Genomic DNA, 115343 nt, shown 5'->3' with positions numbered 1-115343 from the left:
GCTTTTTTGGCAAAATAGCTGTCCAGGTGCTTTTTCAACATACTCTAAACCATGCCTGTCCATCAATTCTACAAAATGACTTGGACCATAGCGCTTTAAAGCAGATATCACAAAGTGCGGATTTTGAGATAAGAAATGTTTAGGAGACGCATCCATATTAGTGAAATTGCAGCGACCCCCTCCTGACATGATAATTTTTTTTCCTGCCATATTTGCATGATCTATTAGTGTGACTGACCTGCCACGATAAGCCGCATTTGCTGCGCACATTAAACCTGATGCGCCTGCACCTATTATCAATACATCTACTTTATTCAATTGCTGATCACCTAATTACTGAGGCAGGCATTATAGAGATTCGCTCATTTCAATGCAGCCCCACCAGATAAACAAATTAATTTTTTATTACACAAAAAGTTATCCACAAGCTTAAAAAAGATACTATTCGTGATTAAAACCTAGCAAAACTAAGCGATATAAGGCTTGAAGTGCAAGATTTCCTACCCTTTTTCCGGAGCATTTAGAATGAAACAAAGCATAAAAAAATTGGTTTCGATTAATTGGGTCACTTGACAACAATTCTGTCCACAAAATCCGTGAAAAAATCTGTGGGAATTACATTTTTTCTTTTATAAAACATAATCTTAAAACAAATTAGTGATAAAAATAAATTTCTCTTAATTACTCTGTCAATATTTTTTAAGAAAAAAAAGTTGTTAAATTTTTGCTGTTTTTTTTCAAATTCTGTTTATTTAACCAGTAGTTTTTTATCTTGAAATACCCATAGGTAGCTTTGTTATGCTCTTAGAAAAATTAAATTAAAAAAAATTATTTTTTTATTACACGCGATGTGGATATCTAGAAAAATTGAGCCTTGACCCGAAACCTGTTTATTTATACAGTACTGTACAAATAAACAGCTATCGAGATCTAAATCATGAAAAACTCATTCTTAAAGTTAGGCAGACTCAATAACCTCCACCTTATTCTTGTACTCTTTCTATTAGCTGCATACTCGCCCGTTAAAGACATGCTTAGCTGGACAGCAAAGCAGTTTGCTAATGAAAGCATCCAACTGATAGATATCTCTTTTGGTAATAACCTGCCTTGGCAAACACAAAACTCAAACTATACCTATGTTAATACTTCTAATAATCAACCTAGTTACACTGCTCAGGTTATTCATACCCGTATTAAATTAAGCAATCCAAGTAACGAAAGTAAGTCGTTTAAAAAAATCTGGTTGACCTTTGAACATGCCAATGGCGCGACGGAATATACAACTGACTACAGCTTATACAATATTGAGACACGCCAAAAGTTGGTAGGAAGTACGGTTAAATTAGCACCGAATACAGAGTTAGAGCTGCTAGCATCTTATCGTTTTATTCCTAGCTACCCGACAAGCAAGCCACAAAACCTAAAAGTTTCTTGGGAAAATGAATCACACTTAAGAGAAAAAGGTTGCCTTTTAAATTTCGATGAATTGGCAATGAATGACTTTGGTCAAACTTGTTACAGATAAGCAAGCAATTGTTCTTGATAGCTAAATTTGTTCAATAATGCACTTGATAATGATTTTCATTTTGACTACGATACCTATTAAGTTACCTAGACTTTTACTTAATTGGAGTTTTTAAATGAAACGTTTTGTTACACCAATTGCAGCATGTGTGGCTGCAACTTTACTTACTGCTTGTGGATCACAAGGCGTTCAGCCTAACAAAACGATCACAGCAAATGATGTTGTAATTAATTACTCTGATATTGCTCAGGCGATTTACACTGACTCTTTAACGACAGCACAAACACTTAAGCTTGCGATTGATCAGTTTGTTGCTAATCCAACAGAAGCGAATTTGTCTAAAGCACGTCAAGCTTGGATTGATTCACGTGTACCTTATCAACAAAGTGAAGTTTACCGTTTTGGTAATGCTGTTGTTGATGACTGGGAAGGTAAAGTTAATGCTTGGCCTCTTGATGAAGGTCTAATTGACTATGTTGCAACTGATTATGGTACTGAGTCAGATGTAAACCCTCTTTATACTGCTAACGTTGTTGCTTCTACCTCTTTGACAATTGCTGGCCAACAAGTAAATACAACGAACATCACACCGGCTCTTCTACAAGAACTTCACGAAGCAGATGAAGTTGAAGCCAATGTTGCTACTGGTTACCATGCCATTGAGTTCCTACTTTGGGGACAAGATTTGAATGGTACTAACCCTGGTGCGGGCGAACGCCCTGCTACTGATTACGATGTAAACAACTGTTCTGGTGGTAATTGTGACCGTCGTGCGGCTTACCTTGTTGCAGCAACTGATTTGCTAATTACCGACCTTGAAGAAATGGCTGCTAATTGGGGTGCTAACGGTGAAGCTCGTCAAGCAATTCTAGCTCAAGGTGACAAGCAAGGCTTAGCAACAATCCTGACAGGTATGGGTAGCTTGGCTTACGGTGAGCTTGGTGGTGAACGTACTAAGTTAGGCCTAATGCTACATGATCCTGAAGAAGAGCATGATTGCTTCTCTGATAACACTCACTACTCTCATTTCTACGATGCAAAAGGCATTCAGAATGTTTACCTAGGTGAATATCAGCGTGTTGATGGTTCTTGGGTTAAAGGTGCTTCTCTATCTGCGCTAGTTAGTGCACAAGACACCATTCTAGATGCTGAAATGAAAGGCAAACTAGAAAACACTCAAAATGCTGGTCAAGCTATGGTTGATGCTGCGCAAGTTGGTCAAACATTTGACGTTCTAATCGGTATGGGTAACCAAGCTGGTAACCAGTTGGTACAAGATTTCGTTGACTCTCTAGTTGCTGAAACAAGAACAACTGAAGAAATCATTCGTCTATTAGATCTTGAAGATATTACTCTAGAAGGATCAGACAGTTTGGATAACCCAAGCGCTGTATTCTAAAGAGACTGAAAAAGAGGCAGCAATTTTTGCTGTCTCTTTTTACATATATAAAGATACGATACGATTTTAGTTACCTCATGAATTAATACAGAGCCTAATATTGAACGCTTTATTCCATAATGCTGGAGCAAGTTTACTTGTTGCCAGTTTTTTTGCATTTTCGACTAGCTCAAATGCTGCCACCAGCAAAATTGATGCAAACGCATTCCAACAACCTTTTGCAAGCCTCTCAGCAGAAGAAAAATTCAACCACAGTATTGGTAGATCATTATTCGAAAAGTTTTGGGTTGCATCACCTTCTTCAACCACTGCAAGCGATGGTTTAGGCCCTTTATACAATGCTCGCTCTTGCCACAGTTGCCATTTAAATAATGCCAAGGGCCATGCTCCTGAGAATCTGCAAAGTGCGATAACAACGCCTTCATTCTTTGTCAGGCTGAAACGTTGGCCACGCCCAGCTGGCTTTGACCCCAAAACCGCGGTAACAGGAGATACTCGCTATGGCACTCAATTACAAACTCTATCAACTACAGAGCTTCCTCCAGAAGCTGAGTTGATTGTTGAGTATGAATATTCCACCCTTAGTTTTAGCGACAATACGCAAATAGAATTAAGAAAACCAAGCTATTCTCTCAATAAATTAGGGTACGGCGAGTTTAATCAAGATACTTACCTATCTGGCAGGGTTTCACCTGCTTTAACTGGCGTAGGTTTAATTGACGCTCTTGACGAAGAAACAATATTGGCTAATGAAGATATCAATGACGTTGATAGTGATGGCATTAGCGGAAGAGCGAATAAAGTGTGGGATAAGATCAACCAAACTTGGAGCTTAGGAAGGTTTGGCTGGAAAGCCACAGTAGCGACCTTATCTGAACAAAATCAGAGTGCTTTTAATGGCGACCTTGGACTATCTACGCCACTTGTTACTTCTCCCTATGGCGACTGCACTCCTGCTCAAACTGCCTGCTTAAACTTAGCGAACGGTAACAGCGAACATCTGGATAACCTTGAAGTTAGCAACCAAATAATGACATTGGTCAATAAGTTCTCTGCTCTTTCTGCTCCAAGCAAAATTCGTAATCTTGCTGACAAAAAATTCATGCAAGGTAAGTTAGTATTTGACCAACTTAATTGTACGGGCTGTCATACACCTAAAATGGCGACAAGTAAGGTGGCTGAATACGATGCTCTCTCAAACAAGACCTTCTTCCCTTTTAGTGATTTTCTCTTACACGATATGGGAATAGGCCTAGCTGATACGGGCAATGAGTTTAGTGCTAACGAACAAGAATGGCGTACCGCCCCATTATGGGGTAATTCACTGAATAAGATCACATCAGGTAGAGAAAGTTATTTACATGATGGACGAGCTCGAAATTTAGTCGAAGCTATCGCTTGGCATGGCGGTGAAGCGAAAAAAAGCCAGTTAGGCTTTTTGCAATTAAATAAAACACAAAGACACGATTTAATTTATTTTTTGGAATCCCTATAAATGAAAACTCTGCTAAAGCTCCCTGCTAGATTACTGGCTTTAACTATCCCGTTCGCTGTAAATGCAGCTAATGCTGAAGAACAAAGCCCTTGGTTAGAAACATTTAACGGCATTAACCAGGAACTTATTTCGCCAAATTATCATGAGTTTTCGCTATCTGCTGAAAAATTAAGCCGAAGCATTGACGCTTTTTGCCAACAACCTAACTCTAATAATTTAGCAAATACCCAAACTCTATTTGCTGACAACTTGCAAGATTGGCAGCAGGTACAATGGCTTAATTTTGGGCCAGTTACTTTATTTATGCGCTACTATTCTTTTGAATACTGGCCTGATAAAAAAGGCTTAACGCAAAGACAACTTTCTAGCCTAATTAAAAATGATGTTGATACTTCAAATGACAAGTTTTGGCGTTCAGCTAGTATTGCGGTACGAGGTTTAACGGCAATAGAGTCATTATTATATCGCTCGCAGTTTGACCCTATGACTAAGCCTGAATATTGCCAACTGCTCGTTCAAGTTGGGCAGCATCATAAACAAAGTACTGAAACGATTTATCAAGAGTGGCAAACAGGCCAACTAGCAGATTGGACTTTCTTAGATGATGACGAAGTGGGTGATATCGTTTCATTAAGCCTAGAGAAAATGATTCAGCAATGGCTTGAACATATGTCCATGGTGAAAGAAAGCAAAATTGAAACGCCAATTGGCTGGCGTGGAAAAGTAAACTTAAAATTAGCTGAGTTTTATCGAAGCGAGCATTCTCTCAGCTCGATTAAACAAAATATCGGTTTATATAATGCCTTATATCACGCGGGGGAAAATTCTCTCTATCAAAAAGCATTACAAGATGAGCCTGAGCTTGCTAAACAGTTAGATGGATCTTTTAAACAAGCCTTAACAATTGCTAATAATTTACCTGATAACTTTTATTCAGACGCACTCAGTAAAGATGACAGAATTGAACTGGCAAAACCGTTAGTTTCAGCGTTATCGAAAGCTCAAAACGAATTACTCAGTCTTGTCACTAAGCTTGGCTTCCAGATTGGCTTTAATAGTCGAGACGGAGATTAACGTGTTAACTAGACGTCAACTATTAACTCGAGGAGCAGCCCTTTCTGGGCTCTCTTCGTGGAAAGTATTAGCAGGTGATGACTCAAGGAATCAAACCTTATTTGCCTCTGCTTTTAGTCTTAACCAAGATCAGCACTTTTTTTCAATCTTCGATCACGAAGGGAAGATAAAGTGGCAACAAGCACTTCCAGAAAGAGCCCATGCCCCTATAGTTCACCCAAATAAACCAATCGTTGCTGTTGTCGCAAGACGCCCAGGGTTTTATATCGACCTTTATAAGATCGATTCCGGTCAGCGCTTAATGCGGATTGAACCAGAAAAAGATCACCATTTTTATGGTCATGGTTTGTTCACACCAGACGGTCTATCACTTATTACGCAAGAGAACCATTACCCTAGCGGCCAAGGTAAAATATTTATTAGGTCTGTGGCCACAGGTGAGGTACTGAAGCAATTTCCAAGCTATGGCATAGGGCCACATGAATCCTGTTTATTGAATAATGACACGCTTGTTGTTGCCAATGGCGGATTACAAACACACCCTGATAATGATAGAAGGATCCTCAATTTAGAGACAATGCAAGCTAGCCTTTGCTTTATATCCTTGGCCACAGGAGAGCTGATCAACAAGTTAGTACTACCCGATGAGCTACATCAGTTAAGCATTCGACACTTAGATATCAACAAAGAAGGCACCATTGCGGTAGGCTTTCAATATCAGGGCGATAAATGGGATGACGTTCCCTTAGTGGCAACGGCAAACTTGAAGTCCGAAAAATTAAACTTCTTACCTATCCCACTCAACATTAGCCGTCGTCTACAACATTATTGCGGCAGTGTGGCCTATGATAAATCGGGCAACACACTAGCCATAACGTCACCAAGAGGAGACCTCGTTGTTTATTGGCAGACCAAAAACTGGGAATACTTGACTCATCATAATTTCCAAGATGTTTGTGGTCTGTCTCATAGTGAAAAAGCAAATGAATTTTTAGTCACAACAGGTAAAGGTAAACGCATTTTTGTGAACCCAATTACAAATGATAAGCTGACGCTTGCTCGTATGAAGAAATGGAAATGGGACAATCATCTGCACCTGCTTAAAGTATAATTGAGCTATCGGTGAACAAACGTTCAAAAAACACTCAACTTTCTATTAAAACAAGGTCTTCACTCTTTTTAAGCATCTGATTTTTAGATATTTTTGCAAAATACAAGCAGACCTGTAATATTAAGGTTTGCTATATCCTTGTTTCAAAGTTAAGGTTTTTGTACCTGTTCCACGCTGTACCTAAAAGTTGATTGATGTTGATAAATTTTTTAAAAGATTTTTTTTTAATTAAAGAAGAGCAACTTGCTCTGCATGATAAGGATACTTTTCGTAAAAGTGCGTTACGTATTCTTCTTGTCGCTGCGCTAAGTTTTGCCTCTTGCATTACACTCCTTTCAGGAATAGAAACCTGGCATAACGAGGGGCCATTACTCGTTATTTTGAATATAAGCTTTATCCTGCTCACCCTCTACCTTCTGAAAGCAAGTAAACATTATTCCAGTAAATTATCAGCCACCTTTTTAATCTCTCTTCTTACTTACTCTCTGCTCACTACCCCTTTTATCAAAGACGATCAGACACTCATTTATGGTCTCATGTTTTTATATAGCATCCCCATACTTGCTCGTTTATTTTTTGGTGCTAAAGCGTCGTTATTAGCCATGGCATTTAATTTTTTAACCTATGCCTATATTGTGACTGAGTTTGGAACAAAACTGCCTTTTATCGGCGAAAACCTTTTAGTATTTAACTCCCATATTCACTTTCACACAGCGGTATTTATCTTTATTAATATTGCTATACCGCTTGCTGTCTCACGGATTTTTTATACGTTAGAAGCAAATGCAAATGAAATGGAAAAATTAAATCAAAAGATTTTTCGAAACAATGAGCTTTACGAAGAAATTTTTGAGCATACAGGTACAGCAACCTTGTTATGCAATCGGAATGGACAAATACTAAAGGCCAATCAAAAAGCAACTAGCTTGCTTGGATTTGAAGATAATAACCAACTTGAAGAAACTTTTATCAATCGCTGGCTTTCTCCCATAGGTAAGTCGAGCGAAAAATACTTTTGGCAATCAAACGCCAGCAACTGCCAGTTAAGATCAGATGAGAGTATTCATTTTGAGTTACACAGATCTAACCTGACAACCCATGGCTACTATGTCATGCACCTGCAAAATGTGACCCATTTAAAAGCGATGCGAAAAGTACTGCATCGCACACAAGAGAAAAACTCTCGTTTAGCTAAATATGACGCCTTAACGCAGCTCCCCAACCATGCAAACTTCTGCCAACTGGTAAATGAAAAAATCACAAAAGGGCAAGAGCATAAAACTGGGGCAATGTTTATTATTCGCATTAGCCAATTCAAATTATTAAATAAACAGTTCGGGCAACAAAGGGCCAATCAAGTCATTGTTAGTTTTGCTCGAAAGCTTCAAGAAAACCTTTCAGATAAAACCATTACAGGTCGATTAAGAGGCGTAAAGTTTGCCTGCTTTATACCCATTGGACACACCTATTTAATTCAGCGTAACTTATCTGCTCTAGTTCAGTCCGTACTACCGACCCAATTAAAGCTCAACGGAGAAGCCATCAATTTAGAATACCATGTCGGTATTAGCTACACGCCTGCAGACGGTAAAAGCGCTCAAGAATTGATAGAACATTGTGAAATGGCATTAGAGAATGCCACCAGCGCAGACAGACTGGCTTATTATAATCACACGAGAGAATCTAACCTGATTGAAGAGTATCAACTTGGTACTTTGTTAAGTGAAGCCATTAAACGAAACGATATACACTTATGGTTACAGCCACAGGTTTCAGCGAATGGTACTATCGTTTCCTTTGAAGCTCTGGCTAGATGGCAATTAGAAAACGGTAAGCATATATCACCTATGGTGTTTATTCGTATTGCAGAAAACTTAGGACTACTTCCTAAGCTTGCTGAGAACTTACTGAGGGAACTCGTTTCCTTATTGGCATCTTGGCATCAAGAACATATTAAGACGCCTGTTGCGATTAATCTTGCGGGCCAAGAGCTAATGGACGACACCTTCTTTGCCTTACTCATGTCCTTAAGTGCAGATTATGCTTGGTTAAGTGAAATGTTAGAGCTAGAGATTACAGAAACCAGTAGCGTTATGACAAATCAGTTAATTCACAAACGCCTTAGAACGTTATCTCAATATGGCTTCTCTATAGCAATAGACGATTTTGGTACAGGCCAAGCTTCGTTAGGACAATTAATTGACATTCCTGCCAACATATTAAAAATTGACCGACGTTTTGTTGCTCCTCTTCCTTCAGATCAAAGACATCTTGATATTGTTAAATCAACCATCGAGATGGCGAAATCTCTCAATATGAAAGTTGTAGCAGAAGGAATAGAGACGAAAGAACAGGCAGCACTACTGGGTTCGCTTGGCTGTAACACACTTCAAGGTTACTACTTTGGAAAGCCGACGCCTATGCAAGAATGGACTAATAATGATAACGAAAAAGCGAAACAGCTACGCATGGTGTTTTAAGGGTTAAAACCCTCTATAGGCACCCATCGCTCTAATCAGGTCCGAATCAAGCCCTAGTCAGCCCCTTTACCAGATTAGAGGAAAATCTAAAAAGTCGCTTCTGTCATCTAAATACAAGCAGTTTTAAATACTTCCACACAACCATTCTTTTTTAATTTTTTATTAATGCCTTAGCTAGCATAAGTATTGTTACTAGTTTTCAATCAAACAGTTTATCTCACTCTAAATTTACGTTGAATTAATACCTGTATTAAAAATGTGAGTACGACTCAGAGACAACTCATTTAAAAATTTTAGGCATAAACCAATTTCATAACTACCAAAAGCGATCTTCTCTTGATCGCCTTTTCATATAGTGAAATTAATTAATAAAGTTTAACGCGATTTATCGGTAAAAATACCGATTTCATATTTATTTTAATGCCTGTAAAGAATAAAGTATCTCCCTCTAAATAGCTTACAGTAATATCTTGAACGACTTTTGAACGTTTTTGTTGGTCTTTTTGACCTTTTATGACGTTGTTATGGGTTTCTGAATACTAAATACTGAGTCTGCCTTGATTCTTATCCATTTAGTCTTTTATGAATAACTATCTAGTTTTCATAAGATTTATGTAAGCATTATAAGAAAGGATTGCTGAATTACCGCAGAGTAATCGCAAGCATAAAAATAATAATGAGGAATTTACTATGTTCAAGAAAACTAAACTTGTTGCTGGAATAACCCTTGCAACAGCGACTCTAATCTCTCAACAAATCTCTGCAGCTGGCTTTGCGGTAAACGAACAAAGTGCAACAGCATCAGGTACAGCGCTTGCAGGTAATGCTGCAAGTGATACGGATATCTCTTTCAGTTATTGGAACCCGGCTTTGTTTGCCAATGCAACTGAAACAACGCTATATATCAATGGCTCATATGTAATGCCTAGTGTTGAGATGTCAAATCAAACTGCTACTAATAATGCAACAAGATCTGTTGGTTCACCAACTTCATACACCTCCACTCAAGGAAGCTCTGACCCATCTGAAAGTGCAGTAATACCTTCAATCTACCTTGCTGTCCCCTTAAATGATAAAACAGTTGTTGGAGTATCACTAAATGTGCCTTATGCAATTTCCAGTGACTATGACGATGATTGGGCCGGTAAATACCACGCTACAAAAACTGAATTACAAGACATCTCTTTATCATTAAGCGCTGCATATCGTGTAAATGAATGGGTAGATGTTGGTGCAAGTATTCAAGCACACAGTACATCGATGACATTGGAAGCTGAAGTCATCGATGCTGACCAAGATGGATATGGCAGTCAGGAGCTTGAAGATGACCTATCATTCGGCTGGTCTGTTGGTATAGCCATGGAACCCCAAAAAGGAACCCGTATTGGCTTAGGCTATAGAAGTGAAGTTGACGTCGAACAAAAAGGCGAGGTAGATTTTAGTAACATAAATGCATCAGTAGCAGCCAGTGCAGGCTTAGTAGATGCTGATATTACAGCTGACAATACTTTACCTTCCTTATTGACCCTGAGTTTAGAGCAAGAATTAACAGATAATCTAACTCTTGGCTTAACTGCTATGCGTACTGGCTGGAGTTCAGTTCAGGCTTTAGACATTGATTATGATAATGCTACAACTAGCTTAAGTAACTCAACAGTAACTTTGAATTATAAAGATGTATGGTTTTACTCTGCTGGTCTAACTTATGATTATTCTGAAGATCTAATCCTAAGAACGGGTTATGCCATAGATAACTCTCCTTCTGACCCAAACAATCTTTCTGCACGAGCACCAGGAAGCGACAGGCAGTGGATCACGTTTGGCGGTACTTATAATGTTTCAGAATCAACTCAAGTTATGTTCTCATATATTCACTTAACTTCAGATCCTGCAAAAGTTGATAAAGATGGAGCATCAACAGGTGAAGACGCATCACGTGGCTCATTCTCAGCCGACTACGACATCAGCGCTAACATCTTTGCATTGGCGGTTAACACCACTTTCTAACGAAAACTGCTAGTAAAGATAACCATATAAAACCCAGCTTCGGCTGGGTTTTTGCTTTTATTAAAGTTTAAATTTACTGATTACCCTGAACTCTCAAGATAATGAAACACACAAACTACGTATTAGTACTTAGTTCCATCTCAGTAATCTCCCTCTCAAGTTACGTATTCTTGCCAATTTATTTTGATCACTTCCTAAGCGATAGTGTTACTGCTTTTGTAATACCAGCAAACTATAAACACATTGCAGGACAATAAAAATAATGAAAAATTTCAAATATAAAACCCTCATTGCAACAACAGCAGTACTTGCGAGTGCTTTCACCATGCCAAGCTTTGCAGCTGATAGAGTTTACAAACTTAAGCTAGCTGAAACTTGGTCTGCTAACTTTCCTATCTTTGGGGATGCCCCAAGAAACATGGCTCGTATCGCTGAAGAAATGTCAGGTGGCCGTTTAAAAATCACTATAGACTCTTCAAACAAACACAAAGCAGCCTTTGGTATTTTTGACATGGTTCGTTCTGGTCAATACGACATGGGACACTCTGCGTCTTACTACTGGAAAGGGAAAGTACCAAATACGCTTTATTTCACTACCATGCCATTCGGTATGATTACACCTGAGCAATATGGTTGGTTCTACTACGGCGGTGGAATGAGCCTAATGCAAGACGTTTATAAGCCATTCGGTTTATTATCTTTCCCTGGTGGTAATACTGGTAACCAAATGGGCGGCTGGTTCCAAAAAGAAATCAATTCTGTTGAAGACTTAAAAGGCCTTAAAATGCGTATCCCAGGCTTTGCCGGTGAAGTTATGGCTAAATTGGGCGCTAAACCTACCAACATAGCATCTGGTGAGCTGTACACTGCACTTGAACGCCGTACGATTGATGCACTTGAGTGGGTTGGCCCTTCTCTAGACTTACGTATGGGCTTCCATAAAATTGCCCCTTACTACTACACAGGTTGGCATGAGCCAAGTACTGAACTTCAGTTCTTAGTGAATCAGCGTACTTGGAAAAAATTGCCTGATGACTTAAGAGAAATTCTTCGTACCGCAATGAAAGTGTCTGCCTATGACATGTACATTCAGTCATATCATGAAAGTGGTGAAAACTGGGCGACAATGAAAACTGAGTACCCTAATGTGGAAGTGAAAACTTTCCCGAAAGATGTACTAAATGCTATGCGTAAAGCAAACCAAGAATTATTAGATGAGAAAGCAGCAGCCGACCCTCTAGCGAAAGAAATTCTTGAATCACAAGCAGCTTATCTGAAAAAAGCACGTGTTTGGACTAACATCTCCGACCGCGCATACCTAGATGGCTTAGACGATACAGCCAACTAGTATTAACTGCTTTCAGAGCTAGAATAAACATACTTTATTCTAGCTCCTCTCTTCTTTTAGCATTAACCTAAATCCAGGTGCATCTATGTTTTTACTCAATCTTGAACGAGTGATATCTCGTTATAGCATATTACTTGGCAAGCTCTCTGCCCTGCTATTCATCTTATTGCTACTTAACGTATTTTACGATGTGTTAATGCGCTACGTTTTTAATGACGTATCCATTGGCATGCAAGAGTTAGAATGGCACTTATACGCTGCTATTTTTTTATTAGGTATTCCCTATGGCCTCGCTACGGGCGGCCATGTAAGAGTCGACTTATTCTACGAGCGTTTATCGTTAAAAGGTAAAGCTTGGATTGACTTGTTCGGCTGTCTTTTTTTACTTATCCCATTCGCCACATTAGTTGCTTACTACGGTGTTGGCTTTGCCACTGAAGCCTTTAAATTAGGTGAAACCAGTGGGGATCCAGGTGGCCTTCCCTATCGCTGGATAATCAAAGCCGTTATTCCATTCGCTTTCTTTTCAATTGCTATAAGCGGTATTGGCATGTTGCTAAGGTGCATCAATGCAATTCGTGGCTTGAGCACAACTGGGTTTGATCACGACCCTATTCAGCATTAGTAGCAAGGCCACACACCTTTAGCATAGATAAATATAAAGATAATAAGCAAAAGATTAGGTAAGAAGTATGATAGGTATAATAATGTTTTTTGTAGCATTGGTAATGCTACTATTTGGATTCCCGGTTGCCTTTACTTTTGGCGGTATAGCCTTAATTTTCGGTGTTTTTGCCGAAGGTTTTGATATGTTTGCCTTCATGCCTTTCCGTATACAAAGTTATATGGAAAACACGGTTATGATGGCTGTTCCTCTTTTTGTATTCATGGGGATTGTATTACAGAAAACTCAACTGGCTGAGCAACTACTTGAAGCCATGGGTAAATTATTCGGTGGCGTACGCGGCGGTCTAGCGATTTCAACTATCTTAGTGGGTGCATTACTTGCGGCATCAACAGGTGTAGTTGGCGCTAGCGTTGTGGCAATGGGCCTTATTTCCCTACCTGTCATGCTCAAGTATAAATATAACAAGTCCTTGGCGTGCGGCACCATCTGTGCTTCTGGCACATTAGGCCAAATTATTCCACCATCCATCATCTTGATCATTTTAGGCGATGTTCTTGGTATTCCTGTAGGAGATTTATTCCAAGCAGCAATAGCACCAGGCATGATCTTAATTGGCTGTTACATTGTTTATATTTTAGTAACTACTTTCTTAAACCCTGAATCAGCACCTGCCATTCCTTATAATGAAGAAGATGGCACTCGCAGCCAGCAAATTGTTGCAGCATTAAAAGCAATTGTACCTCCTCTGACACTAGTATTAGTGGTATTAGGATCTATCTTTACGGGTGTTGCAACTCCAACTGAATCCTCTGCATTAGGCGGTGTTGGTGCACTTATCCTAGCCATCCTTTATAAGAAATTTAATCTTAAGATGCTGTTTGATTCCAGTCTAGAAACAGTAAAAGTGACGGCTATGGTATTTGCCATTTTAATGGGCGCCACAGCCTTCTCCATGGCTTTTAGCTACACAGGTGGTGATTATATTGTTGAAGAAGCTTTATTATCTTTACCTGGCGAAAAATGGGGTTTCATTATCCTATCTATGCTTGCAATTTTGATTCTTGGTTTCTTCATCGACTTCGTTGAGATCGCCTTCATCATAGTACCAATTTTAGCACCTGTTGCTGAAACCCTTGGCATTAATATGGTTTGGTTTGCGATATTAATCGCGATGAACTTACAAACCTCTTTCTTAACACCACCATTTGGCTTCAGCCTCTTCTACTTAAAAGGGGTTGCACCTAAATCAATTACAACGATGGATATATACAAGGGGGTTCTTCCTTTTATCGCCATCCAAGTATTAGTACTTATCAGTATCATTCTATTCCCTGACTTTTATGGCATGGCATAGCATAGATAAATGATTTAAGATCAAAACAAGGCTGCTCATTTTATGGGCGGCCTTTTCAAGTTGGAGGGATCCAAAATAAAAATAATAAATAAGGCAAAGTTTGTGAACTTAAAAGTTAAGATTTTATTTTTGACTGTGGTCCCTCTAATATGTGCAACCGCAATTATTACCTACCTTGGCCTCACATCTGCCAAAGAGCTTGCACGCGAAGAACTCAGAATTTATGAGAACAATCTTATTAAGGTTAAAAAAGAAGCCTTAAAGGACCAGGTTGATCTTGCCTTTTCCGCTATTCAAAGCACATTAGAAAATCCTTCCTTGGATGAAGAAACCGCTAAGGAACAAGTCAAACAGATTCTTGACAAATTGACTTATGGTGATGAAGGCTACTTTTTTGCCTATACCCAAGATGGAACCAACCTAGTACATCCTATCCAACCTAATTTTGTAGGCCAAAATCTTTGGAGTTTTGAAGATTCATCCGGCAATTTATTAATTCAGCATTTACTTAAAGCTGCGGCCAAAGATGGTGGTGGTTTCCATCGCTATATATGGGAAAAGCCAAGCAGCATGCGCCAAGAAGAGAAGCTCAGTTACGTATCTCAAATTGAGCGTTGGAATTGGATGTTTGGCACTGGCCTCTATTTGGATGATATTTATGCTGAGCTGGCTAAAGCTGACGCCACGATTAACGAAAATATTAGAGAAAGCTTTTTTACGGTCTTAGCCATTATTGCAGCAACGATTATTTTGGTCATTCTACTTAGCCTGGCTATCAACTTACATGAACACAAGCTAGCAGATGATCGCCTTAAAGCCTTAGTAAAACGTTTTGTCAGATTACAAGTTAGTGAAAGACGGAAGTTTTCACGCGATCTACACGACGGCATTAATCAATTATTAGTTTCTTGCAAGTTTCGCATTGAATTAGCGAAAAACACCTTAATCAAAGCTCACGATACAAAGAAAGTTGAAGCCCATTTAAATACCGCTGAAGAAGTTATTACCCAAAGCATTCAAGAAATCAGACAAATAAGTCACAATTTACGCCCAACAGCCTTGGATGACCTTGGATTAAAAACAGCTCTCAATTCGCTCCTTGATCAGTTTGAAGAAAGAACAAACATTAAAGTTAAGAAATTTATTCAGTTTGACGAAAATAGCGTTTCAGATGAAGCCGAAATAACACTTTATCGACTAGCTCAAGAGTGCCTGTCTAATATAGAAAAACATGCACAGGCTAATAAAGTTTCTTTCCATCTCACTCTCTTTAACCAAAGAATAGAGTTTGAGTGTATCGACAATGGCATTGGTTTTAGTCAAAACAAACAAGAAATCAAATCAAAACGACAAGGCATTGGCCTTATCAATATGAAAGAGCGTATTGAATTGATTGGGGGCGATTATAATTGCAGATCCCAACCTAAACGCGGTACAAAAATTACCGCTACCCTTGAAAGCAATATTTTAAAATAAAAACTATAAACATCTTTTTTAAGGATACACACCATGTCTTCGATTAACGTACTCCTCGTTGATGATCACATACTCGTTTTAGACGGCCTTAGAGCAAGACTAGAGCTAGAAAACAACATTAATGTACTTGGTACTGCCAATAATGGATTAGAAGCCTTAGAGCAGTCTAAAAAGCTGAAGCCAGATGTTGTATTAATGGACGTTTCTATGCCTGTACTTAATGGCATAGAAGCGGCTAAACGTTTTCAATCAGAGCAACCAGACATAAAAATTCTTATGTTAAGTATGCATCAGGACAAAGAGTATATTTTATCACTCATTCAAGCGGGCGCTAGCGGCTATGTATTAAAGGATGTGCCTGCAGCAGAACTTGTACTTGCCATTGAAACAGTCATGCGAGGAGGTAGTTATTTTAGTTCTGGCGCATCTCAAGCCCTTTTTCATGGCCAAGAAGATACAAAAGAAGAGCTAACAAAGCGTGAGCTTGCTGTATTGAAAGAGTTAGCGATAGGTGCTGCCAATAAAACAATCGCGAAAAATTTAAACATCAGCGTAAGAACAGTTGAGACTCACAGACAAAATCTAAAAAATAAATTAGGCATTCACTCAGCAGCAGGCCTCACAAAATACGCTATTGAGAATAAATTAATTTAAAAAGCCGTTAAAGCAAAGCCTTCAATTAATAACACCCTCTTTTCAGCTGCTAGATTTTTTACTATTAAAACGGCAGCTCTCTTCAAGAAAAGCTAATAGCAGAAAATATTTAAATTGTTTTTTTGAAAATATTAAATTATTTATGAATGCTTTTGCTAGGACTGTATTGAGAGATCTAAGAAAGGAATGATAATGGCGGAACAGACGAGACTCGAACTCGCGACCCCCTGCGTGACAGGCAGGTATTCTAACCAACTGAACTACTGCTCCGTTATCATTTTTACTGTTTAGCCACTGTATTTCCAAGAGGAAGTGGTGGGTGTGGAGAGGTTCGAACTCCCGACATTCGCCTTGTAAGGGCGACGCTCTCCCAACTGAGCTACACACCCGTGCTTTTTAAATCTTCCGACTTAAAGGGTATTCATCAATCTTCTACTAGGTAGAGGAAAGTGGCGGAACAGACGAGACTCGAACTCGCGACCCCCTGCGTGACAGGCAGGTATTCTAACCAACTGAACTACTGCTCCATTTCTCATGTTCTTTAACCACTTCATGTAAGTGGTGGGTGTGGAGAGGTTCGAACTCCCGACATTCGCCTTGTAAGGGCGACGCTCTCCCAACTGAGCTACACACCCGTGCTTTTTAAATCTTTCGACTTAAAGGGTATTCATCAATCTTCTACTATGTAGAGGAAAGTGGCGGAACAGACGAGACTCGAACTCGCGACCCCCTGCGTGACAGGCAGGTATTCTAACCAACTGAACTACTGCTCCATTTCTCATGTTCTTTATCCACTTCATGTAAGTGGTGGGTGTGGAGAGGTTCGAACTCCCGACATTCGCCTTGTAAGGGCGACGCTCTCCCAACTGAGCTACACACCCGTGCTTTTTAAATCTTCCGACTTAAAGGGTATTCATCAATCTTCTACTAGGTAGAGGAAAGTGGCGGAACAGACGAGACTCGAACTCGCGACCCCCTGCGTGACAGGCAGGTATTCTAACCAACTGAACTACTGCTCCATTTCTCATGTTCTTTAACCACTTCATGTAAGTGGTGGGTGTGGAGAGGTTCGAACTCCCGACATTCGCCTTGTAAGGGCGACGCTCTCCCAACTGAGCTACACACCCGTGCTTTTTAAATCTTTCGACTTAAAGGGTATTCATCAATCTTCTACTATGTAGAGGAAAGTGGCGGAACAGACGAGACTCGAACTCGCGACCCCCTGCGTGACAGGCAGGTATTCTAACCAACTGAACTACTGCTCCATTTCTCATGCTCTTTATCCACTTCATGTAAGTGGTGGGTGTGGAGAGGTTCGAACTCCCGACATTCGCCTTGTAAGGGCGACGCTCTCCCAACTGAGCTACACACCCGTGCTTTTTAAATCTTCCGACTTAAAGGGTATTCATCAATCTTCTACTAGGTAGAGGAAAGTGGCGGAACAGACGAGACTCGAACTCGCGACCCCCTGCGTGACAGGCAGGTATTCTAACCAACTGAACTACTGCTCCATTTCTCATGTTCTTTAACCACTTCATGTAAGTGGTGGGTGTGGAGAGGTTCGAACTCCCGACATTCGCCTTGTAAGGGCGACGCTCTCCCAACTGAGCTACACACCCGTCATCAAAGATGATGGTAATAATTATGGTGCCGGCACCAAGAGTCGAACTCGGGACCCCCTGATTACAAGTCAGGTGCTCTACCAACTGAGCTATACCGGCATAACAATTATCAAATTTGTTTATTTATGGTGCCGGCACCAAGAGTCGAACTCGGGACCCCCTGATTACAAGTCAGGTGCTCTACCAACTGAGCTATACCGGCATTACCAATATTACTTTTTACAACCACTTTAAGTGGTGCCGGCACCAAGAGTCGAACTCGGGACCCCCTGATTACAAGTCAGGTGCTCTACCAACTGAGCTATACCGGCATTTCTAAAGTAACTAAACTAATAAGTTTTCACTTATTACCTACCAGAGATATGGTGCCGGCACCAAGAGTCGAACTCGGGACCCCCTGATTACAAGTCAGGTGCTCTACCAACTGAGCTATACCGGCTTTTCATTTTCTGGTCGGGACGGCAGGATTTGAACCTGCGACCACTAACACCCCATGCTAGTGCGCTACCAGGCTGCGCTACGCCCCGTTAACCACTTACAACACAGAACCTCAGTGAGATGCCCTGTCGTTGTGAGCGGGGCGTATATTACTATAAGGAATTTAAAAGGGAAGGCTTTTTTTCATTTTTTTGAAATTAATATTAATATTGATTATAAAAACAACAAAACCAGCATATGCTGGCTTTGTTATTGATATAAAAGACTATTCTTGCATGTAATTCTCGACTTTGGACTTTAATTTCTGCCCTGGTCGAAAGGTTACTACCGTCCTAGCTGTAATCGGTATTTCTTCGCCTGTCTTAGGGTTTCGCCCAGGGCGTTGACTCTTTTCTCTTACTTCGAAATTTCCGAAGCCAGAAAGTTTCACTTGCTCACCCTGTATAAGCGTTTCTCTAACAACATCAAAAAAACTTTCAACTAAGTCTTTTGAATCTTTCTTAGATAGCCCTACTTCATCTACTAAGTTCTCTGCAATATCCGCTTTTGTCAACGCACCCATAGAATTACCCCCTAACAACAACTCCAAGCTGGCTTTCTAAAGCCGCTAAGACTTGCTCAACAGATTTGTTTATTTCTTCATCACTAAGAGTGTGCGAAGGATGTTGCCACGTCAAGCCTAATGCGACACTTTTTTTCGTATCATCAATACCTTGGCCTTGGTAAACATCAAAAACGGAGACCTCTTTGAAAGCTTCTCCACCCTCTTCCGTGATAATTTTTTGCAAACTTGCGACAGGCGTTTCTCTATCCGCAAGCAAGGCAAAGTCACGACGCACTTCAGGGAACTTGGAGATCACCTTATAAACAGGTAACTTACCCGTCAATACCACATCTAAGTTCAAATCAAAAAGATAAACAGTCTGATTACAACCTAGGGACTTAGCAAATTGTGGGTGCAACTCACCAAACACACCCACCTCTTCACCAGCTACAATCACTTTAGCTGATCGCCCTGGATGTAAATAGATAACATCAGCTCGTTCATAGGTCGGCATGTCGCCATCATTCAAAGCAAACAATGCCTCTATATGTGATTTCACATCATAGAAGTCGACTTTATCACTATTATGATACCAAGCTTCTGGCTCACGAGAACCTGCAATCAAACCTGCTAAGCGCTCCTGCTGATCAAGCTGCTCTAATGCATCAACACTACCAATAAAGCGGCGACCCGTCTCAAACATACGGACGCGGCTTTGCTGACGATTTTGGTTATGTAGATAAGCTTTCATCAAACCTGGAATTAAACTTGGACGCATAACACCCATTTCAGCAGAAATCGGGTTTTCCAGCGGCACTGGCTCAACATCAGGCACAAACTGTAAGCTAGATTCTTTATCGATAAAGCTATAAGTAATTGCCTCTTGATACCCTTGAGCAACCAAGGTTGAACGCATCGTTTGAATACTTGTTAGTGATTCAGCCAGAGGCGTAAAATTTACAGCTGCTGTAGGCATATTCGCTGGAATATTTTCATACCCATAAATACGCGCAACTTCTTCAATCAAATCAGCTTCAATCGCAATATCAAATCGATGACTTGGTGCACAAGTAACCCAATGCTCATCAGTCACCTCAACCATATCTAAATCAAGTCGAGTCAAGATATCTGTTACTTGATCTTTTGCGATAGACACAGCTAAGTATTGATCCAACTTCGCACGACGAAGCGTCACTTCATTTGCTTTAGGCAAATCATCTTGACTTACTTGCTCAGTCACGGGGGCAACTTGACCGCCAGCAATTTCAACAATTAAAGATGTCGCACGTTCAATTGCTTTATTTTGAAGCTGAGCATCCACACCACGCTCAAAACGATGCGAGCTATCAGTATGAAGACCATAAGAACGCGCTTTACCAGCCAATGAAATAGGCGCAAAGAACGCAGATTCCAAAAAGATGTCTTTAGTCTCTTCACTGACACCTGAACCTTCACCACCCATAATACCAGCCATAGCTAATGGCTTAGACTTATCGGCAATAACCAAAGTATCAGCTCTTAGGCTTATTTCTTGACCATCTAACAAGGTAAGCTTTTCACCTTCATCCGCCATACGAACAATGATGGACTCAGATAGCTGATTCAAATCAAATGCGTGCATCGGCTGACCCAGTTCCAACATAACATAGTTGGTAATATCAACAATCGGGTCTATTGAACGAACACCACTACGACGTAACTTTTCAGTTAGCCACAGAGGAGATTCAGCCTTAACATTAACAGCTTTAATCACACGACCAAGATAACGTGGGCAAGCTTGCGGTGCCTGCACATCAATAGCAAAAGTATCTTGAATTTGTGCTTCTGCTGGGACAATTTCAACCGGCGTTAAATCTGTTTGATTTAATACACCAACTTCACGTGCTAAGCCATGAATACTCAAGCAGTCACTTCGGTTCGGTGTTAAATCAACATCAACAATCGAATCATTTAAGTCGAGGTATTCACGGAAGTCACTTCCCACAGGAGCAGACTCAGCCAATTCCAACAAACCATCAGAGTCATCACTCAAACCCAATTCAGATGCAGCACATAGCATTCCGAAAGATTCTACTTGGCGTAGCTTTGCTTTTTTAATTTTAAAGTCTGGCCCAAGTACTGCCCCAACTTTCGCAAAAGGAATTTTAATCCCTTCACGAGCGTTTGGCGCACCACAAACAACTTGAAAGGTTTCTGTACCATCATTCACTTGACACACTTTCAATTTATCAGCATTTGGGTGCTTTTCAGCAGACAAAATTTGACCAACAACAACACCAGTAAATTCTTCTGCTACTGCACAAACTTCATCTACTTCCAAACCAGCCATAGTAATTTGGCTAACCAGTTCATCCGTTCCGATAGCAGGATTGACCCATTCTCTTAGCCAATTTTCACTAAATTTCATATCTATTATCCTGAGTCTTTAATTATTTGAACTGTTTAAGGAAGCGCAAATCGTTTTCAAAGAACATACGTAAATCATCAACACGGTATCTCAGCATAGCAAATCGCTCTACACCCATACCAAATGCAAAACCGGTATATTTCTCAGAATCTATTCCAGACATTTCCAATACTTTAGGATGCACCATTCCACACCCAAGAACCTCAAGCCATGACCCTTCACCTTTACTGTTTATGCGCCAGATATCAACTTCAATAGATGGCTCAGTGAAAGGAAAATAACTTGGACGGAAACGAGTCTTAACATCATCTTCAAAGAAGACGTTTAAGAATTGCTGTAATACACCTTTCAAATCTGCGAAAGAAATATTCTCATCTACCAACAAACCTTCTACCTGATGAAACATAGGCGTATGTGTTTGGTCAGAATCACAACGGTATACGCGACCAGGACACACGATACGAATAGGTGGCTGGGTTTGTTCCATAGTACGAACTTGTACTGGTGATGTATGTGTTCGTAACACAGTATTAGCATTAAAATAAAAAGTATCCTGCATAGCACGCGCTGGATGGTGCTCAGGAATATTTAATGCTTCAAAGTTATGGTAATCATCTTCAATCTCAGGACCAGCTGCGACATCAAAACCAATACCACGAAAAAAGTTTTCAATACGCTCTTGCGTACGTGTTACAGGATGCAAACCACCCACTTCTTGACCTTTACCAGACAAAGTAATATCAATCGTTTCGGTTGCTAATTTAGCGTTTAAGGCTTCTGTCGCTAATATCTCTTTACGTTTAGCAATTTCAACCTGAACCTGACCTTTGGCTTCATTTACAAGCTGACCGAACTTTGGACGATCTTCAGCGGATACATTCGCAAGCTGTTTAAGTAAAGCGGTTAATGCGCCCTTTTTCCCTAAATAACGTACACGAATCTCATCCAGTGCAGACTCGCTATCAGATGCGCTGACTGCGGCAAGAGCATCAGCCAGTATCTGCTTAAGGTTTTCCATTTTTTAACTCCCAAAAATAAAATAGGGGAAGAGCATAGCTCTTCCCCTATCAAAGACTGCATTGAAACAATCCTAAACTCTGCATCAATTCTCTAACAATATAACTTGTTAAACATGACACCGACAAAAGATCACCTCTAAAGTGCTACGTCTAAAATTAAGCCAAGCTAGCTTTCGCTTTTTCAACGATAGCCGCAAAAACTTCTTTTTCGTACACAGCAAGATCAGCCAATACTTTACGGTCGATTTCGATTGCAGCTTTTTTCAAGCCAGCAATGAAACGGCTGTAAGACATGCCATTGATACGTGCAGCAGCATTAATACGAGCAATCCATAGAGCACGGAATTGACGCTTACGCTGACGACGGTCACGGTACGCATATTGACCAGCTTTGATAACCGCTTGTTTCGCTACGCGAAACACACGGCTACGTGCACCATAGTAACCTTTTGCTTGCTTTAAAATCTTCTTATGACGGCGACGAGCCTGAACACCACGTTTTACGCGAGGCATAATATAAACCTTTTACTAATTAAAATTGATTAAAAAAAACTATTAAATGTAAGGACACATACGAGTGATCAATGGAGCATCACTTGCAGCCACTTGGTTCAAAGAACGCAGGTGACGTTTACGTTTAGTAGACTTCTTAGTCAAAATATGACTAGTATGAGACTGCTTATGTTTAAAGCCGTTCGCTGTACGTTGGAAACGCTTAGACGCGCCACTGTGTGATTTAATTTTTGGCATGATAACACCACTCTCGCATTCGTTAATGTTAATGTAATTATTGGCCCCTTATTACTAAGAGGCGTTTAATTACTTCTTCTTTTTAGGGGCCAGCACCATAGTCAATTGACGACCTTCCATTTTCGCAGCTTGTTCAACTACACCATATTCACCTAAGTCTTCAGCGACACGGTGCATAAGTTGCATGCCAAGCTCCTGATGGGCCATTTCACGACCGCGATATCTTAGAGATACCTTAGCCTTATCCCCTCCTTCAAGGAAACGTATCAGGTTGCGGAGTTTTACCTGATAATCTCCTTCCTCCGTCCCTGGACGGAATTTAATTTCTTTTACTTGGATCTGCTTTGCATTTTTCTTTTGAGCAGCTTTCGCTTTCTTCTGCTCAAAGATATGCTTTCCGTAGTCCATAACTTTACAAACAACTGGATCAGAGTCAGCAATTTGCACTAGGTCAAGCTTCTCTGCTTCCGCTGCTGCTAGCGCTTCTGCAATCGAAACGACACCAACTTGATCACCATTAGAAGCGATCAAACGCACTTCAGTTGCTTGAATATTCTCGTTGATTTCTGGACGCTGCTTACTCGCTTGACGTCCACGATTCATATTACCTTTTATAGCTCTATCTCCAATTATTGTTTACGACTACGGCGGGCAACTTCAGCATGAAGCATATCCTCAAAATCCGTAATACTCATGACACCGAGATCATCTCCGGTACGGGTACGAACAGCAACTTGTTGTTGTTCTACTTCTTTATCCCCTACCACGATCAGATACGGCACTCGTTGTAGAGTGTGCTCGCGAATTTTAAACCCGATCTTCTCGTTTCTCAAGTCAGTTTTGGCTCTTAAGCCATTAGAATTAAATCTTTTTACCAAATCTTCGCAATATTCCGACTGTCGATCGGTAATATTCATCACCACAACCTGCTCTGGTGATAACCATGCCGGTAATGAACCTTCAGTCTCTTCAATCAAAATTCCGATAAAACGCTCTAACGAACCTAAAATAGCTCGGTGCAACATTACTGGTGCCTGACGAGTTCCATCTTCAGAAACAAACTGAGCACTCAATCGTGACGGCATTGAGAAGTCACATTGAATAGTACCACATTGCCAAACACGACCTATGGCATCTTTTAGAGAGAACTCAATTTTAGGCCCATAAAAAGCACCTTCACCTGGCAATTCTTCCCAATCAAGATTAGCTGCATTTAGCGCTTCCGCTAACGCTTTTTCAGATTTATCCCAAACTTCGTCAGAACCCACTCTTTGCTCAGGACGAGTTGAAAGGCGGTATATGATATCAGTAAAGCCAAAATCATCATAGATTTCATGTAGAAGCGTAATAAAAGCAGACACTTCTTCTTGAATCTGATCTTCCATTACAAAAATATGACCATCATCTTGGACAAAATTACGTACACGCATGATGCCATGCAACGATCCTGATGGCTCATTCCTATGACAAGAACCAAATTCAGCCAAGCGTAATGGCAAATCACGGTAACTTTTCAGCCCCTGATTATATACCTGAACATGGCAAGGGCAGTTCATAGGTTTAATCGCATAATCACGGTTCTCGGCATGAGTAGTAAACATACCGCTACTAAACTTACCCCAGTGACCTGATTTCTCCCACAACACTCTGTCGACTATTTGAGGAGTTTTGATTTCTTGATAACCATTTTCGCGTTGTTTATCACGAATATATTGCTCAATAGCTTGGTATAAACTCCAGCCTTTATGATGCCAAAACACCATACCAGGTGCTTCTTCTTGCATGTGAAAAAGGTCTAACTTTTTACCTAGCTTACGGTGATCACGTTTTTCGGCTTCTTCTAAACGAAACAAATGCGCTTTAAGCTCTTTTTTATCGTTCCAAGCGGTACCGTATATACGCTGAAGCATTGCATTATTAGAATCACCGCGCCAATAAGCGCCAGCAAGCTTCATTAATTTAAAGTGACGCAATACACGGGTATTAGGAACGTGAGGTCCACGACACATATCTGTGTATTCTTCATGATGATAAAGACCAACTTCAGAAATAGACTCATCAAGCCCATCAATCAATTCAACTTTATAATCTTCTTCACGCTCAACAAACAAAGCTCTTGCTTCTGCAACTGGTGTCATACGTTTATTAACGTCATAATCTGTTTTAATCAGTTCGCCGATACGTTTTTCAACTGCAGCCATATCTTCAAGCGTTAAAGAACGCTCATAGGCAATATCATAGTAAAAACCATTTTCAATGGTTGGGCCTATGGCCATTTTTGCAGTTGGGAAAAGTTGTTTGACTGCGTGTCCAACAAGATGGGCAAAAGAGTGTCGAATAATCTCAAGACCATCCTCATCTTTCCCTGTCACTATACTTAAATTTGCATCTTGATTAATTAGTTCACATGCATCAACCAGCTCTCCATTTATACGTCCTGCTACGGTTGCTTTCGCTAAACCGGGACCTATATCTTGAGCTACTTGCATTACAGTGACAGAATCTTCAAAAACGCGTTGACTACCGTCAGGTAAGGTTATTACTGGCATTTTATTCCCCTATCGAGGTCAGTGGTGCTCGATACCAAAGAGCACATGGAAATTGAGCCAAGTAACCTAACATTTTCAAGCTAAAGATGCGACTCAATTATGTGATTCTCCTTGTGTTTTTAGAGTCTTTTTAAATTAGTCTAAAATCATTCTATTTTTATCCTGTTTGAGCATGGACTTTATTTTTTTCCAAGGTAAAATTGCGCTCCGTTTCACAACAATCTCTAACAAATTCCTTAAAGGCACTATGGAACTTAATTTACTTGAAAATTACTGCATTGAGACTACTCAAGCAGAACCTGACTTATTGCTTGAACTCATCGAGAAAACTTATTCAGACATGGGTTACCCAAATAAGTTATCAGGTAAAACCATTGGCCGTACACTCAAGCTCCTAACCAGTTTGATGAAACCTAAGAAAGCGTTAGAGATTGGCATGTTTACTGGTTATTCAGCACTATCAATAGCCGAAGGCATGCCCGAAGATGGACAACTTATTTGTTGTGAAACCAATCCCAGAGCAATTGATTTTGCTCAATCCTTTTTTAATCGCAGCCCACACGGGCACAAGATCACTCCTATTTTTGGACCCGCTTTAGATACTATTGCATCATTAGAAGCCGAAGCTAATTATGATTTTGTCTTTATCGACGCTGACAAACGTAATTACCTTAACTACTATGAATCGGTGGTACCATTAGTTAGGTCTGGCGGACTTATTGTAATCGATAACTCAGTTTGGCAAGGACGTGTACTTCAGCCTGAGGAAAACAGCGATCATGCTGTCGTTGCAATGAACCAACGCATACTTGAAGATGAACGCGTAGAAAACGTTCACTTGAATATCCGAGATGGGTTAAATCTCGTTTTAAAAAAATAACCCCTACTTAATTTAAAATCCACACATCTGCCGCCGCCATTAGCTTGGCAGGTGATGTTGTATTTTATGCTATTCAAAAGATAAATCGAAAGAGGCAGCGATTTTGGTCGTTTTTAAAATTACGAATAACGAAACAAACAAAAACTATATAGGGACGTCATTTAATGATGCCTTTCAACGCTTTGAGCAATATGTTGATGCGGCAGGCGAAGGCTTAGACTTCCCTTTGTATGAAGATATTCGTACCTATGGTGCAGACTCTTTTTCAGTAGAAGAGCTTTATGAAACAAATGACAAAGAAGAGCTTTACGAACTTGAGCAGGATTATGTTGCTATATATAGTGGCGTAAGTTTACGTGGATACAAAATTGGCCAATCAACAGCTAAACCTGTTTTCACAGGCTTAGGTAGCAAGGCTAAATTTGATGCAAATGGTGTTTCTACGGCCGAAGTACCAAAGAAAACCACACGTAAAACAGCAAAAAAAGCAGAACCTAAAGCAGCTGCACCAACTATTGCTAAAAAGCCTAGTTCATTGTTCGGCGAGTTGATCGGAGAAGAGAGATTAGACGGCCCATCTTCAGCAACATTTGAAGATGCAAAAAAACCCTCAACTATTAGCCGCCCTAGCACAAAAAGCAAAGCACCTAGCAAAGCTAGCATTCAAAAGATGCTACGTGAAGCTGAAAAAAGTGCCAAACAAGAGCGTGACGATAAACTAAAATCTGCCCAGCAAGATCAAGCCGAAGAAATGGCATTAATCATGGCTAAAATCGATATGACTTCGAAATCTGCCACATCTGCATTTCGTCGTAGAAAAAGCTAAAGACTCGCTTTTATTAGACAATTAAATAGACAAATAAAAAGCCCAATCTAATAAAATTAGATTGGGCTTTTTTAATACTCATCAAATAACAAATAAAGTTAAACCAATAAGATTAAGCGCGAGCTTTTTTCAAAGTATCGGAAATCAAGAAAGCAAGCTCTAAAGATTGATCTGCATTTAAGCGTGGATCACAATGGGTATGGTAACGGTCAGCAAGGTCAGCTTCTGTTACTTGAAAAGAACCACCTACACACTCAGTCACGTTTTGACCAGTCATTTCAAAGTGAACACCACCGGCATAGCTACCTTCAGCTTTGTGTACTTCAAAGAACTGCTGAACTTCACGTAAAATACTATCAACGGCACGTGTTTTATAGCCATTTGATGCTTTTACAGTGTTGCCATGCATAGGATCACTACTCCAAACAACCTGTTTACCTTCACGTTCAACAGCTTGAATTAGTTTAGGCATACCCTCTGCAACTTTATCAGCCCCCATACGCACTATAATATTTAAACGACCCGCTTCATTTTCAGGGTTTAATGTATCTATCAAGCGAATTAGGTCTTCTGGGTCCATTGTTGGCCCAGCTTTAACTCCAATAGGGTTTTTTACGCCGCGTAAGAATTCAACATGAGCACCATCCAACTGACGAGTACGATCCCCTATCCATAGCATATGAGCAGAACAGTCATACCAATCACCAGTCAAACTATCTTGACGAGTTAAAGCCTCTTCATAAGGCAATAATAAAGCTTCATGAGATGTATAAAACTCAGTTTCTCTCAACTGAGGTACACTTGAGTCAAAACCGCAGGCTTCCATAAACTGTAATGACTCATTAATTTTATCGGCAATAGCACCATAACGCTCACCTGCTGGGCTATTAGCGACAAAGTTCGAGTTCCACTTTTGCACTTCATGTAAATCTGCAAACCCACCTTGCGCAAATGCTCGCAACAGGTTCATGGTTGCTGAACTTTGGTTATAAACGCTTAATAGTCGCTCAGGATCAGGGATACGAGCCTGCTCTGTAAAATCAATACCATTAATAATATCGCCACGATAACTCGGCAATTCAATACCATTAATCGTTTCAGTATTTGCTGATCTTGGCTTCGCAAACTGTCCAGCCATACGACCTATTTTTACTATCGGACATTTGCCTGCATAGGTAAGAACAACCGACATTTGCAACATTACTTTAAATGTATCGCGAATGTTGTTTGCATGAAACTCAGCAAAACTTTCTGCGCAATCACCACCTTGTAATAAAAATGATTTTCCTTGCGCTACTTTTGCAAGGGCACTTTTCAATTGACGCGCTTCACCTGCAAACACTAGAGGAGGCATTGCTGATAATTTATCTTCTACCGCTTTTAATTGCGCTAAATCTGGATAAATTGGCTGTTGTAATGCTTCTTTTGCTCTCCAACTAGTGACATCCCACTGACTCATATTATCTTCAACCTTCTAATTCACTGTTCTCTTTTTTCATCATTATTACAGCAACACATTAACGTGCTACTACCCACAATATTTCTGCATCGTCTTCTGATAATGACACTAGGGCATGCCCCATTGCAGCATCATAATACACGCTGTCGCCTTCTTTTAGTTCAATTGGCTGATAAAATTCAGAGAAAAAATTGATTGATCCCTTTAACACCAATAAAAACTCCTCTCCATCATGTCGAACCCACTCTTTAAATTCTTCAAACTGGCGTGCTCGTACTTTTGTTTTAAACGGCACCATTTTTTTGCGGCTAATAGAAGGGTTTAGCAACTCATGCTCGTAAGTCGCTGTAGGGTGCGGTTCACCTGAACCTTTTCGCGTAATATCACGACGTCCAGCGATAGAGTTTGGAGTGGTTTCAACAAAAAGTTGAGGTAAGTCCATACCCAAGCCTTGAATCAGCTTCTGTACAATGGTGAAGCTTGGAGATACTTGATCATTTTCTATTTTAGATAATGTCGATCTAGCGATACCAGTTCGCTTACTTACTTCTTCTAATGTCCAGCCTTTACTTAAACGAATTTCTTTCACTCGTTTACCAAGTTCTAGCGGTTCTACAAAATTATCTGGCTCTGCTGCTTTAGCCGTTTCAAGCGATGGTCGACTTACCATAATGCACCCTTAAACAATCAAGAGACAAAGTGTACTAAAACTCTCGCCGTTAACCTATCCAGAATTAGTCTTTTTATCACCACATAACGACAAAGACCTGCAAAAGCAGGCCTTTATCGTATTCACTTAGTTTTTTAAGCCATGGAATAAGGATTAACCATCAATATTAATCGTATACTCCTGATCGTTGTAGATTATAGAGACAGAATCTGAGCTATCGACACTGCCGCTATTGTTCGAATCAAAGTCAGAACTGTTAACAAATGAAGCCACATCCGATCCATCCACTTTCACTGCCCCATCTGTAACACTTACATGACTAGATAGGAACTCAGCAATCGCATCAGTCGATGCATCAGAACCAGGCGCATCAGACAAACCTTCAAGCAACTCAGTAATATCTAATGAATCTTCTCCAGCATTGAAATCAGTAATAGTATCTGAAGTATCCTCAAGGATGAACATATCAGCACCAGTACCGCCGGTTAAGGTATCATTGCCTGAGCCACCAACTAATATATCGTCATCAGCACCACCAGATAATGTGTCATTACCTCCGTCACCGATAAGAAGATCATTACCAGCATCTCCTAATAGGGTGTCATTATTCTCACCACCATAAAGAAGGTCAGAACCGTCTCCACCATAAAGCTCATCATTACCTGTACCACCCTCAAGTAGATCTGAACCATCCCCACCATAAAGCTCGTCATTATTCGATCCACCTTCTAACCAGTCATTGCCATCACCACCTGAAAGTAAATCATTACCACTTTGACCAATTAGATGATCGTTATCATCTCCACCATAAAGATCATCATCTTGAGAACCACCATCTATGTAATCATTACCAGCTCCACCATCGATATAGTCGGAACCTGATTGACCAGAAATATGATCATCACCACCCTGACCATAAACAGCGTCTGCTTTAGACCCACTATCAATGATGTTGTTATCATCATCCCCATAAACAGTGTTTGATTTCCAGTCATTGGTCACAGGTTGATTGGTACCGTTTTGACCATATGAAGCACTATCTTGAGTAAATGCTGCAACGCTATCTTCTAAACTCGCAACAGTCTCAACAAATGCAACAGAACCATCAGCGCTCACTCCTGAAGTAGTAGTATGAGTCGTAGGATATTCATTACTACCTAATGCGTTGTAAGTTGTCCCGCCATCATCAGAAAGCTGCACATCTAACACATAAGCACCACCTTGATCCCAGTAAACAATCTCAATGCTATGCTCACCATCAGCGGCAATAGTGAAAGTTTCTGTTCGTGTTGTTGGCGCCTGATTGAAATCTGCTGATGCCACGACAACACCATCAACCACAATTTGATAACCATCATCTGCATATACTTTGATGCTATATGTACCAGCATCTAGCGAAACATCACCAGCCATATATACAACAGCGTCGCCTGTTTCAGTACTAGGGTTAGTACTTAAACTTGCAGCATCGTTGCCTAAGAAGTTCTCTAAGTTAGTTCCTCGCCCTAAATCACCACTTCCGTAGTTATAGCTAATTTCTGTTGCGGTAAAGGTTGCAGTAGATGAATTAGAATTAACAACCGACATAGCATCAGCAATATCAGACAGATTACCATTCGTAGAGTCATCATAGGCGAAGTATTGACCGCTTAATCCAGCAATAGTCGTTGTTGTACCTTCAACATTGACAGTTTGGGTTACAGATTCACTTGTTCCACCTTCAGAACTTGTCACGCTAACTGAAATATCAAAGCTATCAGTCACTTCACCAGTATCTAACTGCAAACCGCTAATTTGCGACTCAGTAAGTGAGTAAGAACCATCCTGATTTGCATTAATGGCATTACCATCACTATCCAATAAAGAGACACCTGTTGGTAATGCAGCAATTGAGTAAGCTAAAGTTTCACTGCCATCGTTATCCGTTTGTGCTGCAGTAATCGTAAGATCTCGAACAGAACTACTAGAATCAAGTGTCGCTTGAATATTTGACACATCAACTTCTTCATTACTACCTGTACTATCAACACTAAACTCAACTGATACTTGGCCATTACTATCTAGTACAACTGAATAGCTATTGCTCTGTGATTGCGATGAGCTATCGCTCTGACTATAAACAAAGCTTTCTAATAGCGTGCCATTTGCAGACACTTCATAACTATCCGCATAAGTACCACTTGATTCCCAACCCCCTGAGATTAATGAGTCAAAGGATAATGTCACTGTCTGCCCAGCATTCTCTACACCAAAGTCTAAAGTACGTGTTTGAGTAACTTCAGATGAAGTGTTGAGGCCTAGATCACTCACATTTGAACTAGTTAATGTCGTACTTTCAGAACTTGCATCACCTAGAGTGACAGTTAATGTAGGTATGTCAGCGACGGCACTAACATCTATGTCTAAGGTTGACGTATCGCCTGTGTTTGTTGTGTAGGTAATTTGTGGCACATCACCTGACCAGTCTTCAACCGGTGTAAAGCTGTATGAGCCATCTGCATTAATAACAATATCACCAACATTATTAATCGTAACCGTATCACCCGCATTAGCGGCTTGACCATCAACAGAGAATGTTGAAACGCTAATCACAGAATCCGTAATATCGTTAGCAAGTACACCTTGAGCAGCATCAACAGAAACAACAACATCTTCACTTGAAGAGTATGAGTCAGCGACAGTGACAGTGACAACATCATTTTCAACATCAATACTCAGCGTATTAACAACAGTGTCTCCGTCATTATCAACCACAGTATAAGAATAAGTGAGTGTTTGAGCACCGCTTGACTCAACCTGAGTAATGAGAGCATTTGAAGCAGTAAAGGTATAAGTGCCGTCACCATTAATAACAAGCGTACCATTACCATCGGTGGTAGTTGCCGCAACAACAGAGCCACCATCAGCGCCAGCATCTAGATCAAGCGTTCCTGACACAGATTGATTCTGCGCTGGTGCATCAATATGTGCGGTTAACGCATAATTACCAGTCGCCCCTTCAGCCGTACTAATAGTAGTAACCGTATTATCATTTGAGTCAGTAAAGCCTTCAATCACCACTGTATATGTTTGACCATCAACAACAACATCAACACTTTGCGTCGTAATGGTTACCGTATCATCTGTATTACTGCCACTGTTTGAAGTCGCATCATGTGCAATAGCCAATGCGATAGTGACAGTGGTTGTCGTGCCATTTATTTCCAGATCAAATGTTACATCTAAATCAGCAGACTCTAATGAACTCGTGCCACTTGAAACAGCAGTATTAATATGTGAGAAGTTAAGCAAATCGAAACTCTCGCCACTTTCCACATTTGAACCAGAGTTTGAAGTAATTGCACTATCATCAGTCATTGATAATGAAGAAGCACCAGAATCACCCGTTCCCCAAGCAATACTGTCTATCAATGCATCGGAATCATTATCAGTTTCGGTCACTTCATTTTCATCAGGTGCATAGGTTGTATCAGAGAAGCCTGCTTCAAAGTTCTTAACTACAATAGTATCTGCACCATTAAGAGTAAGACTGGCCGAACTAGTCGTCACATCAGGCGAGTCATCTTCAATCGTTACACTTACTGTTTCAGTTGTGTCATTGGTGCCATCACTAACAACAATATCAAGGTTAAAACTTAACTCATCTTCTTGTGTCGTATCGTCATGATCAACAGGTCCACTTAGAGTGGTTGTATAAGAAGCATTACCATTTACATCAGGGTCTGTCGCAACAATACGAATGACTTCTACACCCGCCGCTGTACCGATTAAGGTAGCTGAACCATCGCCACTCCAAACAATTGCCACACCATTTGATGTCATAGCATCTGCTGGCTCACTCAAAGTAACGGTTAAATTGTCGTTTTCAACATCAGAAACACTAAAGGTCGATGTTACGCTCGCAAAGTTTGTAGTATCAGAGTTACCACTTGTATCTGCATTAGCATTGGCGAGACCCTCTTCAGAGACATTTGTATCTGAAAGTGAAGTGATTATAGGAGCACTGTTAGATGTATCTAACTCCAAGCTATCGGTTGCAGTACTTGTATTGCCTGCATCATCTGTTACTAGAGCAGTGACATCGATAGTACCGTCAGTTAAGCCACTAAGATCTGTATCTGGTACTGTCCAAACGCCACCGACTAGAGTAGCTGTCGCGTTTACACTCACATTATTCGAGTCAGTAAAGGTAACGACGACACTATCAGCATCATTATCTACACCAGATAAACTTACTGACACATGAGCAACTTCTGATTCATCTGTTTCTTCATCAGAGGCTGCGACTGTAACACTAAAGTTATTATCAATATCCGCTGAAGTATCAACTGTATGAGTTGAAGTCCCAGTGCTATCAACCGTATTACCCGCTGCATCACTTGAGCTAACCACCACATCAAACTCTGTGTCATCAGCCAGGTCACTGCCTGCCACATCAACAGTCCAGTTTCCATTTTGATCAACTGTAGTTGAGTAGTCTTGACCATTGATCGTCATGGTCACAGTATCACCAGCTGATATGTCACCACCTGATGCCGTACCGGATACTGCAATGGTCTCACCGCTTTCAGTCGCGTTGATCACACCATCAGATGTAATTGAGTTAACCGCAACTGAACCTGCTGTTGCAGAAGTATCAACCGTATGAGTTGAAGACCCAGTGCTATCAACAGTATTGCCTGCTGCATCACTTGAGCTAACCACAACATCAAACTCTGTGTCCGCAGCCAAGTCACCGCCTGCCACATCAACAGTCCAGTTGCCATTTTGATCCACTGTGGTTGAGTAATCTTGACCATTGATCGTCATGGTCACAGAATCGCCTGTTGCGATATCGCCACCTGATGCCGTACCAGATACCGCAATGGTCTCACCACTTTCAGTCGCGTTGATCACATCATCAGATGTAATTGAGTTAACCGCAACTGAACCTGCTGTTGCAGAAGTATCAACCGTATGAGTTGAAGACCCAGTGCTATCAACAGTATTGCCTGCTGCATCACTTGAGCTAACCACAACATCAAACTCTGTATCAGCAACCAAGTCACCGCCCGCCACATCAACAGTCCAGTTGCCATTTTGATCCACTGTGGTTGAGTAATCTTGACCATTGATCGTCATGGTTACGGTATCGCCTGTTGCGATATCGCCACCTGATGCCGTACCGGATACTGCAATGGTCTCACCGCTTTCAGTCGCGTTAATCACATCATCAGAAGTAATAGAGTTAACAGATACAACACCTGCATCAGCAACCGTATCTTTCGCAATGGTTTCAGTAAATGAGTCTTCTGTATTACCCGCAGGATCTGTCACATTAACAACTACAGATAATGTTCCATCAAGTAATGCGGCCACATCAGCTGTTACTTCAAAGTAATCCTGGTCAACCATAATGTCACCACTAGCAATAGTGACTTCATTACCTTGTGAGTCAGTAATAGTAATAGAATTTACTGTTCCTCCTTGCTCGAAGAAACCTCCAATTAACATATTCCCTTGCTCATCAAAGTTAACAATATTATCTGAGTCAGAAGTATTATTATCTTCTACGAATACATCAACATCAGCAAATAGGTCTACCTGATACACCTCACTACTTGTCGCAGAGAACTCATTACCAGCATCATCAGTCCCTGTAACCGTTGCTATGATTGTCGGATTAGAAAGTGAAGTGTTCGCTAAGGCTGAACCTAAGACTTCTACTGTGTACAAGTAATTTCCAGATTCATTCTGATCACTTGAAACTGCGGCACTACCAATCTCAACACCATCTAAAGTAATGGTTACAATATCACCAGGTTCTGCATCATTGCCTACATAACCAGTAATAGGCACGAGTACACCAGTTGCAGATTCACTAGAGTTAATAATGCCATCCGTTGTAATTGCATCGATATCGATTTGGCCAACTGCGATAGTATCAACCGTGTGAGTTGAAGAACCCGTTGTGTCTACTGTGTTTCCAGCCGCATCGCTTGAAGAGACAACCGCGTCGAACGCTGTGTCGTTTTCTAAGTCGCTACCTGCCACGTCAACAGACCATTCGCCGTTTTCATCAACTGTTGTTGTGTAAGTCTCGCCGTTGATAACCAGTGTCACGACGTCATTTTCAGCGATGTCGCCACCTGTTGCTGTACCTGTCACGGACACTGTGCCAGCCGCTTCGCTCGCGTTGATCACGTCATCAGAAGTGATCGCATTAACAGTGACCGTGCCTGCTGTTGCTGCTGTATCAACCGTGTGAGTTGAAGAACCCGTTGTGTCTACTGTGTTTCCAGCCGCATCGCTTGAAGAGACAACCGCGTCGAACGCTGTGTCGTTTTCTAAGTCGCTACCTGCCACGTCAACAGACCATTCGCCGTTTTCATCAACTGTTGTTGTGTAAGTCTCGCCGTTGATAACCAGTGTCACGACGTCATTTTCAGCGATGTCGCCACCTGTTGCTGTACCTGTCACGGACACTGTGCCAGCCGCTTCGCTCGCGTTGATCACGTCATCAGAAGTGATCGCATTAACAGTGACCGTGCCTGCTGTTGCTGCTGTATCAACCGTGTGAGTTGAAGAACCCGTTGTGTCTACTGTGTTTCCAGCCGCATCGCTTGAAGAGACAACCGCGTCGAACGCTGTGTCGTTTTCTAAGTCGCTACCTGCCACGTCAACAGACCATTCGCCGTTTTCATCAACTGTTGTTGTGTAAGTCTCGCCGTTGATAACCAGTGTCACGACGTCATTTTCAGCGATGTCGCCACCTGTTGCTGTACCTGTCACGGACACTGTGCCAGCCGCTTCGCTCGCGTTGATCACGTCATCAGAAGTGATCGCATTAACAGTGACCGTGCCTGCTGTTGCTGCTGTATCAACCGTGTGAGTTGAAGAACCCGTTGTGTCTACTGTGTTTCCAGCCGCATCGCTTGAAGAGACAACCGCGTCGAACGCTGTGTCGTTTTCTAAGTCGCTACCTGCCACGTCAACAGACCATTCGCCGTTTTCATCAACTGTTGTTGTGTAAGTCTCGCCGTTGATAACCAGTGTCACGACGTCATTTTCAGCGATGTCGCCACCTGTTGCTGTACCTGTCACGGACACTGTGCCAGCCGCTTCGCTCGCGTTGATCACGTCATCAGAAGTGATCGCATTAACAGTGACCGTGCCTGCTGTTGCTGCTGTATCAACCGTGTGAGTTGAAGAACCCGTTGTGTCTACTGTGTTTCCAGCCGCATCGCTTGAAGAGACAACCGCGTCGAACGCTGTGTCGTTTTCTAAGTCGCTACCTGCCACGTCAACAGACCATTCGCCGTTTTCATCAACTGTTGTTGTGTAAGTCTCGCCGTTGATAACCAGTGTCACGACGTCATTTTCAGCGATGTCGCCACCTGTTGCTGTACCTGTCACGGACACTGTGCCAGCCGCTTCGCTCGCGTTGATCACGTCATCAGAAGTGATCGCATTAACAGTGACCGTGCCTGCTGTTGCTGCTGTATCAACCGTGTGAGTTGAAGAACCCGTTGTGTCTACTGTGTTTCCAGCCGCATCGCTTGAAGAGACAACCGCGTCGAACGCTGTGTCGTTTTCTAAGTCGCTACCTGCCACGTCAACAGACCATTCGCCGTTTTCATCAACTGTTGTTGTGTAAGTCTCGCCGTTGATAACCAGTGTCACGACGTCATTTTCAGCGATGTCGCCACCTGTTGCTGTACCTGTCACGGACACTGTGCCAGCCGCTTCGCTCGCGTTGATCACGTCATCAGAAGTGATCGCATTAACAGTGACCGTGCCTGCTGTTGCTGCTGTATCAACCGTGTGAGTTGAAGAACCCGTTGTGTCTACTGTGTTTCCAGCCGCATCGCTTGAAGAGACAACCGCGTCGAACGCTGTGTCGTTTTCTAAGTCGCTACCTGCCACGTCAACAGACCATTCGCCGTTTTCATCAACTGTTGTTGTGTAAGTCTCGCCGTTGATAACCAGTGTCACGACGTCATTTTCAGCGATGTCGCCACCTGTTGCTGTACCTGTCACGGACACTGTGCCAGCCGCTTCGCTCGCGTTGATCACGTCATCAGAAGTGATCGCATTAACAGTGACCGTGCCTGCTGTTGCTGCTGTATCAACCGTGTGAGTTGAAGAACCCGTTGTGTCTACTGTGTTTCCAGCCGCATCGCTTGAAGAGACAACCGCGTCGAACGCTGTGTCGTTTTCTAAGTCGCTACCTGCCACGTCAACAGACCATTCGCCGTTTTCATCAACTGTTGTTGTGTAAGTCTCGCCGTTGATAACCAGTGTCACGACGTCATTTTCAGCGATGTCGCCACCTGTTGCTGTACCTGTCACGGACACTGTGCCAGCCGCTTCGCTCGCGTTGATCACGTCATCAGAAGTGATCGCATTAACAGTGACCGTGCCTGCTGTTGCTGCTGTATCAACCGTGTGAGTTGAAGAACCCGTTGTGTCTACTGTGTTTCCAGCCGCATCGCTTGAAGAGACAACCGCGTCGAACGCTGTGTCGTTTTCTAAGTCGCTACCTGCCACGTCAACAGACCATTCGCCGTTTTCATCAACTGTTGTTGTGTAAGTCTCGCCGTTGATAACCAGTGTCACGACGTCATTTTCAGCGATGTCGCCACCTGTTGCTGTACCTGTCACGGACACTGTGCCAGCCGCTTCGCTCGCGTTGATCACGTCATCAGAAGTGATCGCATTAACAGTGACCGTGCCTGCTGTTGCTGCTGTATCAACCGTGTGAGTTGAAGAACCCGTTGTGTCTACTGTGTTTCCAGCCGCATCGCTTGAAGAGACAACCGCGTCGAACGCTGTGTCGTTTTCTAAGTCGCTACCTGCCACGTCAACAGACCATTCGCCGTTTTCATCAACTGTTGTTGTGTAAGTCTCGCCGTTGATAACCAGTGTCACGACGTCATTTTCAGCGATGTCGCCACCTGTTGCTGTACCTGTCACGGACACTGTGCCAGCCGCTTCGCTCGCGTTGATCACGTCATCAGAAGTGATCGCATTAACAGTGACCGTGCCTGCTGTTGCTGCTGTATCAACCGTGTGAGTTGAAGAACCCGTTGTGTCTACTGTGTTTCCAGCCGCATCGCTTGAAGAGACAACCGCGTCGAACGCTGTGTCGTTTTCTAAGTCGCTACCTGCCACGTCAACAGACCATTCGCCGTTTTCATCAACTGTTGTTGTGTAAGTCTCGCCGTTGATAACCAGTGTCACGACGTCATTTTCAGCGATGTCGCCACCTGTTGCTGTACCTGTCACGGACACTGTGCCAGCCGCTTCGCTCGCGTTGATCACGTCATCAGAAGTGATCGCATTAACAGTGACCGTGCCTGCTGTTGCTGCTGTATCAACCGTGTGAGTTGAAGAACCCGTTGTGTCTACTGTGTTTCCAGCCGCATCGCTTGAAGAGACAACCGCGTCGAACGCTGTGTCGTTTTCTAAGTCGCTACCTGCCACGTCAACAGACCATTCGCCGTTTTCATCAACTGTTGTTGTGTAAGTCTCGCCGTTGATAACCAGTGTCACGACGTCATTTTCAGCGATGTCGCCACCTGTTGCTGTACCTGTCACGGACACTGTGCCAGCCGCTTCGCTCGCGTTGATCACGTCATCAGAAGTGATCGCATTAACAGTGACCGTGCCTGCTGTTGCTGCTGTATCAACCGTGTGAGTTGAAGAACCCGTTGTGTCTACTGTGTTTCCAGCCGCATCGCTTGAAGAGACAACCGCGTCGAACGCTGTGTCGTTTTCTAAGTCGCTACCTGCCACGTCAACAGACCATTCGCCGTTTTCATCAACTGTTGTTGTGTAAGTCTCGCCGTTGATAACCAGTGTCACGACGTCATTTTCAGCGATGTCGCCACCTGTTGCTGTACCTGTCACGGACACTGTGCCAGCCGCTTCGCTCGCGTTGATCACGTCATCAGAAGTGATCGCATTAACAGTGACCGTGCCTGCTGTTGCTGCTGTATCAACCGTGTGAGTTGAAGAACCCGTTGTGTCTACTGTGTTTCCAGCCGCATCGCTTGAAGAGACAACCGCGTCGAACGCTGTGTCGTTTTCTAAGTCGCTACCTGCCACGTCAACAGACCATTCGCCGTTTTCATCAACTGTTGTTGTGTAAGTCTCGCCGTTGATAACCAGTGTCACGACGTCATTTTCAGCGATGTCGCCACCTGTTGCTGTACCTGTCACGGACACTGTGCCAGCCGCTTCGCTCGCGTTGATCACGTCATCAGAAGTGATCGCATTAACAGTGACCGTGCCTGCTGTTGCTGCTGTATCAACCGTGTGAGTTGAAGAACCCGTTGTGTCTACTGTGTTTCCAGCCGCATCGCTTGAAGAGACAACCGCGTCGAACGCTGTGTCGTTTTCTAAGTCGCTACCTGCCACGTCAACAGACCATTCGCCGTTTTCATCAACTGTTGTTGTGTAAGTCTCGCCGTTGATAACCAGTGTCACGACGTCATTTTCAGCGATGTCGCCACCTGTTGCTGTACCTGTCACGGACACTGTGCCAGCCGCTTCGCTCGCGTTGATCACGTCATCAGAAGTGATCGCATTAACAGTGACCGTGCCTGCTGTTGCTGCTGTATCAACCGTGTGAGTTGAAGAACCCGTTGTGTCTACTGTGTTTCCAGCCGCATCGCTTGAAGAGACAACCGCGTCGAACGCTGTGTCGTTTTCTAAGTCGCTACCTGCCACGTCAACAGACCATTCGCCGTTTTCATCAACTGTTGTTGTGTAAGTCTCGCCGTTGATAACCAGTGTCACGACGTCATTTTCAGCGATGTCGCCACCTGTTGCTGTACCTGTCACGGACACTGTGCCAGCCGCTTCGCTCGCGTTGATCACGTCATCAGAAGTGATCGCATTAACAGTGACCGTGCCTGCTGTTGCTGCTGTATCAACCGTGTGAGTTGAAGAACCCGTTGTGTCTACTGTGTTTCCAGCCGCATCGCTTGAAGAGACAACCGCGTCGAACGCTGTGTCGTTTTCTAAGTCGCTACCTGCCACGTCAACAGACCATTCGCCGTTTTCATCAACTGTTGTTGTGTAAGTCTCGCCGTTGATAACCAGTGTCACGACGTCATTTTCAGCGATGTCGCCACCTGTTGCTGTACCTGTCACGGACACTGTGCCAGCCGCTTCGCTCGCGTTGATCACGTCATCAGAAGTGATCGCATTAACAGTGACCGTGCCTGCTGTTGCTGCTGTATCAACCGTGTGAGTTGAAGAACCCGTTGTGTCTACTGTGTTTCCAGCCGCATCGCTTGAAGAGACAACCGCGTCGAACGCTGTGTCGTTTTCTAAGTCGCTACCTGCCACGTCAACAGACCATTCGCCGTTTTCATCAACTGTTGTTGTGTAAGTCTCGCCGTTGATAACCAGTGTCACGACGTCATTTTCAGCGATGTCGCCACCTGTTGCTGTACCTGTCACGGACACTGTGCCAGCCGCTTCGCTCGCGTTGATCACGTCATCAGAAGTGATCGCATTAACAGTGACCGTGCCTGCTGTTGCTGCTGTATCAACCGTGTGAGTTGAAGAACCCGTTGTGTCTACTGTGTTTCCAGCCGCATCGCTTGAAGAGACAACCGCGTCGAACGCTGTGTCGTTTTCTAAGTCGCTACCTGCCACGTCAACAGACCATTCGCCGTTTTCATCAACTGTTGTTGTGTAAGTCTCGCCGTTGATAACCAGTGTCACGACGTCATTTTCAGCGATGTCGCCACCTGTTGCTGTACCTGTCACGGACACTGTGCCAGCCGCTTCGCTCGCGTTGATCACGTCATCAGAAGTGATCGCATTAACAGTGACCGTGCCTGCTGTTGCTGCTGTATCAACCGTGTGAGTTGAAGAACCCGTTGTGTCTACTGTGTTTCCAGCCGCATCGCTTGAAGAGACAACCGCGTCGAACGCTGTGTCGTTTTCTAAGTCGCTACCTGCCACGTCAACAGACCATTCGCCGTTTTCATCAACTGTTGTTGTGTAAGTCTCGCCGTTGATAACCAGTGTCACGACGTCATTTTCAGCGATGTCGCCACCTGTTGCTGTACCTGTCACGGACACTGTGCCAGCCGCTTCGCTCGCGTTGATCACGTCATCAGAAGTGATCGCATTAACAGTGACCGTGCCTGCTGTTGCTGCTGTATCAACCGTGTGAGTTGAAGAACCCGTTGTGTCTACTGTGTTTCCAGCCGCATCGCTTGAAGAGACAACCGCGTCGAACGCTGTGTCGTTTTCTAAGTCGCTACCTGCCACGTCAACAGACCATTCGCCGTTTTCATCAACTGTTGTTGTGTAAGTCTCGCCGTTGATAACCAGTGTCACGACGTCATTTTCAGCGATGTCGCCACCTGTTGCTGTACCTGTCACGGACACTGTGCCAGCCGCTTCGCTCGCGTTGATCACGTCATCAGAAGTGATCGCATTAACAGTGACCGTGCCTGCTGTTGCTGCTGTATCAACCGTGTGAGTTGAAGAACCCGTTGTGTCTACTGTGTTTCCAGCCGCATCGCTTGAAGAGACAACCGCGTCGAACGCTGTGTCGTTTTCTAAGTCGCTACCTGCCACGTCAACAGACCATTCGCCGTTTTCATCAACTGTTGTTGTGTAAGTCTCGCCGTTGATAACCAGTGTCACGACGTCATTTTCAGCGATGTCGCCACCTGTTGCTGTACCTGTCACGGACACTGTGCCAGCCGCTTCGCTCGCGTTGATCACGTCATCAGAAGTGATCGCATTAACAGTGACCGTGCCTGCTGTTGCTGCTGTATCAACCGTGTGAGTTGAAGAACCCGTTGTGTCTACTGTGTTTCCAGCCGCATCGCTTGAAGAGACAACCGCGTCGAACGCTGTGTCGTTTTCTAAGTCGCTACCTGCCACGTCAACAGACCATTCGCCGTTTTCATCAACTGTTGTTGTGTAAGTCTCGCCGTTGATAACCAGTGTCACGACGTCATTTTCAGCGATGTCGCCACCTGTTGCTGTACCTGTCACGGACACTGTGCCAGCCGCTTCGCTCGCGTTGATCACGTCATCAGAAGTGATCGCATTAACAGTGACCGTGCCTGCTGTTGCTGCTGTATCAACCGTGTGAGTTGAAGAACCCGTTGTGTCTACTGTGTTTCCAGCCGCATCGCTTGAAGAGACAACCGCGTCGAACGCTGTGTCGTTTTCTAAGTCGCTACCTGCCACGTCAACAGACCATTCGCCGTTTTCATCAACTGTTGTTGTGTAAGTCTCGCCGTTGATAACCAGTGTCACGACGTCATTTTCAGCGATGTCGCCACCTGTTGCTGTACCTGTCACGGACACTGTGCCAGCCGCTTCGCTCGCGTTGATCACGTCATCAGAAGTGATCGCATTAACAGTGACCGTGCCTGCTGTTGCTGCTGTATCAACCGTGTGAGTTGAAGAACCCGTTGTGTCTACTGTGTTTCCAGCCGCATCGCTTGAAGAGACAACCGCGTCGAACGCTGTGTCGTTTTCTAAGTCGCTACCTGCCACGTCAACAGACCATTCGCCGTTTTCATCAACTGTTGTTGTGTAAGTCTCGCCGTTGATAACCAGTGTCACGACGTCATTTTCAGCGATGTCGCCACCTGTTGCTGTACCTGTCACGGACACTGTGCCAGCCGCTTCGCTCGCGTTGATCACGTCATCAGAAGTGATCGCATTAACAGTGACCGTGCCTGCTGTTGCTGCTGTATCAACCGTGTGAGTTGAAGAACCCGTTGTGTCTACTGTGTTTCCAGCCGCATCGCTTGAAGAGACAACCGCGTCGAACGCTGTGTCGTTTTCTAAGTCGCTACCTGCCACGTCAACAGACCATTCGCCGTTTTCATCAACTGTTGTTGTGTAAGTCTCGCCGTTGATAACCAGTGTCACGACGTCATTTTCAGCGATGTCGCCACCTGTTGCTGTACCTGTCACGGACACTGTGCCAGCCGCTTCGCTCGCGTTGATCACGTCATCAGAAGTGATCGCATTAACAGTGACCGTGCCTGCTGTTGCTGCTGTATCAACCGTGTGAGTTGAAGAACCCGTTGTGTCTACTGTGTTTCCAGCCGCATCGCTTGAAGAGACAACCGCGTCGAACGCTGTGTCGTTTTCTAAGTCGCTACCTGCCACGTCAACAGACCATTCGCCGTTTTCATCAACTGTTGTTGTGTAAGTCTCGCCGTTGATAACCAGTGTCACGACGTCATTTTCAGCGATGTCGCCACCTGTTGCTGTACCTGTCACGGACACTGTGCCAGCCGCTTCGCTCGCGTTGATCACGTCATCAGAAGTGATCGCATTAACAGTGACCGTGCCTGCTGTTGCTGCTGTATCAACCGTGTGAGTTGAAGAACCCGTTGTGTCTACTGTGTTTCCAGCCGCATCGCTTGAAGAGACAACCGCGTCGAACGCTGTGTCGTTTTCTAAGTCGCTACCTGCCACGTCAACAGACCATTCGCCGTTTTCATCAACTGTTGTTGTGTAAGTCTCGCCGTTGATAACCAGTGTCACGACGTCATTTTCAGCGATGTCGCCACCTGTTGCTGTACCTGTCACGGACACTGTGCCAGCCGCTTCGCTCGCGTTGATCACGTCATCAGAAGTGATCGCATTAACAGTGACCGTGCCTGCTGTTGCTGCTGTATCAACCGTGTGAGTTGAAGAACCCGTTGTGTCTACTGTGTTTCCAGCCGCATCGCTTGAAGAGACAACCGCGTCGAACGCTGTGTCGTTTTCTAAGTCGCTACCTGCCACGTCAACAGACCATTCGCCGTTTTCATCAACTGTTGTTGTGTAAGTCTCGCCGTTGATAACCAGTGTCACGACGTCATTTTCAGCGATGTCGCCACCTGTTGCTGTACCTGTCACGGACACTGTGCCAGCCGCTTCGCTCGCGTTGATCACGTCATCAGAAGTGATCGCATTAACAGTGACCGTGCCTGCTGTTGCTGCTGTATCAACCGTGTGAGTTGAAGAACCCGTTGTGTCTACTGTGTTTCCAGCCGCATCGCTTGAAGAGACAACCGCGTCGAACGCTGTGTCGTTTTCTAAGTCGCTACCTGCCACGTCAACAGACCATTCGCCGTTTTCATCAACTGTTGTTGTGTAAGTCTCGCCGTTGATAACCAGTGTCACGACGTCATTTTCAGCGATGTCGCCACCTGTTGCTGTACCTGTCACGGACACTGTGCCAGCCGCTTCGCTCGCGTTGATCACGTCATCAGAAGTGATCGCATTAACAGTGACCGTGCCTGCTGTTGCTGCTGTATCAACCGTGTGAGTTGAAGAACCCGTTGTGTCTACTGTGTTTCCAGCCGCATCGCTTGAAGAGACAACCGCGTCGAACGCTGTGTCGTTTTCTAAGTCGCTACCTGCCACGTCAACAGACCATTCGCCGTTTTCATCAACTGTTGTTGTGTAAGTCTCGCCGTTGATAACCAGTGTCACGACGTCATTTTCAGCGATGTCGCCACCTGTTGCTGTACCTGTCACGGACACTGTGCCAGCCGCTTCGCTCGCGTTGATCACGTCATCAGAAGTGATCGCATTAACAGTGACCGTGCCTGCTGTTGCTGCTGTATCAACCGTGTGAGTTGAAGAACCCGTTGTGTCTACTGTGTTTCCAGCCGCATCGCTTGAAGAGACAACCGCGTCGAACGCTGTGTCGTTTTCTAAGTCGCTACCTGCCACGTCAACAGACCATTCGCCGTTTTCATCAACTGTTGTTGTGTAAGTCTCGCCGTTGATAACCAGTGTCACGACGTCATTTTCAGCGATGTCGCCACCTGTTGCTGTACCTGTCACGGACACTGTGCCAGCCGCTTCGCTCGCGTTGATCACGTCATCAGAAGTGATCGCATTAACAGTGACCGTGCCTGCTGTTGCTGCTGTATCAACCGTGTGAGTTGAAGAACCCGTTGTGTCTACTGTGTTTCCAGCCGCATCGCTTGAAGAGACAACCGCGTCGAACGCTGTGTCGTTTTCTAAGTCGCTACCTGCCACGTCAACAGACCATTCGCCGTTTTCATCAACTGTTGTTGTGTAAGTCTCGCCGTTGATAACCAGTGTCACGACGTCATTTTCAGCGATGTCGCCACCTGTTGCTGTACCTGTCACGGACACTGTGCCAGCCGCTTCGCTCGCGTTGATCACGTCATCAGAAGTGATCGCATTAACAGTGACCGTGCCTGCTGTTGCTGCTGTATCAACCGTGTGAGTTGAAGAACCCGTTGTGTCTACTGTGTTTCCAGCCGCATCGCTTGAAGAGACAACCGCGTCGAACGCTGTGTCGTTTTCTAAGTCGCTACCTGCCACGTCAACAGACCATTCGCCGTTTTCATCAACTGTTGTTGTGTAAGTCTCGCCGTTGATAACCAGTGTCACGACGTCATTTTCAGCGATGTCGCCACCTGTTGCTGTACCTGTCACGGACACTGTGCCAGCCGCTTCGCTCGCGTTGATCACGTCATCAGAAGTGATCGCATTAACAGTGACCGTGCCTGCTGTTGCTGCTGTATCAACCGTGTGAGTTGAAGAACCCGTTGTGTCTACTGTGTTTCCAGCCGCATCGCTTGAAGAGACAACCGCGTCGAACGCTGTGTCGTTTTCTAAGTCGCTACCTGCCACGTCAACAGACCATTCGCCGTTTTCATCAACTGTTGTTGTGTAAGTCTCGCCGTTGATAACCAGTGTCACGACGTCATTTTCAGCGATGTCGCCACCTGTTGCTGTACCTGTCACGGACACTGTGCCAGCCGCTTCGCTCGCGTTGATCACGTCATCAGAAGTGATCGCATTAACAGTGACCGTGCCTGCTGTTGCTGCTGTATCAACCGTGTGAGTTGAAGAACCCGTTGTGTCTACTGTGTTTCCAGCCGCATCGCTTGAAGAGACAACCGCGTCGAACGCTGTGTCGTTTTCTAAGTCGCTACCTGCCACGTCAACAGACCATTCGCCGTTTTCATCAACTGTTGTTGTGTAAGTCTCGCCGTTGATAACCAGTGTCACGACGTCATTTTCAGCGATGTCGCCACCTGTTGCTGTACCTGTCACGGACACTGTGCCAGCCGCTTCGCTCGCGTTGATCACGTCATCAGAAGTGATCGCATTAACAGTGACCGTGCCTGCTGTTGCTGCTGTATCAACCGTGTGAGTTGAAGAACCCGTTGTGTCTACTGTGTTTCCAGCCGCATCGCTTGAAGAGACAACCGCGTCGAACGCTGTGTCGTTTTCTAAGTCGCTACCTGCCACGTCAACAGACCATTCGCCGTTTTCATCAACTGTTGTTGTGTAAGTCTCGCCGTTGATAACCAGTGTCACGACGTCATTTTCAGCGATGTCGCCACCTGTTGCTGTACCTGTCACGGACACTGTGCCAGCCGCTTCGCTCGCGTTGATCACGTCATCAGAAGTGATCGCATTAACAGTGACCGTGCCTGCTGTTGCTGCTGTATCAACCGTGTGAGTTGAAGAACCCGTTGTGTCTACTGTGTTTCCAGCCGCATCGCTTGAAGAGACAACCGCGTCGAACGCTGTGTCGTTTTCTAAGTCGCTACCTGCCACGTCAACAGACCATTCGCCGTTTTCATCAACTGTTGTTGTGTAAGTCTCGCCGTTGATAACCAGTGTCACGACGTCATTTTCAGCGATGTCGCCACCTGTTGCTGTACCTGTCACGGACACTGTGCCAGCCGCTTCGCTCGCGTTGATCACGTCATCAGAAGTGATCGCATTAACAGTGACCGTGCCTGCTGTTGCTGCTGTATCAACCGTGTGAGTTGAAGAACCCGTTGTGTCTACTGTGTTTCCAGCCGCATCGCTTGAAGAGACAACCGCGTCGAACGCTGTGTCGTTTTCTAAGTCGCTACCTGCCACGTCAACAGACCATTCGCCGTTTTCATCAACTGTTGTTGTGTAAGTCTCGCCGTTGATAACCAGTGTCACGACGTCATTTTCAGCGATGTCGCCACCTGTTGCTGTACCTGTCACGGACACTGTGCCAGCCGCTTCGCTCGCGTTGATCACGTCATCAGAAGTGATCGCATTAACAGTGACCGTGCCTGCTGTTGCTGCTGTATCAACCGTGTGAGTTGAAGAACCCGTTGTGTCTACTGTGTTTCCAGCCGCATCGCTTGAAGAGACAACCGCGTCGAACGCTGTGTCGTTTTCTAAGTCGCTACCTGCCACGTCAACAGACCATTCGCCGTTTTCATCAACTGTTGTTGTGTAAGTCTCGCCGTTGATAACCAGTGTCACGACGTCATTTTCAGCGATGTCGCCACCTGTTGCTGTACCTGTCACGGACACTGTGCCAGCCGCTTCGCTCGCGTTGATCACGTCATCAGAAGTGATCGCATTAACAGTGACCGTGCCTGCTGTTGCTGCTGTATCAACCGTGTGAGTTGAAGAACCCGTTGTGTCTACTGTGTTTCCAGCCGCATCGCTTGAAGAGACAACCGCGTCGAACGCTGTGTCGTTTTCTAAGTCGCTACCTGCCACGTCAACAGACCATTCGCCGTTTTCATCAACTGTTGTTGTGTAAGTCTCGCCGTTGATAACCAGTGTCACGACGTCATTTTCAGCGATGTCGCCACCTGTTGCTGTACCTGTCACGGACACTGTGCCAGCCGCTTCGCTCGCGTTGATCACGTCATCAGAAGTGATCGCATTAACAGTGACCGTGCCTGCTGTTGCTGCTGTATCAACCGTGTGAGTTGAAGAACCCGTTGTGTCTACTGTGTTTCCAGCCGCATCGCTTGAAGAGACAACCGCGTCGAACGCTGTGTCGTTTTCTAAGTCGCTACCTGCCACGTCAACAGACCATTCGCCGTTTTCATCAACTGTTGTTGTGTAAGTCTCGCCGTTGATAACCAGTGTCACGACGTCATTTTCAGCGATGTCGCCACCTGTTGCTGTACCTGTCACGGACACTGTGCCAGCCGCTTCGCTCGCGTTGATCACGTCATCAGAAGTGATCGCATTAACAGTGACCGTGCCTGCTGTTGCTGCTGTATCAACCGTGTGAGTTGAAGAACCCGTTGTGTCTACTGTGTTTCCAGCCGCATCGCTTGAAGAGACAACCGCGTCGAACGCTGTGTCGTTTTCTAAGTCGCTACCTGCCACGTCAACAGACCATTCGCCGTTTTCATCAACTGTTGTTGTGTAAGTCTCGCCGTTGATAACCAGTGTCACGACGTCATTTTCAGCGATGTCGCCACCTGTTGCTGTACCTGTCACGGACACTGTGCCAGCCGCTTCGCTCGCGTTGATCACGTCATCAGAAGTGATCGCATTAACAGTGACCGTGCCTGCTGTTGCTGCTGTATCAACCGTGTGAGTTGAAGAACCCGTTGTGTCTACTGTGTTTCCAGCCGCATCGCTTGAAGAGACAACCGCGTCGAACGCTGTGTCGTTTTCTAAGTCGCTACCTGCCACGTCAACAGACCATTCGCCGTTTTCATCAACTGTTGTTGTGTAAGTCTCGCCGTTGATAACCAGTGTCACGACGTCATTTTCAGCGATGTCGCCACCTGTTGCTGTACCTGTCACGGACACTGTGCCAGCCGCTTCGCTCGCGTTGATCACGTCATCAGAAGTGATCGCATTAACAGTGACCGTGCCTGCTGTTGCTGCTGTATCAACCGTGTGAGTTGAAGAACCCGTTGTGTCTACTGTGTTTCCAGCCGCATCGCTTGAAGAGACAACCGCGTCGAACGCTGTGTCGTTTTCTAAGTCGCTACCTGCCACGTCAACAGACCATTCGCCGTTTTCATCAACTGTTGTTGTGTAAGTCTCGCCGTTGATAACCAGTGTCACGACGTCATTTTCAGCGATGTCGCCACCTGTTGCTGTACCTGTCACGGACACTGTGCCAGCCGCTTCGCTCGCGTTGATCACGTCATCAGAAGTGATCGCATTAACAGTGACCGTGCCTGCTGTTGCTGCTGTATCAACCGTGTGAGTTGAAGAACCCGTTGTGTCTACTGTGTTTCCAGCCGCATCGCTTGAAGAGACAACCGCGTCGAACGCTGTGTCGTTTTCTAAGTCGCTACCTGCCACGTCAACAGACCATTCGCCGTTTTCATCAACTGTTGTTGTGTAAGTCTCGCCGTTGATAACCAGTGTCACGACGTCATTTTCAGCGATGTCGCCACCTGTTGCTGTACCTGTCACGGACACTGTGCCAGCCGCTTCGCTCGCGTTGATCACGTCATCAGAAGTGATCGCATTAACAGTGACCGTGCCTGCTGTTGCTGCTGTATCAACCGTGTGAGTTGAAGAACCCGTTGTGTCTACTGTGTTTCCAGCCGCATCGCTTGAAGAGACAACCGCGTCGAACGCTGTGTCGTTTTCTAAGTCGCTACCTGCCACGTCAACAGACCATTCGCCGTTTTCATCAACTGTTGTTGTGTAAGTCTCGCCGTTGATAACCAGTGTCACGACGTCATTTTCAGCGATGTCGCCACCTGTTGCTGTACCTGTCACGGACACTGTGCCAGCCGCTTCGCTCGCGTTGATCACGTCATCAGAAGTGATCGCATTAACAGTGACCGTGCCTGCTGTTGCTGCTGTATCAACCGTGTGAGTTGAAGAACCCGTTGTGTCTACTGTGTTTCCAGCCGCATCGCTTGAAGAGACAACCGCGTCGAACGCTGTGTCGTTTTCTAAGTCGCTACCTGCCACGTCAACAGACCATTCGCCGTTTTCATCAACTGTTGTTGTGTAAGTCTCGCCGTTGATAACCAGTGTCACGACGTCATTTTCAGCGATGTCGCCACCTGTTGCTGTACCTGTCACGGACACTGTGCCAGCCGCTTCGCTCGCGTTGATCACGTCATCAGAAGTGATCGCATTAACAGTGACCGTGCCTGCTGTTGCTGCTGTATCAACCGTGTGAGTTGAAGAACCCGTTGTGTCTACTGTGTTTCCAGCCGCATCGCTTGAAGAGACAACCGCGTCGAACGCTGTGTCGTTTTCTAAGTCGCTACCTGCCACGTCAACAGACCATTCGCCGTTTTCATCAACTGTTGTTGTGTAAGTCTCGCCGTTGATAACCAGTGTCACGACGTCATTTTCAGCGATGTCGCCACCTGTTGCTGTACCTGTCACGGACACTGTGCCAGCCGCTTCGCTCGCGTTGATCACGTCATCAGAAGTGATCGCATTAACAGTGACCGTGCCTGCTGTTGCTGCTGTATCAACCGTGTGAGTTGAAGAACCCGTTGTGTCTACTGTGTTTCCAGCCGCATCGCTTGAAGAGACAACCGCGTCGAACGCTGTGTCGTTTTCTAAGTCGCTACCTGCCACGTCAACAGACCATTCGCCGTTTTCATCAACTGTTGTTGTGTAAGTCTCGCCGTTGATAACCAGTGTCACGACGTCATTTTCAGCGATGTCGCCACCTGTTGCTGTACCTGTCACGGACACTGTGCCAGCCGCTTCGCTCGCGTTGATCACGTCATCAGAAGTGATCGCATTAACAGTGACCGTGCCTGCTGTTGCTGCTGTATCAACCGTGTGAGTTGAAGAACCCGTTGTGTCTACTGTGTTTCCAGCCGCATCGCTTGAAGAGACAACCGCGTCGAACGCTGTGTCGTTTTCTAAGTCGCTACCTGCCACGTCAACAGACCATTCGCCGTTTTCATCAACTGTTGTTGTGTAAGTCTCGCCGTTGATAACCAGTGTCACGACGTCATTTTCAGCGATGTCGCCACCTGTTGCTGTACCTGTCACGGACACTGTGCCAGCCGCTTCGCTCGCGTTGATCACGTCATCAGAAGTGATCGCATTAACAGTGACCGTGCCTGCTGTTGCTGCTGTATCAACCGTGTGAGTTGAAGAACCCGTTGTGTCTACTGTGTTTCCAGCCGCATCGCTTGAAGAGACAACCGCGTCGAACGCTGTGTCGTTTTCTAAGTCGCTACCTGCCACGTCAACAGACCATTCGCCGTTTTCATCAACTGTTGTTGTGTAAGTCTCGCCGTTGATAACCAGTGTCACGACGTCATTTTCAGCGATGTCGCCACCTGTTGCTGTACCTGTCACGGACACTGTGCCAGCCGCTTCGCTCGCGTTGATCACGTCATCAGAAGTGATCGCATTAACAGTGACCGTGCCTGCTGTTGCTGCTGTATCAACCGTGTGAGTTGAAGAACCCGTTGTGTCTACTGTGTTTCCAGCCGCATCGCTTGAAGAGACAACCGCGTCGAACGCTGTGTCGTTTTCTAAGTCGCTACCTGCCACGTCAACAGACCATTCGCCGTTTTCATCAACTGTTGTTGTGTAAGTCTCGCCGTTGATAACCAGTGTCACGACGTCATTTTCAGCGATGTCGCCACCTGTTGCTGTACCTGTCACGGACACTGTGCCAGCCGCTTCGCTCGCGTTGATCACGTCATCAGAAGTGATCGCATTAACAGTGACCGTGCCTGCTGTTGCTGCTGTATCAACCGTGTGAGTTGAAGAACCCGTTGTGTCTACTGTGTTTCCAGCCGCATCGCTTGAAGAGACAACCGCGTCGAACGCTGTGTCGTTTTCTAAGTCGCTACCTGCCACGTCAACAGACCATTCGCCGTTTTCATCAACTGTTGTTGTGTAAGTCTCGCCGTTGATAACCAGTGTCACGACGTCATTTTCAGCGATGTCGCCACCTGTTGCTGTACCTGTCACGGACACTGTGCCAGCCGCTTCGCTCGCGTTGATCACGTCATCAGAAGTGATCGCATTAACAGTGACCGTGCCTGCTGTTGCTGCTGTATCAACCGTGTGAGTTGAAGAACCCGTTGTGTCTACTGTGTTTCCAGCCGCATCGCTTGAAGAGACAACCGCGTCGAACGCTGTGTCGTTTTCTAAGTCGCTACCTGCCACGTCAACAGACCATTCGCCGTTTTCATCAACTGTTGTTGTGTAAGTCTCGCCGTTGATAACCAGTGTCACGACGTCATTTTCAGCGATGTCGCCACCTGTTGCTGTACCTGTCACGGACACTGTGCCAGCCGCTTCGCTCGCGTTGATCACGTCATCAGAAGTGATCGCATTAACAGTGACCGTGCCTGCTGTTGCTGCTGTATCAACCGTGTGAGTTGAAGAACCCGTTGTGTCTACTGTGTTTCCAGCCGCATCGCTTGAAGAGACAACCGCGTCGAACGCTGTGTCGTTTTCTAAGTCGCTACCTGCCACGTCAACAGACCATTCGCCGTTTTCATCAACTGTTGTTGTGTAAGTCTCGCCGTTGATAACCAGTGTCACGACGTCATTTTCAGCGATGTCGCCACCTGTTGCTGTACCTGTCACGGACACTGTGCCAGCCGCTTCGCTCGCGTTGATCACGTCATCAGAAGTGATCGCATTAACAGTGACCGTGCCTGCTGTTGCTGCTGTATCAACCGTGTGAGTTGAAGAACCCGTTGTGTCTACTGTGTTTCCAGCCGCATCGCTTGAAGAGACAACCGCGTCGAACGCTGTGTCGTTTTCTAAGTCGCTACCTGCCACGTCAACAGACCATTCGCCGTTTTCATCAACTGTTGTTGTGTAAGTCTCGCCGTTGATAACCAGTGTCACGACGTCATTTTCAGCGATGTCGCCACCTGTTGCTGTACCTGTCACGGACACTGTGCCAGCCGCTTCGCTCGCGTTGATCACGTCATCAGAAGTGATCGCATTAACAGTGACCGTGCCTGCTGTTGCTGCTGTATCAACCGTGTGAGTTGAAGAACCCGTTGTGTCTACTGTGTTTCCAGCCGCATCGCTTGAAGAGACAACCGCGTCGAACGCTGTGTCGTTTTCTAAGTCGCTACCTGCCACGTCAACAGACCATTCGCCGTTTTCATCAACTGTTGTTGTGTAAGTCTCGCCGTTGATAACCAGTGTCACGACGTCATTTTCAGCGATGTCGCCACCTGTTGCTGTACCTGTCACGGACACTGTGCCAGCCGCTTCGCTCGCGTTGATCACGTCATCAGAAGTGATCGCATTAACAGTGACCGTGCCTGCTGTTGCTGCTGTATCAACCGTGTGAGTTGAAGAACCCGTTGTGTCTACTGTGTTTCCAGCCGCATCGCTTGAAGAGACAACCGCGTCGAACGCTGTGTCGTTTTCTAAGTCGCTACCTGCCACGTCAACAGACCATTCGCCGTTTTCATCAACTGTTGTTGTGTAAGTCTCGCCGTTGATAACCAGTGTCACGACGTCATTTTCAGCGATGTCGCCACCTGTTGCTGTACCTGTCACGGACACTGTGCCAGCCGCTTCGCTCGCGTTGATCACGTCATCAGAAGTGATCGCATTAACAGTGACCGTGCCTGCTGTTGCTGCTGTATCAACCGTGTGAGTTGAAGAACCCGTTGTGTCTACTGTGTTTCCAGCCGCATCGCTTGAAGAGACAACCGCGTCGAACGCTGTGTCGTTTTCTAAGTCGCTACCTGCCACGTCAACAGACCATTCGCCGTTTTCATCAACTGTTGTTGTGTAAGTCTCGCCGTTGATAACCAGTGTCACGACGTCATTTTCAGCGATGTCGCCACCTGTTGCTGTACCTGTCACGGACACTGTGCCAGCCGCTTCGCTCGCGTTGATCACGTCATCAGAAGTGATCGCATTAACAGTGACCGTGCCTGCTGTTGCTGCTGTATCAACCGTGTGAGTTGAAGAACCCGTTGTGTCTACTGTGTTTCCAGCCGCATCGCTTGAAGAGACAACCGCGTCGAACGCTGTGTCGTTTTCTAAGTCGCTACCTGCCACGTCAACAGACCATTCGCCGTTTTCATCAACTGTTGTTGTGTAAGTCTCGCCGTTGATAACCAGTGTCACGACGTCATTTTCAGCGATGTCGCCACCTGTTGCTGTACCTGTCACGGACACTGTGCCAGCCGCTTCGCTCGCGTTGATCACGTCATCAGAAGTGATCGCATTAACAGTGACCGTGCCTGCTGTTGCTGCTGTATCAACCGTGTGAGTTGAAGAACCCGTTGTGTCTACTGTGTTTCCAGCCGCATCGCTTGAAGAGACAACCGCGTCGAACGCTGTGTCGTTTTCTAAGTCGCTACCTGCCACGTCAACAGACCATTCGCCGTTTTCATCAACTGTTGTTGTGTAAGTCTCGCCGTTGATAACCAGTGTCACGACGTCATTTTCAGCGATGTCGCCACCTGTTGCTGTACCTGTCACGGACACTGTGCCAGCCGCTTCGCTCGCGTTGATCACGTCATCAGAAGTGATCGCATTAACAGTGACCGTGCCTGCTGTTGCTGCTGTATCAACCGTGTGAGTTGAAGAACCCGTTGTGTCTACTGTGTTTCCAGCCGCATCGCTTGAAGAGACAACCGCGTCGAACGCTGTGTCGTTTTCTAAGTCGCTACCTGCCACGTCAACAGACCATTCGCCGTTTTCATCAACTGTTGTTGTGTAAGTCTCGCCGTTGATAACCAGTGTCACGACGTCATTTTCAGCGATGTCGCCACCTGTTGCTGTACCTGTCACGGACACTGTGCCAGCCGCTTCGCTCGCGTTGATCACGTCATCAGAAGTGATCGCATTAACAGTGACCGTGCCTGCTGTTGCTGCTGTATCAACCGTGTGAGTTGAAGAACCCGTTGTGTCTACTGTGTTTCCAGCCGCATCGCTTGAAGAGACAACCGCGTCGAACGCTGTGTCGTTTTCTAAGTCGCTACCTGCCACGTCAACAGACCATTCGCCGTTTTCATCAACTGTTGTTGTGTAAGTCTCGCCGTTGATAACCAGTGTCACGACGTCATTTTCAGCGATGTCGCCACCTGTTGCTGTACCTGTCACGGACACTGTGCCAGCCGCTTCGCTCGCGTTGATCACGTCATCAGAAGTGATCGCATTAACAGTGACCGTGCCTGCTGTTGCTGCTGTATCAACCGTGTGAGTTGAAGAACCCGTTGTGTCTACTGTGTTTCCAGCCGCATCGCTTGAAGAGACAACCGCGTCGAACGCTGTGTCGTTTTCTAAGTCGCTACCTGCCACGTCAACAGACCATTCGCCGTTTTCATCAACTGTTGTTGTGTAAGTCTCGCCGTTGATAACCAGTGTCACGACGTCATTTTCAGCGATGTCGCCACCTGTTGCTGTACCTGTCACGGACACTGTGCCAGCCGCTTCGCTCGCGTTGATCACGTCATCAGAAGTGATCGCATTAACAGTGACCGTGCCTGCTGTTGCTGCTGTATCAACCGTGTGAGTTGAAGAACCCGTTGTGTCTACTGTGTTTCCAGCCGCATCGCTTGAAGAGACAACCGCGTCGAACGCTGTGTCGTTTTCTAAGTCGCTACCTGCCACGTCAACAGACCATTCGCCGTTTTCATCAACTGTTGTTGTGTAAGTCTCGCCGTTGATAACCAGTGTCACGACGTCATTTTCAGCGATGTCGCCACCTGTTGCTGTACCTGTCACGGACACTGTGCCAGCCGCTTCGCTCGCGTTGATCACGTCATCAGAAGTGATCGCATTAACAGTGACCGTGCCTGCTGTTGCTGCTGTATCAACCGTGTGAGTTGACGTCGTACTAGCAGAGTAACTATTACCAGATGAGTCTTGGCCACTAACACTTGCCTGAAAAGAACTGTCTTGCGCTAGATCACTACCAGCAACATCAACGCTCCAGGTTTTGTTCGCTTGAACGGTAGTGGTATAAGTTGTGCCATTAATTTCAAGTGTTACAGTGTCACCAGCTTGAGCATCAAAGCCAACTCTACCCGTAACTGAAACAGTACTTTGGCTTTCAGAAGCATTAATAATGTCATCAGAAGTAATTGAATCAACTCGAATTGTCGCCCTGGCTGAAGTATCTACAAAGTATTTCTCAGTTGAATCTGCCGTTCCTTCTTGGCCAATACTGTTAGTAACTACAACAGAGGCATCCACGGTTGTATCCGAGTCAACCGATAAAACAGACCCAGGCACACTAATCGCAAAAGCACCATTTACAAGGCTTCCAGTATAGTTAGTCCCATTAACTGTCAGCGTAACAACACCTGAATCAAACGCATCACCTGTCACATTACCCGTAACAACAACATCTGCTGCAACTTCTGTCGCATTAAGTATTGAGTCATCGGTTATTGGATCTATGTCTAAATTAACTTGTAGAGCTGAACTATCGAGGGTATGAGTGGAAGACCCTGTTGAAGAAACCGTATTGCCAGCAGCATCACTTGAACTAACAACAGCATCAAATGCAGTATCAGCAGCTAGGTCACTACCAGCAACATCAACAGCCCATGTATTATCACCAGCAACGATTGTTGTATAAGTTGTACCATTGATAACCAAAGTAACTGTATCGCCAGATGATATATCGCCACCTGTCGCTGTACCTGTTACTGATATGGTGCCAGATGCCTCTGTCGCATTAATAACATCATCAGCTGTTACTGCATCAACTATTACAGTTCCTGTAAAAGCAACAGTATCTAAAGTAAAAGTATCACCAACTGTGGCGACATTACCTGTTGCATCAGTTACCACAGCAGTAACATTAATCGTACCATCAGTAAGACTGCTAATATCTGTCGCGCCCGTACTCCACACACCACCGGCCTGAGTTGCAGCTACTGCAATTTGATTAGTACCGTCAGAATAAGTAACAGTAATAGCAACAACATCCGCATCCACACCTGTGAGTGTACCTGAAACACTCGATGCTTCTATGGCATTAACAAAACCAACATTCGCACCACCTACACCAACTGCAAGGTCACCACCGTCATCAGCGGTTTGGTCTGCATTGGCTTCTATTTCACGAGTAGTACCTTCATCTTCTGGGAAGGCATTGTCAGTATCATAACCGTATTCAGGTAAGCTAAAAGTGTTATCACGGGTAACATCAACATCAGTTGCAATACCTTGCTCAGACGATGTTTCACCTGCGGCAGGTGCTTCTTGTATTTGGGTAGGATCGAGGCCAGCTATAATAGCTTCCCTTAATGCTTCAGCCTCTGCTGCTGCTTCAGCAACTAACTCTTCACTTTCTTTTTCAGTAAAAACTTCATCGGTAAGTTCAACTATCGACTTATTACCAATAACAATATGATTGCCATCAATAAACTCAATAACAGCACTACCTGAACCTGCTGAGACAACAGTTTCACCATAGAAAACGGGGTCTCCAACTTTTAACGGTCGCTCTTGACCGTCAATTGATTGGGCTCGTACACCACCATCAATTTGCAAAACAAAGCCAACAGCTTTTCCTAATGTTGCAAAAGTTACTTGTCCGTCACTCATTTTTAGCACCTAAGTCATTATAGTTTTACCATTACCCTCCAAAATAGACGATCTGGCTATAAAAACTATTGTACCTAGGTACTAACAAACAAATTGTTACTCAGATTTGAAAGCCTGCATCGCTGGCAAACAGCGAGTAAGATCAAAACCTTTTGCATTAACTTCAGCAACAAGCTGATCAAACGAATGAGCAACTTGATTATTTAACACCCATAAAACAGAAGAACGCGTTCCAGTTCGGCAAAATGCTAATGTTTTTTTCCCTTGCGCCACAACATCCAACTGAACATCGAGCTCATTCTGAGACAACTTAGAAAGATCCACTGGATTATAAATATACTCCACCCCTAAAGCCGCCGCTTTAGCCGCTAAATCCTCAGACAATGGCTGATCTTCGGATTCATTGTTTGGACGATTATTAACAATCAACTCAAAACCTTGATCACGATACATTTCTATTTCTGACTCAGTAATTTGTGGCAATACAAAATAGTTTTCAGATAATTTAATTGGATTCATAAACTCCACCTTAGATAAATACTTAGTTACGATACAAAACTTTAATCAAATGAAAGCCAAACTGAGTTTTAATAGGTCCTTGCACTTTTAACAAAGGACCATTAAACACAGCCTTATCAAACGCTTTCACCATATCTCCTTTTCTAAACTCCCCTAAATCGCCTCCCTTTTTACCAGAAGGACAAGTTGAGTGTTTTTTAGCCAACTGATGAAAGTCTCCACCCTTATCCAATAACGCTTTTACCTTTTCACATTCTGCTTTTGTTTTAGTCAGAATATGACACGCACTTGCAATAGACATACAAAACTCCAAAACGCGTTATCAAAAAAAAGCATTTTAACCTAAATGGAAAGATCAAATATATGATAACGTAAGCAGCAAAATAGATATTAAGCATAGAGACAATAGAAATGAGCGACTTAGTAGGTATACAAGATCTATCCATATTATTAGTTGAACCTTCAGATGTTCAACAAAAACTTATTCACCGAACATTAAAAGAAATTGGCGTTAGCCAAGTAGAAACAGCAACTTCAATTTCAAGCGCTCTTAACATTCTCGACAATTACCAACCAGATCTAGTTATTAGTGCCATGTACTTTGATGACGGTACTGCAGATGATTTTCTACAAAAAATCCGTCACAATGAAAGCACCGAAAGTCAAGCCTTTATGCTTATTTCAAGTGAACGCAAGAAAGCTTACCTTGAGCAATTAAGGCAATCAGGCGTCTTAGCAATTCTTCCAAAGCCTTTTTCTTCAGACGCCATTACTCGAGCTTTAAAAGCCACAATAGATATTATAAGTGAAGATGAAATTGAGCTTGAGCTATTTGACACTCGCTTATTAAGAGTACTCATCGTGGATGATAGCCGCCTGGCTAGAAAACATATCAGCAGAGTACTAGATGGCATGGGCATCCAAGAACCTAAGCAGGCAGAAAATGGAGTTGAGGCAATAGAACTCCTTCAAAGCGAAGCCTTTGATCTAATCATCACAGATTACAATATGCCAGAGATGGACGGTAGAGAACTAACGGAGGCGGTTCGTAACTCAAGCGAATTCTCTCACATCCCTGTTCTCATGGTTAGCTCAGAAGCAAATGAGACACACCTTTCCAATATTGCTCAAGCTGGCGTTGACGCTATTTGCGATAAACCCTTTGAGCCAGCAACAGTAAGGCAACTACTTTCACAAATCATGTCCTAAACATAGCTTTAGGTATGATCAAAAAAAACGGCCTTTTGGCCGTTTTTTTGATTCTACCCTTGCCGAGCAAGCAACTTATCAACTATCGTTTTATTAGCCTCAGGAAAATCAAGCTCAGCAAGTTCAGACAAATCAAACCAATCAGTTTTCTGGCCCTCATTCCCAAGAGCAACACCATCAAACTGCTCCACAAGAAAGAAAGACAAACTCACTTTTTTATCACCATAATCGTGAACTACATGATCAAACAAAAGAGCATTTTTCGGGGTAATCGCAACTTCTTCTTGCAACTCCCTCACTAAAGCCTGCTCAGGTAATTCGTTTACTTCACATTTCCCACCAGGAAACTCCCACAAACCACCTTGATGCAAGTGTTTATCACGTTTCGCCAAGAAAACCTTACCCTCATTCAATATAATCGCCGCTGCGACTTGAACAAGCATTAAGTCCTGTACTCAGCATTAATGGTAACGTATTCATGAGACAAATCCGTTGTCCAAATTCGATCTCGACAATCACCTCGACCAAGTACGATCTCAATCTTAATTTCTTCTGGCGTCATTGCCTGCTGTCCCAACTCTTCTGTATAACTTGATGCACGTCCACCATTTTCAACAATTTGAACATCATTAATAAATATTTGCACACGCTCAACATCAAGTTGATCAATACCTGCACGACCAACAACCGCCAAGATTCGCCCCCAGTTAGGATCAGAAGCAAATAGAGCCGTTTTCACCAGAGGTGAATGACCAATTTCAAAAGCAACTTTTGTTGCTTCTTCAACACTTGCAGCCGAAGAAACTTCAATCTCAACAAATTTAGTTGCACCCTCACCATCTCGAACAATAGCGTGAGCAAGCACTTGCATAATAGAGGTCAACTCAGCAATAAAAAGCTTAGCCAGATCACTTTCGCCATCAGCAATTTGTTTATTATTAGCCTTTCCTGTTGCGATTAAAATACAAGAATCATTAGTCGAGGTATCACTATCAATCGTGATCCGGTTAAAGCTCTTATTTGTTATACCTCTCAACAAACCCTGCAAAAAACCTGGCTCAACACTTACGTCCGTAGCAATAAAACCTAACATGGTAGCCATATTAGGCTTAATCATTCCCGCCCCTTTAGAGACACCTGCCAACGAATAGGTATTCCCTTCGAAAGAAAATTGTCTAAAAGCACCTTTAGGCCTAGTGTCAGTCGTCATAATGCCACTAGCGACATCTTCCCAAGATGTATGACCCAACGATTCAACAAGCTTTGGCATAGCTTCAACAATCTTCTCAATCGCCAGTTTTTCACCAATTACGCCTGTAGAAAAAGGCAATACCTGCTCAGCTTTCAGACCACTAGCATCAGCCATAGCAGAGCACATCAACTCAGCATCTATCATACCTTGTTTGCCAGTGCCCGCATTCGCATTGCCTGTATTGATAATTAGCATGCGACTTTGAGTCAGTGCTAAATGCCTTTTTGAAACAGTAACAGGCGCAGCACAAAAAGCATTAAGCGTAAACACACCTGCAACAGAAGCACCTTCGCAAATTTCAAAGGCAACCAAATCTTTTCGCGATTGATATTTAATACCCGCCTCAGCAACACCAAGACGAAGACCATCAATCTGATCTATAGAAGGGAAAGTACCATTACCAACAGCCATCACACTTTCTCCTAAACCAACTTACCATGACAATGTTTGTATTTTTTACCTGAACCACAAGGGCAAGGTTCATTACGACCAACACGAGGTACAGACTCTTTTTCTGAATCACCTTCCTGTTCATCTTCACCCGTAACTGACGGATGATTCATTGTCATTTGCATTTTCGCTTCAGCTTCACGGCGGGCTTCAGCTATTTTTTCAGCTTCCTCAGCAGATTGCACCTTCACTTGAGTCACAATTTGCACAACATCAAATTTAATTTGATCAAGCAGCCCCTGGAACAGTTCAAACGATTCACGCTTATATTCCTGCTTAGGGTTCTTTTGTGCATAACCACGAAGGTGAATACCTTGACGCAACATATCCATTGTTTGAAGATGCTCTTTCCACAAAGTATCAAGAACTTGCAGTAATACCTGCTTTTCAAACATACGTAACGATTCTTCGCCCGCGATATCTTCTTTAGCTTGATAATTTTCAATGAAAGTAGAGAGAATACGCTGACGCAAAGGCTCTTCGTATAATTTATTATCCTCTTTAACCCAATCACGAATTGGCATCTCAAGGCTAAAGTCAGACTGAAGCCTTTCTTCTAAGCCTTCAAGATCCCATTGATCAAACATACTTTGAGGGGCGATATAATCATCAATGAGATTTGAAACAACTTCTTCACGCATAGAAATAACAGCAGAAGATAAATCTTCACTTGTCATCATATCGTAACGCTGACTATAGATAACTTGCCTTTGATCATTTGCTACATCATCATATTCAAGTAGCTGCTTACGGATATCAAAGTTACGCCCTTCAACTTTACGCTGAGCTTTTTCGATCGCGTTTGACACCATTTTATGCTCAATGGCCTCACCTTTCTCCATACCTAAAGCTTGCATCATACGTTTGATACGATCAGACATAAAAATGCGCATCAAACTATCTTCTAGAGAAAGATAAAAACGAGATGAACCCACATCACCTTGGCGACCAGCACGACCACGCAGCTGATTATCAATGCGTCGTGACTCATGACGCTCTGTGCCAATAATATGTAAACCGCCGGCCTCCAAAACTGACTTATTTCGCTCAGTCCAATCTTTTTCAAGCGCAACTTTCTCTTCATCAGTTGGATTGGTTAACTCAGCAAGTTCTACCTGAAGATTACCACCCAACACGATATCCGTACCACGACCAGCCATATTGGTCGCAATTGTAACTGCACCAGGCTTACCAGCTTCAGCAACAATTTGTGCTTCTCGCTCATGTTGCTTAGCATTCAAGACGTTATGTTTAACACCTTTATCGTTCAAATACGTGGAAAGAAGCTCCGAATACTCAATAGAAGCCGTACCAACAAGCACAGGACGGCCATTACCAACATTTTCTTCAATATCCTTTACAATCGACTCAAACTTCTCTTGCGTCGACATAAAAATAAGGTCGTTAAAATCCTTACGCTGAACTGCTTTATTGGTTGGAATAACAACCACACTTAAATCATAAATTTGCTGAAATTCAAACGCTTCCGTATCTGCGGTTCCGGTCATTCCTGCCAATTTTTCATAGAGACGGAAAAAGTTCTGGAAAGTGGTCGATGCTAGTGTTTGGCTTTCAGGCTGAATATCAACACCCTCTTTCGCCTCTACCGCCTGATGAATACCTTCAGACCAACGGCGACCAGCCATAGTTCGGCCTGTATGCTCATCTACAATAACAACCTCGCCACCTTGAACGACGTAATCAATATCTTTAGCAAATACCACGTGCGCCCTTAGACAAGCATGCACATGATGCAAAAGACCAAGATTGCCAGCAGCGTATAGACTGTCACCCTCAGAGAGCATGGATTGCTCTACTAGCCAATCTTCGACATAGGTATGACCAACTTCTGTTAACTCAACACTTTTTTGAGATTCATCAAAAACAAAGTGTCCTTCAACCTTAACTTCATCACCTTCCATTTCTTGACGAGTCAACAGAGGTGCTAATTTATTAATTTTACGATATTGCTCTGAGCTATCCTCGACAGCACCAGAAATAATGAGAGGCGTACGGGCCTCATCAATCAAGATAGAGTCAACCTCATCAATAACAGCAAATGATAAATCACGCTGAACCCTATCTTCCAAACGGAACACCATATTATCTCTTAGATAATCAAACCCAAACTCATTGTTGGTGCCGTAAGTAATATCTGCTGCATACGCCTGTCTTTTTTCTTCTTTCTCTTGGCCTGATACAACAACACCCACAGATAGACCTAAAAATTCATAAAGGGGCCTCATCCAGTTTGCATCTCGGCTAGCCAAGTAATCATTTACGGTAATGACATGAACGCCTTTGGCTGGCAAGGCATTCAAGTATACAGCCAAAGTAGCCACTAGGGTTTTACCTTCACCCGTACGCATTTCAGAAATGCGTCCTTCATGTAAAACCATGCCACCTATCATTTGCACATCAAAATGACGCATCCCCATAACACGCTTACTTACTTCTCTTACTGTCGCAAACGCTTCGGACAAAAGCGTATCTAGGCTATCGCCCGATTCTAATCTTGTTCTAAACTCACTTGTTTTATTTGAAAGCTGTTCATCTGATAACGCTTCAAGTGCTGGCTCAAATTGATTAATTTGGTTTACTAGTTTTTTTAATCGCTTAACTTCGCGGTCATTTTTTGTACCAATGACTTTTTTTATGACATTTCCTAACATCTTGAACTCAACTCAGCCAGTTAATATTAAACACAGTCTAACATGGTAGATATGAACTAATCACACAATATCAAGGTGATAGACACAAAAAAGCCGGACATTTGTCCGGCTTTTTTAAAAAACTCAATCGCTACTTATTATCCAGCAGCGATAGGTTCCACATAAGAAATTGGAACTGTTTGCTCTTTATCTTCAAACACAACATATTCCCAAGCATCTTTTTGCTGAAGCAACTGATGAAGTAATTTATTATTTAAAGCATGTCCAGATTTGTGAGCAACATACTCACCAATCAAGCTATGCCCCAATAGATAAAGATCACCAATTGCATCCAACACCTTGTGTCGAACCAATTCATCACGATAGCGCAAACCTTCTTCGTTAAGCACTCGATACTCATCAAGTACAACGGCGTTCTCCATGTTTGCACCACGCGCTAAATTATTAGTTTTGAAATATTCAATATCTTTCATAAAACCGAAAGTACGTGCACGGCATATTTCTTTAATAAAGGCAGTTGTAGAAAAATCAACAGAAGTAGATTGAACATCTTCACCGATTGCAGGATGATCAAAATCAATCGTAAATGAAAGCTTAAAACCCGCATAAGGCTTCAAGGTTGCAACCTTATCACCATCTTCAACAGTAATTGGTTTTTTAATGCGAATAAATTTCTTATACGCATCCTGCTCTTCTATACCAGCTGACTGAAGCAAGAAAACAAATGGACTCGCACTACCATCCATCAACGGTAATTCACTTGCACTTACTTCAACAAAAGCGTTATCAACACCGAGACCTGCCATCGCAGATAACAAGTGCTCAACTGTACTAATACTCACATCATCTTTACAAAGTACAGTTGCAAAATTAGTCGATCCCACTGCAGATGCATCTGCGTTAATTTCGACTGCGGGCTCTATATCTGTACGGACAAAAACAATACCAGCGTTAGCAGGGGCAGGCTTTAAAGTGAGATAAACCTTTTCGCCGGAGTGCAATCCAACGCCTGTAGCGCGAATTACGTTTTTAAGAGTGCGTTGACGTACCATGATATTCCTACTGTTTTATGACCAGAGCTACAATAATTCGCGAATAGTAACAATTAACACCAATTGTTACAACGCAATTATAGAGCATTAACAATTTACAACAAACAAAAATTAATCAGCTTGTCGGCGTAAGAATGCCGGTATATCCAGATAAGACAATTTATCTTCATCTGCTTGAGGAGCGGCATTCGCTCCAACATCAACCCGCTCAGTTTTTTCAACCTCTGCAGGGCGACTGGAAACAACTTCCCCAACATTCCCTCTGGTCACTGATACCGTATCAACTCGAGTTGTTTCAACAGCACTATTTACTACCTGCTGAACAGGAGCTGCTGCTTGAGCAACAACCGTTTTTTCAACAGTTTGTGCTGCTGGAGTCACAACTTGTTGAGCAGCCTTAGCTGACTCTAAACCAGTTGCAACTACAGTAACTCGCATCTCATCACCAACACTTGGATCGATAGCACAACCAATAACAACTGTAGCATCTTCTGAAGCATACTCTTCGATGATATTACCCACCTCAGTAAACTCAGAAAGACCAACCTCTTCGTTAGCCGTAATATTAACCAGCACACCACGCGCACCTTTTAAGTTAATATCTTCTAACAATGGGTTGTGTATAGCCGATTCAGCTGCAACTAATGCCCTATCTTCACCCGTTGAAGCACCAATGCCCATCATCGCCATACCCATCTCTGACATAACAGTTCTTACATCCGCGAAATCGACGTTTATCAACCCCGGACGCATAATCAAATCAGTTATACCTTGAACAGCATTAAAGAGAACATTATTTGCTTCACCAAACGCCTTAAGCAATGAAATATTCTTACCCAATACAGGTAGTAACCTTTCGTTTGGCACGATAATCAAAGAATCGACATTTTCCCTCAACTCCTTAACGCCCGCTTCAGCAACTTTCGCTCTTCTACGCCCTTCAAATGGAAACGGCTTAGTCACAACAGCAACAGTCAAGATACCAAGATCTCTTGCTACCTTAGCAATTACAGGTGCAGCACCAGTACCGGTTCCACCACCCATTCCTGCTGTGATAAATACCATATCGGCACCAGATAACAATTCTGTAATTTTTTCTTGATCTTCTAGCGCAGAATCTCTTCCAACTTCTGGATTAGCTCCCGCACCTAAGCCTTTAGTAATCGCCGAACCAAGCTGCAAAGACATGCCTGAATCAATACCTACCAAAGCTTTAGAATCAGTGTTAGCACAAATAAACTCAACACCCTCAAGCTGGTTCTCAAGCATATAACGCACTGCGTTACCGCCACCACCACCAACACCGACAACTTTAATCATTGCATTATCGGATAAATTTTCTTCTGCCAAATCAAAGACATTCATGGGCTTATCGCTCCTCAATTCTAATCGATGTCAACCCTTGACTAAAAATTACTTTTAACCCAACTTTTCATATTTCGCCATATCTTATTAGCGACCTCAGCTGTAGATTCAGTTACAACACTCTGCCTAGACTCCTCAACCTTGAGAGAGCTAGCATGCTGCTGAGCCATCCCTAAATCAGATTCATCTACGCCATACATAATTAAACCAACACCTGTAGAAAAAATTGGATTATCTACAATATCAGACATCCCTTTCACACTTACTGGGACCGACATGCGAACCGGCATATCAAACACACGTTCCGCTAACTCTGTCGCCCCTTCCATTAAAGAGGTACCACCTGTCACCACAATGCCAGCTGGAATACGCTCCGCATATCCACTTCGGCGCAATTCATCTAGCACCAAACTAAAAATCTCTTCGTACCTCGCCTCAACAACTTCTGCTAATGCATGTCTAGATATAGACCTTGACTGCCTATCTCCAACACTTGGCACTTCAATATTTTGATCAGCACCTGCCAAGGAAGATAAAGCACATGCGTATTGAATTTTAATACTTTCAGCATGTTGAGTTGGCGTTCTTAAAGCCATCGAAATATCATTCGTCACCTGATCACCAGCAACAGGGACAACTGAGGTATGATGAATGGACCCATCAATCCAGACAGCCATATCCGCCGTACCAGCACCAATATCAACCAAGCAAACACCCAATTCTTTTTCATCATCACTAAGAGATGAATGACTTGAGGCTAGTTGAGACAAAATAACGCCATCAACTCCTAAGCCACAACGCTTAATGCACTTTTCAATATTCATCACTGCGTTAGCAGCACCCGAAATCAAATGCACATTTGCTTCAAGCCTAACACCCGACATTCCTGAAGGATCTTTAATCCCTTCCTGCGAATCGATACTGTACTCTTGCGGCAATATATGAAGCACCCTTTGATCGGAAGGAATAGGAACTGCTTGTGCAGCATCAATAACACGCTCAATGTCTGCTTCCTGAACTTCACCATCTTTTACTGCCACTATGCCATGTGAATTTAGACTACGAATATGACTACCCGCTACACTGACATAAACAGAATGTATATTACATCCTGCCATCAACTCAGCCTCTTCAACGGCACGCTGAATAGACTGCACTGTAGATTCAATATTTATAACGGCACCACGCTTCATACCTTTAGCTGCATGAGACCCAATACCAACAATTTCAAGACGTCCATCAGCCATCATTTCACCAACAAGGCAAACTACTTTTGATGTACCAACGTCAAGTCCAACTATCATTTATTCATCCAGTTCAAAAAGGGAACAATTAACATGCTAATTTAGGCATAAAGCAATAATTAAGCCAAATCTACTCAACTATTTTCTTCCATATAACGGCGATGCCATGTGGGTACCTTGCATCTATTGCATGGATACGAGCCATTCTACCCGATAAATCAGATTTATACACGGCTATAAAGCGCTGTAACCTAGATAGAATCTCATCTCGACCTAACTTCACAAGCAATCCATTACTAAAATAAACATTCCAAGCGCCGCGCTCTTCCAACTCCAACTTATCTACTTTTAGATCTGAGTGAGTTAACACCTGACTCACCAAACGAAACTGTTCCAAAACAGTTTGACTAGTTCCAATAGGTCCCTGCAAGAAAGGAAGCGGCAAAGCAGTGATAGCAGACGGCGAAATAACCTCACCTTGAGCGGTAATTACCTGCCCTTCACGCCAATTTGCAACAGGCACCTCTTCACCCACTACAAACTTTAGTTTATTTGGCCATATTTTTCGCACGCTGACAGAATTTACCCAAGCTGGCTCACTTGCCTTCGCAGAAAGGTGAGTCACTGAAGAAAACAACAAGCTTTGACCAATAAAACCATCGTAAATAAGGTTAAGTTCTTGCTCTGTTATATAACTCAACTTTCCTTCTAGTTCTATCTCAGCAATACTAAACCAACCACGAGATTCGGCCTCACCCTGCAAAAAAGCCAGCAAAAAAAGTGAAAGCGCACCAAATAATGCAGCAATTCTCACAGGTTAACTCACCTTATTAGCACTAGATTCTGACCAAGCAACAGCTGCTATTTTTTCAACCAAAGCGGCATAAGATATATCGACGTAAGCGGCAGACATAGGCACCAAACTATGAGAGGTCATGCCAGGTGATGTATTCACCTCCAACACCCAAAACTCTCCATTAGAATCCTGCATAACATCAACACGGCCCCAACCAGCACAACCCAATGATTGATAAGCATCTAAGGCTATTTTTTGCACATACAACTCATCATCCTCATTTAAGCCTGACGGCAATAAGTATTGGGTATCATTAGCGATATACTTAGCCTCATAGTCATATAGCTCATGTTCATCTGATGCTTTAAGACCAATAACAGGGTAAGCAACATCATCTATGATAGTGACTGTAAATTCAGGGCCTGCAATATATTGCTCTACAAGCACTTCTGAATCATAAGTTCTCGCACTAGCAAGCGCTGCTTCCAGTTGAATCTTATTCTCAGCCTTGTTAATCCCAATAGTAGAACCCTCTCTTGAAGGCTTAACTATAACTGGATATGGCAGTTCAGCTTCAATCGCATCTACATCTGACGCCCCAGGAGAAGAAAATGCCAAATAAGCTGGTGTAGGAACACCTATACCCAACCAGTATTTTTTAGAGAGCACTTTATCCATGGCAAAACCACAAGCAAGCGGCGAGCTACCTGTATATGGCTTATCCATCAATTCCAACAAAGCCTGAACCCTACCATCTTCACCTTCTCCTCCATGAAGAGCGATAAAAGCAAGATCGAAGTCCAAAGTTTGCAGCTGCTTCACTGGATTTAAGGATAAATCTTCGCCATATAAATCTAAGCCATCAACCTGATAGCCTCTTTCTTTTAAAGCAGCCAACACAAGAGCACCACTTTGTAATGACACCTCTCTCTCAGCGCATCGCCCACCATAAATAACGAGTATTTTTGCTGCCTTTAAAGTCATTCCCTAGACCCCTTTAAGCCGTGCGTAGAAAGAGATTTCGATATTAGACCAATATCACCCGCACCTTGGGTAATCATCAAGTCACCATCTCGCAATACGTTTGACAAAATTGAAGACAAGTCTTCATCTTTACCCACATGAATAGGATCAACAGAGCCTCGCTGCCTGATACTTGCACACAAAGCACGACTATCAGCACCATTCACCGGCGCTTCTCCTGCGGCATATACATCTAAGAGCAAAAGTACATCCACTTTTGAAAGCACCTTAACAAAATCTTCATAAAGATCTCGAGTACGCGAGAACCTATGAGGCTGGTAGATCATAACCAAGCGTTTATCAGGCCAGCCATCACGTATAGCATCAATAGTCACTTCAACTTCTCTTGGATGATGCCCATAATCATCAATAAACATGACCTGACCTGACTTAGGTAAATCTAAAGGAGGCTGCTCTTGGAAGCGTCGACCTACACCCTCAAAACCCATTAAACCAGCCTGTATTGCAACTGCTTCTACACCCAAATCTGTTGCCACTGCAATAGTAGCAAGGGCATTCAGCACATTATGCTTACCTGGCATTGGCAAACGTATCTTAATAGATTCTAAGTTTGGTCTGTGAGCTACAAATTCACAGTAGCGCCCAGATTGAACGATATCAGTCGCATAAAAATCCGCTTCATGCTCAATACCATAAGTTAGAATAGGACGACTAACCTGTGGCAATATCTCTCTGACATTTTCATCATCAACACACAACACAGCCATCCCATAAAAAGGCAAGTTATGGAGAAACTCGACAAAAGTGTGCTTCACTTTCTCAAAGTCACCACCATAAGTATCCATATGATCTTCATCAATATTAGTGACTATGGCTGAATGGGGCTGTAGATGCAGGAAAGAAGCATCACTTTCATCAGCTTCAGCCACTAAGTATTGGCTACTACCTAACTGAGCATTTGTCCCCGCACTCGTTAAACGACCACCAATAACAAACGTAGGAGCATCACCCGTTGCCGCCAACACAGATGCCATTAAACTTGTTGTCGTTGTTTTACCATGCGTTCCAGCAACAGCAATACCGTGACGATATCGCATTAATTCCGCTAACATTTCAGCGCGACGAACAATCGGAATACGATTTTCTTTACCCCATTTAATTTCAGGATTTTCGATATTAATAGCAGTAGAAACAACAATTACATGGGCATCTTTTACGTTTTTTTCCGCATGCCCATAAAAAACCTTTATTCCAAGATCAACAAGACGCTTTGTTGTTACAGATTCATTTAAATCTGATCCCGATACACTATAACCTTGATTATGCAGCACCTCAGCGATACCACACATCCCGACACCACCAATACCTATAAAATGTATATTCTGAATTCGACGCATGGTAGGTAACACTTGCTGACCTTGATTTCTAATCATGTTTTATAAACCTTTTACACTCTGCCACAACATGTTCGGTAGCATTCGGATAAGCAACTTTTTTCGCAGCTGCCCCCATATTATTTAATAAATTCACATCACTGATATATTCCGTTAACAGCAATGTTAAAGATTCTTCTGTTAATTCAGATTGAGGCACCAAATTTGCTGCACCGGCAACAACGAGGCTTTCTGCATTTTTTGTCTGATGATCATCAATTGCATAAGGAAACGGCACCAAGATAGAAGGTATCCCCGCAATTGCTAATTCACTAATTGTCATAGCACCAGAGCGACATAAAACGATATCAGCCCAATAATATGCATCATTCATATTCTCAATATAGGCATCAACTCTCGCTTCAACCCCAGCCGCTTGATACCAATCAGATACCTCTTCAATATTACGCTTACCAGTTTGATGCCAAACATCTAATCGAACATTCTCATTCCAACCAGAAAGCACCTTTGGCATTAACTTATTGATTGCTTGCGCACCAAGACTACCACCCACGACCAAAAGTTTTAACGGCCTACCCGCACGGTAGCTATCCGGCTTAGCTTTTAAATTAAGAATATCTGAACGAACAGGATTACCAACCGTCAACCCTTTAGGCAAAGCCCCAGAGAAAGCCTGTAAAACTCGGTTTGCCACTTTAGACAAGAGTTTATTTGTAGTGCCTGCAACCGCATTTTGCTCGTGCACCACCAAAGGAACAGAACACAGTTTAGCAGCTACACCACCAGGGCCAGCAACAAAGCCCCCCATACCTAAGACAACATTTGGACGAAAACGCCTGACAATCGCCAACGCTTGACCTAAAGCATATAAAACTCTAAACGGTGCTAATAACAAACCTTTAACACCATTACCTCGAACACCTTTAATAGAAATAGCGTCGATAGGAATATCATGCTTTGGCACTAAATCAAGCTCCATCCCCCCCTTAGAGCCCAGCCACCTAACCTCATAACCTTGAGATTCAAATTCTTTCGCACATGCCAAAGCAGGATAGATATGCCCGCCTGTACCTCCAGCCATGATCAATACACGCTTATTCTTCATTAAGTACCATATCCATATCTTTTTGCTGTTTGCTTTGTTTATTTACATTATTTGATGACTCAACACGGTTAATACGAATATTCTCGATATTCACTCGCGCTACAACAAACAAGCTACTTAAAGTAATAATCAAACTACTTCCGCCATAACTAATTAACGGAAGCGTTAGCCCTTTTGTGGGCAAAAAACCGGTGTTAACCCCCACATTAATCACAACTTGGGCAACAATTAAGATAGAAAATCCGTAACACATGTAGCCAGAAAATGGACGACCGAATGATAGAGCCTGATTGCCAATTCGAAATATTCTACTAACTAGCACTGCAAACAATAAGATGAGCAATAAACCACCCAGCATCCCAGTTTCTTCAACCCAAATGGAAAATACAAAGTCTGTGTGCGCCTCAGGCAGGTAGGATAACTTCTGCACACTATTACCTAACCCCAAACCAAACCACTCACCACGACCATAGGCAATCAAGGCCTGACTCAACTGATAACCCTCATTAAAAGGATCTGCCCATGGATCAATAAAATTCATTAGTCGCTTCATACGATAGCTTTCCGACACAGCAACCACAGCTAAAGCGCAACAGGCCATAACCAGCACAAGTATAAATTGATAAACTCTGGCGCCACCAAGAAATAGCATCGCCATAACGGTACCAAGCAAAACAACAGACGCACCAAAGTCAGGTTCAAGCAATAGCAGAACAAGAAAACCGAACGTTAAACCTAGAGGGATAATAAAACCACTCCACTGCTCCCTCACCTGATCAGCTCGTCGAACTAGATAACCAGACATATACACAACCATACAGACCTTAGCCACTTCTGATGCCTGTAGGTTAAATACAAATAGGTTAATCCAGCGCTGGCTGCCATTAACACTTTTACCAATACCTGGCACGAGCACCAGCACAAGTAAAAATAGAGACAGCAACATCATCACTATCCCCCATTTATGCATGATATCAGTCGATATATTAATCAGGACACTACCCGCAATAAGCGCGAGTACTAAATAAAGAATTTGACGCTGCATGAAGTGAAAGGGATGACCAAAAAGATCATCTGAGACAGAAACAGAGGCACTGGTAACCATCACCAACCCCATCACCAGTATCGTAAAGAGGGTACATACAAAAACAAAATCAACCGACAAGAGCTCCTTTACAGACACTCTGTCTAATAATTTCGGGGTCATAAAGCCTTAACCAAAGAGGTAAAGTATTCCCCTCGAGCCACATAACTTTTAAATTGATCGAAGCTAGCGCATGCAGGAGAAAAGAGCACTATATCACCAGGTTCCGCCATTTTTGTAGCCGCTTGCATGGCTTGATTTAAGTCAGCATAGCTTGAGAAATCATTAAAGCTGGAGAGAGCAGATGCTATGTTAGTCGCATCCTCCCCATATAGGTGAGCGCTTTTTACAAACTTATCTAAACCACTTAACAAAGGAGCAAAATCAGCACCTTTACCTTGGCCACCTAACAACAAATGAATATTCTTCTGCTTTGATCCTAACCCTTCAAGTGCAGCCAGTGTCGCACCAACATTGGTTCCTTTAGAGTCATTTATATAAACAACACCCTGATGCTCAGATACAAACTCACATCTATGTGGTAAACCTGAAAATTCGCCAAGGTAGCTAGCAATTTCTTCACCCTCAAGGTCAAGCCCTAACAATTCCAAGATAGCAAAAGACGCCAGTACGTTTGCGTAATTATGCTTACCTTTCAATTTAATTTGAGATGAGTGATAGAGCCTCTTAACACCATGACACAACCAAAAGCCTTCATCTTCAATGAGACCAAACTCTTTCAGGTCAGCAAGCCCTGTTGTAAAAGCATTAACAGGCGTACCCATTGGCAGTAAAGGCGCGGTTAAAATATCCTGTTTATTACAAACTGCAGATTTACAATTACGATAAATTTTTTGCTTCACTCTCTGATAGTCATAGAAGGAGTCATACCTGTCCATATGATCTTCACTTACATTCAAAACGCAAGCAACCTCAGCATTAAGCGTCTCTGTTGTTTCCAGCTGAAAACTTGATACTTCTAGCACATAATAGTCAGGCGTATCATCCAGTAAGTCGAGTGCTGGGCGACCAAGATTACCACCAACACTTACCTTCTTACCCAAGGCAGACAACATATCAGCTACCATGGTCGTCACTGTGCTTTTTGCATTTGAGCCTGTTATAGCGATTAATGGCGCATCAGCATGCTCACAAAATAAATCAACATCGCCTCGCATTAACACACCCTGTTGCGCCAATCGAGCCAATACAGGCTCAGACAATGCAACGCCAGGACTGACAAATAACTCGGTGACCGGCAGTTCAAGTAATTTATCTAAACCACCGGTAAAAATTCGATCATCTGGGAGGATAGATTTCACTTCATCTAAGCCAGGAGGAGATTCGCGCGAATCAACGACATAGAACTCTTGACCTTTTGCTGCTAAAAACTGAGCACAAGACAACCCAGTAATACCAAGACCGACAACCGCACGAACTCTATCAGAGCCTATTAAAGACATTTAACCTTTCCTACTAACGAACTTTTAAGGTAGCAAAACCAACTAAAACTAAACAAACAGTAATAATCCAAAAACGAACAATTACTTTAGGCTCAGCCCAACCTTTAAGCTCAAAATGATGATGTATCGGCGCCATTCTGAAAATCCGACGCTTTGTTAACTTGTATGAGCCAACTTGTAATATAACAGAGACAGTTTCCATAACGAAAACACCGCCCATAATAAAAAGCACTATCTCTTGGCGGACTATGACGGCAATAACACCCAAAGCAGCACCTAAGGCAAGAGAACCTACATCTCCCATGAAAACTTGCGCTGGATAGGTATTAAACCAAAGAAAGCCTAAACCAGCACCAACAAGTGCGGCACAAAATACAATTATCTCGCCCACACCACCAACATAGGGAATCAACAAATATTCCGCAAAACGAACATTACCCGTTAAATAAGCAAATACACCAAGCGCGCCACCAACCAGTACCGTTGGTAAAATTGCTAAACCATCCAACCCATCCGTTAAATTAACAGCATTACTGGTACCAACAATCACAAAATAAGTCAGCACGACATAAAAAATACCTAAGGGAATCACAACGTCTTTAAAAATTGGGACAATTAAGGATGTTTCAGCAGGAGTCGATGCATTGCTATACAAGTATATTGCGGCGATTACACCAAACACACTTTGCCAAAAGTATTTCCACCTTCCAGGCAAGCCGCGTGGGTTTTTTTCGACAACTTTACGATAATCATCCACCCAACCAATAGCACCGAAAGCAAGCATTACCAGCAATACGACCCAAACATATTGGTTACTAAGATCTCCCCACAACAAAGTACTGACAGCGATAGAAAAAATAATCATGGCCCCCCCCATAGTTGGGGTACCCGCTTTGCTTAAGTGAGATTGAGGACCATCGTCACGCACGGCCTGACCAATCTGCAGGTTTTGCAACATGCGAATAACAGGGCCACCAATAATTAAAGCAATAACAAATGCTGTCAAAACCCCTAAAATCGCTCTTAAAGAGAGGTAATTAAAGACAGTAAAAAATGTAAAATATTGACTAAGGTAGTCAGTTAACAACAATAACATGGGCAGGTTTTATCCTAATTTTCTATTTCTTTTATAATTTTTTCCATCTGAGCAGAGCGAGACCCTTTCACTAAGATGGCATTCTCTTTTCCGAGAGGCTTAATAAACTCAGCTGCCTGCGAATTATTCTCACAGTACACAGCTAACCCACCCCTTTTTTCATATGCCTTGGCTGCTATCGCAGCAATTGGTCCAACACTTACCAACCCAGTCACACCTGCTGAAAACGCATAATCACCAAGCTGCTCATGAATCTCAAATTCTAACTCACCTAACTCCCCTAAAGCACCTAACACTAACCACTTTTGGGTTTGTTCTTGGCTCACCAGAACATCGATTGCAGCTTCTACAGATTTTGGGCTGGCATTATAACAGTCATTTAAAACAAGAGCTTGGCTAATTGAGGCCTGAAAATGTAATCGCTTATCAATAACTAATGGATGAGATAAACGCTGACAAGCATCTTCCAAATCAATACCTAGCTCTAGCAAAACCAATAACACAGCCATCGCATTAGCAATTTGATGCTTACCCGGAACAGAGAGGTTCAGTTCACAATCTACACCACCATAACTCAGTACTGATTTTGATGACTGACTAGCCAATACCATCGACTTAACAAATACATTTGCACCTTGATTAAAACCAAAACTCACTACTCGCTTACCTTTGGCTTGCGACGACCAATAATCAAACCAAGGATCATCAAAATTAAGTACAGCAACACCATCAGATGTAAGACCATCTAAAAGCGCACCTTTCTCTCTTGCTATCCCTTCAATCGAACCAAATCCGATAAAATGACTACCGCTCGCATTTGTAATAACGGCAATATCTGGCGTCGTAATTTGGGCTAATTTAGGTATTTCACCTACAAAACTTGTGCCAGTTTCGATTACCGCAAAGTTATGAAACTGTTCAAGCCCTAACAAAGTGAGCGGAACACCAATTTGATTGTTATTATTCTTTTCTGTTTTCAATACCTTATGGCTAGCCTCTAAGCATTGTGACAACCACTCTTTAACGGTCGTTTTTCCATTACTACCAGTTATAGCCACTAATTTCCCTAGAAACTCACCTCTTAGATGATGAGCAATATCGGCATAGGCTTGCCGTGTATCTGACACCAGAATCAAAGGCGTCACATTGGAAGGTTCTTGCGACAACACGGCAGCAGCGCCTTTCACTAAGGCTGCCTCTAAATAAGTATGGCCATCAAAGCTATCGCCTTTGATAGCTACAAACAAAGCTTCATCTAATGAATCACGAGTATCCGTCTTAACATAATTAAACGGGCGATCTTCACCAAAAAGTTGCCCATCACAAATTCTTGCAACATCACTTAATTTTAGTTCGACCAGCATTTATTCAATCCTTCTAACGCAATTTCAGCATCATCAAAATGGTGTTTAACACCCAATATTTCTTGATAGTCTTCATGACCCTTACCAGCAATCAGAATCACATCATTTGCATTTGCATTTGCAATCACGTCTAAAATTGCTCGTCGCCTATCAGGCTCAACTCTAAGCTGGCCAGACCCAATAAGATTGTCTTTATCCAGTTGATCAGCCAAGGCATCTTGAATAATTTGTTGCACGGATTCCGTTCTAGGGTTATCTGAAGTTAAACAAGAGATATCTGCATTATTTAATGACGCAGCTGTCATAAGAGGCCTTTTCCCCCTATCTCTGTCACCACCACAACCATAAATGCAGGTAAGTCGACCACGGTTATGCAACTTTAAAGCCTGCAATGCCACCTGAAGCGCATCAGGAGTATGAGCATAATCCACCACAACCAAAGGCCCATCAGACACTTTTATCATCTGCATCCTGCCTGGCGCCCCAAGAAGAGAATTCAAAGCATTCACTAAGGCAGACTTATCATCAAACAAATCCCAATTAGCCGCTAAAGCAGCCACAGCATTAGCAACATTAAACTCACCAAGCAAAGGTAAATGAATGCTAAATAGCTGCCCCTTCACAATCAGGTCAAAATTTACACCTGATGTAAAATACGATAAATTTTTGCAATAAAAGTCAGCATCTTCGTGCTTAAGGCTATAAGTATAAACAGGACATTTCGCCGATTGCAGCATCAGCTGAGAATAATCGTCATCCATGCAAATAACGGCACGCTCTAAAGAAGGAAAAGCAAAAAGCCTCGCTTTCGCCTGCGCATAAGCAAGCATACTACCGTGATAATCTAAATGATCCCGACTCAAATTTGAGTATATGGCGGTATCAATTGGTAAACCAAGAACCCTACCTTGGTCCAGTGCATGTGAAGAAGCCTCAAAAGTAAGATGCTTAACGCCTTCACTAGCAAATCTAATTGCCAAACTATGCATAGATAGCAGATCAGGTGTGGTCTGCTCAGACTCTTTAAGATCATCAAGAGTTCCTAAACCGAACGTACCAACAATGGCAGATTTTGAACTCAGTAGTTGTGCTATTTGCGCATTATAATAACTGATAGAAGACTTACCATTTGTCCCTGTCACTGCACAAATTTGTTTTGGATAAGGCTTTGCAAACTCACCTATAAACTCAATTAAACTGGCCCTAGCATCCTCAACATAGATATAAGACAAGTTAAGATTTTTATCCAGCTCAACCCCTTTAGGCACAACAACTAAACGATACCCTTGGCTTGCAACACCTTCAAGATAATCCCAACCATTTGAACCAACACCAGGTAAAGCAAAAAACACATCCTGCTCAGCAACCTTACGACTATCCGTCGTCACCTTTTCGAACACATTAAAAGCTGATAGTTGCCCTGCCTTTAAACCAAAAAAAGCCTCAACTAAGTGAGACTTTATTGGCATGGGAAAAATAGACACTATTTTAACACCACTCTATAGGGAACCTTCTTACCTAGCCGGACTTCGCGTAAGCCTTCAGGTAAATCAGGAGAAACATTTAAAATAGCCATAGCACCATCCATCACACGAGAAAACACTGGCGCAGAGACTTCACCACCATAATACTCTCGTCCTTTAGGATCATTGACCATAACCACCATAGCTAACCTTGGATTGGTCGCTGGAGCCACACCAGCAAACAAAGAAATGTACTGATCATACTCATAACCCTTGGTACCTACTTTGTGCACAGTACCTGTCTTTCCTGCAACAACATATCCAGGCACCTTTGCAGCCTTTGCTGACTTATCAACAACCTGTCGCATCATTTTCAATACATCTTTCGCCACTCTATTTGAGATTACCTGCTCACCTTCTGGCAAAACATCCTGCTTGAACATAGTAACAGGCACTTTATAGCCTCTATTTGCCAAAGTGGCATAGGCATGAGCAAGCTGCAAAGTAGACACAGAAAGACCATAACCATAAGACAATGTTGCTATCTCAGCCGGGTGCCATTTTGGATGCGTAGGTAATGAGCCTGTAGACTCACCAGGAAAGCCAATACCCACTAGTGACCCTATACCTAACTGATAGTAGAGATTCCAGACAGCATCTTGAGGTAATGACAAAGCAATTTTAGACGTCGCCACATTACTCGATTTAACCATGACAGTTTCTAAATCAATTTTGCCATAGCTACCTAAATCACGAATAGTTTGCTTACCAAAGCGAATATAGCCAGGTGCAGTATCGATCTTAGATTCTGTCGTATACTGCCCACTTTCTAATGCAGCACTGACAGTAAATGGCTTCATAGTAGAACCGGGCTCAAACAAATCAATCACAGCACGGTTTCGCATCTGATCATAATTCAACTTGGATCTATCGTTCGGGTTATAAGAAGGCTGGTTCACCATAGCCAAAACTTCGCCAGTTTTAACATCCAAAATAACCGCAGAGGCGGATGTTGCCCTATGCTCGGTAACCGCAGCCTTTAATTCTCTATAAGCTAAATACTGTAATCTCAGATCTAAACTCAGCTCAATATTTTGACCAGGCTGCGCATGGGTTTCTTGCCCAATTTGACGAATAATATTACCCGTTAAATCTTTTACATATTGTCGTTTACCTGGCTTACCAACTAAGGCCTTTTCATAGGATAACTCCATCCCTTCTTGGCCTTGATCATCTATGCCAGTAAACCCAACAACATGTGAGGCGACTTCACCCGCGGGATAAAAACGTTTGTACTCTTTGGTACGACTCACTCCAACTACTTTTGCAGCCATAATTTCATCGGCAACATGAGGTGGAATTTGACGCTTTAGATACATAAATGAACTAGCGCGCTTTTGCTCAAAGCGTTTGGTTAAGGATGCTCGCCCCTCACCTATCACTTTTGCCAGGCGCGCAATTTCGGCTTTCGGGCCTGTGCCTTTTTCCTCATCTACAGGCATAGCCCATAAACGCTTTGGATTCGCTACAAGCGTCCAAGTAGGTGTACTAACCGCTAATGGCTCTCCTCGACGATCTAAGATCATGCCACGAGTAGCAGGAATAACTTCCGTACGAACAGCTCTTTTTTCACCCTGATTCTGTAAAAAATCTTTTTCAACAACCGTTAAATAGAACAAACGGCCAGCAACCACAGCAAAAAGAGTAATAGCAATGCCATATACAAAATAAAAACGCCATTGAGCAGGCTTTAAAAATTGATCCAATACACTCATGGTTTAACAATAACCATTTCAGTAGAGTCTGGGGCGTGCATATTAAGTTCCTTCACTGCGGCCTGTTCTAATCGACTAGGTTGTGTCAGCGCACTTTGCTCTAATAGCAATTGCCCCCACACAACCTCAAAATTCACTTCATCACGTTTAAGTGACTGTAAATAAGAAAACTCTTTCCTAAACTGATAAACCTGAATAACCAATGCCATAGCAAGACAACCAACCAAAGCCAGCCATAACATAAAAAGCAAAGGCGATGCAGGTTTAGTCACTCACACGCTCCAATACTCGCATCACAGCACTACGAGAACGCACATTGTCATCTACTTCTTGCTTTGAAGGCTTAATCGCCTTCCCGATCGTTTTAAACTTAATTGACAACTCCGCATTTCTAATCGGTAAATGCCTAGGCAAGTCAGGCCCTTTAGACATAGTTTTCATAAAACGCTTAACAATGCGGTCTTCAAGTGAGTGAAAGCTAATCACAACCAGTCTTCCACCGACCTTTAAAGCTTTAGCTGCGGCTTGTAAGCCTGTTTCTAAATCACCTAATTCATTATTGATAAAGATGCGTATACCTTGGAATGCACGAGTAGCGGGGTTCTTTCCCTTCTCCCATGCTGGGTTTGCATCTTTCACAATGTTTGCTAACTGTAAAGTGGTCAAAATTTCGGTGTGAGTACGATATTCGCAAATCGCTTTAGCAATGCGTCGGGAAAAGCGTTCTTCACCATACTGATACATAACATCAGCAATCTCTTTTTCTTTCGCTTGAGCAATCCATTGAGCAGCACTCAAACCCACACCGGGGTTCATACGCATATCAAGCGGACCATCATTCATGAAACTAAAACCACGATCAGCATCATCCAGCTGGGGAGAAGAGACCCCAAGATCCATCAACACACCATCTAAGCGACCACTTTCATCAAGGTGACTCGCGATATATTGATCCATAGTCGCGAATGAATCTTGAACTATTTGAAACCTGTCATCTTCATTTGCTAAAGCTTCGCCGTACTCAATTGCTACGGGATCTTTATCAAACCCTAGCAGTTTGCCTTTACCTAACTGAGCCAATACAAGACGGGAGTGTCCGCCACGGCCAAAAGTGCCATCAATGTAACAACCATCCGGGTCAGTAATTAAATCTTCCACTGACTCATTCAGCATTACACTAATATGTACAGGAGTTGACTCTGTCATAATGAAATATCCGTTAAATTCTCTAATGTCATAGGCTCTTGTAAATCAAGAGCTAAATATTCTTCTCTTTGGGCCTGCCATTGCTCTTGGCTCCAAATCTCAATCTTTTTACCTTGCCCCAATAAAGCAACTTTTTTATCTAAACCAGCAAATTCTCGAAGCGGTGCTGGTAGTAAAATCCGCCCAGCCTTATCAATTTCTAAATCTGTTGCATGGCCCACTAATAAACGCTGTAAACGGCGAGCTTGCGGCTGAAAACTGGGTAACTTATCCAACTTTGCCTGTATCACTTCCCATTCAGGTAAGGGATACATAAGTAAACAACGAGTCGACGGATCAATTGTCACCACCACACTCGGGTCTTCAAATTGCAGCAATTCATCACGCAAACGCGAAGGAAGAGACATTCTCCCCTTTGCATCTACACTAACCTGATGAATCCCACGAAACATTCCCATACCCACTTATCGACACATTTACCCACAATTTAACACTTTTTAAAAAATAAATATGATTTATTGTTTATAAACACAAAAAAAGTGGCAAAAAAGCGCCTCAAACCAATTTCTTATCGGCATAAAGACGCCCAAAACTCATTTTTATGGCACAGAAACACACAAAGGTAGAAAAACAAAAAATATCAGAAGAGTTATACAAGGCGATAAACTGGTTTTAACTATGTGGATTATTTCAAACAACAAGGGAGGGATTTGCAAGTTGGCCGATAAGCCGGGTTCTGTCGTGGACAGTCATTCCTCTCGAACATGCATCACTACATGCCTCTAGCGACCTACCCGAATCCAGCGCGGGTCACACCAATGGATTCCTATTTGGTCTTGCTTCAGATGGGGTTTACCTTGCCACAAACTGTTACCAGTTGCGCGGTGCGCTCTTACCGCACCATTTCAACCTTACCGGTAGAAAACTACTTAGGCGGTTTATTTTCTGCTGCACTTTCCGTAGGCTCACGCCCCCCAGGCGTTACCTGGCATCTTACCCTGCGAAGCCCGGACTTTCCTCCATAACACATAAATGCATTACAGCGACTGCCTGGCCAACTTGCGACGCGCATCATACTTACACATAAACAAAATAACAAGAAAAACTCGCACATAAGAAAAATTAATCCTTTTACACACAAGTAAGAGAAGTAAGTTTGTGCAGCAACAACAGATTACAAAAGCGGCAAACTGAGACAAACCTCTAATCCACCTTGCTCATGATTTCTCGCTTTGATTTGTCCTTTATGAGCAGCAAGAATACGTTGCGCTATTGTTAGACCAACACCAAAACCACCACTATTAGCTTCACGTGCATCTGACGATCGATAAAAAGCATGAAAGATCTTATCTAACTGAATCTCATCAACACCTGCACCACTATCTCGAACCAAAATGACAACTTCAGTTTCACTTTCTGTGACTGTGACTGAAACCAAAGAATCATTACCTGAATAAAAACACGCATTGCGCAATACATTTTCTAACGCGTGACGAAGCTGCACTGGGTCTACCAGTAACTTTTTGGTGACCTGACCAGATTGAATAATATCTATATTTTTAAACTGAGACTCAAATACAACATCATCAATAATAGAGGCAAGCCAAAGGTTAATATCAACCTCTTGCTTATCAAGCGCCCCCTCTTCAAGTCGACTCAACAATAGTACGCTACCGATTAACGCATCTAGCTCATGCAATTCATCACGAATTCTATCTAGGTATTTATGCTGTGCATCTTGCCCATGCTTATCTTCAGCTAAAACAAGCGCAACCTCTATCCGAGCCAATGGCGTTCTTAACTCATGAGAAACATCCCTCATGAGACGCTCTTTAGACAAAAGCACACCCTCAACCCTAGAAGCCATTTCATTAAACTCTAAAGCAAGCTTACCGATAGCATCAGATCTTTCTGCCAATTTATAATCCAATCGAGCATCCATATTTCCTTGCCCAAAAGCACGTGCCATACGCTGCAAACTAACCAAGGGCCCTAATAGCCAATAAGCTAAGACAGCACTCGAAAAAAGCAAGCCAAACAAGGACATCACCATCAAAACATTCGCATTCGGAGGTCGCATATCTGCATTTGGTCGGAAGATCAGCATATATCCACGATCGGATTCGCTTCGTATTTGTGAGAACTGACTTCGATGAAAGTCAGGAGCCGGATAGGACGATAACTCACCTGTTTCATCCTCCAACAACTCATCCATGCCAAAGTCTTTTGGCAAGGGCAACAATAAAGCACGCCCATTTTCTTCATATAAAAACAGGCGACCATTTAACTTCTTTTCCTGCTCCTCAGCCAAGCGCCTTAAAACTCGCATGCCAGCACTTTCATATTGAGAGACAAGCAAGTGCCCAGTGTCATCTAACTCTTGACGAGAAAGATCACCACGCTTTTGAGTCAACTTAATAATGCCAGCTCCAATAGTGACAACTAATAAATTTGACAACAAAATGACTAAGAATACTTTTAAAAAAGTACTTCTCATTCTAATTATTTACGCATATCTTGATCAACAAAGATATAACCCACACCGCGGACCGTTTTAATTCTAGGCTCGCCATTTAATAACACGCCAACCTTTTTACGTAAGTTACTAATATGCATATCAAGACTACGATCATACATAGTCAACTTTCGACCCAACGCTTTCTCAGATAACTCCTGCTTAGTTAGCACTTGCCCAGGCAGGCTTAACATACATTCCAATAACGTATATTCAGAAGTGGTCAATTCTATTAATTCACCATCTAAGTACACACTCCTATCTTTCCTTTGTAGCAACAAGTTCCCAGACTCAAGATCAGCAGCTAAATCTTCTTCCTTATCATTAATTGCTCTTCTCAAGATTGCCTTAATTCTCGCCAAAAGCTCTCTAGGATTAAATGGCTTAGACAAGTAATCATCCGCCCCCATCTCTAACCCTAAGATACGATCAATATCATCGCCCTTAGCTGTTAACATAATGACAGGCACTTTGCTTTTTGCCCTGACCATTTTAAGCGTTTCGAATCCATCCAGCTCCGGCATCATGACATCAAGAATAATAAGATCAGGTGACTGCTTTGCTAAAATATCTAAAGCCTCCACACCATTCCAAGCATGCAACACCTCATACCCTTCACCTGAAAAATACTCCTTAATCAAATCAGAAAGACGAGCATCATCATCCGCCAAAAGAAGCTTAACCATTCTCTACCCCTTAACTATCAATAAACAACCAGCATCACAAATAAACAAGCAACGACATCAGTGACAAAATTTTACCCTACCCGTTGCACAATACCTGTGCCATTTTCGATTTATTTACAATACATCAAGGTAAATTTTAGACAATAAAAAAGCCGACAAGTCGGCTTTTTTATCATTAAGCTTAATTTAAGCTTTAAAAGGATCACGCAAAACAATAGTCTCTTTGCGATCAGGGCCAGTTGAAACGATATCAATTGGCACACCCACTTGCTCTTCAACAAAGCGGATATAAGCTTGCGCATTCGCAGGTAAAGAATCAAAGTCAGGAGCACCGACAGTTGACTCAGCCCAACCAGGAAGCTCAACATAAACTGGCTTAGCTTTCTCGTAACCTTCACTGTCAACTAAAGAACCAGCAACTGCTTGTCCATTCTCGTCAGCATAAGAAACACACACTTTAATTGTTTCTGAACCATCAAGCACATCAAGTTTAGTTAAGCAGATGCCAGACACAGAGTTAATTTGAACCGCATGACGCAATGCAACAGCATCAAACCAACCACAACGGCGCGCACGACCTGTCGTTGCTCCAAACTCATGACCACGTTCAGCAAGTCTTGCACCATCTTCACAGAAAAGCTCTGTTGGGAAAGGACCAGAACCAACACGCGTTGTATACGCTTTGGTAATACCTAGTACATAGTCCAAATACAAAGGACCAAAACCAGTTCCTGCTGGTGCACCACCGGCAGTCGTATTAGAAGATGTTACATAAGGATAAGTACCATGATCGATATCAAGCAAAGACCCTTGCGCACCTTCAAACATGATGTTCGCACCTGAGCGGCGTAAATCATGCAGTAGAGAAATTGTATCAGCAACCATTGGACGCAAGAATTCAGCCATTTTCAGACCTTCTTCATAAACCTCATCAAATGAGATCTCATCAGCCTTATAATAGTTAACCAAAACAAAGTTGTAGTAATCTAGAACTTCTTTTAGCTTCTCTGCAAAACGCTCGCTATCCAGCAAGTCTGCTACACGGATTGCGCGACGAGCTACTTTATCTTCGTAAGCTGGCCCAATACCACGACCTGTCGTACCAATTTTCTTAGCACCCTTAGCCACTTCACGCGCCTGATCCATAGCAATATGGTAAGACAAGATAAGCGGACAAGCTTCACTAATTTTTAAACGCTCAACCGCAGGAATAGATTGCTCTTCAAGCTCTTTTACTTCTTTCAGTAATGCAGCAGGAGACAAAACAACGCCATTACCAATTACACACTGAACACCATCACGCAAAATACCTGATGGTATTAAATGAAGCACGGTTTTCTTTCCGTCGATAACTAGGGTATGACCTGCGTTATGTCCACCTTGAAAGCGAACAACCGCTGCCACATCTTCAGTAAGTAGGTCAACGACCTTCCCTTTACCCTCATCACCCCATTGGGTGCCTAGAATTACTACGTTTTTACCCATAATTTCAGGTCTCATATAGATAGTTCAACAAAAAGTGTTATTTAGTTGCAGCGACAAGCTGCCATTCACCCTGGACTTGAGCCAAGGTATAATCGTAGTCGACTAGGCTATCCAGATCGGTTAACTGTTCAACTACTTGATAATTCTGTGCTCGCAAAGCTTGAATCGCTTGCCACAAAGATAAATCTTGCGCCACTGGCACCAAAACTCTCTTTGCCTTTTCAACCTTAACGTCAGCAAGAGATACTAAGGTTTTCAAATCCGTACTGAAGCCAGTCGCCGGTCGAGAACGACCAAAAACTTCACCTATGTTATTATAACGACCACCACGCGCAATCGCGTTACCAAAACCAGGAACATAGGCCGCAAAAACAAGCCCTGTGTGATAGCTATAAGACACCAAATCACTTAAATCAAAGTGCAAACCCACATTTGGAAAGCGCGTTTGAATCTGTGTTTTTATTGCCAACAAGCTCGCTAGAGCATCCGCAACTTTTTCACCCGCATCCGCGAAAATAGACTGAGCCTTATCAAGCACCTCTTCACCACCACATAAACGGGGCAAGGCTATCAACCAAGTTTTTTGTTGTTGGCTAACATCAAGTGAATTCACAAAACTCTCTAGCTCAGGTAATGCTTTAGAGCGATAGAAATCAGCAAGCTTTTCTTTCTCTCTATCATCTAGAGAACTTACTTCAATAACACCGCGAACAATATCAACATGACCTAAATCTAAAACTAGAGACTCAATACCTGCCACTTCAAGCGTTTCAAGCATCAAAGACAAAATCTCAATGTCACTTTCAACGCCACCATGTCCATATAGCTCAGCACCCATTTGAATCGGGCTACGACTACCATCTAGACCAGCTGGAATAGTTCTCAAAACACTGCCACAGTAACTCAAACGCTGGACACCTTGCTCTTTAATACCGCGCGCATCAATTCTTGCGACTTGCGATGTAAAATCAGCACGAATACCCATGAGCCTACCAGACAACTGATCAATCACTTTAAAGGTTTCAAGCTCTAAGTCAGAGCCAGCACCAGTTAGTAAAGAATCTAAATACTCAAGTAAAGGAGGGATTACTAAATCATACCCCCAACGACCATGAAGATTAAGCAATACTCTTCTAAGCTGTTCAATTTTTTCAGCTTGTTCAGGTAAAGCCTCATCAACTCCCTCAGGAAGCAACCAACGGTCTGTCATTAACATCATTCCTCTTAGCTACGGATAAAATAAAGCAACACTAGACCAAGAAACATACTAACAGCACCTAAAATTCGTAGATTCAAATCTGAACTTGCGATTGCTTTTGTCATTATATCTCGCCATATCTTTGGCGCTAGAAAAGGTAAAATACCTTCTGCGATTAACAACAAACTGGCTCCCACGAGTAGCGACTGCAACAATTCCTGCATAGATTCTCTTTATTACAACCATTAAAAAACCGGGTTAGCCCCGGTTTTTGTAATCATACCATGTTTCCCATTTGAACAAACAGACCTTCAAACAGGAAACTCAGCAATAAGCGAGTTCTTTTACTGCGCCGCTTGATTTAGGTATTTAAAGAATTCACTATCTGGTTTCAAGACAAATATATCACCTTGACTACCTAAGCTTTCACGATAAGCCTGCAAACTACGATAAAATTCGTAAAATTCAGGATCTTGCGTATATACATTAGAATAGATACCAGCAGCATTCGCATCACCATCACCACGAATCATTTCTGAATCACGGAAAGCTTCGGCTTCCAATACCACTTTTTGTCTATCTGCATCAGCACGAATACCCTCTGCAAGCTCCAAACCTTTAGATCTGTGCTCACGAGCTTCTCGCTCACGCTCAGTTCTCATACGCTGATAAACTGACTCAGAAACATCTGGTGGTAGATCTATACGCTTAACACGTATATCGATCACTGCAATACCTAATTGCGCTTTAGCCACTTCGTTTAAGTTGTCACGCAACTCAGTCATCAAGCTATCACGCTGACCAGATACAACTTCGTGCATGGTACGCTCACCAAACTGATTACGAAGACCAGTATCAACTAAAGAGGTCAATACACGGTTAGCATTAATTTCATCACCAGACGTTGCTGTGTAGAACTTATCAACTGACTCAATACGCCATTTCACATAAGAATCAACGATTACAGCTTTTTTCTCTAGCGTTAAATAGCGCTGAGGTCGTGAATCAAGCGTTAAAATACGCGCGTCGAACTTTTTAATTTCGTTCATTACAGGTATTTTAAAATGAATACCTGGCGCAACGTCATTATCGACAATTTCACCAAACTTCAATACAACTGCACGCTCAGTTTCTTTGACAACATAAAGTGTTTGTGAGGCAACAAAAACACCTAACACCACTACGAATAAAGCGACAAATGATAAACCTTTCATTAGTTGCGGCCCTCTCTACGTGTCACACCTTGACGTTTTCTAATCTCATCCAACACCTGATCAGTTAGATCACTAATGTTTGAGTTATCATAACTTGCAACTCCAGATGAAGTTACGTTTTTGCGTTCAGTGATAATCTTATCAAGAGGTAAATACATCATATTATTCCCCCCCTCAACATCAACAACCACTTTGTTCGCGTTACCGTAAACATCCTCAACCGTTTCAATATACAAACGACGACGAGTTACTTCTGGAGCCTTAACATACTCTTGGTACAAACGATCAAAACGATCAGCCTGACCTTCAGCTCTTGCAACCACCTCAGAACGGTAAGCTTCAGCCTCTTCACGGATACGCTGCGCACGACCACGAGCTTCAGGAATCACGCCATTAGCATAAGACTCAGCTTCATTTCGAACTCGCTGCTCATCTTCCTTCGCCTTGATAACATCATCAAATGCGGCCTGAACCTGTTGAGGCGCTTGCACATTTTCAACGTTAACTTGGGAAATCAGGAGCCCCGTTCCATAGTCATCAATGTATCTTTGCAATCTTGCCTTCACATCCTGAGCCAAAAGCTCACGACCTTCAGTCAAAATCTGATCCATTTCAGAACTACCCACAACATGACGAAGAGCACTTTCCGTAGCTTGAGACAAGCTGCTTTCTGGATCACGCACATTAAGCAAGAAGTCTTTAGGATTCTGCACCAAATATTGCACAGATAGACCCACCTCTACGATGGCCTCATCTTCAGTCAACATTAATGCTTTGTGATCATGTGAACGTACCTTAGTAACATTCTCACTCTGCACGCTATCAATTAACGGTGGATTCCAATGCAAGCCAGGCATCACAGTTTCATGATACTTACCTAAACGAAGCACAACACCTCGCTCCTGCTGATCCACCTGATAGATACCAGAAGCACCCCAAAGCGCAGTAACAGCGACAACACCAACAGCAAGTAAACCGCCGCTCATTTTGCCACCCAAACCACCGCCACCCGAGCCGCCGGAACCACCACCTTTATTACCTTTTACACCTATCATATCCATAAGTTTACGAAAGGCTTCATCTAAGTCAGGTGGCCCTTGATCATTTCGACCTTTACGACCCCAAGGATCGTTTTCACCTTGACCGTTATCATCAGGTCGACCATTTCCAGAATTTTTGTTCTTATCTGGATTCCATGGGTCATTGTCGTTATTACCCGGTTCATTCCAGGCCATACTAAATCTCCACTACAAAAATTAATCTAAAAGCCAAGGATCAAGCTCTTGCCTATCCTGCATAAAAGCAGAAAGACCACTTTCGGGCTTAACACCGGCATTCGCCAAAATTGTTAAATAATCATTTTTAGGGATGCAAATTTTTAACACAGAAGATCCAGCATCATCATAAGTCTCAGATAAAACTGCTCCCTGCTCAAATAACATCGCTCTCAGCCGTCCTGCACTTGCAGGTAACACCAAAGTCTCACGAATAACATCTATAGCTAGCACTTCAGCTATAGCTTGACGCAACAAATCAATTCCTGTGCCATCTTTTGCTGACAACCAAACTCGATATGGGAGACCATCCTCATTTCGATCAATTCTAGGCTCAACATTTGACAAAGCATCAATCTTATTAAAGATCAATAACGTAGGAATTTCATCTGCATCTATCTCTTTTAATACCGCATTAACATGACCAACATTTTCATCTCGATTCACATCACTTGCATCAACAACATGCAAAAGCAGATCTGCTTCAGAAGATTCTTTCAATGTCGCCTGAAATGCTTTAATCAATTTATGCGGTAACTGCCTTATGAAACCAACAGTATCAGCTAAAACAACTGCACCCACTTGCGCAAGATCTAATCGGCGTAATGTTGGGTCAAGCGTAGCAAACAGTTGATCAGCAGCAAAAACTTCTGCGCCTGTGATAAAGTTAAATAAAGTCGACTTTCCCGCATTTGTATACCCAACCAAAGAAACGGTTGGCACGGCAGATCTATCACGTGCTCTGCGATTCTGATCTCGCTGAGAACTTACTTTATCTAGACGTTTTTGGATTGACGTAATTCTTTCACGCAATTGACGTCTATCACTTTCTAATTGAGTTTCACCTGGACCACCACGAACACCAATACCACCTTTTTGTCTTTCAAGGTGAGTCCAGCCTCTTACAAGACGGGTAGCCATGTGCTGTAACTGAGCCAACTCAACTTGCAACTTACCCTCATGGGTTCGAGCACGTTGAGCAAAAATATCCAATATTAAACCAGTACGATCTAATACTCGACATTGTAAAGATTCTTCCAAGTTTCTCTCTTGGGAAGGAGAAAGAGCGTGATCAAAAAGAACCACTTGCGCTTCTTCTCTTTCAACGATTTCTCGCACTTCATCAAGCTTACCTTTGCCGATAAAAAATTTCGGATCAGGTTTTTGACGAGTACCAGTAACCACTGCAACAGGAGCGATACCAGCAGAGGTTGCAAGCTCAACAAACTCTTCTGGGCCATATTGAGTTTCACCATTATGAAACTCAATATGAACTAAAACAGAAACATCGCCACTTTCAGGACGTTCAAAAAACAAATTTATTTACCTCAGTCTATCTTTTATCAAGACAAACTATTCAGCAGCATCTTCTGGCTGATCAGGAGACGGAATACGAATTGTACGTGAAGGAACAACAGTAGAAATCGCATGTTTATAAACCATTTGACTCACTGTGTTCTTTAGCAAGATAACAAATTGGTCAAATGACTCAATTTGACCTTGCAACTTAATACCGTTTACCAAAAAGATAGAGACAGGCACTCTCTCTTTACGTAAAACATTTAGATAAGGGTCTTGTAGTGATTGCCCTTTTGACATTGTCATCTCCTTAAAAAAATTGACTTGAGATTCAAATTAAACCTCATTAAAACAATATTGTAGATACTACATTATTTCTTTCTTGTTTACCCTATATAATCCTGCTTCAAAGGTATTTCAAGGCCTTCGACAAAAGATCTTTATCAAAAGTATCAAAAACCTGCAGATTCTCCCAACTTCTTAGCCAAGTAACCTGCCTTTTAGCTAATTGACGAGTTGCAACAACACCACGATAAACCGCTTCATCTAGATCACATTCACCAGCAAGGTACGCCCATATTTGTCGATAACCAACACATCGAATTGATGGCATATCTACATTAAGATCACCTCTCTGAAACAAGCACTCCACTTCTGACAAAAAGCCTTGCTCCATCATTATTTGAAAACGCTGTTCGATTCGCTTATGCAAAACAGCGCGTTCGTTTGGCATCACAGCAATACTGACATAATTATAATCATTGGCACTTTCAGCCTGCTCAGCCCATAAAGAAGTCATTGAGCGCCCAGAAAGCCTGCAAACCTCAATTGCTCTCTGCAATCTTTGCGGATCATTCGGATGAATTCGCTTTGCAGACTCAGGATCTAACCTTTGCAATTCTTCGTGCAAATGAGGCCAACCATATTCAGCAGCCTCAGCTTCAATCTTAGCTCTCATCTCGGCATCAGCCTGAGGCATTTTAGCAAGCCCTTTCATCAAGGCATTAAAATACATCATGGTGCCACCTACCAGCAGTGGCTTTTTACCTTTCGCCAAAATGTCAGCAATTTCTTTTTTTGCATCAAATACAAAGTCAGCGGCAGAATATGCTTGATCTGGCTCTAAAATATCAATCAATCTATGAGGCGCTCTTGCCAACATTTGCGCATCAGGTTTTGCCGTACCTATGTCCATCCCTCGATACACCAACGCAGAGTCAACACTGATAATTTCATACCCATGGGAGTCTGCCATCTCAACAGCCAACCCCGTTTTACCTGCCGCTGTCGGCCCCATCAAACAAACAACTTGAGCCTTATCTTCAACCAAGACTAACGACCTCTTAAAAACAATTTATCCAATTCTGACATTGTCATTTGCGTCCAAGTAGGACGCCCATGATTACATTGACCACTTCGTTCAGTAATTTCCATATCTCTTAACAAGCTATTCATCTCTGCAACAGTAAGCTTTCTATTCGCTCTGACAGAGCCATGACACGCCATAGTCGCCATCAACTCATTTGATCTAGCCTCTAAGATATCTGTCGCACCATGCACGATAAGATCACTCACCACGTCTCTCACTAAATTTTCCACATGACCCTGGCTCAAAATCACAGGCACTTCTCGCACCATAATACTTTCTGGCCCAGAACGTTCAACTCGTAACCCAAACGAGTTAAAGACATCGTCAGCCTCTTCAACTAAATCTGCCTCACTTTGAGAGACAGCAATATTGATAGGCACTAACAAAGGCTGAGATACAATCTGCTTAGCATAAAAAGCATTCTTCATTTTTTCATACAAAATACGCTCGTGGGCCGCATGCATATCAACAACAATTAAACCCTGCTGATTTTCAGACAGGATATAAATGCCATGCAATTGCGCGATAGCAAAACCTAATGGCGGCATACCACTTCTTTCAGCTTCCTCAACCCCCTCTTTATAGAGCTCAGGGCGTGAAATAATTTCACCTGTCAGCGGATTAACGCTCCCCGCTGGCGCACTTGCCGATACCTCATTGGCAAAATTAGACATCTGCGACATCACACCCAACTGGCCACTTATTTGACCAGATTGAGATTGACCTCCTGGTGAGGCACTCATCCAAGCATTAGATCCAGCCCCAAACCCACCCTCAGAAGGCGATGTAGGGCGATTTGCCAAAGCTAGACTGTTCTGATGGGTAATTTCTTCAACTTGAGCTGTCTCAACTACTTCATCAACAGCAGCTTCTGGCCTCACATCAGCAAGCACTTTATGTATCTTACTAAATAAAAAGTCATGCACTAAACGCCCATCACGAAACCTAACTTCATGCTTGGTAGGGTGAACATTTACATCCACTGTCGCTGGATCCAACTCTAAATATAGAACAAACGTTGGATGCCGACCGTTATACAAAACATCTCTATACGCTTGCCGCACAGCATGAGCAACAAGCTTATCTTTAACGACACGACCGTTAACAAAAAAGTACTGCAAGTCAGCTTGTGAGCGTGAAAAAGTTGGCAAACCTATCCAACCCCACAAACGTAATCCAGCCGCTTCCACGTCGATGGCTAAAGCATTTTGTACGAAGCTTTTTCCTAGCAAAGACGCCAACCTATGTTCAGCGTGCATTTGATCAGTGACAGCTCGCAAGTCATATATTTGCTTACCATCATGACTTAAGCGAAACGCTACATCATATCGACTCAAAGCCAGACGCTTTACCACCTCACTCAAGTGATTAAATTCAGTTTTATCTGTACGTAGAAATTTCCGTCTTGCTGGTGTATTAAAAAATAAATCTCTAACTTCGATACAAGTACCATCTGGGTGAGAAGCGGGTCTCACATTGGCCCCCATATCTTTACCTTCTGCCTCAACTCGCCAAGCTTCCTGCTCACCTCTAGCTTTAGAAGTTAAAAGCAATCGAGAAACAGAGCTAATACTGGCTAAGGCTTCTCCTCGAAAACCTAAAGACTGGACAGCCTCTAAATCATCAAGCGTATGTATTTTACTGGTAGCATGGCGACTTAGAGCTAAAGCCAAGTCATCCTTGACGATACCCGATCCATTATCACGAATTTTTATCTGCCTTACACCACCTTGCTCAACCTCCACATCAAGTTGAGTTGCTCCTGCATCTAAACTATTTTCTAGCAACTCTTTAACCACAGACGCTGGTCGTTCTACAACTTCACCTGCCGCTATTTGGTTGGCCAAGCGAGGGGATAACAAATTAATTCTTTGCATGATTTAATTAAAAACCCTTGATGAGGAATATTTATGAAGCAATTGATGTATTTTATCAGGCACTTAACCAGCAGGTATAACCAACTTCTGACCAATCCAGATCACATCATTTTTTAATGTGTTCGCCTTTCTAAGGGCTGTAATTGAAACACGATTTTTACGTGCTATTTCAGATAACGTGTCACCTTTGGACACAACATAGGAAGACACTCTACCCTTATTATGCTGTTGCCAAGACAGAAGTGACCCTTCTGGCGGGTTTGAAGTAAATGCCTGCACTATACCTTTAGACATGGCTGCAGCTAGTTTTTTTCTATAGCCCGCACTGCCTAAATTTTTTGCTTCCGTTGAATTTGATACAAAACCAGTCTCAACTAAAATAGAAGGGATATCGGGCGATTTGAGCACAACAAAACCAGCTTGCTGCACAGTGTTTTTATGCATGTGAGCAACCTTATCCATTTGCGTTAGCACTTTAGAACCGATATCAAGACTAAACTGGATCTTAGAGTTCATGGACATATCCAATAACACTTCCGCTAACAATTGATCTTTATCATCTAGCGAAATCCCACCCACCAGTTCAGCTGATTGCTCCTGCTGTGCCAGCCAGCGCCCCATTTCACTCGTTTTACCACTTAAAGACAAAGCCCAAACAGATGCACCTCTCGCCTTCGGGTTTGTAAAGGCGTCTGCATGTATTGAAACCAATAAATCTGCGTTTGCCTCTCGAGCAATTTTTGATCTTTCTCTTAACTTAAGATACACATCACTAGAGCGAGTCATAACAGCTTTAAAACCATCCACCCGATTCAGCTTACGAGCTAGTTCCTTCGCAATAGAAAGTACAATATCTTTCTCTCTCACCTTATACTGCCCAAGGGCGCCTGGGTCTTTACCACCATGGCCAGCATCAACCACAATCACAATATCACGCTTAACATTTGCAATATTTTTTGTCGTTTTAACAGGCACACTTAAATTCACTTTTTTGCCATAACTAAGCTCAACCATCACTCTTGGCCCATACTTAGCATTTGCCTCAAGCACACTACTTTTTGCTTTAACTTTTTGATTTAAGTCCAAGACAAAACGAGTACCATCATCTCGCTTCCCGGCGCGCAACTTTCGCAATACACCAGATGAAATACTCGACAATTTAGTCTGCAGCTTAGCTGCTAACTCAACATCTTGAATATCGAGAACCACACGATCAGGGTTTGAAAGCGGAAACAATCTATGAGAAACAGGCGAGGACAAATCAAAAATAAGTCTTGTAAGACCATTTTCTTGAGCTATTCGAACATCTTTTACCATGGCACCAAATGCACTAACAGTAAAAAAGAGACTGAAAATTAGGAATAATTTAAGTGTAAATTGGTAGATTTTTTTCATACATATCAGACAGCTGCAAGCGTTAAGAGCACACTATAACGCTTGCCTTTGACGATCTCAATGCAGGGCTTGATTTTATCTTAACAGGCTAGGTCTTGATCAAATCCTAATAAAGCATCACTTCCTTTCTCACTGACCGCTTCTAAACTCACCTTTCTACCATTTCTAATGAGGTCAATATGAATATTCACATCGACTTCAGGCAAACACCCTTGCCCCATTTCAGGCCACTCAACAAGACATAAACTATCTTGCTCAAAATAATCTCTAATCCCCATAAACTCTAGTTCTTCTGGGTCTGCGACACGATACAAATCAAAGTGGTAAATGTTTTTACTGTCTAATTCATAAGGCTCAACGATGGTATAAGTTGGACTTTTAACAGGCCCTAGATACCCCAGACCTTTCAACAAGCCTCTCACCAAGGTTGTTTTACCCATACCCAAATTACCATTCAGATTTACTAAATTTACATTCACTAATATTTTCGCTAATTCTTCACCAAACATTTCCATGGCATCTTCGCCAAATAATTCATAATCCAACTTTGTCATTTCGACCTCTTTCTAAACAACTCTATTTTTTTATCTTCGGTTAATTTCTATCTATGACACTTATTATCAATTTTTTTCCTGTCACGCTCTTGGCTAAAACCATTATTTTTTAGCCAAGGCCCAGTACCTAATTTAAGCAAGTGCTATTTTTTGAGTTCATCTAAAATTGCAAACACATCAAAACAATAACTTTTTCAACTCACACAAAAGTATAGTGCCAGTGACGTTAAATTAAACACATGACAAAAATATGACAGAAATATTTATTATTATAAGCGGGCAAATTACCTAAAGGGGAAACTTGATCTACCAGAGCGGGAGAAAATCAATCACTTGAAACACTGGCCTTCGATTCTATCTTGTCTCAAAAACATTTACTACTTTGTAGGCAAATATAAAAGCCAAACTTGATACTGACCTCTGATAACGATCAGTATCAAGCAGCGATCTAAGCATCGAAGTTAAAAACATTCGCCTTATAATAAGCAAGCTCAGCAATAGACTCTTTAATATCATCCATTGCTAAGTGAGAGCCCTTCTTACTGAACCCTGCTAACACTTCTGGTTGCCAGCGCTTTGTTAGCTCTTTAATAGTGCTCACATCGATACAACGATAATGAAAGAAAGCTTCTAGCTCTGGCATGTAACGATAAAGAAAGCGACGATCTTGACCCACACTATTACCACAGATAGGCGAAGCACCTTTAGGGACATACTTTTCCAAAAACTGAATCGTTTCAAGCTCAGCCTGTGCCATTGTCATACCAGTTTCTAAGACACGCTGAGTTAGACCTGATTGCCCATGATGAGTCGTGCACCACTCATCCATAGCATCCATAACGTCACGGGATTGATGAATCGCTACATTCGGCCCCTCAGCAAGCACATTTAAATGCTTATCTGTCACTATTGTCGCAATCTCAATAATAGTGTTTTTATCTGGGTCTAAGCCTGTCATCTCTAGGTCAATCCAGACCAAATTCTCTTTATCTAAACTCATGATGCATTCAAACCTTTATTCTCAATGCTAAGCATTATACTCTATGCGCCTTAATAAAGGACCCACTTGAGATAATGTCTAAAAGAAAACTCACGAAACAACAAACTTGGCGCATTGAAAAAATTCATGCTGAACGCAGCAAGCGTGTCAACAAGCGCAACACCAAAGCGGAAGAAGCACTTCTCTCTTCTGACTTAGGCCCAGAAACAGAAGGCCTTATTCTTTCGCATTTTGGTACTCAGGTGGAAGTTGAAAGCATTAGTGAAAGCGATGTCAAAATCGCAACTCGCTGTAATTTAAGGGCAAACCTTGGTCAATTAGTAACTGGTGATAAAGTTGTTTGGCGAGCCAATCAACAAGAAGGCGGTGTTGTTGTTGCAAGACTAGACAGAGACAATGACCTTTGTCGCCCAGATATGCATGGCCGTTTAAAACCTATCGCTGCAAATATCGACCACATTATAGTGGTGGTGGCAGCTGAACCACTTGCCCATGCAAACCTAATTGATCGCTACCTCGTCGCAGCAGAAACAGCTGGAATCCCACCTGTAATCCTTTTAAACAAAATTGACCTGATCGACGAAAGCAACAAAGACAGTCTAAACAATCTACTCAGCACATATGAAAATCTTGGCTATCAAGTTTTGAGAACATCCACAAAGCAAAAAGACAGCATGGATGAGCTATATGGCTTTTTAGGAGATAAGACTAGCGTTTTTGTCGGTCAATCTGGTGTCGGTAAGTCATCTCTAGTTAACACCCTTCTACCTGGCGTCGATTTATCCGTTGGCGAGCTGTCCCAAAAACGAAAGAAAGGCACCCATACCACGACCACAGCGCGATTATTTCATATGCCCAAGGGCGGAGACTTAATTGACTCGCCAGGGATACGTGAGTTTGGCCTTTGGCACATCAGCATTGAAGAACTATTGGAAGGTTTTATCGAATTCCGTGAACACATAGGCTACTGCCGCTTCAGAGATTGCGCCCATAAAGAAGAGCCAGGCTGCGCACTTCAGCAAGCACGTGAAGAAAACAAAATATCAGACATTCGCTATCAAAGCTTTCTAAGAATCAAAAACTCCATTTTAGAAAACCTTTAATAAAAAAGGGCTTTTTGAACAGCTACTTCTTATTCAAAAAGCCCTCAATACATTAAAATAAATCAAAGCAGGCTAAAAAACAGCCTCTGGCGCAATTTCGATACCCTGCTCTCTTGCTGCACCATAAATCAAACGATTACGCTCCTGCATTCTTTTATAAGCAGCACTTGTTAAGAGCAAAATACTTATCCTTCTATTAATTCCCGCTTCCGGCTCATCTTCATTGTATGGAACCGTATCTGATAACCCCATCACCTGAACAAAGCGATTATCAATGGTACCTCCCTCTCTTAACAATCGACGCGCCTCATTTGCACGCATTGAAGACAATTCCCAATTACCCAGACCTGCAAATGAATAAGCAGATGAATCCGTATGACCAGAAACAACCAATCGATTTTTCAACCCAGCCAATACCTGACCAATATTCAGCAAAGCAATTTCAAAATCTGGCGTGAGACGACCACTCCCTGCCGCAAACATGGGTTTATTTATTTTATCCAACAAGGTGACCCGAATACCATCTGGCGTAATCTCGATTTGTAAATTCTCTTTTAGTGCCTCAAAAGCCTCATTACCCGATAACTTTTGCCCCAGCATAGCCGCCAAATCAGCCTGCTCTTGCTCTGCAACAAGGTCATGGTGAGAATTGGCTCTTTCCTCAACTGAGTCCGGTTTTTGTACACTTCCAGGGTCTGGTAGGTTTAAATCAATCTTTTTCTCAGTACTTTTAGCAGGGCTACCACCTAAATCAATGGGATGATTACTAAAACCTGCCGTTGAAGCACCTTGAGGGTCATTAAAATACCCCTGAATTGCAGACAATTCCTCAGGGGAAGCCACATTAATAATCCACATAACAAGGAAAAAAGCCATCATAGCCAAAGCAAAGTCAGCTAACGCTATCTTCCAAGCACCGCCATGATGCCCACCTTTTTTTACTTTTTTAACCCGACGAATTATCGGTCCTGATGTTTCAGCCATATACCCTCTCCAAGCAGTATAACTCCCTAGACAAACATAGCATTAAGTTAGCGATAAGCTCGAACATATTCAGCCAACTCTGCAAATGATGGTCTTTCTTCTGAGGGTAAAAGTTTACGCCCAGTTTCTACAGCAGCACCAGGTGAAAAACCCGACACAGTTGATACCAAACAAGCTTTCACTGCGTTATAAGCCTTTAGCTCATGCTCACCTAGGCCTTCAAGGTGTGACGCAAGCGGACCAACAAATCCATAAGCAAAGAATACACCTAAGAAAGTCCCCACTAATGCGGCCGCAACGTGCGCGCCGATTAACTCCATGGCACCACCTATTGACCCCATGGTAATAACAATACCCAATACTGCCGCCACAATACCAAACCCAGGCAAAGCTTCTGCTACTTTATTAACCGCGTGACCAGGTGCAACTAAGTCTTCTGCAATTTTTTCAATCTCAGCATCAATAATTGCTTCAAACTCATGCGCGGGGAGCCCTGTTAGGATAAAAATCCGATAATTATCTGTAATAAATTCGACCATTTCATGATCCCTTAAAAGATCTGGAAAGGACTGAAAAAGCTCACTTTCGTATGGGGCCTCAATATGATCTTCAATCGCTAAAAACCCTTCTTGTCGACTCCTAAAGAAAAGCGTGTACATTAATGCCATCAAACCAAGATAGTAACGCTCGTTATGGCGACTCCCCAAAAATGCTTGAGGCATTAATTTAAAAATACGTTTTTGTAGATGCCATGGATTCGCGACCATAAATGCGCCTAAAGCAGAACCGCAGATAATCAAAACCTCAAAGGGCTGCCATAACGCGATCAATTCTCCATGGGAAGCCATGTAACCAGTCACAACACTGATAATGACGATAACCATCCCTACTATCACAAACATATTTTTCTTCCTACGATCTACGATGTATGCACATTGCACATTATAAAGTATGATAAATCACAATACTGATTTATCATTTTATCGAATAGAGCAACAACTTACAGAGCTTTAATGTAAACACCTATGAGCGACAAGTCCCCCTCAAGCCTAGAAGAATGGCTAATATACCTTAAGGATAAGAAGTTTCCCGTTGGCTCAGACAACTTAACCAAACTTCAAAATCAACTTAAGTCGCCACAAGGCGCTATTGACGGGCTTCAGCACAGTATTTTAGCCGAGCCTTTTATTGGCTTCATGTCAATATCTGTGGCCAATCAAATTGCAAAAAATAACAATAATCAGATAAAGACCCCAACCCATGCAGTTTCTATGGTGGGCATAGATGGGTTAGAAAAGATCACAAAACAGCTTTACCCTTGCCAATTTTCAAATAACAACCGCGCTCACTGCGAGTTTTTAAGGCAAGTTCAGATAAGTTATGAAGCAGCATCTATTGCAAAATTTTGGTCTATTGAGAAAAGACATGCAAATAATGAAGAAATTTTTTGGATAACTTTTTTTAGAGATGCCGTCAAATGGCTACTCTGGTTTTACTGTTATGAAACCATGCATAAATTAATGCAAAACCTAAAAGATGGCCTTAAACCAAAAGATGCTGAAGAAGCTATCTTTGGATGTCGCATAGATCAACTCACTGTTAAACTATTTCAATACTGGGAAATTCCTAGCATCATAATAGATTCATTCAAGACTGAAAACACACCGACAGGCAAAGAACTCAAAGCACTTGCTGACCTTACTCGTGATCCAGAAAATGTACCTGTTGATCCAGATGATAGACGCCTAAACTTCCTTGCAAACCACTCACTTCTCTTCGCTGTGTGCGCAAGTAAAACCGCCCACATTGCTAACCAATCAGGCTGGGACAGCAAAGGCCTAGAAAATTATTACAAAGTGATTTCAGCCGCTCTACATTGCAAGCAAGCTAAAAGCATTAAAGCAGCACATGCTGCATGCGCTGAGTCAGCCAAACTTTTTCCAAGCCCATACAAGGTACCTTTAGCAAAATTCCTCCTATCACCAAATCTTTATCAAAAAACTAAAGCACCTGTAAAAGCACAAAAAGAGACACCTCTTACCGCATTGCAAAAATTATCAAAATCAGACAAGGCAACGGATAAAGAATGCTTAATAATGAGCATTAAAGTCATCAAAAAATTAATGAAACCCGCAAGTCAAACACTCATTCTCAATTTTGATAACGGACTAAACAAACTTAAAATCAGCTTACAATATGGCTTTGATTTAACCCGTTTAAAACAAACAGGATGGGATCATACAAACAAGGTTTTTGAGAAGTTATTAAAAAAACCAAGCGCAGTATTGTTTGATGAGAAAAAATTAAATCAAATCATTAAATATTTACCTGACACACTGACCCCAGAATTAACTGAAAATAAAAACCTAATATTAACGTCTTTTAAGAGCGGACCATCTAGCTGGAAGATTATATGGATAGGCAGCAATTCGGATTTTTCTGAAAATGACTTTATTAATGCCAAACGAATCTCAAGCATTCTTAGCAAACGCTTTTAATAGCCTAAATAATTAAACACCCTGAAAGTAAAAGGATAACCCAGTGAACAGAGATCAAATCTTTGCCTTAGCACAACATCTAACCACTCAAAAGACATTATCTCGCTTAATTGGCCGTCTTGCTGAATGCGAGAACACTTGGGTTAAAGATACATTCATTCAAAATTTCATCAAAAAATATCAAGTCGATATGAATGAAGCAATTGATCCAAACCCTCAATCCTATAAGAACTTTAATGCATTTTTCACACGCGCCATTAAACCTGAATTAAGACCTATTGCATCCGATGAAAAAGCTATCGCATGCCCTGCAGACGGCGCAATAAGCCAACTTGGTGATATTGAGTATGGCACACTTATGCAAGCAAAAGGACACACCTATAGCTTAACTAGTTTACTAGGTGGTGACGCAGAATTATCAAATCGCTTTATTGGCGGTAAGTTTGCCACCGTTTATCTTTCACCTAAGGATTACCATAGAGTTCATATGCCAATTGACGGCAAACTGACTAAAATGATTCACATTCCAGGCAAACTTTTTTCGGTAAATAAAGTGACTGCTGAGCAAATACCAAATGTGTTCGCTAGAAACGAGCGAACGGTATGTATATTCGAAACGGCGGTAGGCCCTATGGCAGTAATTCTGGTTGGCGCTATGATTGTTGCCAGCATAGAAACCGTTTGGGCAGGTCAAGTAACGCCTTTTAATAAAAATGTTGTCACTTGGGATTACGACAAACTTAATCAAGTAGAGTTGAAAAAAGGCGAAGAAATGGGCCGCTTTAAACTTGGCTCCACTGCAATCGTATTATTCGGCGCTGACGCAAATAATTGGGAAGAACATTTAGAAGCAACTACACCTACTCGTATGGGTATGCCATTTGGGTCAATAAACATTTAATTCTTTGGGGCATCTATTAAATATAATGGGTGCCCACTCATAAAAAAAACATCCCGCAACAATTTTACACTCTTTTTTTACACTGCCTATATGTACAAGCAAAGCTTTCGTTACTATTCATTAATCATTGATTATATATAACTCATACTTGGGTTTTTAGTATCCGATATTTTTTGCGAGGCTTATATGCAGCTATTCAAATCGCTTAATTTAAAAGCGAAATTCACCCTCATGTTTGTACTTATTGGCTTATTACCAATAATAATCATTAGCTTTATATCAACTCAGAACAATACAAGTGATGTACAAGAAAAAGTTTACAACCAATTAAGTTCCATCAATCAAATCAAAAAAGAAACCATAGAGACTTACTTTCACGAGAGAGAGAGCGACATGGGTGTTCTGGTAAATATTGCAGATACATTACGCAATCAATCTTTCCAGAAACTATCAGCCGTTCAAGACTTAAAAAAATCAGAGCTAACAAATTACCTGCATAACAATTACGCTCAGTTGAACCTGCTAGCCTCTCAAGAACATGTAAAACACGCTCTTGAAGAAATGGTCACCACTTTTAAGTTTAAAAGCATGTGGACTCCATTACTTAATACTCATGACACAGAGTTCAAACAATTACTCACCTATTTTGGCTGGTATGACTTTTTTTTAGTAAGCTTGAAAGGTGATATTGTTTATTCAGCCACTCGAGAAAGCGACCTCAGAAAAAACCTTGAGAAAGATTTAAAAAATAGCTCTTTTTACAAAGCCTATAAAAAAGCAAAAGACAGTAGCGACAGTAATATCCATTTGGCAGACTTCTTTCCCTATGGCCCAAGTAATAACAACCCAGCAGCCTTTGCAGTCCAAGCCGTTGAAAAAAATGGAAAACGTATTGGCTATATCGCTTATCAGCAACCTCTTGAACATATCAATGAAATACTAGGCCATAGAACAGGCATGGGAGAAACTGGCGAATCTTATCTGGTTGGACAAGACAATCTAATGCGCTCAGACTCACATTTAAACCCCGAGAAATTTTCGGTTAAAGCATCTTTTAAAGGGCAAAACAAGATAACAACAAGAGCAGCAAAAGAAGCACTTCAAGGCAAGAAAGATACTGCCGTTATTATGGATTACAACAATAATCCTGTTATTAGCAGTTGGGACTATATTGATGTTGGCGAAGGAATTAGATGGGCTATAATTTCTGAAGTTGATGTCACAGAAGCCCTTAACCCACAAACATCAGACGGTGTTGATTTTTACAAAAGTTATATCGAAAAATACGGTTATTACGATTTATTTCTTATTAATCCAGATGGCTACATCTTTTACACAGTCACCAAAGAGGCTGATTACCACACCAACATCATTAACGGAAAATATTCAGATAGTGGCCTAGGGCAACTCATTAGAAATGTAAGTCAGAGCAAAATTTATAGCATGGCTGACTTCTCACCTTACGCCCCCAGTCAAGGCAACCCTTCAGCATTTATAGCACAACCACTACTAAACAATAACAAAGACGTTTCGCTATACATTGCCCTACAACTTCCGTTAGAAGGTATTGGCAATATCATGAAAACCCGTGTTGGCATGGGGGAGACAGGAGAAAGCTATCTTGTAGGTGAAGACCTTAGAATGCGAAGCAACTCATTTCTTGACCCAGAAGGACATAGCGTCAAACAAAGCTTTGTTGGCACAGTAGAAGAAAACGGCGTAAACACCCTCGCCACTAAAAGAGCGTTAGATGGCACCCAAGGTACAGATATCATCATTGACTACAATGGTCACCCTGTACTGTCATCTTATGACCATATCGATTTTAAAGAATTTAAATGGGCAATACTATCTGAAATAGACGAGGCCGAAGCCTTCATATCTATCAGACAAAACACTTACTTCATGATAGTTACTATGATAATCGCAGGCATCATAATCGCCGGTGTTGGAATACTTGTGGCCAAGCGAATTGCCCAACCTATTTCAGATATTTCTGACGTTGCAAACTTAATTGCAAATGGCGATCTAAGATCAGAAATCGATGTCAAAACATCTGACGAAGTTGGTAAGCTTCAGAATTCAATGCAGCAAATGATCAGTAATTTACGAACCATGGTTAATAATATATCAAGTGTTGCAAAAGAAGAGACCACTACATCAGAACAACTAGAAGAGATCACAAAAGAAACCAGCAACACTGTTCAAGAGCAAAAAGACATTGCAGAACAATTTACCACCTCAATGACTCAAATGGGCGCCACAGTGAATGAGGTTGCCGAGAACACATCAAACACATCAAGTGCTTTAAATGAAATACAAGGCAAAGTGTTAGAAGGTAGCTCAGCCCTAGATAAAACCTACCATTCAATATTATCTATGACAGAACAAATTCAACTTTCTGAAAAAACAGTACAGCAAGTAAGGAGCGATTTTGACCAAGTAAGCAGTGTACTGGATGTAATTAAAGAAATTGCCGAACAAACTAACTTACTTGCCTTAAATGCCGCCATTGAGGCAGCACGCGCAGGTGAACAAGGCAGAGGCTTTGCTGTGGTTGCAGATGAGGTCAGACAACTTGCCCAGAGAACTCAAGACTCAACCAAACAAATTGATGACATGATAAAAAACATCATATCTGGGGCAAACTCTTCTGTTGAAGTAATGGCAAAGAGTGTTTCAAGAGCTAATGAAGTGCAGAGTCACGCAAAAGAAGCCACAGACATCAATGAGGTCATTACTGAACAAATCAGCCAAATTAATACTCTCAGCTTACAAATTGCCACATCAACCAAAGAGCAAACTAAGATGATAGACATCATTCTAGATAACGTCGAAAACTTAAATAACGGAGTCTATAAAACAGGCGATGCAACCAATGTAATTGCTGAATCGAGTAGCGAACTCAACAAACTCGTTATTAAACTTGATAGAGAAACGAGCTTCTTCAAAATCTAAAGTGAACTTAAAGTGCCTGTCGTTTAACCAAAAAGCCACATCGAAATGATGTGGCTTTTTTGATTAAGTCATAAAACACCTTATTAAAAACTAAGGCATTTCATCCTCAAACTCTTCCTTAGGTGTTGGAATAAGGTCTTCTCTTTCAATTTTTTGTGCAAGCAATAGATTCGCAGCAACAAAAACAGAAGAATAAGTACCAATCACGACACCAATCAACAATGCAAAAGCAAAGTTGTGAATCGCCTCACCACCAAAGAAGAAAAGCACTAACAACACAAAAATAGTTGTTAAAGAGGTAATCAAAGTACGACCTAGCGTTTGATTAATGGATTCGTTAATCAAATCAACTGGCTCAACTTCACGCATAATACGGAAGTTTTCTCGAATACGGTCACAAACAACAATCGTATCATTCAAAGAGTAACCAATAACTGCAAGCAAAGCTGCCAGCACTGTTAAGTCAAACTCAAAACCGAGAATAGAGAAAATACCCAAGGTAATTATGACATCATGCGCAAGTGCCGCAACAGAAGCCACAGAGAACTTGAATTGGAAGCGAACAGCAACATATAGCATAACAATAGCCAAAGCTAATAACATGCCTAGGCCACCCTGCTCTCTTAACTCTTCACCTACTTGAGCACCAACAAACTCAGATCTTAGCAACTCAACACTCGCTGTATCAGAACGCAATACAGCAAGCACTTCATCACCTAAAGTTGGCGTATAGACATTTGCCATACGCACAACGATATCCGTATTGGCACCGAAGGTCTGAACCACAACATCATTGTATTGATTTTCAGCAAGTAAAGATCGGATCTGATCAAGCTCAGGAGCAACTTGATAGCCAACCTCAATCAAAGTTCCGCCAGTAAAGTCTAAACCAAACTCTAGACCTTTCACTGCCAACGAAATTAAAGAAACCACTACCAAGATAATAGACAGCAAGGCAACAGGCTTTCGCATTCCCATAAAAGGGATATTAGATGTTTTCATCGTCTTGTTTCCTATATCGATAAACGGGCGTCTTTACGACCACCATAAACCAAGTTCGCCTGAGCTCTAGTAACGATAATCGCCGTAAACATGGAGGTTATAATTCCCAAAGAAAGTGTCACTGCAAATCCCTTCACAGAACCAGTACCCACTGCAAACAAGATAACCGCAACTAACAAGGTTGTGATGTTAGCATCAAGAATTGTTGTAAACGCACGGTTAAAGCCTGAGTAAATAGCTTGTTGAGTAGGCAAACCAGCAGCCAACTCCTCTTTAATCCGAGAGAATATCAAGACGTTTGCGTCGACGGCCATACCCATGGTCAAAACAATACCTGCAATACCAGGCAAGGTTAATGTTGCGCCCAACAAAGACATACACGCCATAAGCAAAATAATATTAATGGCTAGAGAAACATTGGCAAACACACCGAATACACGGTAGTAAACCAACATAAATAGCATAACCACTAACAAACCGATTTGAGCAGAAACAACACCCAATCGAATGTTTTCTTCACCTAAGCTTGGTCCAACTGTTCTTTCTTCTACAAAGTAAATTGGAGCAGCAAGCGCACCAGCACGTAACAATAACGCTAACTCAGATGATTCACGTGAGCTATCCAAACCAGTAATACGAAAAGCGTTACCTAGAGTAGTTTGAATAGTTGCTAAAGAGATAATACCTTTTTCGCTGTATGACTGACGAACCTCTTGAGCTTTACCATTTTCATCCTCTACAAAACGAGAACGGGATTTATGCTCAATAAAAACAACGGCCATATTACGACCGACTGCTGTACGAGTCACTTTTGCCATTTGCTTACCACCCTTAGTATCAAGGCTGATATTGACTTGTGGCATGCCGTTCTCATCAAAAGATGAGCTAGCGTCAGAAACACTGTCGCCAGTAATAATCAAATCACGCTCTAAACGTGCAGTACGACCACTACCATCCCTAAAGGTAAGAACTTCAACATCATCCGCTTCAAGTGGCGCTTCCAAATGGAATTCAAGGTTAGCTGTCGCTCCTATGATACGCTTAGCTGCAGCGGTATCTTGTACACCAGGCAATTCAACCACAATACGGTTACTACCTTGACGCTGCACTAACGGCTCAGCCACACCTAGTTCGTTAACACGGTTTCTCAGTGTGGTTAAGTTCTGCTGCAAAGCATAAGCTTCTATTTCAGCTTTAGCCGATTCAGAATAACTTGCAGTTAAGTAAAATTCACCATCTTGTGACTGTGTGGAATAAATGTACTCAGGAAATTCTTCACTTAAAAGTGTTTCTGCACGCGTTAAAAAAGCCTCCTGTAGGAAACGAATTTTAAGCACGCCGGCATCAACATTTACCTTGCGATATCTCACTTTTTGCTGGCGTAGTAACGTTTTCATTTCAGCAGAAGCAACTACCATACGTTGAGCGAGAGCAGCAGGCGTATCTACTTCAAGCAAGAAGTGAACACCACCACGAAGGTCTAAACCTAATTTAGCTGGTCCTGCACCAAAAGCAGCAAGCCAATCAGGCGTTGTCGGCACAAGGTTTAAGGCAGTGACATAATTTTCACCCAATGCAGCAGCTACAACAGGTTTCGCTGCTAATTGATCAATACCGCTATTGAAACGTAAAGTTGCACCATTAGATGTCAACTCTGACGCTTTAAATTCTATGTTGGCTTTAGTTAAAGCTCTCTCTGCTTTTTTGATAACACTTTCATCAATGCTAACTGTCGCTTTTTGTGTGGAAAGCTGAAGAGCAGGATCATCAGGGTAAAGATTTGGCAAGGCATACAGTAGCCCAAGCGCTAATACAAAAAGAATCAGCAAATACTTCCACAAGGGATACTTGTTAAGCATGAAACATCCTTTGGTTCATCGTGTTTTATAAACACTTGTAGTTATCAGAATAAGAAAAGCGCCTTTCGGCGCTTTTCAAGTTATTAAATTGACTTCAGTGTACCCTTAGGTAGCACAGCCGCAACAGAGGCTTTTTGGAAGTTCAATTCAACACCTTCAGCTACTTCAAGAACAACATAGTTGTCGTTTACTTTAGTAACTTTACCTAGCATGCCGCCATTGGTTAACACTTCAGAGCCTTTCGCTAGGGATGACATCAAGCTTTTATGCTCTTTTTGACGTTTTGCTTGTGGGCGCCACATTAAAAAGTAAAAAATTAGTACAAAACCAACTAGTAGTACTAGGTTTAAAATACCTGCATCCGCTGGTGCACCAGCACCTTCTGCATGGGCAGCTGAGATCAATGAGATCATTCTTTCTGTCTCCAATGGTTATAAAATTATTATTGCATTTCTTATCTGTACATTTTCTTTAACAGCGTCAATTAAGATTCAACTGCTTTTTCCGCGACCAAAGGCGGCGTTTCTACACCACGCTTGGCATAAAACTCATCAACAAAGGCGTCAAATCTACCTTCTTCTAACGCTAGACGCAAACCAGCCATAAGTGTTTGATAATAACGAAGATTATGAATGGTATTTAGTTGCGCACCAACCATCTCTTGACACTTATCTAAATGATGTAGATAAGACCGAGAAAAGTTTTTACAAGTGTAACAGTCACATTCTTTATCTAAAGGCGACACATCATGCCTATGTTTTGCGTTACGAATCTTGACCACACCCTCAGATGTAAACAAATGACCATTACGTGCATTACGTGTTGGCATAACACAATCAAACATATCAACACCACGACGAACACCTTCAACAAGGTCCTCTGGCTTGCCGACACCCATGAGATATCTAGGCTTATCATCAGGCATTTTCGGTGTAATATAATCAAGCACTTTGGTCATTTCATGCTTAGGCTCACCAACAGATAAACCACCGATGGCATAACCATCAAAACTAATATCAACAAGACCCTCTAAAGACTCATCACGCAGGTTTTCATACATAGAACCTTGGATAATTCCAAACAACGCAGATGGGCTATCGCCATGTTCAGCTTTAGAACGTTCTGCCCAACGAAGACTCATTCGCATAGAATCTGCTGCACGCTCTGGCGTTGCTGGGTAAGGCGTACATTCATCAAAGATCATAACGATGTCAGAACCAAGATCACGCTGAACCTGCATAGAGATCTCAGGACTCATGAAAACCTTTGAACCGTTTACAGGCGATTGAAAGCTAACCCCTTCCTCTGTAATTTTACGCATAGCACCCAGAGAAAAGACTTGGAAACCACCAGAATCAGTTAAGATCGGCTTTTTCCATTGGGTGAAATCATGTAAGTCACCGTGCGCTTTAATCACTTCAGTACCAGGACGAAGCCAAAGGTGAAAAGTATTACCTAAAATAATATCTGCGCCAATCTCTTCAATATCTTTAGTCAACATGCCTTTTACTGTGCCGTAAGTACCTACAGGCATAAAGGCAGGTGTTTCAACTTTACCACGTGGGAAGGTTAAGGTAGCACGACGTGCTTTCCCTGAAGTAGCAGCTACTTCAAAGTCCATAAAACACTCTGGACGTTTATCTGTCATTACACATTTTCCTCATTCGCTGGCCCAGTTGCACCCGGGTTGCGGCTTATAAACATGGCATCGCCATAACTGAAAAATCGGTACTCATTGTCAATTGCGCATTGGTAAGCATTCATTACATGCTTGTACCCTGCAAAAGCACTAATTAACATAATGAGAGTTGACTCGGGCAAGTGGAAATTTGTCACCATGGCGTCAACTGTTTTAAATTCGTAACCTGGGAAAATAAAGATGCTGGTATCACCTTTCATCTCTTCTAATTGACCAGATTGGCTGGCTGACTCTAGGCTTCGCATGCTGGTACTACCAACAGCAATAACTCGTCCGCCTTGTGCTTTTGTTTGAGCAACCTTATCAACGACGCTTTGTTCGACCTCAACATATTCAGCATGCATTTCATGCTCTTCAAGGGTTTCTACTCGTACAGGTTGAAAAGTGCCGGCTCCCACATGCAAGGTAACAAAAGCCGTTTCGACTCCTTTTTCTCTAAGAGCCTCTAATAATGCTTCATCAAAATGTAAGCCTGCAGTTGGTGCTGCAACAGCACCAGGCTTTTCATTATAAACCGTTTGATAACGTTCTTTATCAGAGTTCTCATCAGGGCGTTCAATGTAAGGAGGCAATGGCATGTGGCCAGCCTCTTCTAATACATCCAATACATAATCATCGAAACAAAGCTCAAACAAGGTATCATGGCGCTTTACCATGACAGCTTGATACGTTTTATCTTGATCTGTCCCTAAAGTGATTTTACTACCGGGCTTAGGTGATTTACTGCATTTAACATGGGCTAGAACACTGTGTTCATCTAAAAGACGCTCAACTAAAATTTCTAGCTTACCGCCTGATTCCTTTTGACCAAACATACGTGCTTGAATAACACGGGTATTATTAAAGACCATCAGATCGCCAGGATTGACCAACCCAAGAACATCACGAAAGTCTAAATGCGACAAAGCCCCTGTTGGACCATCAAGAGATAACAAACGGCTGCCAGTTCGTTCAGGCATAGGATAAGTAGCAATTAAAGAGTCAGGTAAATCAAAGTGGTAATCAGAAACACGCATTCGCAACAAGCCTAGGGAAGTCATTAATAGAGTAAGTCAAAAAGACTCGGCATTTTATCGAAATTTGCGTTAAAAAGGTATGTTCTTACAGGGGATTATTAGATTTTTTATTTTAGCGGTGGACATAAAAAGTCATGAAAACAGGTTCAAAACAGATATTTATTAAAAAAGCTTATAAAAAAGGTTGACGCCTTCTAAAAAATCAACATAATACGCAGCCACAGTTTCCATGCCAGTGTGGTGGAATTGGTAGACACGACGGATTCAAAATCCGTTGCCGAAAGGCGTGGCGGTTCGAGTCCGCCTACTGGTACCATTTTATTTTTGATGTTACGACATTAAAAATCATGGTTTAAAAAAAGCCCTGATAACCTATCAGGGCTTTTTTTTCGTCTTGTTTTTGCTAGTGTTAGCTTTGTCATACATTTAACTAAAGGCTTTATCATGAATCGTCGTAAAAAGATTAAAAGCATCTTAACCAAGAAAGAAAAGATGTCTAATCGTCATAACAATTTAAATAAAAAGCCTAAATACATTAGTAAAGCAGACAGAGAAAAGTTAGAAGCAGAAGAAAACTCAAACACGTCTGACACTATTGAAAATAGCACGCCTCTCAATGAGGAGAAATAAAGCGAAGACGCTTAAAGTCCAGTCAACACATTAGCCTTAAAAGAGTAGATACCCTTCTTCTGTAAGTTTACCTAACTTTTAAGGCCAGCTCTCTTTTACGTATTCCAACGAAAAAACATCACAAGTAAGCTCGTTTTCCCTTTAACCAAATAGCTTAGGCTGATACTCGGTTTAAGCGGTTGCTTTAGCTTTAAGATACGCATTTTTTTGCATCTGACACACTTATGAAAGGTTCTTTAGTATTGTCAGAGGTATTTATCTTTACTGACTCTGTTTGCTTCGATAATGCAGGATTCAACCAACGTTGAAGCATCAATACCGAGCCTAATACAATAAGAATGGCAATACTTTCTCGTAATGTAAGAGCTTGTTCTAATACAGCCCACCCCACCATGATTGCCGTAACAGGGCTAAGCAAACTTAAAGACGAAACAGAAACAGAAGAAAGTTTAGCTATCCCTCTAAACCAAAGGCTGTAAGCCAGCAAGGCTCCAAAAATAGACAAATAGCCATATCCCAAATAATTATTCAAAGTTAAAGTGGGTAATGCCCCTTCAAAAACAAATGCTAAAGGCAATAAAATTATGCCCCCTAGTCCTAGTTGCCAGCCAGTAAAACTTATTACTGACATGCCGTTATTCCAACGTCTCGCTAGATAAGTACCAAAACCTAAGCAAACAGTACCAGCAAAAGCCGCCATTAGACCTATGCTGTCCCATTGGGTTTGAGGTGAAACAAAAAGAAAACTCATTCCTAATACAGAAAAAGCAGCCATCAGAACAACTTTAAGTTGAGGTTTTTTATGTTCAAAAAACCAGACTATTAGCATCATTAAAAGCGGTTGAATCGCACCTACTACTGCCGCAATTCCTCCCGGTAACCGATAGGCAGCGACAAACAATAAAGCTTGAAAAATACCAATATTAAGGCCAGATAAAAGGGATAATTGTAGCCATTGCTTTAGATTTAATTTCACACGTGGGAGAAAGAAATAACTCCATAAAATAAGAATAATACCAGCGGGTAATGCTCTAATTAACGCCGCGCTAAAAGGCCTATCTTGTGGTAAAAGCTCACTCGCGACTAAATAGGTTGTCCCCCACATAATAGGGGCTAATGCGGTCAACGCTATGTTGCCAAAGGCTTGATCCTTCATTGGTATAATCCTCGTCTAGAAATTTATTTAAACGTTCAAAAGTATCTTGAACTTAAGATACTTTTTAGATTGGCAGGGTTTTATCTTGACTTCAAGGTAAATTTCAGAGAAATTAGTCATTAATGAATATTGCTAAATTGGTCGATTTTTTAGCCTTATCACTCTTCACTTAGATTAAGGAAAGGCGCAACAATGAACGAAAATGACACAAAAAATGGGGATGCGGTAGATGCAATTAAACGTCAATGGCGAGCAGAAAGACCCGACCTAAACTTAGAAGCCATGGGAATTTTCGGCCGCTTAAAGCGTTGCTCCACCTTCATGACAGATAGGCTTGATAACACCTTTGCTAAGTTTGATTTAAATTATTGGGAGTTTGATGTTTTAGCGACTCTAAGACGTTCAGGCGCACCATATACGCTAGCGCCAACTGAATTATTCTCTATTATGATGATTACCTCAGGTACCATGACTCACAGAATGAAGCGATTAGAAGCAAGAGGCTTAATTGAAAGGTTGCCAAATCCGGACGATGCTCGTAGCCAACTGGTCAAATTGAGTCAAACAGGTTTTGATATTATCAATAAAACGGCCACTGCCCATGTTGATAATATGGAAAACATGCTGTCAGGTATGAGTGATACTCAGAAAAAAGAATTAGACAACAAGCTTACTGAGTTACTGGCTATTTTCGAGAAATAACCAAGGCATCTTAATTAAAGAAACTGCGATTAAGTATGCAGTTTTTTAATATGAGTCAGCTTTCCCCCATGTTAAACTCGCCCATAATTTCCATTGATCCCTTGTTTGATTAGTTCTTAAATTAATCAAACAAGCTATTACATAAGATACGTTAATCCCCTATGTTACGAATTACTGAACTTAAGCTGCCCCTAAACCACACTCAAGAAGATTTATCGAAAGCTATTACCACTCTTTTGTCTATTGAAGAGTCGCAATTAGATAGCTTTAGCATTTTCAAACGAGGTTATGATGCTCGTAAAAAGAAGGACATTCAGCTTGTTTACCAACTTGATGTGAGCCTGGATGAAAAGCTTGAGTCAAATGTGCTAGCTCAATTCAGTGACTCTAATTCAGTAAAAGAAACACCCAATACTGACTATCATTTTGTTGGTCAAGCCGAGGCTAGTTTCCCTAATGACTCTCAACATAGACCCATTATCATTGGATTTGGCCCTTGCGGTATGCTGTCTGCATTATTACTTGCTCAAATGGGGCTTAAACCTATTGTCATTGAACGTGGGCAAGATGTTAGACAAAGAACAAAAGATACCTGGGGTCTGTGGCGTAAAGAGAAATTAAACACCGAGTCCAACGTTCAATTTGGCGAAGGCGGCGCAGGCACTTTCTCTGATGGCAAACTCTACAGCCAGGTAAAAGATAAGCGTTTCTTGAGCCGTAAAGTACTTACTGAGTTCGTAAAAGCCGGCGCACCAGAAGAAATCATGTATGTCAGCAAACCCCATATAGGTACATTTAAGCTAGTTACCATGGTGGAGAAAATGCGTGCTGAAATTATAGAGTTAGGCGGTGAAATTCGTTTCGGTGAAAAAGTAGAGTCACTTATCCGCGAACAAACTAATGATGATAAGCAAGGTAGAATTACCGGTATCACATTAGCTTCTGGTGAGACCTTAACTTCTCACCATATTATTTTAGCCATAGGTCACAGTGCGAGAGACACCTTTAGTATGCTAGAGAAAGAAGGCATCTATATGGAAGCCAAACCTTTCTCTATTGGCTACCGTATCGAGCACCCTCAATCTGTGATTGATGATGCAAGATTTGGTGATAATGCAGGCCACCCTATTCTTGGAGCAGCAGATTATAAGCTTGTCCATCACTGTAAAAATGGCCGAAGTGTTTATAGCTTTTGTATGTGCCCAGGTGGCACAGTTGTCGCGGCAACCTCAGAAGAAAAACGCGTCGTCACAAACGGCATGTCTCAATACTCACGTAATGAACGCAATGCCAACTCGGCGATTGTTGTAGGAATAGACCCAGAAAAAGATTACCCAGAAAGTGTTCTAGCCGGTATCGACCTACAAAGAGAATTAGAATCTCTAGCCTACACATTAGGTGGAGAGAACTACCACGCTCCAGCACAACTTGTCGGTGACTTCTTAAAAGACATCCCTTCAACTGAGATAAGAAGTGTCACACCATCATACAAACCCGGCAT

76 protein-coding genes, 18 tRNA genes and 1 other RNA gene (2 of these 95 cut by a window edge) are annotated in these 115343 nt (G+C 42.9%); 23 read left to right on the top strand and 72 right to left on the bottom strand.

From position 1 onward, the window contains the following. A protein-coding gene (locus Q0A08_RS01070) for an NAD(P)/FAD-dependent oxidoreductase (protein ID WP_438467588.1) crosses the window boundary here: on the bottom strand, positions 1–270 show its beginning. Its footprint begins 861 nt before the window's first position; only the first 270 of its 1131 coding nucleotides appear in the window; the start codon lies at positions 268–270; its stop codon lies beyond the left edge, outside the window. Positions 271–937: 667 nt separating this feature from the next. Between Q0A08_RS01070 and Q0A08_RS01065 the strand changes: the two genes are divergently transcribed. The 12 genes from Q0A08_RS01065 (at position 938) to Q0A08_RS01010 (ending at position 16551) form a co-directional block, all read left to right on the top strand. Beyond that, positions 938–1525, top strand: a complete 588-nt coding sequence (locus Q0A08_RS01065) for a hypothetical protein (protein ID WP_438464291.1) — start codon at positions 938–940, stop codon at positions 1523–1525. A 115-nt stretch (positions 1526–1640) separates the two neighbouring features. Continuing rightward, on the top strand, positions 1641–2924 hold the full coding sequence (locus tag Q0A08_RS01060) for an imelysin family protein (protein WP_438464290.1): 1284 nt from the start codon (positions 1641–1643) through the stop codon (positions 2922–2924). Between the two features lie 100 nt (positions 2925–3024). Then, positions 3025–4419: a di-heme oxidoreductase family protein gene (locus Q0A08_RS01055; RefSeq protein ID WP_438464289.1), complete on the top strand. Its 1395-nt coding sequence runs from the start codon at positions 3025–3027 to the stop codon at positions 4417–4419. Further along, a complete protein-coding gene (locus tag Q0A08_RS01050; RefSeq protein WP_438464288.1) occupies positions 4420–5493 on the top strand; it encodes an imelysin family protein in 1074 nt (357 codons plus the stop codon). A 1-nt stretch (position 5494) separates the two neighbouring features. After that, complete coding sequence (locus tag Q0A08_RS01045; protein WP_438464287.1) at positions 5495–6604, top strand: DUF1513 domain-containing protein; 1110 nt, start codon at positions 5495–5497, stop codon at positions 6602–6604. 194 nt (positions 6605–6798) lie between these two features. Next, positions 6799–9084, top strand: coding sequence for an EAL domain-containing protein (locus tag Q0A08_RS01040; RefSeq protein WP_438464286.1), 2286 nt, complete (start codon positions 6799–6801; stop codon positions 9082–9084). 690 nt (positions 9085–9774) lie between these two features. Continuing rightward, complete coding sequence (locus Q0A08_RS01035) at positions 9775–11091, top strand: OmpP1/FadL family transporter (protein ID WP_438464285.1); 1317 nt, start codon at positions 9775–9777, stop codon at positions 11089–11091. A 262-nt stretch (positions 11092–11353) separates the two neighbouring features. Next, positions 11354–12439: a TRAP transporter substrate-binding protein gene (locus Q0A08_RS01030; protein ID WP_063339723.1), complete on the top strand. Its 1086-nt coding sequence runs from the start codon at positions 11354–11356 to the stop codon at positions 12437–12439. 85 nt (positions 12440–12524) lie between these two features. Then, positions 12525–13064 (top strand): TRAP transporter small permease subunit, encoded by a 540-nt coding sequence (locus Q0A08_RS01025; RefSeq protein ID WP_438464284.1) that lies wholly within the window; start codon positions 12525–12527, stop codon positions 13062–13064. Between the two features lie 67 nt (positions 13065–13131). Beyond that, a complete protein-coding gene (locus Q0A08_RS01020; RefSeq protein WP_438464283.1) occupies positions 13132–14421 on the top strand; it encodes a TRAP transporter large permease in 1290 nt (429 codons plus the stop codon). Between the two features lie 42 nt (positions 14422–14463). Beyond that, positions 14464–15897, top strand: coding sequence for a cache domain-containing protein (locus Q0A08_RS01015; protein WP_438464282.1), 1434 nt, complete (start codon positions 14464–14466; stop codon positions 15895–15897). A 33-nt stretch (positions 15898–15930) separates the two neighbouring features. Continuing rightward, positions 15931–16551, top strand: a complete 621-nt coding sequence (locus Q0A08_RS01010) for a response regulator transcription factor (RefSeq protein WP_438464281.1) — start codon at positions 15931–15933, stop codon at positions 16549–16551. A 193-nt stretch (positions 16552–16744) separates the two neighbouring features. On the opposite strand, the gene Q0A08_RS01005 is transcribed toward Q0A08_RS01010, so the two are convergent. From Q0A08_RS01005 to thrS, 24 genes are all read right to left on the bottom strand, one after another. Then, a tRNA-Asp gene (locus Q0A08_RS01005) sits at positions 16745–16821 on the bottom strand. A gap of 43 nt (positions 16822–16864) precedes the next feature. Next, positions 16865–16940, bottom strand: a tRNA-Val gene (locus Q0A08_RS01000). Positions 16941–17001: 61 nt separating this feature from the next. Continuing rightward, positions 17002–17078: transfer RNA gene (locus Q0A08_RS00995), tRNA-Asp, on the bottom strand. A gap of 32 nt (positions 17079–17110) precedes the next feature. Beyond that, positions 17111–17186: transfer RNA gene (locus tag Q0A08_RS00990), tRNA-Val, on the bottom strand. Between the two features lie 61 nt (positions 17187–17247). Continuing rightward, positions 17248–17324 (bottom strand) — tRNA-Asp (locus Q0A08_RS00985). 32 nt (positions 17325–17356) lie between these two features. Beyond that, positions 17357–17432, bottom strand: a tRNA-Val gene (locus Q0A08_RS00980). A gap of 61 nt (positions 17433–17493) precedes the next feature. After that, positions 17494–17570: transfer RNA gene (locus tag Q0A08_RS00975), tRNA-Asp, on the bottom strand. Positions 17571–17602: 32 nt separating this feature from the next. Beyond that, positions 17603–17678 (bottom strand) — tRNA-Val (locus Q0A08_RS00970). A gap of 61 nt (positions 17679–17739) precedes the next feature. Continuing rightward, positions 17740–17816, bottom strand: a tRNA-Asp gene (locus tag Q0A08_RS00965). Between the two features lie 32 nt (positions 17817–17848). Then, positions 17849–17924, bottom strand: a tRNA-Val gene (locus Q0A08_RS00960). Between the two features lie 61 nt (positions 17925–17985). Then, positions 17986–18062 (bottom strand) — tRNA-Asp (locus Q0A08_RS00955). A 32-nt stretch (positions 18063–18094) separates the two neighbouring features. Beyond that, positions 18095–18170, bottom strand: a tRNA-Val gene (locus Q0A08_RS00950). 26 nt (positions 18171–18196) lie between these two features. Next, positions 18197–18272 (bottom strand) — tRNA-Thr (locus Q0A08_RS00945). A 27-nt stretch (positions 18273–18299) separates the two neighbouring features. Next, a tRNA-Thr gene (locus Q0A08_RS00940) sits at positions 18300–18375 on the bottom strand. Positions 18376–18408: 33 nt separating this feature from the next. Next, positions 18409–18484 (bottom strand) — tRNA-Thr (locus Q0A08_RS00935). A 52-nt stretch (positions 18485–18536) separates the two neighbouring features. Then, positions 18537–18612 (bottom strand) — tRNA-Thr (locus Q0A08_RS00930). A gap of 11 nt (positions 18613–18623) precedes the next feature. Continuing rightward, positions 18624–18700: transfer RNA gene (locus tag Q0A08_RS00925), tRNA-Pro, on the bottom strand. A gap of 176 nt (positions 18701–18876) precedes the next feature. Continuing rightward, positions 18877–19173: an integration host factor subunit alpha gene (locus Q0A08_RS00920; protein ID WP_046019823.1), complete on the bottom strand. Its 297-nt coding sequence runs from the start codon at positions 19171–19173 to the stop codon at positions 18877–18879. A gap of 4 nt (positions 19174–19177) precedes the next feature. Continuing rightward, on the bottom strand, positions 19178–21562 hold the full coding sequence (gene pheT, locus Q0A08_RS00915; protein ID WP_438464280.1) for a phenylalanine--tRNA ligase subunit beta: 2385 nt from the start codon (positions 21560–21562) through the stop codon (positions 19178–19180). A gap of 22 nt (positions 21563–21584) precedes the next feature. After that, positions 21585–22580 (bottom strand): phenylalanine--tRNA ligase subunit alpha, encoded by a 996-nt coding sequence (pheS, locus tag Q0A08_RS00910; protein ID WP_438464279.1) that lies wholly within the window; start codon positions 22578–22580, stop codon positions 21585–21587. A gap of 157 nt (positions 22581–22737) precedes the next feature. Further along, a complete protein-coding gene (gene rplT / locus Q0A08_RS00905) occupies positions 22738–23094 on the bottom strand; it encodes a 50S ribosomal protein L20 (protein ID WP_009836158.1) in 357 nt (118 codons plus the stop codon). Positions 23095–23136: 42 nt separating this feature from the next. Then, a complete protein-coding gene (gene rpmI / locus Q0A08_RS00900; RefSeq protein WP_009836159.1) occupies positions 23137–23331 on the bottom strand; it encodes a 50S ribosomal protein L35 in 195 nt (64 codons plus the stop codon). 69 nt (positions 23332–23400) lie between these two features. After that, positions 23401–23934, bottom strand: a complete 534-nt coding sequence (gene infC, locus Q0A08_RS00895) for a translation initiation factor IF-3 (protein WP_009836160.1) — start codon at positions 23932–23934, stop codon at positions 23401–23403. A 26-nt stretch (positions 23935–23960) separates the two neighbouring features. After that, positions 23961–25880: a threonine--tRNA ligase gene (gene thrS / locus Q0A08_RS00890; RefSeq protein ID WP_438464278.1), complete on the bottom strand. Its 1920-nt coding sequence runs from the start codon at positions 25878–25880 to the stop codon at positions 23961–23963. A 247-nt stretch (positions 25881–26127) separates the two neighbouring features. Between thrS and Q0A08_RS00885 the strand changes: the two genes are divergently transcribed. Both Q0A08_RS00885 and Q0A08_RS00880 read left to right on the top strand, forming a co-directional pair. Further along, the gene (locus Q0A08_RS00885) at positions 26128–26760 is read left to right on the top strand and encodes an O-methyltransferase (protein WP_438464277.1); all 633 of its coding nucleotides are present in this window, start codon (positions 26128–26130) and stop codon (positions 26758–26760) included. 103 nt (positions 26761–26863) lie between these two features. Beyond that, the gene (locus Q0A08_RS00880; protein ID WP_438464276.1) at positions 26864–27586 is read left to right on the top strand and encodes a GIY-YIG nuclease family protein; all 723 of its coding nucleotides are present in this window, start codon (positions 26864–26866) and stop codon (positions 27584–27586) included. Between the two features lie 112 nt (positions 27587–27698). Here the strand turns inward: Q0A08_RS00880 and Q0A08_RS00875 are convergent, their stop codons facing one another. The 5 genes from Q0A08_RS00875 to Q0A08_RS00855 all read right to left on the bottom strand — a co-directional run bounded on the left by Q0A08_RS00875 (position 27699) and on the right by Q0A08_RS00855 (position 58795). Beyond that, positions 27699–29045 (bottom strand): class II 3-deoxy-7-phosphoheptulonate synthase, encoded by a 1347-nt coding sequence (locus tag Q0A08_RS00875; RefSeq protein ID WP_438464275.1) that lies wholly within the window; start codon positions 29043–29045, stop codon positions 27699–27701. Between the two features lie 58 nt (positions 29046–29103). Beyond that, a complete protein-coding gene (locus Q0A08_RS00870; protein WP_438464274.1) occupies positions 29104–29715 on the bottom strand; it encodes a helix-turn-helix domain-containing protein in 612 nt (203 codons plus the stop codon). A 153-nt stretch (positions 29716–29868) separates the two neighbouring features. Beyond that, positions 29869–57975 carry an Ig-like domain-containing protein gene (locus Q0A08_RS00865; RefSeq protein ID WP_438464273.1) on the bottom strand — a complete coding sequence of 9369 codons (28107 nt, stop codon included), beginning with the start codon at positions 57973–57975 and terminating at the stop codon, positions 29869–29871. Positions 57976–58071: 96 nt separating this feature from the next. After that, complete coding sequence (locus Q0A08_RS00860; RefSeq protein WP_438464272.1) at positions 58072–58494, bottom strand: TIGR01244 family sulfur transferase; 423 nt, start codon at positions 58492–58494, stop codon at positions 58072–58074. A 22-nt stretch (positions 58495–58516) separates the two neighbouring features. Then, a complete protein-coding gene (locus Q0A08_RS00855; RefSeq protein ID WP_438464271.1) occupies positions 58517–58795 on the bottom strand; it encodes a peptidylprolyl isomerase in 279 nt (92 codons plus the stop codon). Positions 58796–58905: 110 nt separating this feature from the next. Here Q0A08_RS00855 and Q0A08_RS00850 point away from each other — a divergent pair, with 110 nt between their 5' ends. Beyond that, positions 58906–59703, top strand: coding sequence for a response regulator transcription factor (locus tag Q0A08_RS00850; protein WP_438464270.1), 798 nt, complete (start codon positions 58906–58908; stop codon positions 59701–59703). Between the two features lie 53 nt (positions 59704–59756). Here the strand turns inward: Q0A08_RS00850 and mutT are convergent, their stop codons facing one another. From mutT to orn, 34 genes are all read right to left on the bottom strand, one after another. Then, on the bottom strand, positions 59757–60146 hold the full coding sequence (gene mutT, locus Q0A08_RS00845) for an 8-oxo-dGTP diphosphatase MutT (RefSeq protein ID WP_438464269.1): 390 nt from the start codon (positions 60144–60146) through the stop codon (positions 59757–59759). Next, a complete protein-coding gene (gene argJ, locus Q0A08_RS00840; RefSeq protein WP_438464268.1) occupies positions 60146–61366 on the bottom strand; it encodes a bifunctional glutamate N-acetyltransferase/amino-acid acetyltransferase ArgJ in 1221 nt (406 codons plus the stop codon). Before argJ ends, mutT begins: the two co-directional genes overlap by 1 nt. A gap of 11 nt (positions 61367–61377) precedes the next feature. Next, on the bottom strand, positions 61378–64077 hold the full coding sequence (gene secA, locus Q0A08_RS00835; protein ID WP_438464267.1) for a preprotein translocase subunit SecA: 2700 nt from the start codon (positions 64075–64077) through the stop codon (positions 61378–61380). Positions 64078–64214: 137 nt separating this feature from the next. Then, positions 64215–65129 carry a UDP-3-O-acyl-N-acetylglucosamine deacetylase gene (gene lpxC / locus Q0A08_RS00830; RefSeq protein WP_438464266.1) on the bottom strand — a complete coding sequence of 305 codons (915 nt, stop codon included), beginning with the start codon at positions 65127–65129 and terminating at the stop codon, positions 64215–64217. A gap of 111 nt (positions 65130–65240) precedes the next feature. Further along, positions 65241–66494: a cell division protein FtsZ gene (ftsZ, locus tag Q0A08_RS00825; RefSeq protein ID WP_438464265.1), complete on the bottom strand. Its 1254-nt coding sequence runs from the start codon at positions 66492–66494 to the stop codon at positions 65241–65243. 41 nt (positions 66495–66535) lie between these two features. Further along, positions 66536–67798 (bottom strand): cell division protein FtsA, encoded by a 1263-nt coding sequence (gene ftsA / locus Q0A08_RS00820; RefSeq protein WP_438464264.1) that lies wholly within the window; start codon positions 67796–67798, stop codon positions 66536–66538. A 70-nt stretch (positions 67799–67868) separates the two neighbouring features. Then, on the bottom strand, positions 67869–68552 hold the full coding sequence (locus Q0A08_RS00815; protein WP_438464263.1) for a cell division protein FtsQ/DivIB: 684 nt from the start codon (positions 68550–68552) through the stop codon (positions 67869–67871). Between the two features lie 3 nt (positions 68553–68555). Continuing rightward, positions 68556–69518, bottom strand: a complete 963-nt coding sequence (locus Q0A08_RS00810; protein WP_438464262.1) for a D-alanine--D-alanine ligase — start codon at positions 69516–69518, stop codon at positions 68556–68558. Beyond that, positions 69515–70951 carry a UDP-N-acetylmuramate--L-alanine ligase gene (murC, locus tag Q0A08_RS00805; protein ID WP_438464261.1) on the bottom strand — a complete coding sequence of 479 codons (1437 nt, stop codon included), beginning with the start codon at positions 70949–70951 and terminating at the stop codon, positions 69515–69517. The genes Q0A08_RS00810 and murC overlap by 4 nt, the downstream gene beginning before the upstream one ends. Next, the gene (gene murG / locus Q0A08_RS00800) at positions 70944–72017 is read right to left on the bottom strand and encodes an undecaprenyldiphospho-muramoylpentapeptide beta-N-acetylglucosaminyltransferase (protein WP_438464260.1); all 1074 of its coding nucleotides are present in this window, start codon (positions 72015–72017) and stop codon (positions 70944–70946) included. Before murG ends, murC begins: the two co-directional genes overlap by 8 nt. Then, a complete protein-coding gene (ftsW, locus tag Q0A08_RS00795; protein ID WP_438464259.1) occupies positions 72007–73224 on the bottom strand; it encodes a putative lipid II flippase FtsW in 1218 nt (405 codons plus the stop codon). The genes murG and ftsW overlap by 11 nt, the downstream gene beginning before the upstream one ends. Further along, on the bottom strand, positions 73221–74564 hold the full coding sequence (gene murD, locus Q0A08_RS00790; protein ID WP_438464258.1) for a UDP-N-acetylmuramoyl-L-alanine--D-glutamate ligase: 1344 nt from the start codon (positions 74562–74564) through the stop codon (positions 73221–73223). Before murD ends, ftsW begins: the two co-directional genes overlap by 4 nt. Positions 74565–74577: 13 nt before the next feature. Continuing rightward, positions 74578–75660, bottom strand: a complete 1083-nt coding sequence (mraY, locus tag Q0A08_RS00785) for a phospho-N-acetylmuramoyl-pentapeptide-transferase (protein ID WP_438464257.1) — start codon at positions 75658–75660, stop codon at positions 74578–74580. 14 nt (positions 75661–75674) lie between these two features. Next, positions 75675–77024: a UDP-N-acetylmuramoyl-tripeptide--D-alanyl-D-alanine ligase gene (locus tag Q0A08_RS00780; RefSeq protein ID WP_438464256.1), complete on the bottom strand. Its 1350-nt coding sequence runs from the start codon at positions 77022–77024 to the stop codon at positions 75675–75677. Beyond that, positions 77009–78508: a UDP-N-acetylmuramoyl-L-alanyl-D-glutamate--2,6-diaminopimelate ligase gene (locus Q0A08_RS00775; RefSeq protein WP_438464255.1), complete on the bottom strand. Its 1500-nt coding sequence runs from the start codon at positions 78506–78508 to the stop codon at positions 77009–77011. Before Q0A08_RS00775 ends, Q0A08_RS00780 begins: the two co-directional genes overlap by 16 nt. Next, positions 78508–80262 (bottom strand): peptidoglycan D,D-transpeptidase FtsI family protein, encoded by a 1755-nt coding sequence (locus tag Q0A08_RS00770; protein ID WP_438464254.1) that lies wholly within the window; start codon positions 80260–80262, stop codon positions 78508–78510. The genes Q0A08_RS00775 and Q0A08_RS00770 overlap by 1 nt, the downstream gene beginning before the upstream one ends. Next, positions 80259–80534 carry a cell division protein FtsL gene (gene ftsL, locus Q0A08_RS00765; protein ID WP_438464253.1) on the bottom strand — a complete coding sequence of 92 codons (276 nt, stop codon included), beginning with the start codon at positions 80532–80534 and terminating at the stop codon, positions 80259–80261. Before ftsL ends, Q0A08_RS00770 begins: the two co-directional genes overlap by 4 nt. Then, positions 80527–81468, bottom strand: coding sequence for a 16S rRNA (cytosine(1402)-N(4))-methyltransferase RsmH (rsmH, locus tag Q0A08_RS00760; protein WP_438464252.1), 942 nt, complete (start codon positions 81466–81468; stop codon positions 80527–80529). Before rsmH ends, ftsL begins: the two co-directional genes overlap by 8 nt. Further along, the gene (gene mraZ / locus Q0A08_RS00755) at positions 81465–81920 is read right to left on the bottom strand and encodes a division/cell wall cluster transcriptional repressor MraZ (RefSeq protein ID WP_438464251.1); all 456 of its coding nucleotides are present in this window, start codon (positions 81918–81920) and stop codon (positions 81465–81467) included. Before mraZ ends, rsmH begins: the two co-directional genes overlap by 4 nt. Positions 81921–82177: 257 nt before the next feature. Further along, an RNA gene (rnpB, locus tag Q0A08_RS00750) (RNase P RNA component class A) lies at positions 82178–82530 on the bottom strand. A gap of 112 nt (positions 82531–82642) precedes the next feature. Next, the gene (locus tag Q0A08_RS00745; RefSeq protein WP_438464250.1) at positions 82643–83926 is read right to left on the bottom strand and encodes an ATP-binding protein; all 1284 of its coding nucleotides are present in this window, start codon (positions 83924–83926) and stop codon (positions 82643–82645) included. A 44-nt stretch (positions 83927–83970) separates the two neighbouring features. After that, positions 83971–84669 (bottom strand): response regulator transcription factor, encoded by a 699-nt coding sequence (locus Q0A08_RS00740; protein WP_438464249.1) that lies wholly within the window; start codon positions 84667–84669, stop codon positions 83971–83973. A gap of 186 nt (positions 84670–84855) precedes the next feature. Beyond that, positions 84856–86154: an adenylosuccinate synthase gene (locus Q0A08_RS00735; RefSeq protein ID WP_438464248.1), complete on the bottom strand. Its 1299-nt coding sequence runs from the start codon at positions 86152–86154 to the stop codon at positions 84856–84858. Positions 86155–86191: 37 nt separating this feature from the next. Beyond that, complete coding sequence (locus Q0A08_RS00730; RefSeq protein WP_438464247.1) at positions 86192–87364, bottom strand: ATP phosphoribosyltransferase regulatory subunit; 1173 nt, start codon at positions 87362–87364, stop codon at positions 86192–86194. A gap of 14 nt (positions 87365–87378) precedes the next feature. Then, entirely contained in the window at positions 87379–87576 is a 198-nt protein-coding gene (locus tag Q0A08_RS00725; RefSeq protein ID WP_438464246.1) for a DUF2065 domain-containing protein, read from the bottom strand. 120 nt (positions 87577–87696) lie between these two features. Continuing rightward, positions 87697–88566 carry a protease modulator HflC gene (hflC, locus tag Q0A08_RS00720; RefSeq protein ID WP_438464245.1) on the bottom strand — a complete coding sequence of 290 codons (870 nt, stop codon included), beginning with the start codon at positions 88564–88566 and terminating at the stop codon, positions 87697–87699. Further along, positions 88566–89801 (bottom strand): FtsH protease activity modulator HflK, encoded by a 1236-nt coding sequence (hflK, locus tag Q0A08_RS00715; protein ID WP_438464244.1) that lies wholly within the window; start codon positions 89799–89801, stop codon positions 88566–88568. Before hflK ends, hflC begins: the two co-directional genes overlap by 1 nt. Positions 89802–89822: 21 nt before the next feature. Next, a complete protein-coding gene (gene hflX, locus Q0A08_RS00710) occupies positions 89823–91157 on the bottom strand; it encodes a ribosome rescue GTPase HflX (RefSeq protein ID WP_438464243.1) in 1335 nt (444 codons plus the stop codon). A 36-nt stretch (positions 91158–91193) separates the two neighbouring features. Next, the gene (hfq, locus tag Q0A08_RS00705; RefSeq protein WP_036179762.1) at positions 91194–91439 is read right to left on the bottom strand and encodes an RNA chaperone Hfq; all 246 of its coding nucleotides are present in this window, start codon (positions 91437–91439) and stop codon (positions 91194–91196) included. Positions 91440–91545: 106 nt separating this feature from the next. Further along, positions 91546–92469: a tRNA (adenosine(37)-N6)-dimethylallyltransferase MiaA gene (gene miaA, locus Q0A08_RS00700; RefSeq protein ID WP_438464242.1), complete on the bottom strand. Its 924-nt coding sequence runs from the start codon at positions 92467–92469 to the stop codon at positions 91546–91548. A gap of 2 nt (positions 92470–92471) precedes the next feature. Beyond that, on the bottom strand, positions 92472–94385 hold the full coding sequence (gene mutL / locus Q0A08_RS00695) for a DNA mismatch repair endonuclease MutL (protein ID WP_438464241.1): 1914 nt from the start codon (positions 94383–94385) through the stop codon (positions 92472–92474). Between the two features lie 63 nt (positions 94386–94448). Continuing rightward, positions 94449–95780 carry an N-acetylmuramoyl-L-alanine amidase gene (locus Q0A08_RS00690; RefSeq protein WP_438464240.1) on the bottom strand — a complete coding sequence of 444 codons (1332 nt, stop codon included), beginning with the start codon at positions 95778–95780 and terminating at the stop codon, positions 94449–94451. 80 nt (positions 95781–95860) lie between these two features. Beyond that, on the bottom strand, positions 95861–96334 hold the full coding sequence (gene tsaE, locus Q0A08_RS00685) for a tRNA (adenosine(37)-N6)-threonylcarbamoyltransferase complex ATPase subunit type 1 TsaE (protein WP_438464239.1): 474 nt from the start codon (positions 96332–96334) through the stop codon (positions 95861–95863). A 448-nt stretch (positions 96335–96782) separates the two neighbouring features. Continuing rightward, on the bottom strand, positions 96783–97334 hold the full coding sequence (gene orn / locus Q0A08_RS00680) for an oligoribonuclease (RefSeq protein WP_438464238.1): 552 nt from the start codon (positions 97332–97334) through the stop codon (positions 96783–96785). Between the two features lie 74 nt (positions 97335–97408). On the opposite strand from orn, the gene rsgA reads away from it, so the two are divergent. Further along, positions 97409–98437, top strand: coding sequence for a small ribosomal subunit biogenesis GTPase RsgA (gene rsgA / locus Q0A08_RS00675; protein ID WP_438464237.1), 1029 nt, complete (start codon positions 97409–97411; stop codon positions 98435–98437). A 72-nt stretch (positions 98438–98509) separates the two neighbouring features. Here rsgA and Q0A08_RS00670 read toward each other — a convergent pair whose 3' ends face one another. Beyond that, complete coding sequence (locus Q0A08_RS00670; protein ID WP_438464236.1) at positions 98510–99421, bottom strand: flagellar motor protein MotB; 912 nt, start codon at positions 99419–99421, stop codon at positions 98510–98512. A gap of 47 nt (positions 99422–99468) precedes the next feature. Continuing rightward, positions 99469–100323 carry a flagellar motor stator protein MotA gene (motA, locus tag Q0A08_RS00665; RefSeq protein ID WP_438464235.1) on the bottom strand — a complete coding sequence of 285 codons (855 nt, stop codon included), beginning with the start codon at positions 100321–100323 and terminating at the stop codon, positions 99469–99471. Between the two features lie 123 nt (positions 100324–100446). Here motA and Q0A08_RS00660 point away from each other — a divergent pair, with 123 nt between their 5' ends. The 3 genes from Q0A08_RS00660 (at position 100447) to Q0A08_RS00650 (ending at position 105778) form a co-directional block, all read left to right on the top strand. Further along, positions 100447–101919: an HDOD domain-containing protein gene (locus Q0A08_RS00660; protein WP_438464234.1), complete on the top strand. Its 1473-nt coding sequence runs from the start codon at positions 100447–100449 to the stop codon at positions 101917–101919. Between the two features lie 43 nt (positions 101920–101962). After that, positions 101963–102820, top strand: coding sequence for an archaetidylserine decarboxylase (gene asd / locus Q0A08_RS00655; protein ID WP_438464233.1), 858 nt, complete (start codon positions 101963–101965; stop codon positions 102818–102820). A gap of 186 nt (positions 102821–103006) precedes the next feature. Beyond that, a complete protein-coding gene (locus tag Q0A08_RS00650) occupies positions 103007–105778 on the top strand; it encodes a methyl-accepting chemotaxis protein (protein WP_438464232.1) in 2772 nt (923 codons plus the stop codon). 90 nt (positions 105779–105868) lie between these two features. Here the strand turns inward: Q0A08_RS00650 and secF are convergent, their stop codons facing one another. From secF to queA, 5 genes are all read right to left on the bottom strand, one after another. Continuing rightward, positions 105869–106780, bottom strand: coding sequence for a protein translocase subunit SecF (gene secF / locus Q0A08_RS00645; RefSeq protein ID WP_438464231.1), 912 nt, complete (start codon positions 106778–106780; stop codon positions 105869–105871). An 11-nt stretch (positions 106781–106791) separates the two neighbouring features. Next, positions 106792–108639: a protein translocase subunit SecD gene (gene secD, locus Q0A08_RS00640; RefSeq protein WP_438464230.1), complete on the bottom strand. Its 1848-nt coding sequence runs from the start codon at positions 108637–108639 to the stop codon at positions 106792–106794. Positions 108640–108722: 83 nt separating this feature from the next. Further along, entirely contained in the window at positions 108723–109052 is a 330-nt protein-coding gene (gene yajC, locus Q0A08_RS00635; protein ID WP_438464229.1) for a preprotein translocase subunit YajC, read from the bottom strand. A gap of 71 nt (positions 109053–109123) precedes the next feature. Then, entirely contained in the window at positions 109124–110260 is a 1137-nt protein-coding gene (gene tgt / locus Q0A08_RS00630) for a tRNA guanosine(34) transglycosylase Tgt (protein WP_438467586.1), read from the bottom strand. Positions 110261–110286: 26 nt separating this feature from the next. Next, a complete protein-coding gene (gene queA / locus Q0A08_RS00625) occupies positions 110287–111354 on the bottom strand; it encodes a tRNA preQ1(34) S-adenosylmethionine ribosyltransferase-isomerase QueA (RefSeq protein WP_438464227.1) in 1068 nt (355 codons plus the stop codon). A 231-nt stretch (positions 111355–111585) separates the two neighbouring features. Here queA and Q0A08_RS00620 point away from each other — a divergent pair. After that, positions 111586–111670: transfer RNA gene (locus Q0A08_RS00620), tRNA-Leu, on the top strand. A 128-nt stretch (positions 111671–111798) separates the two neighbouring features. Further along, positions 111799–111984 carry a DUF2986 domain-containing protein gene (locus Q0A08_RS00615; protein WP_438464225.1) on the top strand — a complete coding sequence of 62 codons (186 nt, stop codon included), beginning with the start codon at positions 111799–111801 and terminating at the stop codon, positions 111982–111984. A 190-nt stretch (positions 111985–112174) separates the two neighbouring features. On the opposite strand, the gene Q0A08_RS00610 is transcribed toward Q0A08_RS00615, so the two are convergent. Then, on the bottom strand, positions 112175–113140 hold the full coding sequence (locus Q0A08_RS00610) for an EamA family transporter (protein WP_438464223.1): 966 nt from the start codon (positions 113138–113140) through the stop codon (positions 112175–112177). 192 nt (positions 113141–113332) lie between these two features. Between Q0A08_RS00610 and Q0A08_RS00605 the strand changes: the two genes are divergently transcribed. Next, positions 113333–113842, top strand: coding sequence for a MarR family winged helix-turn-helix transcriptional regulator (locus tag Q0A08_RS00605; RefSeq protein WP_438464221.1), 510 nt, complete (start codon positions 113333–113335; stop codon positions 113840–113842). 161 nt (positions 113843–114003) lie between these two features. Beyond that, positions 114004–115343, top strand: the 5' portion of a protein-coding gene (locus Q0A08_RS00600) for an NAD(P)/FAD-dependent oxidoreductase (protein WP_438464219.1). The gene runs 313 nt beyond the window's last position; 1340 of the gene's 1653 nt are visible here — the first part of the coding sequence; its start codon is at positions 114004–114006; the stop codon falls past the right edge of the window.

Source organism: Marinomonas sp. PE14-40, assembly GCF_051623805.1.
GTDB lineage: Bacteria > Pseudomonadota > Gammaproteobacteria > Pseudomonadales > Marinomonadaceae > Marinomonas.
The sequence above is the reverse complement of the archived record's forward strand: the minus strand, read 5'-3'. Positions and strand labels throughout refer to the sequence as shown.

Coding starts and splice junctions, on each gene's coding strand:
- secA (WP_438464267.1), bottom strand. CDS start 64,077: ATGTTAGGAAATGTCATAAAAAAAGTCATTGGTACAAAAAATGACCGC.
- Q0A08_RS01010 (WP_438464281.1), top strand. CDS start 15,931: ATGTCTTCGATTAACGTACTCCTCGTTGATGATCACATACTCGTTTTA.
- secD (WP_438464230.1), bottom strand. CDS start 108,639: ATGCTTAACAAGTATCCCTTGTGGAAGTATTTGCTGATTCTTTTTGTA.
- secF (WP_438464231.1), bottom strand. CDS start 106,780: ATGAAAACATCTAATATCCCTTTTATGGGAATGCGAAAGCCTGTTGCC.
- ftsW (WP_438464259.1), bottom strand. CDS start 73,224: ATGACCCCGAAATTATTAGACAGAGTGTCTGTAAAGGAGCTCTTGTCG.
- ftsZ (WP_438464265.1), bottom strand. CDS start 66,494: ATGAATGTCTTTGATTTGGCAGAAGAAAATTTATCCGATAATGCAATG.
- hflK (WP_438464244.1), bottom strand. CDS start 89,801: ATGGCCTGGAATGAACCGGGTAATAACGACAATGACCCATGGAATCCA.
- orn (WP_438464238.1), bottom strand. CDS start 97,334: ATGAGTTTAGATAAAGAGAATTTGGTCTGGATTGACCTAGAGATGACA.
- Q0A08_RS00605 (WP_438464221.1), top strand. CDS start 113,333: ATGAACGAAAATGACACAAAAAATGGGGATGCGGTAGATGCAATTAAA.
- Q0A08_RS00855 (WP_438464271.1), bottom strand. CDS start 58,795: ATGTCTATTGCAAGTGCGTGTCATATTCTGACTAAAACAAAAGCAGAA.
- argJ (WP_438464268.1), bottom strand. CDS start 61,366: ATGGCTGTTGGTAATGGTACTTTCCCTTCTATAGATCAGATTGATGGT.
- murC (WP_438464261.1), bottom strand. CDS start 70,951: ATGATTAGAAATCAAGGTCAGCAAGTGTTACCTACCATGCGTCGAATT.
- queA (WP_438464227.1), bottom strand. CDS start 111,354: ATGCGTGTTTCTGATTACCACTTTGATTTACCTGACTCTTTAATTGCT.
- rsmH (WP_438464252.1), bottom strand. CDS start 81,468: ATGACAGAGTCAACTCCTGTACATATTAGTGTAATGCTGAATGAGTCA.
- Q0A08_RS01040 (WP_438464286.1), top strand. CDS start 6,799: ATGTTGATAAATTTTTTAAAAGATTTTTTTTTAATTAAAGAAGAGCAA.
- pheT (WP_438464280.1), bottom strand. CDS start 21,562: ATGAAATTTAGTGAAAATTGGCTAAGAGAATGGGTCAATCCTGCTATC.
- murD (WP_438464258.1), bottom strand. CDS start 74,564: ATGTCTTTAATAGGCTCTGATAGAGTTCGTGCGGTTGTCGGTCTTGGT.
- Q0A08_RS01060 (WP_438464290.1), top strand. CDS start 1,641: ATGAAACGTTTTGTTACACCAATTGCAGCATGTGTGGCTGCAACTTTA.
- mraY (WP_438464257.1), bottom strand. CDS start 75,660: ATGTTATTGTTGTTAACTGACTACCTTAGTCAATATTTTACATTTTTT.
- Q0A08_RS00865 (WP_438464273.1), bottom strand. CDS start 57,975: ATGAGTGACGGACAAGTAACTTTTGCAACATTAGGAAAAGCTGTTGGC.
- Q0A08_RS00690 (WP_438464240.1), bottom strand. CDS start 95,780: ATGAAAAAAATCTACCAATTTACACTTAAATTATTCCTAATTTTCAGT.
- infC (WP_009836160.1), bottom strand. CDS start 23,934: ATGAATCGTGGACGTCAAGCGAGTAAGCAGCGTCCAGAAATCAACGAG.
- Q0A08_RS01050 (WP_438464288.1), top strand. CDS start 4,420: ATGAAAACTCTGCTAAAGCTCCCTGCTAGATTACTGGCTTTAACTATC.
- murG (WP_438464260.1), bottom strand. CDS start 72,017: ATGAAGAATAAGCGTGTATTGATCATGGCTGGAGGTACAGGCGGGCAT.
- yajC (WP_438464229.1), bottom strand. CDS start 109,052: ATGATCTCATTGATCTCAGCTGCCCATGCAGAAGGTGCTGGTGCACCA.
- Q0A08_RS00615 (WP_438464225.1), top strand. CDS start 111,799: ATGAATCGTCGTAAAAAGATTAAAAGCATCTTAACCAAGAAAGAAAAG.
- rplT (WP_009836158.1), bottom strand. CDS start 23,094: ATGCCTCGCGTAAAACGTGGTGTTCAGGCTCGTCGCCGTCATAAGAAG.
- rsgA (WP_438464237.1), top strand. CDS start 97,409: ATGTCTAAAAGAAAACTCACGAAACAACAAACTTGGCGCATTGAAAAA.
- Q0A08_RS01020 (WP_438464283.1), top strand. CDS start 13,132: ATGATAGGTATAATAATGTTTTTTGTAGCATTGGTAATGCTACTATTT.
- hfq (WP_036179762.1), bottom strand. CDS start 91,439: ATGTCAAAAGGGCAATCACTACAAGACCCTTATCTAAATGTTTTACGT.
- Q0A08_RS00730 (WP_438464247.1), bottom strand. CDS start 87,364: ATGACAGACCGTTGGTTGCTTCCTGAGGGAGTTGATGAGGCTTTACCT.
- Q0A08_RS00885 (WP_438464277.1), top strand. CDS start 26,128: ATGGAACTTAATTTACTTGAAAATTACTGCATTGAGACTACTCAAGCA.
- ftsA (WP_438464264.1), bottom strand. CDS start 67,798: ATGATAGTTGGACTTGACGTTGGTACATCAAAAGTAGTTTGCCTTGTT.
- Q0A08_RS00870 (WP_438464274.1), bottom strand. CDS start 29,715: ATGGTAAGTCGACCATCGCTTGAAACGGCTAAAGCAGCAGAGCCAGAT.
- hflC (WP_438464245.1), bottom strand. CDS start 88,566: ATGAAAGGTTTATCATTTGTCGCTTTATTCGTAGTGGTGTTAGGTGTT.
- rpmI (WP_009836159.1), bottom strand. CDS start 23,331: ATGCCAAAAATTAAATCACACAGTGGCGCGTCTAAGCGTTTCCAACGT.
- mutT (WP_438464269.1), bottom strand. CDS start 60,146: ATGCTTGTTCAAGTCGCAGCGGCGATTATATTGAATGAGGGTAAGGTT.
- Q0A08_RS00660 (WP_438464234.1), top strand. CDS start 100,447: ATGAGCGACAAGTCCCCCTCAAGCCTAGAAGAATGGCTAATATACCTT.
- Q0A08_RS01065 (WP_438464291.1), top strand. CDS start 938: ATGAAAAACTCATTCTTAAAGTTAGGCAGACTCAATAACCTCCACCTT.
- Q0A08_RS00780 (WP_438464256.1), bottom strand. CDS start 77,024: ATGCTGGTCGAACTAAAATTAAGTGATGTTGCAAGAATTTGTGATGGG.
- pheS (WP_438464279.1), bottom strand. CDS start 22,580: ATGGAAAACCTTAAGCAGATACTGGCTGATGCTCTTGCCGCAGTCAGC.
- Q0A08_RS00875 (WP_438464275.1), bottom strand. CDS start 29,045: ATGAGTCAGTGGGATGTCACTAGTTGGAGAGCAAAAGAAGCATTACAA.
- Q0A08_RS00850 (WP_438464270.1), top strand. CDS start 58,906: ATGAGCGACTTAGTAGGTATACAAGATCTATCCATATTATTAGTTGAA.
- tgt (WP_438467586.1), bottom strand. CDS start 110,260: ATGGACTTTGAAGTAGCTGCTACTTCAGGGAAAGCACGTCGTGCTACC.
- Q0A08_RS00650 (WP_438464232.1), top strand. CDS start 103,007: ATGCAGCTATTCAAATCGCTTAATTTAAAAGCGAAATTCACCCTCATG.
- Q0A08_RS01035 (WP_438464285.1), top strand. CDS start 9,775: ATGTTCAAGAAAACTAAACTTGTTGCTGGAATAACCCTTGCAACAGCG.
- Q0A08_RS01015 (WP_438464282.1), top strand. CDS start 14,464: ATGGGCGGCCTTTTCAAGTTGGAGGGATCCAAAATAAAAATAATAAAT.
- Q0A08_RS01030 (WP_063339723.1), top strand. CDS start 11,354: ATGAAAAATTTCAAATATAAAACCCTCATTGCAACAACAGCAGTACTT.
- Q0A08_RS00670 (WP_438464236.1), bottom strand. CDS start 99,421: ATGGCTGAAACATCAGGACCGATAATTCGTCGGGTTAAAAAAGTAAAA.
- mraZ (WP_438464251.1), bottom strand. CDS start 81,920: ATGTTTCGTGGGATTCATCAGGTTAGTGTAGATGCAAAGGGGAGAATG.
- Q0A08_RS00810 (WP_438464262.1), bottom strand. CDS start 69,518: ATGACTTTAAAGGCAGCAAAAATACTCGTTATTTATGGTGGGCGATGC.
- Q0A08_RS01025 (WP_438464284.1), top strand. CDS start 12,525: ATGTTTTTACTCAATCTTGAACGAGTGATATCTCGTTATAGCATATTA.
- Q0A08_RS00920 (WP_046019823.1), bottom strand. CDS start 19,173: ATGGGTGCGTTGACAAAAGCGGATATTGCAGAGAACTTAGTAGATGAA.
- motA (WP_438464235.1), bottom strand. CDS start 100,323: ATGTTTGTGATAGTAGGGATGGTTATCGTCATTATCAGTGTTGTGACT.
- lpxC (WP_438464266.1), bottom strand. CDS start 65,129: ATGGTACGTCAACGCACTCTTAAAAACGTAATTCGCGCTACAGGCGTT.
- thrS (WP_438464278.1), bottom strand. CDS start 25,880: ATGCCAGTAATAACCTTACCTGACGGTAGTCAACGCGTTTTTGAAGAT.
- mutL (WP_438464241.1), bottom strand. CDS start 94,385: ATGCAAAGAATTAATTTGTTATCCCCTCGCTTGGCCAACCAAATAGCG.
- Q0A08_RS00770 (WP_438464254.1), bottom strand. CDS start 80,262: ATGAGTGTATTGGATCAATTTTTAAAGCCTGCTCAATGGCGTTTTTAT.
- Q0A08_RS00860 (WP_438464272.1), bottom strand. CDS start 58,494: ATGAATCCAATTAAATTATCTGAAAACTATTTTGTATTGCCACAAATT.
- Q0A08_RS00740 (WP_438464249.1), bottom strand. CDS start 84,669: ATGGTTAAGCTTCTTTTGGCGGATGATGATGCTCGTCTTTCTGATTTG.
- tsaE (WP_438464239.1), bottom strand. CDS start 96,334: ATGACAAAGTTGGATTATGAATTATTTGGCGAAGATGCCATGGAAATG.
- Q0A08_RS00610 (WP_438464223.1), bottom strand. CDS start 113,140: ATGAAGGATCAAGCCTTTGGCAACATAGCGTTGACCGCATTAGCCCCT.
- Q0A08_RS00725 (WP_438464246.1), bottom strand. CDS start 87,576: ATGCAGGAATTGTTGCAGTCGCTACTCGTGGGAGCCAGTTTGTTGTTA.
- Q0A08_RS00735 (WP_438464248.1), bottom strand. CDS start 86,154: ATGGGTAAAAACGTAGTAATTCTAGGCACCCAATGGGGTGATGAGGGT.